The following is a 114510-nucleotide window of genomic DNA, read 5'->3' on the forward strand; positions in this document are numbered from 1 at the left end:
TTGGGGCAGTCAGATACGCGGCTTGCGCAATTCGAATGACGATTCACATTCGCCAGTTCGCTGGCGGTCTGCGCTCATGAGCACCCGGTCGTGCCGCCGCAGGTGTCGCACTTCATGCAGGTGCCGTTGCGGACGAGCGTGAAGTTGCCGCATTCGGGGCAGGCTTCGCCTTCGTAGCCCTTCATGCGGGCTTCGGCGCGGCGGTCGGCGAGGGAGCGGTCCTTGCCCGTCTCCGGCTGGGCGGGGGCGGCGAAACCGAGGCGGGACATCTCCTGCTCGCCCAGGGGCTCCTCGTCTTCCTCGAAGGCGGGCTCGCCCTTGAGCGCCGTTGCCCCCGCGAGGGAGACGACCGTCGAGCTGCGGCCGGCCGTCGGCGCGGGGCGGCTGTCGCCGCCGCCGGCGATGGTGAGGAAGTTCGTCGCCCGTCCGCGCACGAAGCCGCGCGAGATGACCTGCGGGGCCGGCGCCTGCGGGGCAGGGGCCTTGCCCTGGTCCACGCCGCCGCCGAGCACGTCGTGACCGATCTCGCCCGGGTCGACGTGGGCGAGGTCATGGCGCCCGAGGTAGGAGATGGCGAGCTCGCGGAACACGTAGTCGAGGATCGATGTCGCGTTCTTGATCGACTGGTTGCCCTGCACGAAGCCGGCCGGCTCGAAGCGCGTGAAGGTGAAGGCCTCCACATATTCCTCGAGCGGCACGCCATACTGCAGGCCGAGCGAGACCGCGATGGCGAAGTTGTTCATCATCGCCCGAAAGGCCGCGCCCTCCTTGTGCATGTCGATGAAGATCTCGCCGAGGCGCCCGTCAGCATATTCGCCGGTGTGGAGATAGACCTTGTGGCCGCCGACGATGGCCTTCTGGGTGTAGCCGGTGCGCCTGTCAGGCAGCTTCTCGCGCTCGCGCACGCGCTCGACGCGCTCGATGACCTTCTCGACGATCTTCTCGGCCACGTGGGTGGTCCGCGCCGCCGGGGCCTGGGCGAGGAACGCCTCCACCGCATCTTCCTCGTCATCGTCCTCATCGGCGATGAGGGCGGCGTTGAGCGGCTGCGACAGCTTGGAGCCGTCGCGGTAGAGGGCATTTGCCTTCAGCCCGAGCCGCCAGGAGAGCAGGTAGGCGTTCTTGCAGTCCTCCACCGTGGCGTCGTTCGGCATGTTGATGGTCTTGGAGATCGCGCCCGAGATGAAGGGCTGCGCCGCCGCCATCATGCGGATGTGGCTCTCGACCGAGAGGTAGCGCTTGCCGATGCGGCCGCAGGGATTGGCGCAGTCGAAGACCGGATAGTGCTCCTCCTTGAGATGCGGCGCGCCCTCGAGCGTCATCGCACCGCAGACGTGGATGTTGGCGGCCTCGATCTCGGCCTTGGAGAAGCCGAGGAAGGGCAGCAGCTCGAAGGACGGGTCGTTCAGCTTCTCGGCCGGCACCTTGAGAGTGTCGCGCAGAAAATCCTCGCCCAGCGTCCACTTGTTGAAGACAAACTTGATGTCGAAGGCCGACTTCAGGCTCGCCTCGATGGCGGCGATCTTCTCGTCGGTGAAGCCCTTGGCCCGCAGTGAGGTGTGGTTGATGCCCGGCGCCTGGGCAAGCGAGCCGTGGCCAACGGCGTAGGCCTCGATCTCGGCGATCTGGGCTTCGGAATAGCCCAGCACGCGCAGGGCGTCCGGTACGGCGCGGTTGATGATCTTGAAGTAGCCGCCGCCGGCGAGCTTCTTGAACTTCACGAGCGCGAAGTCAGGCTCGATGCCGGTCGTGTCGCAGTCCATCACGAGGCCGATCGTCCCCGTGGGGGCGATCACCGTGGCCTGCGCGTTGCGGTAGCCGTGCTGCTCGCCCAGCTCGAGCGCCTTGTCCCAGGCGTGCTTGGCGCGCGCCACGAACTCCTCGCCCTGGGGCAGCTTCTCGCAGGAGGCGTGGTCGAGCGGCACCGGGGGCGTCGACAGCTTCTCGTAGCCCTCGGTCTTGCCGTAGGCGGCGCGGCGGTGGTTGCGGATGACGCGCAGCATGTGCTGGGCGTTCTTCCTGTAGCCGGGGAAGGGGCCAAGCTCGCTCGCCATCTCGGCCGAGGTGGCGTAGGCCACGCCCGTCATGATGGCCGTGAGCGCACCGGCGATGGCGCGGCCTTCATCGGAATCGTAGGGCAGGCCCATCGTCATCAGGAGGCCGCCGATGTTGGCATAGCCGAGGCCGAGCGTGCGGAACTCGTAGGACAGCTCGGCGATCTCCTTCGACGGGAACTGCGCCATCAGCACCGAAATCTCGAGCACGATGGTCCACAGCCGGCAGGCGTGCTCGTAAGCCGCGATGTCGAAGCGGCGCGACGCACGGTCATAGAACTGCAAGAGGTTCGCCGAGGCGAGGTTGCAGGCCGTGTCGTCGAGGAACATGTACTCCGAGCACGGGTTCGAGGCGCGGATCGGCCCCGAGGCCGGGCAGGTGTGCCAGTCGTTGATGGTGGTGTGGAACTGGATGCCCGGATCGGCGCAGGCCCAGGCGGCGTAGCCGATCTTCTCCCACAGGTCGCGGGCCTTCACGGTCTTCGTGACGCGGCCGGTGAGGCGCGCCTTCAGCTCCCAGTCGCCGTCGGCCTCGACGGCCTTCAGGAAGGCGTCATCGACGCGCACCGAGTTGTTGGAATTCTGGCCGGAGACCGTGGCATAGGCCTCCGAATCCCAGTCGGTGTCGTAGGTCTCGAAGTCGATGTCCTTGTAGCCCTGGCGGGCGAACTGGATGACGCGCTTGATGTAGTTGTCCGGCACCATGGCGCGGCGGGCGAGCTTGATCTCGCGCTTGAGCGCCGGGTTCTTCTCGGGATCGAAGCAGGCGTCGCCCTCGGCCTCGCAGTTCACGCAGGCCTTCATCAGCGCCTTCATGTGCTTCTTGACGATCTTGGAGCCGGTGACCAAGCTCGCGACCTTCTGCTCCTCCTTCACCTTCCAGTCGATGTAGGCCTCGATGTCGGGATGGTCGATGTCGACCACCACCATCTTGGCCGCGCGGCGCGTGGTGCCGCCGGACTTGATGGCCCCGGCCGCCCGGTCGCCGATCTTGAGGAAGGACATGAGGCCGGAGGATTTGCCGCCGCCCGAGAGCTTCTCGCCCTCACCGCGCAGGGCCGAGAAGTTGGTGCCGGTGCCCGAGCCGTACTTGAACAGGCGCGCCTCACGCACCCACAGGTCCATGATGCCGCCCTCGTTGACGAGGTCGTCCTTCACGGACTGGATGAAGCACGCGTGCGGCTGCGGGCGCTCGTAGGCCGACTTGGACTTCACCACCCGGCCCGTCGTGTGGTCGACATAATAGTGGCCCTGGCTCGGCCCATCGATGCCGTAGGCCCAGTGCAGGCCCGTGTTGAACCACTGCGGCGAATTGGGCGCCACCATCTGGTTGGCGAGCATGTAGCGCAGCTCGTCGAAGAAGGCGGAGGCGTCCTCCTCGCTGGAGAAATAGCCGCCCTTCCAGCCCCAGTAGGTCCAGCAGCCGGCGAGGCGATCGAACACCTGGGTGGACGAGGTCTCGGAGCCGTAGCGCTCGTTTTCGGGCAGGGCGGCGAGGGCCTCCTCGTCCGGCACGGACCGCCAGAGGAAGGAGGGAACGTCGTTCTCCTCCACCTTCTTGAGGCGTGCGGGCACGCCGGCCTTGCGGAAATACTTCTGGGCGAGGACGTCCGTGGCCACCTGGCTCCAGGACGCGGGCACGCTGATACCCTCGAGGCGGAAGACGACGGAGCCGTCCGGATTGCGGATCTCGCTGGTCGCGAGCCGGAACTCGATTGTCGAGTAGGGAGATTGGCCCGCCTTCGTGTACCGCCGCTCGATCCGCATTGTCGTCATCCCCATGAGCCGGGCAGAATCTGCCCGCGAAGCCGCCAACCGGCGGCTCCCACCCGCAGCTCTGTTTGTTGCCTCTAGAACATCCGGGGCAGGCTCCGCCTGCCTCGCTCGTGAACCGCCGCCAGCGACCGCATGCCCCACAAGGACAAGAACCGCCCCAGGGACGCCCTCACGACGCCGCCCGGCTGCCTCGCTACCCATCCGCGGGCACTCTTCAGGACCGCTGAGAGCCCCGTGCGGCGCCGCCGCGACGTAAGGTTTAACCTAGTGCCAGAACGCCATATCCGTCAAGAAATGGTGCCGGCCCAAATGGGCGCCCCCTATATCTTGTGACGAGATGTGAACAGTGGGGAAGGCCCCCAAGGGCGCTGCATAAGTATCGAAAATTCTAGCAGGATTTGCGAGCCGTTGAAGTGTCGCTTGAACGAGCGGGCCGGTTCAGGGGCTCCACGCCGGTGCATGGCGGGGCCCGCCGAAATGCACCTCGCAGGTGGTGGTCCGGCAGGGCCTACAAGGGCTGATTGTCCGATGGTCGAGGCACCAGGGGCGCTGAAAGCCGTGCTGGCCAAGGGGCGAATCGGACTTGCCCGCCGGGCGGGCGAGGGAGCCGGCCACGCAGGAGCCGGCAATGATCGCGACGAATTGGCAGGACAGGGGCCCCTTGACGCCCTTCGCGCCGCCGAGACGGCGATTCTCTTTCGGTGCTGCGGCAAGGCGCAGCTGGACATCGGGCGAGGAGGCAGTCATATTCGCGCGCGATTTCGCTGCGTCGCACCAGCGGCCGCAGCCCATGCAACGAGAGTCAGCCTTGAAGAACTTCCTGCTTCAGTTCTTTACCTGGTGGAGCGGCCAGACGCTGGGCACGCGCTTCTACACCTGGCGCAACGGTGAGTTTGTCGGCGAGGACGAGTTCGGCAACAAGTACTATCGCACCCGCGGCGGCAGGAAGGATCCGGCCCTCGGCATCGAGCGGCGCTGGGTCATCTACAACGGCGAGGCCGAGGCTTCGATGACGCCGCCTGGCTGGAACGGCTGGCTGCACCACACGGTGGACGTGCCGCCGACGCAGGAGGATTACAAGCCCCGCGAGTGGCAGAAGCCGCACCGCCCCAACTACACCGGCACGCCGAAGGCCTACCGTCCCGCCGGCTCGACTCTGGCGAGCGGCCGCCGGCCGCAGGCCACCGGCGACTATCAGGCGTGGTCGCCGGGCAGCTGAGCCGGCGCCTCATCGCGACGGAAACCGACGGGGCCGCGATGCGGCCCCTTTTCGTTTCGCCGGCAGCCCTGCTGTCTTTTCTGCGTCTGCGCCCTTTTTCCACCATGCCTGCCATGTTAACCGGAACGCGGCGCTGGGTTGCTGTGGCGCCGGCCGGCATGTCCGGGATCATGCGAACGAGGCTTGGTTGATGCGCTTGGCTGTGCCCCTTCTTTCCGCCCTGGTGCTGAGCACACTGGCCGTCTCGCAGGCCAGCGCGGACAAGATCCGCAATCCGACGGCCATCTTCTCCGGGCTCGACAAGGTGACCGGACGCATCGTCTCGTTCGAGGTCGCGATCGACGAGACGGTCCAGTTCGGCGCCCTGCAGCTCACGCCGCGCGTCTGCTACACCCGGCCCGAGACGGAGACGCCGAATACCACCGCCTTCATCGAGGTGGATGAGGTGACGGTGAACAACGAGTACCACCGCATCTTCACGGGCTGGGTGTTCGCCGCTTCGCCCGGCCTGCACGGCATCGAGCATCCGGTCTACGACATCTGGCTCACGGGATGCAGCGGCGGGACCGAGATCATCCCCGACCCCAAGCCCGCGCAGCCTGCGGCGAACGGCGGCTGAGGCGGCCGGCCGGCGCCTAGCGGGCCGCCGAAACGATGTAGCGGCCGTCCCTGTGGGCGTCGACGGGGAGAGCGTCCCAGTCGGCCGGCGTGGCTATGCTCTTCTGCAACATCTGCAGATAGGTCTTCTTCGGCACCTCGGTGGCGCCGAACTGGCGCAGATGCTCGGTGACGAACTGCGTGTCGAGCAGGGTGAAGCCACCCCGGCGCAGGCGGGCGACGAGGTGGACGAGCGCCACCTTCGAGGCGTCGCGCTCGCGGTGGAACATGCTCTCGCCGAAGAAGGCGCCGCCGAGTGCCACGCCATAGAGGCCGCCGACGAGCCTGCCGCCGTCCCACACCTCGACGGTGTGGCAGTGGCCGAGGTCGAAGAGTTCCCCGTAGAGCGTTCTGATCTTCTGGTTGATCCAGGTCCGCTCGCGCCCCGGCGCGGCTTCGGCGCAGCCTGCGATCACCGCATCGAAGGCGCTGTCGATGCGAATCTCGAAACGGCCCGACGCAACGGTCCGCGCCAGGCGACGCGGCAGGTGGAAGCCGTCGAGCGGCAGGATGCCGCGCTCACGCGGCTCGACCCAGAAGAGCCCCGGCTCGTCGGCGCTCTCGGCCATGGGGAAGAGGCCGCAGGCGTAGGCTTTGAGCAGAAGCCCCGTCGTGATCTCGCCGCTGCTCCCACCTTCGCTCATCGGTTCGGCGTCCGCTATTCCGCCGCCTCGTCATAGGCCGGGCGGTCGGCCGGCATCTCCTCGGGCAATCCCGCGAGCAGCGCCAGCAGCGCCCGGTCATGCAGCAGCACCATGCGCTCCTTTGGCTTCAGCCAGGCCACAGCATCGTCGATCGAGCGGGCATCGACAAGCTTGGCCTGCGCCAGCGCACGCTCGGCCTCGATCATGCCGCGCGGGCGCGGCTCGGCCGGCGGCAGCATCGCCTCGTGCGCCGCGCGCAGGACCGGGTCGGCATGGATGGCGCGCAGGCCATCGGCCTCGTCGAATCCGTGGGCCGCGAACTCCTTCGTAAGCGCGGCCGCGCGCAGGGCGATCGGCGGCGGGGCGGCTTCCTCCGGCGTGAGCAGGAGGCCCCACCGCTTGAGGGCGAGGCCCGCCGCCAGCGTGCCGCTGAGCCACGAGAGCGGTATGGCGAGCACGAGGCCGAGAATCGTCGGCGACATCCAGGCGAACAGCGACGTGGAAATCAGGAAGGCGGAGACGCCAGTGATGATGCCGAGCAGGACATGCATGCGGTGGCGCCGCACGATGTCGCGAAAGGGAACCGAGCCGTCGTCGCGCCGCTGCGGCTGCCAGCCGGTGTCGCGCCCGGCCAGGATCTGGAAGACCGCCCCGGACTGGATGAGCATCATCATCGGGGCGAGCATCGCCGAGAGCACGATCTCGATCAGCGCCGAGAGCACGAGCCGGAGGCCGCCGCCGCTCGGCCGCCGGATCGAGCCGCGCAGCAGGGCGAGGATGAGGCCGAAGAGCTTCGGCGCCAGCAACACGGCCATGGTCAGCGCGAAGAGCGCGAGCGCCCGCTCGGCGTCGAAGCGCGGCCAGATAGGAGACAGGGCGAACTCGCTCGTGAAATACTCCGGCTTCACGTAGCGCGTCTGCAGCACGAGGACGAGACCGACCACGAGCTGCATGAGCCAGAAGGGCGAGGCGAGGTAGGACATGATGCCGGTGGCGAAATGCTGCCGGCTGGCGAGTTTCAGTCCCCGTGCGCCGATGACGCGTATGTGCTGCAGGTTGCCCTGACACCAGCGGCGGTCCCGCGCGGCCACGTCGATGAGGGAGGGCGGGCTTTCCTCGTAGCTGCCCTGGAGGTCCGGCAGCATGTAGACCGACCAGCCGGCGCGCCGGATCAGTGCCGCCTCGACGAAGTCGTGGCTGAGGATGTGACCGCCGAACGGCGGCTTGCCCGGCAGGTCCGGCAGGCCACAGTGGGCCGCAAAGGCGGCGGTGCGGATGATGGCGTTGTGGCCCCAGTAGTTGCCGTCACGGCCCATCCAGACGGCGAGTCCCTTGGCAATGACGGGGCCATAGATGCGCGCCGCGAATTGCTGCAGGCGGGCGAACAGCGTGTTGCGGTTGATGACGAGCGGCAGGCTCTGGATGATGCCGGCGTCGGGGTCCGCCTCCATCGCCGCCGCGAGCCGCACGATGCAGTCGCCGGTCATCAGGCTGTCGGCATCGAGCACCAGCATATGATCGTAGCGGGCGCCCCAGCGCGTCACGAAGTCCGCGATGTTGCCGGCCTTGCGGTGGGTGTTCTTCGGACGGTGGCGATAATAGAGGCGGGCATTGGGGCCAAGGCGCTGGCGCAGTGCCAGGAAGGCCCGCTCCTCCGCGATCCACACGTCGGGGTTGGTGGTGTCGGAGAGGATGAAATAGTCGAAATGGTCGCCGAATCCGGTTTCCTCAACGGATTCCCGGATGGCCGCGACCGCGGCGAAGACCCGCGCGGTGGACTCGTTGTAGATCGGCATCACGACGGCGGTGCGTCGCGTGAGCGCCGTGGGTTTCGGCGGGACCTGCCGGCTGAAGAGCAGGGCGAGAAAGCCGACGACCGCCGAGCTGAAGGCCAGCGCGATCCACGAGAAGTTGACGGAGAAGAGCGCAACCAGCACCCACTGCAGCACCGTGGTGCGGCTGACGGACACGACCTGCACCATCTCCCACACGCCGTAGGCGGTCACGGCCGCTCCGCCGCCGAAGACGGCGAGCCGCGCGAGCCAGGGCACGGGAAAGGGCTTCGTCGGCTGGCGCCGCTCGGTCCGCGGGTCGAAACGCCGCAGGGACTGGGTCGGCATCGCGAGCGGTGCCTCGGGCGGCATCGCGTCCGGGATGGGCGTCATCAGGCGTGGATCGGCGTGGTCCGTCATGGCGTCCAACGATATAGCCACGTCTCGCTCGCAGCCTTGCCGGCCGCCTCAAGCAGCAGGCGCAACTCGGAAGCCGTCTCGTTTCCCGGATCGAGCTCGAAGGTCACACGCAGTGTGCGCCTTTCGGGGTAAGACCACAATCTGAGATCGTGGATCTGGCCCGGCGTAGCCGAAAGAGACGGCTTTATTTCGACAATTGCGGCAGGGTCTGCCAGGCGCTCGCCGACGAAATCGATGGCGAAGCGCCGCCGGTTGCCGGAGCTGCCCCGGCCGGCGCGGGTGTTGGCGACGATGGCGAGCGGCGGGCGCTCCGGCGGCGTCCAGCACCAGTAGAGGCGGTAGGAGATGTTCGCCTCCACGCCGGCCTTGTAGGGCGCGGCCGGGCGCCAGTAGGCGATGACGTTGTCGTTCCGGTCCGAATCCGTGGGCACCTCGATGAGCTGCACGTTGCCCTTGCCCCACTCCCCGAAGGGCTCGAGCCAAAGGCTGGGGCGCAGCTCGAAGCGGCGCACGTCGTCCTGAAAGGCCGAGAAATCGCGGTCGCGCTGTAACAGGCCGAAGCCGCGCGGATTGTCGTCGATGAAGGCGGAGATCTGCAGCGTCTCCGGGTTCGACAGCGGGCGCCATATCCACTCGCCGCGGCCGTTGAGGATCTGCAGACCCTTGGCCTCGTAGGCGGCGACGCGCACGTCGTCGGCCGCCCCGTCATTGGGTCCGAAGACGTAGGTGGCGTTCATGGGACCGATGCCGACGTGGTCGAGGTTGGTGCGCGGGAACAGCGCCACCTCCACGTCCGTGATCGTCATGTCGCCGGGGCGCAGCGTGAAGCGCACCGCGCCGGCAGCGCTCGGCGCATCGAGAAGTGCGTGCATGGCGAGACTGTCGGACCCCGGCGCCGGCCGCTCGATCCAGAAGGCGCGGAACAGCGGAAACTCCTCGCCGCGTGCATCGGCGGGCTGCAGCGCCAGCGTGCGGGCCGTGACGCCGTAGTTCTGGCCGGAGGCGATGGCGCGGAAGAAGGTTCCGCCCTGAAAGACGGCAACCTCGCGCTTGGGCTCGCGCCCGGAGCCGAAGAACACCTTGAAGCCGGAGAAGTCGAGGTTGCCGACGTCCGCCGGCGGCTGCCGGTTGCCGAAGGAGAAGCGCCCCGGGTCGTAGACCACCCGGCGGATGATGCCGTCCTCGACGACGTAGATCGTCACGGCATTCGTGTAGATGAACCCGCGGTGCAGCGGCTCGATGGAGAAGCTGCGGCCCTCGCCGGCCCACACCCGCGCCGTCTCGTGCAGGCGGATGGTTGAATAGTCCTCGAAGGAGAGGTTGGCGAACGCGTCGGGCAGATTCGTCGGCGGCGGGACATAGTCCTTGCGCGCGATGGTGCTCGCCACCTCCGCCACGCGGGCGGCGTGGAACGGCTTACCTTCGGAGAGGACGGCCTCGATCGCGACCTGCGGAAAGGACTTGTCCTGGGCGAAGGCGGGCCTTCCCGGCAGGCCGAGCGCCATCCCGCCCGCAAGGCCGAGGCCGAGACGTAGCGCCTCCCGGCGATCGAGACGGAGTGCGGACGCGACGGAGCCGGAGGGGGTAGGCGATTCGTTCAGCACTTTGGCAGTCAACTCGGCCTATCGTTCAATTCGGAGTGCTGGCGCGGCCTTCTATCACGCTTTCTTTGCCAGCGGCGAAATTTCATAGAGTCGCGAACAGCTTCCATGTCGGACGCAAGCACCTTTGACAGTGGCAACGATTTGCGGTCGTAAAGAGGCCGAAATTTGGACGCTGTCCGCGGGGAAAAAGCGGATGAGACGCGGGAGAGGACATTGGTGAACGCATCGAATCCGGCGGCGGCCCGTCGCTGCCTCGTCGTCGTGCTGGCTGCGGGCGAGGGCAAGCGCATGCAGTCGCATAAGCCCAAGGTTCTCCATGCGCTGGCCGGGCGTAGCCTTCTCGCCCATGTGCTCCATGCCGTCTCGGCCGCCGGGGCTGATGCGGTGTCCGTCGTCGTCGGCCCGGGCCGGGACGACGTGGCGGCCGAAGCGCGCCGCGTGCGCCCGGACGCCACGGTGTACGTGCAGGCCGAGCGTCTGGGCACCGCCCATGCTGTGCTGGCGGCGCGCGAGGAGATCGCGCGGGGCTATGACGATGTCATCGTCGCCTTCGCCGATACGCCGCTCGTCACGGCCGAGACCTTCTGCCGCCTGCGGGCGGAGCTCGCCCGCGGGGCGACCGTCGCCGTGCTCGGCTTCGAGGCGTCCGACCCCAACGGCTACGGGCGCCTCATCGTCGAGAGCGACGATCTCCTCGCCATCCGCGAGCACAAGGACGCGACGGAGGAGGAGCGGCGCATCCCCCTGTGCAACGCCGGCCTGATGGCGCTCGCAGGCAGCGAGGCGCTCGCGCTGCTCGAGGCGATCGGCCAGGACAATGCCCAGCGTGAGTTCTACCTGACCGACGCCGTGGCGGTGGCGCGCGCCCGCGGCCTCACGACCCATGTCGTGGTTGCCGATGAGGCAGAGGTGCAGGGCATCAACGACCGCGTGCAGCTTGCGCAGGCCGAGGCAACGCTGCAGTCGCGCCTGCGCCTTGCCGCCATGCGCGAGGGCGCGACGCTGCAGGCGCCGGAGACGGTCTTCCTCAGCGCCGACACGCGTCTTGGCCGCGACGTGGTGGTGGAGCCACACGTTGTCTTCGGGCCGGGCGTGACGGTGGAGGACGGGGCCGTCATCCATTCCTTCTCGCATCTGGAAGGCGCGCGTATCCGCGCCGGCGCCTCCGTAGGCCCCTATGCCCGCCTGCGTCCGGGCGCCGACATCGGTGAAGGGGCGCGCGTGGGTAATTTCGTTGAGATCAAGAACGCGACGCTCGGGGCGGGCGCCAAGGCCAATCACCTGAGCTACCTGGGCGATGCAACGATCGGCGCCAAGGTCAACATCGGCGCCGGAACCATCACCTGCAACTACGACGGCTTCCGCAAGCACCGTACCGAGATCGGCGCAGGTGCCTTTGTCGGTTCCAACTCCTCCCTCGTTGCGCCGGTCGTGATCGGGGAGGGAGCCTTCATCGGGTCGGGCTCCGTGGTGACGATGGACGTGCCGGCGGACGCGCTCGCCGTGGGCCGCGCGCGGCAGGTCACCAAGGATGGCTGGGCACAGAAATTCCGCGAAACGTTTAGTGACGCTTCTACCAAAAAGAGCGAATGACGGGCATGCTTGGCTGAAGCCCGACGTCACAAACGGATATCGAACGTGATTTGAACCTGCGCGCCGCGATCGTATACCACGTCGTCCCGTCTGGGTCGGCGATACGACTGTTCCGGCCTTTTCGGGGAGTAGAACATCCATGTGCGGCATCGTGGGAATACTCGGACGGCAGCCGGCTGCTCCGCTCGTGGTCGATGCGCTGAAGCGTCTCGAATACCGCGGCTACGACTCCGCTGGCGTCGCCACCCTCGAGAACGGGCGGCTGGAGCGTCGCCGGGCCGAGGGCAAGCTGCGCAACCTGGAGGAGAAGCTGGCCCGCTCGCCTCTGTCGGGCCCGATCGGCATCGGCCACACCCGCTGGGCGACGCACGGGCGCCCCAACGAGACCAACGCGCACCCTCACGCGACGGACCGCCTCGCCGTGGTCCACAACGGCATCATCGAGAACTTCCGCACGCTCAAGGAAGAGCTGCAGGCCGAGGGTGTCGTCTTCGAGACCGAGACCGACACGGAGGTTGTCGCCCAGCTCGTGACGCGCGAGATGCGGGCGGGCAGGGGCCCGGTCGACGCCGTTGCCGCCGTCCTGCCGCGGCTGAGGGGCGCATTCGCGCTCGCCTTCCTCTTCGCGGGCGAGGAGGACCTGCTCATCGGTGCCCGCCACGGGGCGCCGCTAGCCATCGGCTACGGCGACGGCGAGATGTACCTTGGCTCGGATGCGCTGGCGCTGGCCCCGCTCACGGACGAGATCTGCTACCTTGAGGACGGCGACTGGGTGGTGCTGTCCCATCAGGGTGCCGTCATCCGCGACATGTCGGGCAAGGTCGTGCAGCGTGAGCGCCAGCGCTTCGCGCCGGGCGCCTTCATCGCCGACAAAGGCAACCACCGCCATTTCATGGCCAAGGAGATCCATGAGCAGCCCGAGGTTGTGGGGCGCACCATTGCCCACTACGTCGATCTCGCGGCCGGCCGGATCAAGATGCCGGCGGAGCTCGACGTTGATTTCCGCAAGGTGAACCGCCTCGTCATTTCCGCCTGCGGCACGGCCTATTACGCCGGGCTCGTCGCTCGCTATTGGTTCGAGCGGCTGGCGCGCCTGCCGGTGGAGATCGACGTCGCCTCCGAGTTCCGCTACCGCGAGACGCCGCTCTTTGAGACGGATCTGGCGCTGTTCATCTCGCAGTCGGGCGAGACCGCCGATACGCTCGCCTCGCTGCGCTATGCCAGGGCGAGCGGTGCCAAGGTCCTGTCCGTCGTCAATGTGCCGACCTCGACCATCGCCCGTGAAAGCACGGCGGTCCTGCCCACGCTCGCCGGCCCGGAGATCGGCGTGGCGTCGACCAAGGCCTTCACCTGCCAGCTCGCTGTCCTGCTGGCCTTGGCCATCGCCGCCGGGCGCGCGCGGGGCACGCTGAGCGAGCGGGACGAGGAGGGGCTCGTCTCTGCTCTCGTCTCGGTGCCGGGGCTGATGGCCGAGGCACTGAAGAGCGAGCCCGAGATCGAGGGCTTGGCGCGCGAGCTGTCAAAGGCGCGCGACGTGCTCTATCTCGGCCGCGGCATGGCCTATCCGCTCGCGCTTGAGGGGGCGTTGAAGCTCAAGGAAATCTCCTACATCCATGCCGAGGGCTACGCCGCTGGCGAACTCAAGCATGGTCCCATCGCCCTCATCGACGAGACGGTGCCCGTCATCGTGCTGGCGCCGAACGACGCCGTGTTCGAGAAGACCGTGTCGAACATGCAGGAGGTGGCGGCGCGCGGCGGGCGCATCATCCTCGTCGGCGAGGAGAATGCGGCACGCGAGGCGGCTGTGGACACGATGGCCACCATCGCCATGCCCGCGATGAACCCGATCATCGCACCCATGGTCTACGCCGTCCCGGCGCAGCTGATCGCCTATCACACGGCGCTCTTCATGGGGAAGGACGTGGACCAGCCGCGCAACCTCGCCAAATCCGTCACCGTCGAGTGAGGCAGCGGGCGGGGCCCGTCGCTCACGATTCTGCGATGGGCTCCGGCCGCGTCACGATATAGACCGCCACCGCGATGAAGCACGCGGCGGCCGCGATGCGGCCGATCAGCGGTGCGGCAGAGGCTAGTACCAGGCCGTAGCTGGCGACGAGGCTGAGGCAGGCGATCCACTTCACCCGGCGCGGGATGGAGCCGTTGGCGCGCCATGCGCGGACGGAGGGCCCGAGATAGCGGTGCTCGAGCAGCCATTGCTCGAAGCGCGGCGAGGATCTGGCGAAGCAGGCCGCCGCGAGGATGAGGAAGACCGTGCCCGGCAGCAGCGGCATGACGAGGCCGACTGCACCAACGGGGACGAAGAGGCAGCCGAGACCGAGATAGACGAGGCGCACGGCCGGCGAGCGGGGCGCAATGCGGCGCTCCGCACGGGTCGCTTCGCCTGGGCGGTCCTCTCTGCTCGTCCTGTCTTCCACGGCCCCTTCCGTTGCGAGCCGACCGGGTGCCGGTCGCGGGTTGGCATCCTTGCAAGGAAAATGGCAAAGGCCCATCAATTGTGGAAGGGCTTCGCGGCGGCGGTGCGGCCGCATGACACGCCCGGGCAAGCCTTGCAGGGCAGGTTGAGCGGATGGACGACAGACAAACACATCCGGAAGAGGGAGGCGCCATTCCGACGGCGCACCAGATCGCCCAGGAGGTGGCCGCTTCGGCGGTGGGGCCGCAGACAGCCGGCTCGCGCGTGAGAAACTACTTCCTGACGGGCGTCGTTGTCGCCGGGCCGCTCGCCATCACCGCCTACATCGTCACGTGGATCATCGGCCTCATCGACGGCTGGGTGAAGCCGCTCATTCCCGCGGCCTACCTGCCGGACACCTATCTGCCCTTCGCCATCCCCGGATTCGGGCTGGTGGTGGCCTTCGTCGGTCTGACGCTGCTCGGTTTCCTGACGGCGAATCTCGTCGGACGCTCGCTGCTCAATTTCGGCGAGCGCATCCTGGCGCGCATGCCGGTGGTGCGGGGGCTCTACAAGGGGGTGAAGCAGGTCTTCGAGACGGTGTTCTCGGAGCACGGCACGTCGTTCCGCTCGGTGGTGCTCATTCCCTATCCCTCGCGCGAGGTGTGGTCGATCGCCTTCCTCTCCGCGCCGCCAAGCCCCGCCATCGCCGAGCGTCTGCCGGAGGCCGGCGAGTATGTCGGCGTCTTCATGCCCTGCACGCCCAACCCGACGACGGGCTTCTTCTTCTATCTGCCGCGCAAGGACGTCATCGAGGTCTCCATGACGGTGGAGGACGCAGCCAAGCTGATCATGTCCGGCGGCGTCATCCAGCCGGACAGCGCCGCGTCGGCGCCCAGAACGCTGCCGGCGCACAGGCGCAAGGACCTCGAGGCGGCGTCGCCGTAGTCAGCCGGCGCGCAGCAGGCGGATGGCCTCATCGCGCTCGAAGAGATAGAGCAGCAGCCGCAGGGCCTCGCCGCGCGGGCTCGCGAGCTTCGGATCGCGCTCGATGATGAGCCGGGCGTCGTCGCGGGCGGCGGCGATGAGGTCCGCGTCCGTCTCCGTGCGCACCAGGCGGAAGTCGGGCGCGCCGGATTGACGCGTGCCGAGGATCTCGCCCTCGCCGCGCAGCCGCAGATCCTCCTCGGCAATGCGGAAGCCGTCGTCCGTCTCGCGCATGATCCTGAGCCGCGCCTCGGCGACGGGACCCGGCGGCGCCTTGTAGAGGAGAAGGCAGGTGGAGGCGGATGCCCCGCGGCCGATGCGTCCGCGCAGCTGGTGAAGCTGCGCGAGGCCGAAGCGCTCCGCATGTTCGATGACCATGACGGTGGCCTCGGGCACGTCGACGCCCACCTCGATGACCGTCGTCGCGACGAGGATCTTGATGACTCCCGCCGCGAAGCGGGCCATGACGGCGTCCTTGTCCCGCCCCGCCATCTTGCCGTGCAGCAGGCCGACGGCCTCGGCGCCGAAGGCAGCGGCAAGGCTCGCGTACCGCTCCTCCGCCGCCGCAACGTCGAGCGTTTCCGATTCGGCAACGAGCGGGCACACCCAGTAGACGCGCGCCCCCGCGCGGATGGCGCGGCCGGTGGCGCTCACCACTTCGTCGAGCCGCTCGAGCGGCACCGCGCGCGTGTCGATGGGTTTGCGGCCGGCCGGCTTTTCCCTGAGCACGGACACGTCCATGTCGCCGAAATAGGTGAGTACAAGAGTGCGCGGGATGGGCGTGGCGGTCATGACGAGGACGTCCACCGCCGCGCCCTTGGCGCCGAGGGCGAAGCGCTGGTGCACGCCAAAGCGATGCTGCTCGTCGATGACGGCGAGGCCGAGATCCCGGAAGGCGACCTCGTCCTGAAAGAGCGCGTGCGTCCCCACCACGATGTCCAGCCCGCCGTCGGCGAGCGCGGCGAGTGTGCGGCGCCGCTCGCTGCCCTTGTCCCGTCCGGTGAGAAGGCCGAGGCGCAGGCCGGCGGCCTCGGCGAGCGGCGCGAGACGCTCGAAATGCTGGCGGGCGAGGATCTCCGTCGGCGCCATCATCGCAGCCTGACGGCCAGCCTCGACGGCGCTCGCCATGGCCATAAGGGCGACGACCGTCTTGCCCGAGCCGACGTCGCCCTGCACGAGGCGCAGCATCCGCTGCGGCGCAGCAAGGTCGCGCCGGATGTCGGCCACCGCCTGCTCCTGCGACGCGGTGAGCGCGAAGGGCAGGGCCGCGCGCAGGCGGGCAACGATGCGGCCGTCGCCAACGTTCACCCGTCCCGGTGCGCGGCGCAGGCTCTTGCGCAACAGCGCAAGGGCGAGCTGGGTGGCCAGCAACTCGTCGTAGGCGAGGCGGCGTCGCGCCGGACTGTCGGGTGTGAAGGCTGCCATGTCCTGCGGGGCGTGCAGGCGCTCGAGCGCTGTGCGGAAATCGGGAAAGTCGTTGCGGGCCAGCCAGCTCTCCTCCTGCCACTCGGGCAGGGCCGGCACCCGGGCGAGGGCGGCGCGGGCGATGCGATTCACGTAGCGCGCCGACAGCCCCTCCGTCAGGTTGTAGGTCGGTTCCACCGCCGGCATATCCGCGAGCCCGGCGGCATCGACGATGCGGTCCGGATGGACCATCTGGCGCCGGCCGTCCCACAGCTCGATCTTGCCCGAGACAAAACGCTGCTCTCCAGGAGGCAGCAGCTTGTCGAGGCGCCGCCTGTCGGCGTTGAAGAAAACGAGAGTCACATCGCCCGTCTCGTCCTCGACGACGACGCGATAGGGCGCGCGCGAGCGGCCGGGGGGCGCGGGGTGATGCGAGACGACGCGGACGCAGAGTGTGACAACCTCGCCCGGCACGGCGTCGGCCACCGTCGGGCGGGCGCGCCGGTCGACCGCGCCGTGAGGCAGGTGGAAGAGCAGGTCGAGCACCCGCGCAGGTTTGCCCGGCTCGCCCACGAGCCGGTCGAACAGCAGTCTCATGCGTGGGCCGACGCCGGGCAGAGAGGTCACTTCAGCAAAGAGCGGATCGAGGGACGAGGGGCGCATCGCCGTGGGCTCGAGGCTCGGAGGAGAGAATCGCGGGCGTATCGTGTGACAGCTGCCTATCATAGCTGCCGACAGCCGTGGGCGGCCCGACGATAGACCACGCCAGACCGCCAGCCACGGGGACCGGGGCAGCGGAGCCCGATGACAGGTGGTCGCGGATCGGCTGACAGGATGCCGGCAAGGGCTTATATGCACGTGACTCGTGCAGACGGGAGAAAGCCATGGACAGCGCGACCGAGGCGATGGATATGCGCCGCCGGCGCATCCTTTACCGGGCCTGGCATCGCGGCATGCGGGAAATGGATCTCATCATGGGCCGCTTTGCCGATGCCCATGTCGCCGGCCTGAGCGAGCAGGAGATCACGGAGTTCGAGAAGCTGATCGAGCTTCCCGACCAGGATCTCTTTTCCTGGATCGCCGGCAGCGTGCCGGTGCCGCCCGACTACGATACGCCGCTCTTCCATCGCATGCGGGATTTCCACGCCAGCGGCAATCCCTCGGGATCGTAACGTTCGAGAACCCTTGCGCCCCGGCACGATCCGGCTGACGGGTGCGTTCGTCATCCAAGAAGATCATGCAGCTCAAACGCGCCATCGAAGCCCTGCAGCGGGCGGAAAGCCTCACCATCGCGAGCGCTCCGGATGGATTGGATGCCATCGTGGTGGCCGATCTCGCGCGTGGCCTCGCCAGGGGCGAGGAACGTCCCGCGACGCTCGTGCACGTGGCGCGTGACGGCCAGCGCATGGCCGCCATGGAATCGGCGCTCGCCTTCGTCGCGCCGGAGATCGACGTTCTCTCCTTTCCTGCCTGGGATTGCCAGCCCTACGATCGCGTCTCACCCAATGCCGCGATCACGGCGCGGCGCATGACGACGCTCTCCCGCCTCGCCCGCACCCGCGCGGGGGAGGACAAGCCGCGCATTCTCCTCACCACGGTCAACGCCATCCTGCAGCGCGTGCCGCCCATTGCCCGCATCGCTACCGAGACCCTCTCTGCGGCGCCGGGCAACGTCATGGACATGGAGGCGCTCATCAGCTGGCTGGAGGTCAACGGCTTCCTGCGCACCGGCACCGTGCGGGACACGGGCGAATATGCCGTGCGCGGCGGCATTGTGGATCTCTATGCGCCCGGAATGCCGGAGCCACTGCGCCTAGACTTCTTCGGCGACACGCTCGAATCCATCCGCGCCTTCGACCCGGAGACGCAGCGCTCGACGCACCAGCTGCGCGCGCTCGATCTTGTGCCGATGAGCGAGTTGCAGCTGACCACCGAGACGATGCGGCGCTTCCGCCAGGGCTACGTCGCGACCTTCGGGGCGGCGACCCGGGACGACACGCTCTACCAGGCGGTGAGCGAAGGGCGCCGCCATCCCGGCGTTGAGCACTGGCTGCCGCTGTTCCACGACCATCTCGACACGCTCTTCACCTACCTGCCGGGCGTGCCCTTCATCTTCGACGCGCTTGTCGACGATGCGGCGGGCGAGCGTCTCGCGCAGATCGCCGACTATTACGACGCCCGCAAGGCGGCGCTGGAGCAGCCCGCCATGGGCGGGACGCCTTACAAGCCCCTGCCGCCGGATGCGCTCTATCTCGGCGCGAGCGAGTGGGCGGAGCAGATTGAGAAGGAAGCCGTCGCGCGCCTGACGCCCTTCGCCCAGCCGCAGACGAGCGGACGGCTCGTGGTCGATGTCGGCGGCCGGCAGGGGCGCAGCTTCGCCGCCGAGCGGGCGGACGAGACGGCGAATGTCTTCGATGCCGCCGTGCGCCACGTGCGCGAGCTGCAGAAGGCGGGCAAACGCGTGGTGCTCGCCGCCTGGTCCGAGGGCTCGCGCGAGCGTCTGGCGCACGTGCTGGCAGACCACGGGCTGACGCAGGCCAAGCCGGTATCGCGCCTTGCCCATGTCTCGGCGCTCGCCCGCAACGAGGCCGCGCTCGCCGTCTGGGGGCTGGAGCATGGTTTCGAGACAGATGATCTCGCCGTCATCGGCGAGCAGGACATCCTCGGCGACCGGCTGGTGCGCGCCAAGCGCAAGACCAGGCGCGCGCAGGATTTCATCGCCGAAGTCTCGAGCCTTACCGCCGGCGACCTCGTGGTGCATGTCAACCACGGCATCGGCCGCTTCGTCGGGCTCAAGACCATCGATGCCGCCGGCGCGCCGCACGACTGCCTCGAGCTGCACTACGCGGGCGGGGACAAGCTGTTCCTGCCGGTGGAGAATATCGAGCTGCTGTCGCGCTACGGCTCGGAGGACACCGAGGCGGTGCTCGACAAGCTCGGCGGCGTCGCCTGGCAGGCGCGCAAGGCCAAGCTCAAGAAGCGCATCCGCGAGATGGCCGGCGCGCTCATCAAGATCGCTGCGGCGCGCGCCCTCAAGGAGGCGCCGCGCATCGAGCCCCCCGCCGGGCTCTACGACGAGTTCGCGGCGCGGTTCCCCTACGAGGAGACGGAGGACCAGCAGAACGCCATCGACGCGGTGCTCGACGATCTCGCCGCCGGTCGGCCCATGGACCGACTCATCTGCGGCGACGTTGGCTTCGGCAAGACCGAGGTGGCGCTGCGGGCCGCCTTTGCGGTCGCCATGTCGGGTTACCAGGTGGCCGTGGTCGTGCCGACGACGCTCCTGGCGCGCCAGCACTACAAGGCCTTCACCGAGCGTTTCCAGGGGCTGCCGGTGCGCATCGCCCAGGCTTCCCGTTTCGTCTCCGCAGGTGAGATGAAGAAGGTGAAGGAGGGGCTCGCCGATGGCACCATTGATATCGTCATCGGCACGCACGCCCTGCTGGGCAAGACCATCTGCTTCAAGGAGCTGGGCCTCATCATCGTCGACGAGGAGCAGCATTTCGGCGTGGCTCACAAGGAGCGGCTGAAGGAGTTGCGCGCCGAGGTGCACGTGCTGACCCTGACGGCCACGCCCATCCCGCGCACCCTCCAGCTTGCCCTGACGGGCGTGCGGGAGCTGTCGATCATCGCCACGCCGCCGGTGGACCGCCTGGCGGTGCGCACCTTCATCACGCCGTTCGACCCGCTCGTCATCCGCGAGGCACTGCTGCGCGAGCGCTATCGCGGCGGCCAGGCGTTCTACGTCTGCCCGCGCATCGAGGATCTCGCGGAGGTGAAGGCATTCCTCGATGCCGAGGTGCCCGAGGCACGCGTGGTCGTCGCTCATGGCCAGATGCCTGCCGGCCAGCTCGAAGACGCCATGACGGCTTTCTACGATGGCAAGTTCGACATCCTCCTGTCGACGACGATCGTTGAATCGGGCCTCGACATCCCGCGTGCCAACACGCTCATCGTCCACCGGGCGGACATGTTCGGCCTCGCCCAGCTCTACCAGCTGCGCGGTCGTGTCGGCCGTTCGAAGACGCGCGCCTATGCGCTCTTCACCGTGCCCGCCAACCGCACGCTGACGGCGACGGCCGAACGCCGGCTCAAAGTGCTGCAGTCGCTCGACACGCTCGGCGCCGGCTTCCAGCTCGCCAGCCACGACCTCGACATCCGCGGCGCGGGCAACCTCCTCGGCGAGGAGCAATCCGGCCACATCAAGGAGGTGGGCTACGAGCTCTACCAGCAGATGCTGGAGGAGGCGGTGGCGCAGCTCAAGGCTGGCGTCGCCGACGAGGAGACGGAGGAGCAGTGGTCGCCGTCGATCACCATCGGTACGCCGGTGATGATCCCCGAGAGCTATGTGCCGGACCTGCAGCTGCGCCTCGGCCTCTACAAGCGCCTGTCCACGCTGGAGCGCGACGACGAGATCGAAGCCTTCGGCGCCGAACTCATCGACCGCTTCGGCCCCCTGCCGGAGGAGGTGGACCAGCTTCTCAAGCTCGTGGCCATCAAGGCCCTGTGCCGGCGCGCCAATGTGGAGAAGGTCGAGGCCGGTCCCAAGGGCCTCATCGTTGCCTTCCGCGACAATGCCTTCGCCAATCCGGAGGGCCTCATCGCCTATGTGGCCGGTGAGGGCACGCTGGCAAAGGTGCGGCCCGACATGCGGATCGTCTTCATTCAGGACATGGACACCGCAGAAGCGCGCCTCAAGGGCACGGCCCGCGTGCTGCGCGACCTCGTGCGCATCGCGGAGCAGAAAAAGGCAGCGTAACGCGTCGCTGCGCCTCATCCGGCGGCGGCGCCCCGGGCATCGCGATATGATGCGTGCCGCAGCGAGTCTCTCGATCATCGCGCGACGTTGAAGAAGCGCCGACACGGCCAGGTGACGGTGATCGGATTCCTTGTATGGCGCTTCAATATATCTGCATAAGTTATTGCATATTATGCATATTACCGTCTTGCTGGCGATCAGCTCTGCCGGGTTGACAGCAGGAGCGGAACGTTTCTTAATAAATCAACATGATTTATAAAAAGGTCGCTGCTGGCGGCCGGGAAACGTCAGGACGGGCCATGCGTGCCATGCGGTCCGGGCAGGGGACGAATTCCCTGCAGATCCGGCAGTACAATCAGCGTCTGGTCTTGCGCTGGCTGCGCCGCCTCGGCGAGGCGTCCAAGGCGGATCTCGCCCGCGCTGCGGACCTCACCAGCACGGCCGTCGGCCAGATCGTCGACGAACTCGACGCCCTCGGGCTCGTGGAGACGGTCGGCAAGCGTCATCGCGGCCAGCGTGGCCAGCCGGCGACGATCCTGCGGCTCAACAGAGCGGGCGCTTACGGCATCGGCGTCCGGCTCGACCGCAGCCGTATCGAGACGGCGCTCGTTGATCTGGGCGGCCATCTCCTTGCCCAGTACACACATGACATCGACCTGCCGTCGCCGGCCGCGACGCTCGAGATCGTCCAGCGTGACGTGGAGCAGCTGCTCGCCTTCTGCACACCCGAGATGCGCGAGCGTATCACCGGCATCGGCATCGGCCGTCCCTACAATCTCGGCAGCTGGCTTCAGCAGCTCGATCTCGTCGAGGTGCCATCGCTGCGCGAGTGGGATGATGCGGATTTTGCCGGCGACCTTGCCCGCGCCACGGGCCTTGCCACGGTGGAGGAGAACGACGGCGCCGCGGCGGCGATTGCCGAGCTGTTCCATGGCCTGGGCCACGAGGCGGACAACTTCCTCTACCTGTTCATCGGCCCTTGCATCGGCGGCGGGCTCGCCATGGGCGGGGATTACCTGCGCGGCGAGACCGGCAACGCCGCCGACGTCGCCGTGATGCCGGTGGGGCCGAGCCGGCTGCCCTCGGCGCCGCAAGGCCCCGAGACCAACATTCTCCTCACACGCGCCTCGCTCAACGCGCTCATCCGCCATCTGCGCCACTGCGGGGCGCGGGTGACCGGCCTCGGCGACCTGGCGGCGGCGATGAACGCCCATCCCCGAGCGGTCGAGGAATGGATGGACGACTGCGTCGACGCGCTCGTCGGGCCGCTCCTCTCCATGCGGGCCTTGCTCGACATCTCGCTCGTCGCGCTCGACAGCGACCTCGACCGGGTGTGGATCGACCGTCTGATCGTGCGGCTCGAGAAGGCGCTTGCCGCCGGTGTTGCCGAGGCCCGTACGCCGCCGCTGGTGCGGGCCGGCCATTTCGGCCCCTATGCGGGCGCGCTCGGCGCGGCGAGCCTGCCGCTCTTCGTCCACCTCAGCCCGCGGACGGGCATCCTTACCGGCGAGGCAACCGTCGGCGTCAAGGGAGGCAGCGAGCATGTCTTCGCCTGAGCCCATCCTCGAGATGCGCGGCATCTCCAAGACCTTTCCCGGGGTCAGGGCGCTCTCCGACGTGCAGCTCACCATCTATCCGGGCGAGATACACGCCCTGATGGGCGAGAACGGCGCCGGCAAGTCCACGCTGATGAAGGTGCTGGCCGGCGCCTATCAGGCCGACCCCGGCGGCGAGATCCGCATTGACGGCAAGCCCGTGACCATCGACGGGCCGCTCGCTGCCAAGGCGCACGGCATCGCGATCATCTACCAGGAGCTGGCACTCGCCCCGAACCTCACTGTGGCCGAGAACATCCATCTCGGCATGGAGATCAGCCGCCATGGCATGATCGACCGCCAGGCCATGGCGGAGGCCTGCAGCGAAGTGCTCAAGCGGCTCGGTGCCACCTTTGGCCCGCGCACGCTGGTCGCCGACCTGTCGATCGCCGAGCGCCAGCTCGTCGAGATTGCGCGAGCGGTGCATGCGAGGTCACGCATCCTCGTCATGGACGAGCCGACCACGGCGCTTTCCTCGCGCGAGACGGACCGTCTCTTCGCCCTCGTGCGCCAGCTGCGGGCGGAGGGGCTGGCCATCATCTACATTTCCCACCGCATGGCCGAGGTCTACGAACTGTCCGACCGTGTCTCGGTTCTGCGCGACGGCACCTATGTGGGCACGCTCGGCCGCGACGAGATCAGGCCCGATACCATCGTGCGCATGATGGTGGGGCGCGACCTGTCCTCCTTCTACAAGAAGGACCATACGGCAGGCGTGCGCAACGCGCCCGTGCTCGAGGTGCGCAACGTCGGCGACGGCACGCGCGTCAGGGGCTGCTCCTTCACGCTCCACGCAGGCGAGGTGCTCGGGCTCGCCGGCCTCGTCGGGGCCGGGCGCACGGAGCTCGCGCGCCTCATCTACGGCGCCGACAGGCGCACTAGCGGCGAGATCGTCGTGGGGGGCAGGCCGGTCGACATCCGCAGGCCGCAGGATGCCATCGACGCCGGACTCGTCTATCTCACCGAGGATCGGAAGGCACAGGGCCTCTTCCTCGACATGACGGTGGCCGAGAACCTCAATCTCGGCGTCATCGGCCGGGATGCACGCGCCGGCGTGCTCAATCGCAGCAAGGCTCGCTGGCGGGCAGAGCGAGCCATCAAGTCGCTCGCCATCCGCGTGGCGAGCCCGGAGGTGACGGTCGGCTCCCTCTCGGGCGGCAACCAGCAGAAGGTGCTGCTCTCGCGCCTTCTCGAGACGGAGCCCAGGGTACTCATCCTCGACGAGCCCACGCGCGGCGTGGACATCGGCGCCAAGTCGGAGATCTACCGCATCATCGACCAGCTGGCGAAGAGCGGCGTCGGCGTCCTCGTCATTTCCTCCGAGCTGCCCGAGATCGTCGGCATCGCCGACCGCGTCCTCGTGATGCGCGAGGGCGAGATCGCGGGCGAGGTCGGCGGCGACACCGGCCTCGCCATCACCCAGGAAAACATCATCGCGCTCGCGACCGGCGTCGACCGCGCCCTGATGGCGGCCGAGTGAGCGACCAGAGGAGAGGGACCCCCATGTCCGCAGCCGAAGAAGCCGCTCTTGCAACGCATCGGCGCATCATGCTGCAGGGGCTCGTGCGCACTGTCGGCATGCTGCCGGTACTCGTCATCCTGTGTATCCTCATCCACCTGCTCACCATCTACGTGGCCGGGGAGGGGCGGTTCCTGACGGCGCAGAACCTGTCCATCGTCGCCCAGCAGGCATCGATCAACACGGTGCTCGCGGCGGGCATGACCTTTGTGATCCTCACAGGCGGCATCGACCTGTCCGTCGGCTCGATCCTCGCCGCCTCGGCTATGATTGCCGTCATCGCCTCGCAGGATTTCGGCAACCTCGGTGTGCCGGCCGCCATGGCGACGGGCCTGTTCTTCGGCCTCGTCAACGGTGCGCTCATCGCCTTCGTGCGGCTGCCGCCGTTCATCGTCACGCTCGGCTCGCTCACGGCCGTGCGCGGTATCGCGCGTCTGCTCGGCAACGACACGACCGTGTTCAACCCGGAGCTGCCCTTCGCCTTCATCGGCAACGGCTCGCTCGTCCTCGTGCCGGGGGTCATCGCCATCCCGTGGCTCGCGGTCATCGCCATGGCGGTGATCCTGGCCTCGTGGTTCATCCTGCGGCGCACGGTGCTTGGCGTCCACATCTACGCCGTCGGCGGCAATGCCGACGCGGCCCGCCTGTCGGGCATCAAGGTCTGGGCCGTCCTGCTCTTCGTCTATGCGGTCTCGGGCCTGCTCGCCGGGCTCGGCGGGGTCATGTCGGCGGCGCGTCTCTATGCCGCCAACGGCCTGCAACTCGGCCAGTCCTACGAGCTTGACGCCATTGCCGCCGTCATCCTCGGTGGCACGAGCTTTGTCGGCGGCATCGGCTCCATCTGGGGCACGCTCATCGGCGCGCTGATCATCGCCGTGCTGTCGAACGGCCTCATTCTGCTCGGCGTCTCCGACATCTGGCAGTTCATCATCAAGGGGCTGGTCATCATCGGCGCTGTGGCGCTCGACCGCTTCCGCCTGCAGGGCAGCGCCCGCACCTGACGGGCCGTCGGCTCACCCAGAAGGCGCCGTTCTGGTCCGGCGCCAGGATCTCAACGACCGACCAGGGGAGGAAAACACCATGCTGAAACGCGTTCTGCTTGCCGGTGCCGCGCTCGCGCTCGCGACCTCCGTCGCCAGTGCCAAGGAGCTCAAGTCGGTCGGCATCACCCTCGGCTCCCTCGGCAACCCGTTCTTCGTCACCCTCGCCAAGGGGGCCGAGGCCAAGGCCAGGGAGATCAATCCCAACGTGCGCGTCACCTCGGTTTCGGCCGACTACGACCTCAACAAGCAGTTCACGCAGATTGACAACTTCATCGCCTCCGGCGTCGATCTCATCCTGCTCAATGCTGTCGATCCCAAGGCCATCGAGCCTGCGGTGAAGAAGGCCCAGGCGGCCGGCATCGTCGTCATGGCGGTTGACGTCGCGGCGGCGGGCGCGGATGCGACGGTGCAGACCAACAACGTTCAGGCCGGCGAGATCGCCTGCCAGTACATCGTCGACAAGCTCGGCGGCAAGGGCGACGTCATCATCCAGAACGGCCCGCAGGTCTCGGCCGTCATCGACCGCGTCAACGGCTGCAAGGCGGTGTTCGAGAAGGCGCCGGGCATCAACATCCTGTCGTCGGACCAGGACGGCAAGGGATCCCGTGAGGGCGGTCTCAATGTCATGCAGGGGCACCTGACGCGCTTCCCGAAGATCGATGCCGTCTTCGCCATCAACGACCCGCAGGCTATCGGCACCGATCTCGCCGCCAAGCAGCTCAACCGCAAGGGCATCATCATCACCTCGGTTGACGGCGCGCCGGACATCGAGGCGGCCCTCAAGGGCGACACGATGATCGAGGCTTCCGCAAGCCAGGATCCCTATGCCATGGCACAGCTGGCGGTGGAGGTCGGCTATGGCATCATGAACGGCAAGAAGCCCGAGCAGCCGATGGTGCTGATGCCTTCGACACTCGTCACGCGCGACAACGTCAAGGACTACAAGGGCTGGTCGGCGCCGCGCGGCTGAGCCGGCCCGTTGCGGAAGGCGGGCGCCGGTCATTCCGGCGCCCCCACGACAAGAAGGCATGCAAGGGCCATGATTCTCGTTTGCGGCGAGGCACTCGTCGATCTGTTCATCAAGGCACGCGGCGAGGGAGGGCTCGACGCAGCGGCAGTCGTTGGCGGCTCGCCCTTCAACGTCGCCGTCGGCCTCGCGCGCCTCGGCTGCCCGGCGGCGTTCTGCGGCGCCATCGCCCGCGACCCGCTCGGCGAGGAGCTCGTCGCCACGCTGGTACGCAACGGGGTCGACGTGGCGCATGTGCGGCGCAGCGACCGGCCGACGACCCTCTCGCTGGCCTCCGCCACCCCGGATGGTAGTGTGCACTACCGCTTCTATGGCGAGCAGGCGGCGGACCGGGACCTGCCCGCCGCGGCGCTGCCAGACTGCAGCGGCTTTGCCGCCATCGCCGTGGGTTCCTACAGCCTCGGCGTCGAGCCGGTCGGCTCCACAATCGAGACACTCCTGGCCCGCGAGGGGGGCCGCCGGGTCGTGAGCATCGATCCCAACCTGCGGCCGGACATCATTGGCGACATGGGCCGCTGGCGCGAGCGCTTTGCGCGCCTTGTCTCCCACGCCACCATCGTCAAGGCGAGCGCCGAGGACATCGCCACGGCCTACGGGCAGGACGCGGATGTCGGCGCCATGGCGGCGGCCTGGCTCGCGGCCGGTGCGAAGCTCGTCGTGGTCACCCGGGGCGAGCAGGGCGCCAGCGCCTATCTTGCCGACGGCGCCGTGCTCGATGTGCCGGCACGGCCTGTCGACCTCGTCGACGCGGTAGGCGCCGGCGACACCTTTCATGCCGCACTGCTTGCGTTCCTTGCCGAACGAGGCAAGCTCGACCGTCAATCGATCGCGACGGTCGACCACGAGACCGTCACCAATGCGCTGCACTATGCGGCGAGCGCCGCCTCTGTCACCTGCAGCCGCAGGGGCGCAGACCTGCCAACGCGGCAGGAGGTGGAAGCGATTTTGCACGAAAGAACAGTGGCATGACGAGCCGTGTTATTCCTGTTTCTCCGTTCGTGCTCGTGGTCTTCGGCGCGACGGGCGATCTCTCCCAGCGCAAGCTGTTGCCCGCGCTCTACCATCGCGATCAGGCGGGCCAGCTTCCCCCCGAGGCCAGGATCGTCGGCGCCTCGCGCCGTCATCTGAGCGACGAGGATTTTCGCGCGCTGGCGAGGAAAGCTCTCGAGGAGCACGTCCCGGCGCGCGACATCGAGCCCGGCGCGCTCGAGCGGTTCCTCGCCCGGCTGAGCTATGTTGCGGTGGATGCGACCGGCAAGGATGGCTGGGATGCGCTCGCCCGTGCCGCCGGTGCGGCGGAACATTTCGTCCGCGTCTTCTATCTTGCCACCTCGCCCGATCTGTTCGGGCCCATCTGCGAGCAGATCGGCGCCCATGGCCTGGTCGACGGGCGCACGCGTGTGGTGGTGGAAAAGCCCCTCGGCAAGGATCTCGCCTCTGCCCAGCGGCTCAACGCTGCCATCGGACGCGTCTTCCCCGAGGAGAGCATCTACCGCATCGACCACTATCTCGGGAAGGAGACGGTCCAGAACCTAATGGCGCTGCGCTTCGCCAACGCGCTGTTTGAGCCGCTGTGGAACGCCGCCCATATCGACCACGTGCAGATCACCGTGGCCGAATCCCTCGGCGTGGAGGGGCGGGCCGGCTATTACGACACGGCCGGCGCCATGCGCGACATGGTGCAGAACCACCTGCTGCAGCTGCTCTGCCTCGTCGCCATGGAGACGCCCACGTCGCTTGCGGCAGACCCGGTGCGTGACGAGAAGCTCAAGGTCCTCAAGGCGCTCGTGCCCATCGGCCGCCACAACGCTGCGCAGGTGACCGTGCGCGGCCAGTACCGCGCCGGCGCCTCGGCCGGGGGCGCTGTGCCGGGCTATCTGGAAGAGCTCGGCGCGCATGCCAGCAACACCGAGACCTTCGTTGCCCTCAAGGTCGAGATCGCGAACTGGCGCTGGGCCGGCGTGCCGTTCTACCTGCGCACGGGCAAGCGGCTCGCCACGCGTGTGTCGGAGATCGTCGTCACCTTCCGGGCCATTCCCCATTCGGTGTTTGATGCGAGCGCCGGGCCGATCACGCCCAACCGCCTCGTCATCAGGCTGCAGCCGGACGAGGGGGTGAAGCTGTGGCTGATGATCAAGGATCCTGGCCCCGGCGGCATGCGCCTGCAGCACCTGCCGCTCGACATGAGCTTCGCCGAAGCCTTCGGCGTGCGCAATCCGGATGCGTACGAGCGCCTCATCCTCGATGTCGTGCGCGGCAACCAGACGCTTTTCATGCGCCGCGACGAGGTGGAGGCAGCCTGGGCCTGGATCGATCCCATCATCGAGGCGTGGCAGGAGACGCGCGACGCCCCCAAGTCCTACACGGCGGGCACCTGGGGGCCCTCGGCGTCGATCGCGCTCATCGAGCGCGACGGCCGCACCTGGTACGAAGACGGCGCGATGTAGTGCAGCCCACGGAGATTGCCATGACCGTTCAAGCGCGGATCGGCGAGGTCACCGAACGCATCGCAAGGCGCAGCCGCGACGCGCGCGCCCGCTATCTCGAGCGCATCGCCGCTGCGGCGGAGGCGAAGCCGCGGCGCGGCCATCTCGGCTGCGCCAATCTCGCGCACGGTGTCGCCGCCTGCGGAGCGATGGACAAGGAGCGGCTCGCCGGCTCGGACGCGCCGAACCTCGGCATCGTCACCGCCTACAACGATATGCTCTCGGCGCATCAGCCGTTCGAGCGCTTCCCCGGGATCATCCGGGACGCTGTGCGCGAGGTGGGCGCCACCGCCCAGGTCGCTGGCGGCGTGCCGGCCATGTGCGATGGGGTCACCCAGGGCGAGGCCGGCATGGAGCTGTCGCTGTTCTCGCGCGACGTCATCGCGCTGTCGACGGCGATTGCCTTGTCGCACCAGATGTTCGACGCCGCCGTTTTCCTCGGCGTCTGCGACAAGATCGTGCCGGGGCTCGTCATCGGCGCCCTGTCTTTCGGCCATCTGCCGGCCGTCTTCGTGCCTGCGGGGCCGATGACCTCGGGCCTGTCCAACGACGAGAAGGCCCGGACCCGCCAGCTCTATGCCGAGGGCAAGGTGGGGCGCGAGGCGCTGCTGGCATCCGAGATGAAGTCCTATCACGGGCCCGGCACCTGTACCTTCTACGGCACGGCCAATTCCAACCAGATGCTCATGGAGATCATGGGCCTGCACCTGCCGGGTGCGTCCTTCGTCAACCCCAACACGCCGCTGCGCGACGAGCTGACGCGGGTGGCGGCCAGGCGTGCAATCGCCATCTCGGCCCTTGGCAACGAATACACGCCCGTCGGGCGCATCATCGACGAGAAGGCCGTGGTCAACGGCGTGGTCGGGCTGCACGCCACCGGCGGCTCGACCAATCACACCCTGCACCTCGTTGCCATGGCGGCCGCTGCCGGCATCACGCTGACCTGGGACGACTTCGCCGATCTCGCCGAGGTGACGCCGCTGCTCGCCCGCGTCTATCCCAACGGCAAGGCGGACGTGAACCACTTCCACGCCGCCGGCGGCATGGGGTTCCTCATCCGCGAGCTTCTGGGCGCCGGTCTGCTGCACCGCGACGTGACCACCGTCTGGGGCACGGGGCTCGAAGGCTACCTCGTGGAGCCGGGACTCGACGAGAACGGTGGCATCGTGTGGCGCGAGGCGGCCGCGCAAAGTGGCAACACCGACATCCTGCGCGGCGTCGCCGAGCCCTTCCAGCCGACGGGCGGGCTGAAGGTTCTGGACGGTCCGCTCGGCCGGGCGGTGATCAAGACCTCCGCCGTGGCACGCGAGCGCCACGTGATCGAGGCCCCGGCGCGCGTCTTCCACAGCCAGGAGGAGCTGCAGGCGGCCTTCAGGGCCGGCACGCTCACCGGTGACTTCGTCGCGGTGGTGCGCTTTCAGGGGCCGAAGGCCAACGGCATGCCGGAGCTGCACAAGCTGACGCCGCCGCTCGCCGTGCTGCAGGACCGCGGCCAGCGCGTGGCTCTCGTCACGGACGGGCGCATGTCCGGCGCATCCGGCAAGGTGCCGGCGGCAATCCATGTCACGCCGGAGGCAGCCGACGGCGGAGCCATCGCGAAAATTCGCGATGGCGACATCATTCGCGTCGATGCCCTCAACGGCCGGCTCGACGTGCTGGTCGACGCGGCGGAGTTCGCGGCGCGTGCGCCGGCTGAGGCGGACCTCTCGTCCTCGCATGTCGGCGTGGGGCGGGAGCTCTTCGCCGGCTTCCGCCATCTGGTCGGCCCGGCGGAAAAGGGAGCGGCGATCTTCGCGGCCTGACACGGCAGGCGGATGCGAGCTGACAATCGTCAATAAATCCGATTATCGTGTTGACGGTATTTGCCTAATCGGCCTGAAACACACCCCTCAACGCGCGGTAGAGGCGCTTGAAGCGGGCGAAGGTCGGCCGATAGGCCTCGGCGAGGTTCCTGTCCGGTTCGATGATATCCGCAACGGGCGGCGTCCGGCATACTGCCGCCGGCCCTTCGCCGGTCGTCGCAATGCGGGCGAGGCGGGCGGCGCCGAAGGCCGGCCCCTTCGCGCCGCCGCTGTAGAGCACGACGGGACGCTCCAGGGCGCTCGCCATCAGGCGCATCCAGAAGTGACTGCGCGAGCCGCCGCCGATGGCCGCAACCGAGGCGGCGTGGGTTCCTGCCCGGGCGAGACATTCCTGCGCCTCGGCGAAGGAGAAGGCAACCCCCTCGAGCACCGCCTGGACCATTTCCTCCTGCGTCACGTCCGGCGAGAGGCCGAAGAAGACGCCGCGAGCGTGCGGATCGTTGTGGGGCGTCCGCTCGCCCGTGAGATAGGGCAGGAAGAGGGGCCGGGCGGGGCGGCCCGAGAAGGCGGCCTCGGTGCGCGCGAGCAGGGCTGCGATGTCGTCGGCGCCGAGAATCCGGGCCGTCCAGGCGAGCGCGCTCGCCCCGTTGAGCAGCGCCGCCATCTGGAACCAGCGGCCGGGCAGGGCGTGGCTGAAGGCGTGGACATAGGCGTCCGGGAAGGGGCGAAAACTGTCGGTGGTGACGAAATACTGCCCGGAGGTGCCGAGGGAGAGGAATGCATCGCCGTCCTCCACGGCCCCGATGCCGATCCCGCCGGCCGCAGCGTCGCCTGCACCGCCGGCGACCGGCAGCCCCGGCGGCAGGCCGAGCGCCTCGGCGGCCTCGGCCCGCAGGGCTCCGGACACGGCCGTGCCCTCGACGAGGCGCGGCACCTGCGCACGCGTAAGCCCCGTGGCGGCAAGGATCTCGTCCGACCAGTCGCGGTGCGCCTCGTCGAGCCAGAGTGTGCCTGCCGCGTCGGACATGTCCGTGACCGCTTCTCCCGTGAGCCGAAAGCGAACGTAGTCCTTCGGCAGGAGCACCATGGCCACTTTGCGGAAGGTCTCCGGTTCATTTTCGGCGAGCCACAGGAGCTTCGGCGCCGTGAAGCCGGGCATGGCGGGCACGCCGGCGACCTGGCCGAGCCCCGGCAGGCGGCGGGCGAGCTCGGCGCATTCGGCATGGGCGCGGCCGTCGTTCCAGAGAATGGCCGGGCGCAGGAGCTCGCCGGCCGCATCGAGCAGCACCGCGCCGTGCATCTGGCCGGAAAGGCCGAGGCTGCGCACGGCCGCGAAGGCTCCGGGTGCCGCGAGGCGCAGCCCGCCGAGGGCCGTCTCCACAGCCCGCCACCAGTCCTGCGGGTTCTGCTCGGCCCAGAGCGGGTGAGGGCGGGAAACGGTGAGCGGCACCTCCGCCTCGGCAAAAAGCTGCTCGTCCTCACCGACGAGGACGGCTTTCACTGCCGACGTGCCGATGTCGATGCCGAGATACATGCGCTCACCGGGCGCGGAAGCGCCCGCCCTGGTCGCTGCAGCGCCTACCGGCCGGAGAACAGCGGATGCTCCACCTTGTCGCCCGGCTTCGCACCGATGCGGGCGGCCGTGCCCGCATTCAGCTCCAGCACCGAGAGGACGGGCTCGCCAGAGGGCACGATGCGGGTCGACAGCGGCTCTGTGCGCTGCGCGATGCGCGCGATGGTGCCGTCAGCCCGGATGAACAGCATGTCGAGCGAGATGTAGGTATTCTTCATCCACATCGCGACTGGTGCCGTCTCGCCGAAATCGAAGAGCATGCCCCTGTCGGCCGGCAGGAACCGGCGATGCATCAGGCCGGTGGCGCGCTCCTCCGGCGTGCGCGCGACTTCGACAGCGAAGGAGTGGGCCCCGCTTGCCGTGTGGATCGTCAGGGTTTCGAGAGACTGTGCAGCGGCGGTCGCGGCCCAGGACAAGGCAAGAACAGCCGCAAGGCCAAGGCGCGAGCGCAGCCAGCGGCTCACAGTGACACCGGCCTCAGTGGGTCGCGGGCGCATGGCCCCCGTCCGCCGGCCGCACCTCTGCCGCCATGAGGCCTTTCGGCCCCTGGCCGAAGCGCACGAGAAGCTGCTGGCCCGGCTTCACATCGGTAATGCCGTAGCGCCGCAGGGTCTCCATGTGCACGAAAATGTCGGGCGTGCCTTCCCCGCGCGTGACGAAGCCGAAGCCGCGAAGGCGGTTGAACCACTTTACAGTGACCATCTCGAGCGCGCTCGTCGGCACGACGGTGACGTGCGTGCGCGGCGGGGGCAGTTCGCTCGGGTGGACGGCGGTCGACTGATCCATGGAAATGATGCGCACCGCCTGCAGGCCGCGCGGGCGGCGCACCACCTCGCAGACCACGCGTGCCCCTTCATTGGCCGTCTCGTAACCGTCACGCTTCAGACAGGTGACATGCACCAGCACGTCCGGCAGCCCATTGTCGGGCACGATGAATCCGAAGCCCTTTGCAACATCGAACCACTTGATGTGGCCGGCAAGCTCGACGATCGGCTCGGTGACCGATTCGAGTCCTTCGCCCGAAAGGCGCGCGTCGTCCGACGGGGCTACCTTGGGCATGAAACCTTTAGAAGAAAATTCGTCAGACATGAAAACCACCAGCCGAATCGTAGAGAACGATTCCCCATACAAGGATAACACTCACAGACAGGGCGCAAAGTCAGAATTCATGAATTAATCAATACCTCTCCCTTCGTCACCGGACAGTTGGGCAAGTTGCATGCAGATTGTGCCGATCTCACCGTTCAGGACAAGGTCGGCGATGCCGTCGAGCGGTGTCGGTTCGCGGTTGACGATGACGAGCCGCGCTCCGTGCCGCTTCGCTGTGACCGGCAGCCCTGCCGCAGGGTGGACCAGCAGCGACGAACCGATGGCAATGAAGAGGTCGCTCTCCTCCGCCAGCGCCTGGGCCCGCTGCAGGGCCTGCTGCGGCATGGCTTGCCCGAAGGAGATGGTGGCGGCCTTCACGATGCCGCCGCAACGCTTGCAGGCGGGCGGCTCGCCGGTGGCTTCGAAGGCCGGGCGGATCTCTGCCAGCTCATGTCGCTCGCCGCAGTCGAGGCAGGTGGCATAGGTGCCGTTGCCGTGCAGCTCGATCACCTGGTCCGCCGGCACGCCGGCGGCCTGCTGCAGGCCGTCGATGTTCTGGGTGATGATGGCCGGTGCCTTGCCCGAAGCGACGAGCTCGGCAAGGAAATGATGCCCACGCCCCGGTTTTGCGCCGGCGTAGAGATCGTCCATGACGAACTTGCGCCGCCACGCCTCGCGCCGCGCCTGTGGGCTAGCGACGAAGACGTCGAAGGGGATGGGCTGGTTCGCGAGCCAAGGGCTGCCCGGCGAGCGGAAATCGGGCACGCCGCTCTCCGTCGAGATGCCTGCCCCGGTGAAGGGGGCAACGACCTCGGCGCGCGCCAGCCAGTCGGCCAACACCTCGATATCCTCCTCGAGTGCGGCGGGGTCGTATGGAGTCATCGGCCAGGGCCATTTATACGGGCGCCCATTGAAGCAGCCGGAAAGGCGCGCCGCAACTGGTCAGGCCGCTCGTATTTCGTCTACCTTCCTGCGGGCCCTGGCGGCCTCGTCGCGGATCGCGCCCCAGTCTCCGGCGGCGACCGATGCGGCGGGCGTGAGCCAGGTGCCGCCGACACACATCACCGTCTTGAGGGCGAGATAGTCTCCGAGATTGTCGGTGTTGACGCCGCCCGTCGGGCAGAAAACGACGTTGGGGAAGGGGCCGGCCAGCGCCTTGATCATGGCGATGCCGCCGGCCAGCTCGGCCGGGAAGAACTTGAGGGCCGTGCGCCCGCGTTCGCCGGCCCGCATCACCTCTGATGCCGTGGCGACGCCGGGCAGCCAGGGCAGGCCGGCCGCCCGGGCGGCGTCGTCCAGCGTCTCGCTGAAGCCGGGGCTGACCACGGCCTTCGCGCCGGCGTCGCGAACCTGGGCAAACTGTGCGGGCTGCACCACCGTGCCGGCAATGACGAACATCCCGGGACAGCTGCGGGCAACGGCCTCGATGGCGGCGAGACCCGCCGCGGTGCGCAGTGTAAGCTCGATGACGTCGATGCCGCCCTCCAGCAGGGCATTGGCCAGCGACACGGCCGCCGCTGCGTCGGGCACCGAAACGACCGGGATGACACCGCAGGCCTTCATTCGCTCGATATGGATGTCGCTCATCTCTGGCTCCCTCGGTTGTCCGGTCCCCTTGCTTTTGACGCGAAGCGAAGGCGCCCGCAAGCCAAATTCAAACGATTTAGCTGCCGGTGGCTCCTTGGCCTTCGTCTGGTCTTCGTTTCTCGCGCGGGCAAAAAGCGTCTATGAGCGAAAGGCCCGCGCAGGAGACGGGTGGAGTCGGAGGGAGAATGCATGACGTCCGCCAGGCACGGGCCGACCCTGTCCGCGACTGTCGCCGACGTGGCTTCCCGCCCGCCGGCCGAGGCCGGCCGAGGCCGGCTTCTCGGCATCGACGTGATGCGAGGTGTCGCGCTCCTGGCCATGGCGGTCTATCACGGCGCGTGGGATGCGAGCCACCTCGGGCTCACGGGCGTCGACATCGTCCATGAGCCCGGCTGGCGGTTCTTCGCCCGTGCCATCGCCACCTCATTTCTCCTGCTCGTCGGTTTCAGCCTTGTTCTCGCCCACGGCCAGGGCATCCGCTGGCGCCCCTTCCTGCGGCGGCTCGCGTCGGTTGCCGTGGCGGCCGCGGCGATCACCGTCGCGACGTTCATCGTCTTTCCGCGCAGCTACATCTTCTTTGGCATCCTGCACTGCATCGCCCTGTCGAGCCTGCTCGCCCTGCCGTTCCTGCGTCTGCCGCCGGTGCTCACCGCAGTTGTCGGCATTGCGGTTGTAGCCGCACCCTCCATGGTTTCGGCGCCCCTCTTCGATCTGCCCGTCCTTGCCTTCGTGGGCTTGGGCACGGAGACGCCGGTGTCGAATGATTACGTGCCGCTCTTTCCCTGGTTCGGGCCGGAGCTGCTCGGTGTCGCGGCGGGGCGGCTCGCGGTCGACAGGCATCTGACCGGTTGGCTGCGGGCGCGCCGGGAGCCGGGCAGGGGCGTGCGCCTCATCGCCTGGATGGGCCGGCACAGCCTCGCCTTCTATCTGGTTCACCAGCCCGTGCTGTTCGGCCTCATGTTCCTCGCCGCCCAAGCACTCGGCGTCACCAGTCAGCCGGCAGCGGCGACGGGGGTTTTTGCGCAATGCCGCGCGAGCTGTGAGGCCACCGGCGTCTCGGCTGCCTCGTGCACGCGCTATTGCACCTGCGCCGACGGAGCGATCCGCGAGGAAGGCATCGACCTTGCCGACCCGTCGGACGAGGAGAGGGCACGTATCACGGCCGTCATCAACCGCTGCCGGGCGACGGCGAAGCCCTAGCAGAACGAAAAACGGCGGGCCGAGGGCCCGCCGTTTCCGACGAATGGACGCCTGCGACGGCTCAGCCGCCGGTGAGGCTCGCCTTGGCGCGAGCCCACCAGCCCGTCCGCTTCGGCCGGTTGGTTTCCTCCGCCACGGGCTTGGGCGCGGCAGGCTGTTGCGGCTCGGGCGCGGGCGCCTCGGCGGGGGCGGCAGGCGGCTCCGGCTGCGCGGCAGCGTCATTCTCCTCAGCAGCGGCCGGCGAAGCGGTCACTTCGGCAACAGCCCCGGCATCAGCCCCTGTGGCAGCGGCCGGAGGAGCATCCTCCTGCGCGGCGGGGGCGGAGACGCTCTCGTCGGGCGCACGCTTGCCGGAGGAACGGCGCGAGCGCCGCCGCCTTGCCGGCGTTGCTGCGGCTTCCTCGGCCGGCTGTTCGGCACCCAGCTCCGGCTCGGCCCGTGTCTCGGCCGCGACCTCGGCCACGGCCTCGGCTGCGTCGTCGGCTGCGGCGACAGGGGCGGCGGGTTCGGCCTGGTCCTCGGTGTCAGGCCCGGAAGCGTCGGACGTGGGCGCACCCTCGGCAGTGGCCGCGGCAGCCGCCTCGCGGCCTTCGCCACCGCGCCCGCCGCGACGGCGGCGACGCCGCCGGCGACGCTTGCCGTTGCCTTCCTCGCCGGCGGCGCCTTCCTGCGTCGCACGAGCCTGGGGCGCAGCCTCCTCGGCCGCGTCCTGCCGCTCCTCGGCGGCTCCGGTCTCGTCCTCGGCGGCCGGCGCGCTCTCGATGCGGATGCCCGTAGCCGGTGCGCGCGCCTCGGTTCGGGCGACGGCATCGCCGCGCTCGATGGTGAAGTTCGTGGTGCCGGACAGCGTGTCGTCGCCGAAGATCGAGATGCTCACATCGAAGCGCGTCTCGAGCTCGCGCAGGTGCACGCGCTTCTGGTTGAGGATGTAGAGCGCCACCTCGGTCCGCGTCTTGACGATGATGTTGTGCTGGGCGCTCTTGAGCAGCGCCTCCTCGATGGAGCGCAGGATGTGGAGCGCGACCGACGCCGTAGCGCGGACGAAGCCGGAGCCGCCGCAATGGTGGCACACCACCGTGGAACTCTCCAGAACGCCGGTGCGGATGCGCTGACGCGACATCTCGAGCAGGCCGAAGGCCGAGATGCGGCCGACCTGGATGCGGGCCCGGTCGTTCTTCAGGCACTCCTTCAGCTTCTTCTCGACGGCGCGGTTGTTGCGCTTCTCCTCCATGTCGATGAAGTCGATGACGATGAGGCCGGCGAGGTCGCGCAGGCGCAGTTGGCGCGCGATTTCCTCGGCTGCCTCGAGGTTCGTCTTCAGCGCCGTGTCCTCGATGTTGTGCTCGCGCGTGGAGCGACCCGAGTTCACGTCGATGGAGACGAGCGCCTCCGTCTGATTGATGACGATGTAGCCGCCGGACTTCAGCGTCACCTGGTTGGAGAACATCGCGTCGAGCTGGGCTTCGACGCCGTAGCGGGCGAAGAGCGGCTGCGGATCCTTGTAGGGCTTCACCACCTTGGCATGGCTCGGCATGAGCATGCGCATGAAGTCCTTAGCCTCGCGGTAGCCTTCGTCGCCCGCGACCAGAACCTCGTCGATGTCCTTGTTATACAGGTCGCGGATGGCGCGCTTGATGAGCGAGCCTTCCTCATAGACCAGCGCAGGGGCGGTGGACTTCAGCGTCAGCTCGCGCACGCTCTCCCACATGCGCAGCAGATATTCGAAGTCGCGCTTGATCTCCGCCTTGGTGCGCGTGGCGCCCGCCGTGCGCAGGATGACGCCCATGCCCTCCGGCACGTCGAGCTCCTGCGCGATGGTCTTCAGCCGCTTGCGGTCGGTGACGTTGGTGATCTTGCGCGAGATGCCGCCACCGCGCGCCGTGTTGGGCATCAGGACCGAATAGCGGCCGGCGAGCGAGAGATAGGTCGTAAGGGCGGCGCCCTTGTTGCCGCGCTCCTCCTTGACCACCTGCACCAGCAGAACCTGCCGGCGCTTGATCACTTCCTGGATCTTGTACTGGCGGCGCAGCGGGCGTTGGCGGCGGTCCGGCACCTCCTCGCCCACGTCGGCGCCGCCGAGCTGCTCGATGACCTCATCCTCGCCGTTGGCCTCGGCCGAATCGGCGTCGGCAGCGGCCGCATCCTCGGTCTCTGCGGCTTCGCTGACGGAATCGTCGCCCTTGCGCGAGCGCTTGGCCTGCTTGCGACGGGCGGCGCGTTCCTCGTCCTTCTCGGCCTCGCGCTCGGCCTGGGCCTCTTCGGCCAGCAGCGCCTGACGGTCGGCGACGGGGATCTGGTAGTAGTCGGGATGGATCTCGCTGAAGGCGAGGAATCCATGACGGTTGCCGCCGTATTCGACAAAGGCGGCCTGCAGGGACGGTTCGACCCGCGTAACCTTGGCGAGATAGATATTTCCGCGAAGCTGCTTGCGATTGGCGGATTCGAAGTCGAACTCTTCGACGCGGTTACCGCGGACGACCACCACCCGGGTTTCTTCCGGGTGGGAGGCGTCGATGAGCATCTTGTTTGCCATGTTGAACTCTCATACGGGCGACCTCCGGCGTGCCGCTGGGCAATCCGTGCGAAACAACGTCTGCTCCGCCAACAGGAAGGCGGCAGGCGGCGTTCGACGATAGGTCGCTGGCGCTCCGCTGGACACGGGCGCGTGGGGTGATGGGAATGCGGTGTTGTGGAGGACGAGAGGCGAGCCGTGCGAATATCCCCTGTCCATCGCGCCGCGTCCTGCGGTCTGCGATGGAGTATGCCGGGCGATCGCTGTCAGGCTGCCCATAATCCTCCGATCCTTAGCCTCAAAACGCCGGCGCCGCGGCAAGGACCGGGGTCGACGTGAAAACGCTGCGGACGATCCCGCAACGAAAATGACAACCGCCGCTCCGGCGCGCCGCTTCAAGGCCGCGCCCGCCTGCCCATGGGGAGGGGGAATTGCCGCGGCACAGCCGCCCGATTCGAGGAGGCGACCAACGGCGACGCCGAAAACAGAGTCGCCTTTTCATTACAGACGGGTGCGGCGGTTTGGCAAGAGTCATACGTGATTGTTGCAGGAAGGCCACGGAGGGAATGCGAGGCCCGCCGCATTGGTGAAGAAGTGTTAACCAGCTGCTCCCTATCTCTTAATGGATGGTTTCTCACAGAGACGGCGGCGGGACAGGGGCCGGATGAAACGCATCGGCATCGACGCAGGCGGCACGGGCGAGGCGGTGGTGCGCCGCCGGGCCGCGAGGCTGCTCGCGCTCTGCCTCGGCGCGCTCTGCCTTGTCCTCGCGGAACCGGTCAAAGCCCAGGATCCGGCGCCGGCGCCCGCGGGGGCGGCCGTGGCTGTGGCGGCCGAGGTCAAGCCGGACGGCGCAACCACCCGCCTCAGCCTGACCATTTCGCGCCCCGTTGAGGCCAGGGCTTTCCTGCTGGAGCGGCCCGACCGTGTCATCATCGACCTGCCGGAGGTGAACTTCCAGCTGCCAGCCAATGCCGGGCGCAAGGGGGCAGGGCTCGTCGCGTCCTATCGCTTCGGTCTCTTCGCCCCCGGCCGCTCGCGCATCGTCATCGACCTCGCGCAGCCGGCGCTCGTCGAGAGCATCGAGAACCGGGCGCTCGGGGAGGCGACGCTGCTCGTCATCGAACTCTCGCGTACCGACCGGGCTACCTATCACAGGATGGCCTTGAAGCCGATGGTGGAGCCGGAGCCGTTGCCGGCCGCCGCCATGTCGCAACCGGCCGGGACGACCGACGACAAGCCGCTCGTGGTCATCGATCCAGGCCACGGCGGCGTCGATCCCGGGGCCATCGGCGTCAACGGCGTCGCCGAGAAGGATGTCGTCTTCGCGTTTGCCGAGCGCCTGAGGCAGCGTCTCGAGGAGACGGGGCGCTACCGCGTGATGTTGACCCGCACCAGCGACACCTTCGTTTCGCTTGCCGGGCGCTGGCGCATGGCCCAGAAGGCGGGCGCCTCGCTGTTCATCTCCATCCATGCCGACACCCTGTCCGATGGCAGCCGCGTGCGCGGAGCAACCGTCTACACCGGCTCGGGCTTCGCCAGCGACGCCGAGTCCGAGCGACTCGCCGCCAAAGAGAACCTGGCCGACCAGATCGCCGGCCTCGACGTGGTGGAGGATCCGAACGAGATCGCCGGCATCCTGGCCGACCTGACTAAGCGCGAGACGCGGGTGTTCTCGCTCGACTTTGCCCAGAAGGTGGTGGACAGCCTGCGCGACGTCGTCACGCTCAACAAGAATCCACTGCGCTCGGCCGGGTTCATCGTCCTCAAGGCGCCCGACATCCCCTCCGTGCTCATCGAGCTTGGCTATCTGTCGAGCGCCAAGGACGTGGACCTGATGACGTCTGACGCCTGGCGCGACAAGTCGAGCGCCGCGCTCGTGAAGGCGGTGGACAGCTTCTTCGCAACGCGCCTCGCGGCCCAGCCCGGCGCCGCAGTTTCTCCATAGATGCGCAGGATAAGTCCGACTCGCCCGGCTTTTTCCGCGTCGTTCCCGTCTTCGGTTTCTGGTCACACCGGGCGGGCTCGTGTTAGGGAGGGGAAGCCGGCGCATCGGTGGATGACCATCGACCTCGCTGCGGCGGCGAGGACAAGCAACGGGCGACGGGCCTTCGACGGATGCGTTTGATAGTTCGCTTTCTTGGATTTCTGTTCGCGACCGGGGCGATCGTCTTTGCCATCGGCGCGGCCGTCGTCGGGTTCTTCGTCTGGAAGTATTCCCAGGACCTGCCGGATCACAAGCAGCTCGCCAATTACGAGCCGCCGGTGATGACGCGCGTGCATGCGAGCGACGGCAGCCTCGTGGCCGAATACTCGCGCGAGAAGCGCATCTTCCTGCCCATCCAGGCGGTCCCCAACCTCGTCATCCAGGCTTTCCTCTCCGCCGAGGACAAGAATTTCTACAAGCACAACGGTATCGACCCCGAGGGCATCGCCCGCGCGGTCATCACCAACCTGCGCGCTCCGGGCCGGCGCCAGCAGGGCGCCTCGACCATCACACAGCAGGTCGCCAAGAACTTCCTGCTCACCAACGAGCAGACCTACGAGCGCAAGATCAAGGAAGCGCTGATCGCGCTGCGCATCGAATCCGTCTACTCGAAGGACAAGATCCTCGAGCTCTACCTTAACGAGATCTATCTCGGCCTCGGCAACTACGGCATCGCGGCGGCTGCTCTCAACTACTTCGGCAAGTCGGTGCACGAGCTGACGCTGCCGGAGGTGGCCTATCTCGCAGCACTGCCGAAGGCGCCGAACAACTATCACCCCTTCCGCCAGCGCCAGGCGGCCATCGAGCGGCGGAACTGGGTCATCGATCGTATGCGCGAGAACGGCTACATCACGCGTGAGGAGGCTGATGCCGCCAAGCGCACGCCGCTCGAGGTCAACCCGCGCACGCTGTCGCCCAACACCTATTCCGCCGGCTACTTTGCCGAGGAGATCCGGCGCGAGATCGTCGAGCGCTATGGCGAGAAGGCCCTGTACGACGGTGGCCTGTCCGTGCGCTCGACCTTTGATCCGAAGCTGCAGGCGATGGCGCGCAAGGCTCTCGTGGACGGCCTCGTGCGCTACGACGAGGCCAGGGGGCTGCGCGATCCGGTCGACACCATCGATCTGTCGCAGGGCGAGTGGGGCGCCGCGCTCGCCGAGATTCCGGCGCTCGGTGACGTGCACCCCTGGCGGCTTGCCGTGGTGCTCGACGTCAACGACCGCGAGGCCACCATCGGCCTGCAGCCGGCGCGCGAGGTCTCGGGCAAGCTCTCGAGCGTGCGCGAGACTGGCAAGATCCTGCCCGAAGGCATCAAGTGGACGCGCAAGGCCCGTCTCACCCAGGCGCTCAAGCCCGGCCACGTCATCTATGTGGAGCCGATGGCCGACAAGCGCGGGCAGTATCGTCTGCGCCAGATTCCGGAAGTGTCCGGCGCCATGGTGGTCATGGATCCGAACACCGGGCGCGTCTTTGCCATGGTCGGCGGCTTCTCGTTCGACCAGAGCGAGTTCAACCGCGCAACGCAGGCGCTGCGCCAGCCGGGCTCCTCGTTCAAGCCCTTCGTCTACGCCACCGCCATCGACAACGGCTACACGCCGTCATCGATCGTCGTCGACGGGCCGATCGAGATTATCTCGGGCAACGAGGTGTGGCGGCCCAAGAACTACGATGGCAAGTTCACCGGCCCGCACACGCTGCGCTACGGTATCGAGCGCTCGAAGAACCTGATGACGGTGCGCCTGGCGCGCGACGTGGGCATGCCGCTGATCGGCGAATATGCGAAGCGCTTCGGCATCTACGACGATCTCGCGCCCTATCTGCCGATGTCGCTCGGTGCCGGCGAGACGACCGTACTGCGCATGACCACTGCCTATTCGATGTTCGTCAACGGTGGCAAGCGCATCAAGCCGACGCTCATCGACCGTATCCAGGACCGTTGGGGCCGCACCATCTACAAGCACGACGAGCGCATCTGCCAAGGGTGCGACGCCGACGAGTGGCGCAACCAGCCGGAGCCGCAGCTCATCGACAACCGCGAGCAGGTCATCGATCCGCTGACGGCCTACCAGATGGTCTCGATCCTCGAAGGCGTCGTGCAGCGGGGCACCGCGACGGTCGTGAAGAGCGTCGGCAAGCCGCTCGCCGGCAAGACCGGTACGACGAACGATGCCAAGGACGTGTGGTTCGTCGGCTTCTCGCCGGATCTCGCCGTGGGGATCTATCTCGGCTACGACCGTCCGCGCTCGCTCGGCAACTCTGCGACCGCCGGCCAATATGCGGCGCCCATCTTCCGCGACTTCATGGCGATGGCGCTCGAGGGCAAGCCTGCGACGCCCTTCCGCGTACCGCCGGGCATCAAGCTGATCCGCGTCGACGCTGCCACGGGTCAGCGTGCGACGGGACAGGGCGGGCGCACCATTCTGGAGGCGTTCAAGCCCGGCACGGCGCCGCCGAACGGTTATGTGGTCGGCTACAGCGGGGCCCCGGCTGAGACCGATGCCCCATCGGCCGGTGTCGGCAGCGGTTCCGGCGGCCTTTATTGACAGCGGGCCGCCCAGCTGGCTCTCCCCGGTTTACATCCGGGGCGGGGCTGGCTAAGAGCCATACACGCCCGGCGAGAACGGCATGGCCGGGCGGAATCTTCCATCGATTGCAGGACGAAGGCGAGCATGCGCGCCGAAATCGAGACGTTGGTTGATGCCGTCAAGCAGTCTGTCGGACTGCTGAGGAGGCATCTTTGACTGGGATCAGGCGAAGCGGCGTCTAGCCGAGCTCAACAACCTCGCCGAGGATCCCTCGCTGTGGAACGATGCGGAAGCCGCGCAGAAGATCATGCGCGAGCGCAATGCCCTCGAGGAGAGCATCACGGCTGTCGAGCAGATCGAGCGCGATCTCGCCGACGCCATCGAGCTCATCGAGCTGGGTGAGGCGGAAGGCGACGAGTCCGTCGTCAGGGAGGCCGAGGAGAGCATCCGCGCCCTGCAGGCGGAGGCTTCGCGGCGCCAGATCGAGGCGCTGCTGTCCGGCGAGGCGGACCAGAACGACACCTACATCGAGATCCACTCCGGCGCCGGGGGCACCGAGAGCCAGGACTGGGCGCAGATGCTCATGCGGATGTACATCCGCTGGGCCGAGCGACGCGGCTTCAAGGTCGAGGTCATGGAAGTGACCGAGGGCGAGGAGGCGGGCATCAAGTCTGCCACACTTCTCGTCAAGGGGCACAACGCTTACGGCTGGGCAAAGACGGAATCGGGCGTACACCGGCTCGTCCGCATCTCGCCGTTCGACTCGAACGCGCGGCGGCACACGAGCTTCGCTTCCGTGTGGGTCTATCCCGTCGTCGACGACCGCATCGAGATCGCCATCAACGAGGCGGACTGCCGGATCGACACCTTCCGCTCCTCTGGCGCCGGCGGTCAGCACGTCAACACGACGGACTCGGCCGTTCGCATCACCCATATCCCGACCGGCATCGTCGTGGCCTGCCAGGCGGAGCGGTCCCAGCACAAGAACCGGGCGACGGCCTGGGCGATGCTGCGCGCCCGCCTCTATGAACTCGAGCTGCAGAAGCGCGAGGAGAAGGCCCAGGCCGAGGCTGCGTCAAAGACCGACATCGGCTGGGGGCACCAGATCCGCTCCTACGTGCTGCAACCCTACCAGCTGGTGAAGGACCTGCGCACGGGTGTCCAGTCCACGAACCCGCAGGAGGTGCTCGACGGCAAGCTCGACCCCTTCATCGAGGCTTCGTTGGCCCAGCGTGTCTATGGCGGCAAGGTCGAGGTCGAGGATATCGACTAGCTTGCGCGGCGGGCGCCGAGGCAACCGCTTTCAGTGGATCTCGGCGAGGCGCCTGCCGGCTGCGATGAATCGCTGCGGATCGACGGGTTGTCCGCCGATCCGCGTTTCGTAGTGGATATGGGGGCCGGTCGAACGGCCCGTGCTGCCGGCGTTGCCGACCACGTCGCCCGCCGCGACCGCATCTCCCTCCCGGACCGTGATGGCGGACAGATGCGCATAGCGCGTCGTGACGCCGCTGACGTGCTCGATCTCCACCACGTAGCCATAGCCGCCGCCACGGCCGGCGAAGACGACCTTGCCGGGCCCGGTGGCGCGCACCGGGGCGCCGTAGGGGGCGCGAAAGTCGATGCCCGTGTGGAGTGCTGGCGAGCGCAGGAAGGGGTCGAGCCGGACACCGAAGGGGCTCGTCGTGTCGCCCGTCTCAGCAGGGCGGCCGAGAGGCAACCGGTTAACAACGTCCGCGGCCCGCTCGGCGAGCGTCAAGGTGTGCCTGAGGCTTTCCGCCAGGCTGTCGAACTGCATCGAGGCGCCGGCCTGCACCGGCACGTAGGGGCCGCCGATGCCTTCCCCGGCCAGGCCGTCCGGCAGGCGCTCAAGCGGCTCGGTGGGCAGGCCCACCGCGCGCACGACGTCGAGATAGCGGTCGAGGCGCTGCCGGGAGGAGGCCAGTATGCCGGACAGCGCCGCCGCCTGCTTCTGCGCGAGGCTGGCGAGCTGCGCATCCGTACGGGCGAGGCGCTCTGAAACCGGCACGTAGCGGGCCGCTCCCAGCCGGGCTTTCTCGGCATCGCCGTGCCGGGCTCCCTTGGCAGCCGGGATGTGGTGGCCCGCACCGGCGCTCGCGGCGACGGGAGAAGGCATGTTGTCTCGGGCGCGGTCGAGGCCGTTCGCCTGCTGCTGCAGCGCATCGACCTGTGCCTGCCGATGCTCCAGTTCACGCTGGCGTTCCAGCTGCCGGGCGAGGCGCTCCTCGACACGCTCCTGCTCCAGATACTGGCGACTGGCGACGAGATCGAGCTGCCGGCGCAGGGCGACGAGCTGGTCCTCGTAGGCGAGGGTCAGTCGCTGCTGGCGCACGATAAGAGAGGCGACGACGTCATCGCGGAAGAGGAGCATCCACGTCGCCACGCCGGCCCAGGTCAGCACTGCCATGAAGGCGATGATGGCCGCAACCTGCACGTGGACACGCGGCATCCGGGTACAACGCGCCGGAAGGCGCAGGCGCAGGGGAAGCGGGAAAGGGCCGAGCAAGCGAATGTCTCCAGGGCTTCGAGCACCCTGAAGATTAAGAGTTGTTAGGGTTAAGCATTCGCAAACGGTTCCTAGAGCGCCCGGGCGGCGGCGAGAACCTCATCCGCGTGGCCGTCGACCTTCACGTTCCGCCAGATGCGGGCGATTCGCCCGTCGCGCCCGATGAGGAAGGTGGAGCGCAGGATGCCCATGAACTTGCGTCCGTACATGGTCTTCTCGCCCCAGGCGCCATAGGCCTCGATGGCCTTTCGGTCTTCGTCCGAGGCGAGCGTGATCGCGAGATCGTGCTTGGCGCGGAACCGGTCGTGGCGGGCGACGCTGTCGGCGGAGATGCCGACCACGTGCGTGTCCGCGGCCTCGAACTCGTTGCGCAAGGCATTGAAGGCGATGGCTTCCTTCGTGCATCCGCTCGTGTCGTCCTTGGGGTAGAAGTAGACCACCACCTTCTTGCCGGTCATGTCCGAGAGACGCACTTCGGTGCCGCCCGCAGCGGGCAGGCAGAAATCGGGTGCCTTGTCGCCTTCCTGAACCATCGTCTCGCCTTCCTTTCGTCCGATTCTGCTCGCTATGCCTCCAGCGAGGCGGCGAAGCCTCCGCCTACCCGCCCATCGATTGCTTACGCGGAACAGGCTGGCCGTTCCACCCGCCTCGTCAAGGGCGGTGCTGGAAATGACCACGCGAATGCAAGCACGCGAACCGTCGCGGCCACGCCGGTGGTCGGATCAGCGTTCCCGTGTCGCACGAATCGTGGGAGACGATTGAGACGCCCAGGGGAACCGGACCGGAGTGACGACGCTGTTCGCCAGGAGATGGAATGAGGCCGGCGACGGCACCGGACAGGCGCAGCGGGTGCTGCCTTCGCGTCGCCGCACGGCGCGCCGCGTGCTGCTGTCGCTCATTGCCCTCATCATCCTGCTCGTCGGCGGCCTCGTGGGGCGAATCGCCTGGTCTCCCATCGAGATCGAAGGATTGTCGACCCGCATCGAGGCTGCTCTGTCCGAGCGCGTGGGCAAGGGCTGGGACGTCGGTGTCGCGAGCGCCGCCATCGACTACACACGGTACGGGCCGACGCTGCGCGTCTCCGGCATCGACATCCGCAATGCCGAGGGAGCGAGCGTCCTCAAGGCAAAGGCGGGGGAAATATCGCTCAGCTTCCTCGGCCTTCTCGTCGGGCGGATGAGCCCCAGCGCCGTGGTCTTCAGTGGCCTCGACCTGCGTCTCAACGTCTCGCAGTCGGGCGAGCTCTCCTTTGCCGCGACTGACGAGGAACCAGCGCCGTCGCTGGCCGAGCCGCAGGGGCAGCAAGCGTGGCCTCCCGCGGTGGCCGAAGGGGAAGCGCAGGAGCAGCTGCCGCTCGCCGCCGCTGTCGTCTCCCTGGTCGACCTCATTACCGACCGCGACACGCTCTTCGGCTCCATTGACCATTTCGGGCTGAGCGATGCCCGGCTCGTGATCGTCGATGCCCAGCGCCGGCCCCGGGCGCGCTTCGGCGATGTCTCGCTCCAGTTCAATCGCAAGACGGGGCTGACACGCTTCAATTTCGGCCTTCGGGGCGAGCATGGCCCGTGGAGCGTCTCCGGCGTGGTGCGTGGCGAGCACAACGGCACCCGTGAGGCCCAGCTGCATGTGTCGCGCGCGCCGGTGTCGGATCTCCTCCTGTTCGGCGGGATGAGCCATTCGCTCGTGACGACGCGTATGCCGCTCTCGGGCGAGGTATCGCTGGCAGTCGACGGGGAGGGGCATCTCAAGGCCCTCGACGCGAGTCTCAACGGGGATGCAGCCATCATCTACATCGACGATCCGGACCAGCCGCCCATCGACGTGGACGACGTCGGCCTGCGCCTGAGCTGGAATCCTGAGACCCGGGCGTTCGATGTGCCCTCGGCCTCCTTCACGGCGGGTGAGACGCGCATCAATCTCACCGGGCGGCTTTCCGCGGGCGAGGGGCCGGACGTGCCGTGGCAGCTCGACGTCGCCGGAAAGGCGGCCGTGATCGAGCGCCTGACAGGCGCTGAAAAGCCGCTCACGATCGACGACATTGCGGCCGAGATCGTTGGAGGAGAGGCAGGCGGCGTCATCGTGCGCCGCCTTTCCGTGACGGGCCAGCACTTCGCGGTCGTCCTCTCCGGCAGCGCCGGCACGCCGGATGATCGAGGAGGCGTGCGGGTTTCCCTCACGAGTACGGAATCGGACGCGCGGGCCCTCCTCAGGCTGTGGCCGGCCTTCGTCGCATCCGGCGTGAGGCGTTACCTCATCGACAACATGCGGGCGGGAACGGTCCACGAGCTGTCCGTGAACGTCAATCTCGACGCCGAGGAGCTGGTGGCCTCGCGTCAGAAGAAGCCGCTGCCGCCCGAGACGGTCGATGTCCGCTTCCGCATGACCGGCGTGGATCTCCTGCCGACGAAGGGGCTGCCGGTGCTGAGGGACACGGCAGCGCGCGGGACGGTGGACGGCAACAGCGTCAGCGTCTACCTGCCGCGCTCGGAGGCCGTCCTGGAGGGTGGCCGCAAGTTGGCGCTGTCGGAGGGCTTCTTCGCCGTCGCCGATCTGCGCAGGCCGGCGCAGGCACTCATCAGCCTGCGGATCCAGGGCGGGGCGGACGCTGTCCTTGCGCTCGTCCGCAGCGACGCCATCCGCGAGCGGATGGAGGTCGATCTCGACCCGGCGCGCGTCACCGGCAATGCGGACCTCCGGCTCGAGCTGTCCCTTCCCCTCATCGACGAGCTGAAGGCCGAGGACGTCAGGGCAGAGGCAAGCGGAGAGCTGACCAATCTGGGTGTCACAGGCATCGCTGGTGACAAGAGCCTCGAGAAGGGCCGCTTCGCGCTCACGCTCGACGGCGACCTCCTGACGCTTGACGGGGAGGGACGTTTCGCGGACTTGCCGGCGACCGTCACGCTCAGGCAGCCGCTCGCCGGAGCGGAGGGGCAGGCCGCGATCAGGCTGACGGTGGACGATGCGGCCCGCGCCCGTCTTGGCTTCGATCTCGGCCGCAAGCTGACGGGGCCCGTCACCGTCACGGCTGACCTGTCGCTCGGTGACACTGCCCGGCAGCCGAAGAGCATCGGGATCGACTTCACCAGGGCCGCCATCAACGAGCCGCTGCCGGGCTGGACAAAGCCGGCGGGCCGCGAGGCGAGTCTGACGTTCAATCTGGTCGAGAAGGACGACGGCTTCGTCCTCGAGAAGCTCGCGCTCGACGGCGCCGGTATGTCGGTGAAGGGCGGCCGCGTCGTCCTTCGTGGTGACGGAAGCTTCACCGAGGCGGAGTTCTCACAGATCAAGATATCGCCCGGCGACGACGTGCGCCTGCAGGTTGCCCGCGTGCGCGACGGCTACAAGGCCACGGTGCGCGGCAACGTACTCGACGCGCGGCCGTTCCTGCGCAAGGTCTTCGCCCGGGGCGGCAGCAACGACGCATTGGACATCGACCTCGACGTTGCCGTGGACATCCTCGGCGGCTTCAACAGCGAGATCGTCTCCAAGGCGGTCCTGAAGCTTGCCATGCGCAACGGCAATGTGACCGGGCTCGCTTTCAGCGGCTCGTTCGGGCGCTCGCCGGTCACCGCCTCGCTGTCGCGCGGCGGCGGGGGTGAAACCTACACGGTCGTTCAGACGGCGGACGCGGGGGCCGCGTTGCGTTTCGTGGACATCTACCAGCGCATGGCGGCGGGCCAGCTTGTGCTGCAGTGGCCGCCGGCAAACGGCAACGCTGCCGGCATCCTCAACATCCGGGACTTCTCGCTGGTCGACGAGCCGGCCCTGCGCCGCATCGTCTCCGCCCAGCCGCGCGAGGGCGAGCGCGTGACCGTCAACGACGTGCCCTTCACCAAGCTCAAGGTGGATTTCACGCGCGCGGGCGGGCGCATCAACATGCGCGAGGCGGTGATCTGGGGGCCGCAGGTCGGCATCAGCCTGGAGGGCCATCTCGATCTCACCAATGAGACGCTCGACCTCTCGGGTACCTATGTGCCGGCCTATGCCCTCAACAACATCTTCAGCCAGCTGCCCGTGATCGGGCTGCTGCTCGGTGGCGGCCAGTACGAGGGACTGTTCGCAGTGAACTTCCGCGTCCGCGGCCCGATGTCCGGGCCGACCATGACGATCAACCCTCTTTCGGCCATCGCGCCAGGCTTTCTGCGCAAGTTCTTCGACGCCGGGCGGGCAGACAGCGGCCAGGGCGGCACCGATCCGTTTCCGCCGGTGCCCGCGAATCCGCAGTGAAGCGCGCCGGCCATGCTCCCCGGCGCGCCCATGAGCCGCGGCCAGCGTGAGGCCGGCCGTTCGCGCCCACCGGGCCGAAGCGGGCGAGCCGGGCCGGATCCATCGGCGGCAGGTCCGGGTCACCCTCGTCGAAGACGCAGGAGCTGACGAGCGTCAGCGATCGCACCCGTTGCGGCTGCTCGAGGGCCACGAGCTGGGCGATCATGCCGCCTAATTGAGGACGTTCGACGTCCGGGCGGACGCCGACCGCCGCTGCGATCCTGCATCACAGGACCGGTGCGACCCGATGCGTCAGACCGCCCGCAGCAGCACGTGCTTCTTCTTGCCAAACGACAGCTTGATGACGCCGTCGGCGGTAAGCTGATCGGGATTGAGGATGGCGCGCTCGTCGCTCACCACCACATCGTTCACCTTGAGGCCGCCGCCCTTGATCTGGCGTCGCGCCTCGCTGGTGGAGGCAACGAGGCCGGCCCTGACGAAGGCGGCCAGCACGCCGAGGCCGGCCTTGAGCTCGTCGGCGGGCACCTCGACGCTCGGCAGATTCTCGGCCAGCGCGCCCTCCTCGAAAGTCTTCCGCGCCGTCTCGGCCGCCGTCTCGGCCGCCTCGCGGCCGTGGACGAGCGCGGTGATCTCGGTGGCGAGGATCTTCTTGGCCTCGTTGAGCTCCGCGCCCTGGAGCTGCTCCAGCCGCGCGATCTCGTCGAGCGGCAGGTCAGTGAAGATCCTGAGAAAGCGACCGACGTCGGCATCCTCGCAGTTGCGCCAGTACTGCCAGAGCCCGTAGGGCGGCAGCATGTCCTCGTTGAGCCACACGGCGCCGGCGGCCGACTTGCCCATCTTGGCGCCGGAGGCGGTGGTCAGCAGCGGGCAGGTGAGGGCGAAGACCTGTGTGGAATCAACCCGGCGGGCCAGTTCGATGCCGTTGACGATGTTGCCCCACTGGTCCGAGCCGCCCATCTGCAGGCGGCAGCCGTAGCGGCGGCTGAGTTCGAGGAAGTCGTACGCCTGCAGGATCATGTAGTTGAACTCAAGGAAGGAGAGCGGCTCTTCCTTGTCGAGGCGCGTCTTCACCGATTCGAAGCTCAGCATGCGGTTGACGGTGAAGTGCCGGCCGATATCCCGCAGGAAGGGAATGTACTCGAGCCTGTCGAGCCATTCGGCGTTGTCGACCATGATGGCATCCGTCGGGCCGTCGCCGAAGGTGAGGAACTTCGAGAAGACCTTACGGATGCCCTCCTTGTTGGCAGCGATCTGCGCATCGTCGAGGAGTGGCCGCGCTTCGTTGCGGAAGGAGGGGTCGCCGATGCGCGTCGTGCCCCCGCCCATCAGCACGATGGGCTTGTGGCCCGTCTGCTGCAGGCGGCGCAGCATCATGATGTTGGTCATGTGCCCGACGTGCAGGCTCGGCGCGGTCAGGTCATAGCCGATATAGGCGACGATCCGTTCCTTCGTGGCGAGGTCGTCGAGCGCCTCGGCATCCGAGATCTGGTGGATGAGCCCGCGCTCGTCCAGCGCGCGCAGGAATTCGGAACGGTACGTCGTCATGTCAGTCTGTCTTGCGTTGGAATGGGACGGGGCGCCCTGAGGCGCCCCGCGATCTGGAGCCTGTCTGCGCTCCTGCGTCAGGCGGCATTTTCCCGCGGCGTGCCGATGCGCTTGTCGAGATAGGCGTCGACCGTCCGCATCAGCTCGTCGATTTTGCCGTCGAAGAAGTGGTTGGCACCCTCGATAACCGCGTGCTCCAGCACGATACCCTTCTGGGTCTTGACCTTTTCGATGATGCTGATGACCTCCTTCGCCGGCGCAACCCGGTCCTCGGAGCCGTGGACGAAGAGGCCGGAGGACGGGCAGGGCGCGAGGAAGGAGAAATCATAGCGGTTGGCCATGGCCGCGATCGAGAGGAAGCCCTCGATCTCCGGCCGGCGCATGAGCAGCTGCATGCCGATCCATGCGCCGAAGGACACACCCGCAATCCAGCAGCTGCGCGCGTCAGGATTGAGCGCCTGCACCCAGTCGAGTGCCGCCGCCGCATCCGACAGCTCGCCGTGCCCGTGATCGAATGTGCCCTGGCTGCGCCCCACACCACGGAAGTTGAAGCGCAGCACGGCGAAGCCCCTGTTCACATAGGTGTAGAACAGGTTGTAGACGATCTGGTTGTTCATCGTGCCGCCAAACTGCGGGTGCGGATGAAGAATGATCGCGATGGGCGCGCCCTTCTTCTTCGCAGGCTGGTAGCGGCCTTCAAGACGCCCGGCAGGGCCGTTGAAAATGACTTCAGGCATGATCCGGCACCGTTACCGCAAGTGAATCGGCGCCACCGGGGGCCACGCCAGTGGCCGTGGGAATCTTGACATGCCGGTCGCGCACTTCTAAACCACGGTTAGAACTGTTCTAAGAGCCAACCTATACGTGCATCGGGTTGCATATGCAACCGACAGCGTGGGTGGTGGCTCCGGTGATATGGTCGCTCTTCTCTACCACATCAACTGGGGCAAAAAGCAAGGTTTGTGATCGACGAGACGAGGAGGCCGGCAGGAAGAATGGCGGGCATGCGTCATTACCTCGACTACAACGCCTCGGCGCCCCTGCGGCCGGCCGTTCGCGAGGTGATGCTGCGCGCCTTCGAGGAAGCCGGCAATCCGTCCTCCGTCCATGCCGAAGGGCGCAGGGCGCATGCGCTGATCGAGAGGGCGCGCGAGCAGGTTGCGGCCCTCGTCGGAGCCCGGGCCCGCGACGTGATTTTCACGAGCGGCGGCTCGGAAGCCAACAATACAGTCATGACGCCGTCGCTGCGGCGCGAGCCGTCCTTCGAGATGCTGGCGCTGCACCTCATGGGCGCCACCGAGCATGCGAGTGTTCTTTCGGGCAGCCGCTTTCCGGAGGAGGCACGCGAGACGATCCCCGTCGGCGCCGACGGCGTCGTGGATCTCGACAGTCTCGATGGCCGGCTGCGGCGCCTGGCTCAGGAGAGGGCGGGCGCCCTGGCGCTCGTCAGCCTGCAGGCGGCCAACAGCGAGACGGGTGTCATCCAGCCGCTCGCCGCGGTGGCGGAGGTCGTGCACCGCCACGGCGGACTGCTGCATGTCGATGCCGTGCAGGCGGCGGGCAAGATGCCCGTCGACATGGCCGCCTGGGGGGCGGACGTCATCACCCTGTCCGCCCACAAGATCGGTGGACCGAAGGGCGTCGGCGCATTCGTCACCCGTCCCGGCGTCGAGGTGCGCGAGCGGCTCGTGCGCGGCGGCGGCCAGGAGGGCGGCTACCGCGCGGGCACGGAGAATGTCGCGGGCATAGCCGGCTTCGGGACGGCTTGCGCGCTTGCGCGCGAAGAGCTTGCGGATTATGCCGCCGCCACACGTGCACTGCGGGACGGGCTGGAGGCCCGTCTTCGCGCGATCGAACCCGCAGTGGTGTTCTTCGGCGCCGCGGCCGAGCGGCTGCCGAACACGAGTGCCTTCGCAATCGACGGCCTGAAGGCGGAAACGCTCCTCATGCTGCTCGACCTCGAGGGCATGGCGGTGTCGTCCGGCTCCGCCTGCTCGTCGGGCAAGGTGCGCCGCTCGCACGTGCTCACGGCGATGGGGGTTCCACCCTCGCTCGCCGAGGGGGCGCTGCGCGTAAGCTTCGGCTGGGCTTCCACCGAGGCGGATGTGGAATCCTTCGCGACGGCCTTTCATAAAGTGGTCGGCGCTCTCATCTCTCGTCGCAAGGGGCTCAACGCCGCCTGAGACGAGGTCACCAACCCGCGGCCCTTGAAGCCGTGAGAGGAGGTAGTGCAATGCCTGCGGTGCAGGAAACGGTAGAACGCGTAAAGGCGATCGACGTCGAGCAGTACAAGTACGGCTTCGAGACGCAGATCGAGATGGACAAGGCCCCCAAGGGGCTCAACGAGGACATCGTCCGCCTGATCTCGGCCAAGAAGGGCGAGCCTGAGTGGATGACCGAGTGGCGCCTCGAGGCGTTCCGCCGCTGGCAGACGATGCGCGAGCCCAAGTGGGCGCGCGTCAACTACCCGCCGATCGACTACCAGGATCTCTACTACTACGCCGCGCCGAAGAAGAATCCGGCGCCGAAGTCGCTCGACGAGGTCGATCCGGAGATCCTGAAGACCTACGAGAAGCTTGGCATCCCGCTGCGCGAGCAGGAGATCCTCGCCGGCGTTGAGGGCGCAGGCTCGCGCGTGGCGGTGGACGCCGTCTTCGACTCCGTGTCGGTGGTCACCACCTTCAAGGAGGAGCTGAAGAAGGCGGGCGTCATCTTCTGCTCCATCTCCGAGGCGATCCGGGAATATCCTGACCTGGTGCGCAAGTACCTCGGCTCGGTTGTGCCGGTGTCGGACAATTTCTTCGCCACGCTCAACAGCGCCGTGTTCACGGACGGCTCGTTCGTCTACGTGCCGGAGGGCGTGCGCTGCCCGATGGAGCTGTCGACCTACTTCCGCATCAACGAGCGCAAGACCGGCCAGTTTGAGCGCACGCTGATCATCGCCGACAAGGGCGCCTACGTGAGCTACCTCGAGGGCTGCACGGCGCCGGCGCGTGACGAGAACCAGCTGCACGCCGCCGTCGTCGAGCTGATCGCGCTTGACGATGCCGAGATCAAGTACTCGACGGTCCAGAACTGGTACCCCGGCGATGCCGAGGGCAGGGGTGGTGTCTACAACTTCGTGACCAAGCGCGGCGACTGCCGCGGCGCGAACTCGAAGATCTCGTGGACGCAGGTGGAGACGGGATCCGCCATCACGTGGAAGTACCCGTCCTGCATCCTGCGCGGCGACAATTCCCGCGGGGAGTTCTACTCCATCGCCATCTCCACCGGCCATCAGCAGGTGGACAGCGGCACCAAGATGATCCACCTCGGCAAGAACACGACGAGCCGGATCATCTCCAAGGGCATCGCTGCCGGCCGCTCGGAGAACACCTATCGCGGGCTCGTCTCGGCACACCGCAAGGCGACCGGGGCGCGCAACTTCACGAACTGCGATTCCTTGTTGATCGGCGACAAGTGCGGCGCGCACACCGTGCCCTATATCGAGTCGAAGAACGCCTCGGCGATTTTCGAGCACGAGGCGACGACGTCGAAGATCTCGGACGACCAGATGTTCTACTGCCTGCAGCGCGGCCTGGACGAGGAGGAGGCGGTGGCGCTCATCGTCAACGGCTTCGTCAAGGATGTGCTGCAACAGCTGCCGATGGAATTCGCGGTCGAGGCCCAGAAGCTCATCTCCATCAGCCTCGAAGGCTCGGTGGGCTGACGCGCAAACGCAACCCAGGCCGTGAGGCGCTGCGGGCGACGTGGAAACCTTCCTTACCGCCCGCATCCTCGGCGTCACGAACGGACGGAATTGGAAAAATGCTCCAGATCAACAACCTCGTCGTCGAAATCGAGGGCAAGCGCATCCTTAACGGCCTCGATCTCACCGTGAAGGCGGGCGAGGTCGCCGCCATCATGGGCCCGAACGGCTCGGGTAAGTCGACGCTGTCCTATGTCATCGCCGGCAAGGAGGAATATGAGGTCCTCGACGGTGAGATCCTCATCAACGGCGAGAACATCCTCGAGCTGGAACCCAACGAGCGCGCGGCCAGGGGCGTGTTCCTCGCCTTCCAGTACCCGCTTGAGATCCCCGGCGTCTCGACCATGACCTTCCTCAAGGCGATCATGAACGCCCAGCGCAAGGCGCGCGAGGAGGAGGAGCTGACGACGCCCGAGTTCATGAAGCGCGTGAAGGCCGCTGCTGAAAAGCTTCATATCGATCAGGAAATGCTGCGGCGCGGCCTCAACGTCGGCTTCTCCGGGGGCGAGAAGAAGCGCATGGAAATCCTGCAGATGGCGCTGCTGGAGCCGCGCTTCTGCATCCTTGACGAGACTGACTCCGGCCTCGACATCGACGCGCTCAAGATCGTCGCCGACGGTGTGAACTCGCTGCGCGACCCGGCCCGCGCCTTCCTGGTCATCACGCACTACCAGCGCCTGCTCAACCACATCGTGCCGGACACTGTGCACGTGATGGCCAACGGCCGCATCGTGCGCTCGGGCGGCAAGGAGCTGGCGCTTGAGCTCGAGGCGAGCGGCTACGCGGATTACCGCGAGCAGGCTGCGTGAGGGCGGCACCATGGCTGAGATCACACCAATCAGGACCGCCGCCGAGGTCGCGCTCGTAGAGCGCTTCGCCAGCCTCAAGGACCGCCTTCCCGGCTCGGGAGACATTGCGCGCAGGCGTGACGAGGCTTTCGCCCTCGTCGCCGCCGCAGGCCTCCCCAATCGCCGGGTGGAGGAATGGAAGTATACCGACCTGCGCAACGCCGTGCGCGAGGCGGCGCCGCTCGCCGAGCGCCCTGCCGATGCGGCCGGGCTCGTCGACAGGGCCAGCGCCTTCGCCGGGGTGGATGCGGTGCGCCTGTCCTTCGCCAACGGCCATTTTGTGGCCGAACGCTCTGACCTTGCTGTTCTGCCGGCGGGGGTGACGGTGACGCCGCTCGCCGCGGCGCTGGCGCAGGGGCATCCGCTCCTCGCCGAGATGGGCAAGGTGGCAGTCGCCAGGGGCAACTTCGCCCTCGCGCTCAACAGTGCCTTCATGGTGGACGGCGCGCTGGTGAAAGTCGCCGCCGGCACGGCCGTCGACAAGGCCCTGCATCTCAGGTTCGTCAATGGCGGCACCGCGCCCTTCGCCACGGCGCCGCGCGTCGTGATCCTCGTCGAGGACGGGGCCTCGGTCACGATCCTCGAGAGCCACGAGGGCGTCGGCACGGCGGCCTACCAGGCCAACTCCGTGGTCGAGCTGGTTGCCGGCAAGGGCACGGCGGTCGCCCACACGCGCCTCAATGCCGAGCAGGTCGATGCCATCTCGCTCTCGACCCTCGCGGTGACGTTGGGCGCCGAGGCTAGGCTGACCTCGCTCGGTGTGGTGACGGGTGGAGGCCTGTCGCGGCACCAGGTGTTCCTCGCCTTCTCTGGTGAGCAGTCCAGCCTGACGCTGGGCGGGGCGACGATGCTGCGCGGACGCCAGCATGCCGACACCACGCTGGTCGTCGACCATGCGGTGCCTCACTGCGAGAGCCGCGAGCTGTTCAAGACCGTCGTGGACGGGGAGGCGACCGGCGTCTTCCAGGGCAAGATCATCGTGCGCCCGGACGCGCAGAAGACCGACGGGCGCATGATGTCCGCCGCGCTGCTACTCTCCGAGACGGCGACGATGAACAACAAGCCGGAGCTGGAGATCTTCGCCGACGACGTGCAGTGCGCCCACGGCGCCACCTGCGGCGCGCTTGACGATGACCTCTTGTTCTACCTCATGGCGCGCGGCCTGCCGCGGGCTGCGGCCGAGGCGCTTCTCGTCCAGGCCTTCATCGGCGAGGCGCTGGAGCTGGTGGAGGACGAGGCCGTGCGCGGGGAGCTCGTCGCGCGGGCCGAGGCCTGGCTCGCCGAGCGTGCGTGACCGACGGGGCGCGGCGCCGCCGCGCCCTTCACTCTTTCACGGCGTCGACGTCCTGCGGCGGGCGGTGCCACTGCGAGTGATGCGACCATGAACAGGATCGAACCGGCCTTCGACGTCGCGGCGGTGCGCCGCGAGTTCCCGATCCTCGCGCGCGAGGTCTACGGCAAGCCGCTCGTCTACCTCGACAGCGCCGCCTCGGCCCAGAAGCCGCGTGCGGTCATCGAGGCGATGACCCACACCTTCGAGAACGCCTACGCCAATGTCCACCGCGGCCTGCACTACATGGCCAATGCGGCGACCGAGGCCTTCGAGGACGCACGGGAGGCCGTGCGCGGCTATCTCAACGCCGAGAGCACGGACGAGATCGTCTTCACCCGCTCGGCGACCGAGGCCATCAACCTCGTCGCTGCCTCTTACGGACGGCTCGCGGGAATTGGCGAGGGTGACGAGATCGTGATCTCCATCATGGAGCATCACTCCAACATCGTGCCCTGGCACTTCCACCGCGAGCGCAGCGGCGCCGTCATCAAGTGGGCGCCGGTGGACGACGAGGGCAACTTCCTCCTCGACGAGTTCGAGAAGCTGCTCACGGAGCGCACGAAGATTGTCGCCATCACGCACATGTCGAACGTGCTGGGCACAGTGACGCCGGTGAAGGACATCGTGCGCATCGCCCACGCCCGCGGCATTCCCGTGCTCGTCGACGGCAGCCAGGGCGCCGTGCATCTGCCGGTGGACGTGCGCGATCTCGACGCCGACTTCTACGTGTTCACCGGGCACAAGGTCTACGGGCCGACGGGCATCGGCGTGCTCTACGGCAAGCGCAAGTGGCTCGAGGCGATGCCGCCCTTCAACGGTGGGGGCGAGATGATCGAGACCGTGACGACGGACACCGTGACCTACAACGCTCCGCCGCACCGCTTCGAGGCCGGCACGCCGCCCATCGTCGAGGCCATCGGGCTCGGCGCCGCGGTGCGCTTCGTCCAGAAGCTCGGCCGTGCGGCGATCCTCGCCCACGAGGAGAAGCTGCGCGACTATGCGCACGAACGGCTCGGCGCCCTGAATTCCATCCGCATCATCGGCCGCGCTGAGAACAAGGGGGCCATCGTCTCCTTCGAGATGAAGGGAGCGCACGCGCACGACGTGGCGACGGTCATCGACCGGGCGGGCGTCGCCGTCCGCGCCGGCACGCACTGCGCCATGCCGCTGCTCTCGCGCTTCGGCACGACGTCCACATGCCGCGCCTCATTTGCCCTGTACAACACGCTCGAGGAGGTCGATAACCTCGCCGAAGCATTGATCAAGGCAGAACGGCTGTTCGCCTGAGGAGGCATTTGTGACGCAAGCCGACAGCAGCGACGTGAAGCCGAACGCGCCCGACATGGAGCTTCCCAGCCAGCTCCCGCCCGAGGAGGTGGATCGGCTGACCGCGGACATCGTGGCGGCGCTCAAGACCGTGTACGACCCCGAGATCCCGGCCGACATCTACGAGCTTGGCCTGATCTATCGTGTCGACATCGACGACGCGCGTAACGTGACCATCGACATGACGCTGACGGCGCCGGGCTGCCCCGTGGCCGGCGAGATGCCGGCCTGGGTCGAGAGCGCGGTCTCTGCCGTGCCCGGCGTGCAGTCCGTCGTCGTCAACATGGTCTTTGATCCGCCGTGGGATCAGAGCCGCATGTCCGACGAGGCGCGCATCGCCCTCGACATGTGGTGAGGCGGCCGTGACGGACGCAGCAGCGCCGCGGATCACCGCCGTCGTCGAGACGGTGCTGTACGTGGACGACCTTGCGCGGGCTCGCCGCTTCTACGAGACGGTGTTCGGGCTCGAGGCCGAGGTCAGTGACCGGCGCTTCACGGCCTATCCGCTCGGGCCGGGGAGTGTTTTGCTGCTCTTCAAGCGCGGCGAGACACTGGCGCCAGTGACGCTTCCGGGCGGCACCATCCCGCCGCACGACGGGAACGGGCCGCTGCATGTCGGCCTCGGCGTGCCCTCCGAGGACATGGGCGCCTGGGAGGCGCGGCTCGCCGCACACGGCATCCCCATCGAGGGACGCACAGAGTGGCCGCGTGGCGGGCGCAGCATCTATTTCCGCGACCCGGACGGGCATCTCGTGGAGCTGCTCACCCCAGGCGTCTGGACGGTCTACTGAGCCGCTCGGCACCGGATGAGACCGGCCGGGGGAGCCGTGACCTCGACGCCGGCCGTCGCAGTTACTATCTTTTATCCAGGAATCTCGACCTCAGGGCCTTGAACCCTGCAAGGAGGCGCCGGAATGGGTGCTGTTCGCCCCCTTAAGATCATGAGCCTGAGCGACGCGGCTGCGGAGCGCGTCAAGGCGATCATCGCCAATGCCGACCGGCCGATCGTCGGCGTGCGCGTCGGCGTCAAGAACGGCGGCTGCGCCGGCATGGAATACACCATGGAATATGCCGAGGAGATCAAGCCCGGTGACGAGGTGATAGAGGACAAGGGAGTCACCATCCTCGTCGATCCCAAGGCTGTCCTTTTCCTGCTCGGCACGGAGATGGACTACAGGGTCGACAAGCTGTCGGCCCAGTTCGTCTTCAATAACCCCAACCAGACGTCTGCCTGCGGGTGCGGCGAATCTGTCGCCATCACGCCGGCGCGGCCGGAGCAGCTCGTAGGCATCTGACTGCGCGGCGCGGACGATATAGCCGCTTTCTTCGCGCCGTTCCGCCCCATACGCGTCCGTCGCATGTTCGGCGGTTTCGGCGTCTATGCGGACGGGACGATGTTCGGGCTCGCGGCCGGCGGTGAGGTCCACCGCAAGGCGGACACCGCCTTTGCCGAAACCCTCGCCGACCTCGGCTCGCAACCGTTCGCTTTTTCGCGCAGGGACCGGCGTACGGGCGTGTCGTGACCACGTCCTACTGGCGGCTGCCGGCGGCGGCCTATGACGATCCGGACATGCTGGCGGATTTTTGTGCGCGTGCCCTGGGCGTTGCTGGAGCGCGGCGTTGACGCCGCGCTCCTGTCGTCGGTTCAGTCACCCGCCTCGGCGACTTCCGCCTTGCGGCTGCGCGGCTTCTTGGCGGCCGGAGCGTCCGAGGCCGTAGCCGCGGTCTTCCTGGAAGCCGCCTTGGCGGAAGATTTCTTCGTGCCTGTGCCGGCCGTCTTGCGGGATGCCGCCTTCGTCTTCGTGGCGGGAACGGATTCGCTCGCCGCCTCGTCGGCCTTTGCCTTGCGAGAGGAAGCTTTCTTCGGCTTGGCAGCGTCGGAAGGCACCTCGGCATCGGCCGCAGCCTTCTTGCGACGGGCCGTCCGCGGTGCGTCGGCCATCCCGGCCTCGGCAGCGGTCGCCTCCGTGTCAGCGTTGCGGGCCGGCTTGCGGCTGGCCGCCTTGCGCGGCGCCGGGGCCTCGGTCTCGCCGGCAGGTTCGGCGTCTCGCGCTGTGGCCTTGCGACTGCGCTTCTTCGGCGCGGGCTGCTCTCCGGCGCTCTCGGCCGTCTCCGCCGCCTTACGCGAGGTGCGCCGGCGGGGCTTGGGGGCCGTCTCAGGTTGCGCCGCCGGCTCGTCCGCCGTCGCGGCACGCTGTGACTCGGCCTCGGCCAGGGCAGGGGGCTCGTCCGGCTGCTCGGGCTCCGACGCGGGCTGCGCCAGCTCCTCGGCGGCAGGCGCTTCCGGCGCGGGAACGGTGGAAGCCTCGACCGGCGCTTCGGCCGGCGGCGGAGCCTCGGCAGCGACTTCCGTCACGGCATGCGCGCCACGCCTGCGCCCGCGACGCCGGCGACCAGAAGACCTTTCGTTCACCGGTTCCGCCGCCGTCTCAGCCGGCGCAACGGCCTCCTCGGCCACCGGGGCAGCCGCGCTGTCCTCGTCGCTCGCAGGCGGTATGACCACCGGCCGCAGAATGAAGCTCGGCACGTGATCGCCAAAGCCGACGACGACCTCCTCGTCCCTGTCGCCATGGTGCCGCTGCTGGTTGCGGTCACCGCGGCGCTCCTCTTGACGCGGCGAGGGGCGCCCGTCCGGCGTGATCGGCGCATGCTGCGCCGGCGCCTCGGCCCGACGCTCGCCCTTTCCGCGGCCACGGTCCCGATCGCGGCTGCCGCGCTGTCCGCGACGATGGTCGCCGTCCTGCTGCGAGGTCTGGCCCACCGAGGCGATGAACTCGGCCAGGGTCGGGCCGTCCCATGGAATCGTCTGGCCCGTCAGCGCCTCGATGGCAGCGAGTGCCTTCTCGTCACCGGGAGCGACGATGGTTGTCGCATAGCCCGTACGGCCGGCGCGGCCCGTGCGGCCGATGCGGTGCACGTAATCCTCGGCGTGGTGCGGCACGTCGAAGTTGAAGACGTGGCTCACAGCCGGAATATCGAGGCCGCGCGCCGCGACGTCGCTCGCGACGAGCAGATTGACGCTGCCGTTGCGGAAGCTGTCCAGTGCCTGCATGCGCGAGCGCTGGTCCATGTCGCCGTGCAGGGCCACCGCGTTGAAGCCGTGGCGCTGCAGCGAGCGCACGACGATGGCGACGTCCCGCTTGCGGTTGCAGAAGATGATGCCGTTCTGGAGCTCGTCTCCGGCGCTGCGGATGAGGCGGCGCAGCGTCTCGCGCTTCTGGTGCTGCTCGCTGCCCGAGGCGACGAGGCGCTGGGTGATGGTCGCCGCCGTCGAGGAGGCGCGCGCAACCTCCACCTTCACGGGATTGTGCAGGAAGGTCTCCGTCAGGCGCTGGATCTCCGGCGGCATCGTGGCCGAGAAGAACAGCGTCTGGCGGGTGAAGGGCACCAGCCGGCAGATGCGCTCGATGTCCGGGATGAAGCCCATGTCGAGCATGCGGTCGGCCTCGTCGATGACGAGAACCTCAATGCCCGTCAGCAGCAGCTTGCCGCGCTCGAAATGGTCGAGCAGGCGCCCGGGCGTGGCGATGAGCACGTCAACGCCGCGACTGATCTTGGCGTCCTGGTCGCTGAAGGAGACGCCGCCGATCAGCAGCGCCACCGACAGCTTGTGATTGACGCCATACTTCTCGAAGCTCTCCTGCACCTGCGCCGCGAGCTCACGCGTCGGCTCGAGGATGAGCGTCCGCGGCATGCGGGCGCGTGCCCGGCCGTGCTCCAGCAGTGTCAGCATCGGCAGCGTGAACGCCGCTGTCTTGCCGGTGCCCGTCTGGGCGATGCCGAGAACGTCCCGGCGCTGCAAGACGTGCGGGATCGCCGACGCCTGGATCGGTGTCGGCGTGGTGTAGCCTGCGGCCGCGACGGCTTGTTGAACCTTCTCGCTCAGGCCAAGATCAGAAAATGACATCGACGTCCGTGATAATGCGTCTGCGGATGGGGTTGAGGCCAAGGGAGACCTTGGACGCGTACGGCGCGTCAGTCGCCGCTCACTGCCCGCTACGCTTGCGCGGACCATAAGAGGATCGCGGGCAAAGTCAATGTCGCAAAGGCTGCTTGTCGAACGCTTGCATAGCATTGGCACCGAGCCGCTCGTTCTTGTGCCTGGGCTCAACTGCACCGCCACGCTCTTCGCTGCGCAAATACGCGCTCTGTCGGCGGAGCGGAGTGTCATCGTTGCGGAAAACCGCCTCGACGACACGCTCGAAGGCATGGCGAGGCGCCTTCTGGCGCAGGCGCCGGAGCGCTTCGCCCTCGGCGGCCTCTCCATGGGCGGCTACGTGGCTCTGTCGGTTATGCGCCTGGCGCCTGAACGGGTGACGCGCCTTGCATTGCTTGACACAACGGCGCGCCCCGACACCGAGGAGGCGAGCGCCAACCGTCGCCGCCTCATCGCTCTCGCCGAGCAGGGACGTTTCGAGGATGTGCACCCCGTGCTGTGGCAGCGCCTCGTTGCGCGCGAGCGACTCTCTGACAGGGCGCTGGAAGGGCAGGTGCGCGGCATGATGGTGGAGACGGGCGCCGAGGCCTTCATTCGCCAGCAGCGCGCGATCATGGCGCGGCCGGACGCGCGGCCGCTGCTGCCTCACATCGGCGTGCCAACGCTTGTCCTCGTCGGGGAGGAGGATCAGATCACGCCGCTGCCCATTGCCGAGGAGATGGCGGCGGCCATCCCCGCATCCACGCTCGTCGTCGTGCCCCGCTGTGGCCACCTCTCGACGATGGAGCAGCCGGAGGCGGTCAACGCGGCGCTGGCGCACTGGCTGGCGCGGGGCTGAACGCGGGGGTCAGATATCGAGCTCGCGCGCGAAGGGGGCGCGCTCCTGGATGAAGGCGAAGCGCGCCTCCGGCTTGTTGCCCATGAGCCGGTCCACCGTATCCGTGGTGTCGCCCCGCGACTCCGGCAGCACGACAACCTTGTAGAGAAGGCGGTTGGCGGGAGACATGGTGGTCTCTTTCAGCTGGGCCGGCAGCATCTCGCCGAGGCCCTTGAAGCGGCCGATCTCGACCTTTTTGCCCTTGAAGACAGTGTCCAGCAGCTCCTGGCGGTGGGCATCGTCGCGGGCGTAGATCGTCTTGCCGCCGTGCGTCAGGCGGTAGAGCGGCGGCACCGCGAGGTAGAGGTGGCCGTTGTCGATGAGCTTGGGCATCTGCTGCCAGAAGAAGGTGATCAGCAGCGATGCGATGTGGGCGCCGTCCACGTCGGCGTCCGTCATGATGATGATCTTCTCGTAGCGCAGGTCGTCCTCGCGGTAGTGCGAGCCCGTGCCGCAGCCCAGCGCCTGCACCAGGTCGGCAAGTTGCTGGTTCTGCGCCAGCTTCTCGCGGCCGGCGGAGGCGACGTTGAGGATCTTGCCGCGCAGCGGCAGGACAGCCTGGGTGGCGCGGTCGCGCGCCTGCTTGGCGCTGCCGCCGGCCGAGTCGCCCTCGACGATGAAGAGCTCGGAGCCCGCGGCGCCGGCGTTGGTACAGTCGGCGAGCTTGCCCGGCAGGCGCAGCTTGCGCGTCGCCGTCTTGCGCGCCACCTCCTTCTCGGCCCGGCGGCGCAGGCGCTCCTCGGCGCGCTCGATGGTCCAGTCCAGCAGGCGCGAGGCCTGTTGCGGCGCCGCTGCCAGCCAATGGTCGAAGGCGTCGCGCACGGCGCTCTCGACGATACGGGCAGCTTCCAGCGTCGCCAGCTTGTCCTTGGTCTGGCCCTGGAACTCCGGTTCGCGGATGAAGACCGAGAGCATGCCGGCACAGGTCGCCATCACGTCGTCGGTCGTAATCTGGCTGGCGCGCTTGGCCTGGCCGACACGCTCGGCATGGTCGCGCAGGCCGCGCAGCAGGGCCATGCGCAGGCCCGACTCGTGCGTGCCGCCCTCCGGCGTCGGGATGGTGTTGCAGTAGGAGGAGAGGAAGCCGTCGTCGCGCGTGAGCCAGGCGATTGCCCACTCCAGCGAGCCGTGCCCGCCCGGCTTGTCGATGCGGCCGGCGAAGATCTGGTCGCAGACCAGCTCACGCCCCTCGATCTCACGCGCCAGATAGTCCTTGAGGCCGCCGGGGAACTTGAAGATCGCCTCGGCCGGCACGCCTTCCTGCTTCTCGGCGAGGGAGGGGGCGCAGCGCCAGCGGATCTCCACGCCGCCGAAGAGGTAGGCCTTGGAGCGCGCCATCTTGAACAGGCGACGCGGGTTGAAGCTGGCGCCCTCCCTGAAGATGGTGGGATCGGGCTTGAAGCGGATGGTGGTGCCGCGCCGGTTGTGCACCCGCCCCACGGTCTCGAGCGGCCCCATGGCGACGCCGCGCGCATAGACCTGACGGTAGAGCATCTGGCCGCGCGCCACCTCGACCTCGAGCCGCTCGGACAGCGCGTTGACCACCGAGACGCCGACGCCGTGCAGGCCGCCCGAAGTCTCGTAGACCTTGGAGTCGAACTTGCCGCCGGCATGCAACGTGGTGAGGATGACCTCGAGCGCCGACTTTTCGGGAAACTTCGGGTGCGGATCGACCGGGATGCCACGGCCGTTGTCGGTCACGCGCAGGAAGCCGCTCTCCTCGAGCTCCACCTCGATGAAGGTCGCGTGGCCGGCCACGGCCTCGTCCATCGAGTTGTCGATCACCTCCGCAAAGAGGTGGTGCAGCGCCTTCTCGTCCGTGCCGCCGATATACATGCCGGGGCGGCGGCGTACCGGCTCCAGTCCCTCCAGCACCTCGATGGATGCGGCGGTATAGTCGGCCTCCGAGGGCGTGCCGTTGGCGCGGCGCGGGGAGGAGGCCTGGTCCGCCGGCGGCTTCGCGGAGGCGCGTGCCTTGCGGGCCGCCGCTGCGCTGCCTCCGTTGCCGAACAGATCGCCCGCATCCGTCATTGCCGGTGTCCAACCCCTCGTGAAAAAACGATTCGTCCTGCCGGCAGTATCGCATGGCCGCCGGGCAGACGGGAACGGATCGGAAACACCACGGCGGCGGGTGCGCGGTCAAGGCCGTTTTTCCCCAACTGGCGCGGATGCCGCGGAAAAGGCGTCAGCCTGCAGACGTGTCCGACGGCCCGTGGGCGGTGAAGACCACGCAGGCGAAGATCACCATGGAGAACAGCGTCGCAAAGGATGCCGCGATGGCGACCGGCTCGCCCCAGGCGTGCCCCAGGACGATGCCGGGAAGGCCGATGGCGAAGAGCACGAGCCCGGCCGCCGCCAGACAGTAGTGCGCCTTCGCGAGGCGGGCGGAAGCCGCGCCCACCAGGGTGTAGAACAACCCAAACAGGAAGAGCGACACCCAGCCGACGAGATTGATGTGCACATGCACGGTGCGGAACGTGTGGTCGTGCGACGCGCCCATGAAGATGCCGAGGCCGAGGCCGGCGAGGGCCGCGATGACGGCAGTGCGCAGGAAGAGCAGCCCGACGGCGTGCGTCGGGTTCGTGGAGGCGGTGCGGGCTGTCATGGTCGTGGTTCCCCTCGGTGACCCGGTGGCAGAATGCCGCGTCCGCCGCCGTTCCGCCACGGCTCCTTCGGGGGAGGGGGAAGCGGGATTCAAGGAGTGTTAACCATAAGCGCCGTACCATGACCGGCAGTCGGAGGGTGCCATGATCGCTGTCGCGCTGCTCGAGGAGATGCACGAGGCCCACCTTTACCGGGCCGCCGAGGCAGCGGGCCGCGCCTTTGGCCGGTGCTGGGACAGCGACGAGCCCTGGCTGCTCGCGCCGGACCCCGTTCCCGTCGTCTGGCGGCAGATCGTGCCGTCCGAGTTGCGGCCGGAGCCATCGAAGCGTCCGGCCTTCCGCCGGCGTCCGGCCTCCAGGGCCGCCTGAAGACTTTTCTGCCGCCTTCGGCCGTTTCAGTCGCGCGCGGCCAGCCAGGCAGTGTGGCCGCCGCAGGATGGATCGTCTACCACATGGCCGAGCACGCGGAAGCCGGCTGCGGCGAGGAGGGCCTCGTATTCCGCGCCGTCGAGGCTCGCGCGGTAGAGCGGATCGCCCTCGAAGATGCCGAGAGCCTCGCCCTGCGCCGGGCCGCTCGTGCGTCGGCGCGCCTTGCATGGATCGACCCCCGCGGATGCGCCCTTGGCCCTTGTCAAGAGCGCCCTCTGCCGTCAGAAGAAGGCAGCCGGCGAGGATGGGTGGCCGAGTGGTTTAAGGCAGCGGTCTTGAAAACCGCCGTGCGGGCAACCGTACCGTGGGTTCGAATCCCACCCCATCCGCCACATCGAATTGCAGCGCCCCTCTCGGCCAACAGAAAAGCCGCGCCTCGGAAGGCGGGCTGTCAGCCTTTGGGCTTGGCATCGCCATAGTAATATGGCCCGCCATCTCTCGGTGGACTTGAGGCTGAGTGTGGATCTCCACACGCGCAACCATGATGAACTATGTGCTGACGTCGCGCCTGTTCCTCACGGTTGCGGGCAACGCAGCCCGGCAGTCCCATCCGGGCTGCGCGTCGGCCTACCTGCCGAACCTTTCGATTACCTCGGCAAGCGGCACGTGGCCGAGGAGAGCGCCGGTGCCGGGAGAGGGCTCGCCGTTCTCCAGCCTCGTGGCGTGGATGACGGCGGGGTCGCCTTCCAGCCGCGCGCGCAGGGCGGAGAGTTTTGGCCAGCGTTCGCGGTCGGCGACCTCGTGGACGTCGAGCCAGCGGGCAACGCCGACGAGGATGGCGTCCGCGAGGCTCGGCCGCTCGCCGACGAGGAACGGGCGCTGCCCGATCATGCCTTCCAGCTTGTCGTGGCGCTCGATGACGGCGCGGTGGCCGAAGTCGCGCAGGGTCGTCTGCACGACCGGGTCGGCATCCTCCATTTCGAGGATGGCCCACAGAGGTGAGAAGGCGCCGGTGAAGCCGGTGTTGATGAAGGCCATGAGCTGGTGCATCCGGTCCGCCTCGCGCGACAGGGGCGGGAAGCTGATGCGGCGTTCCTCGTCCCGCGCCTCGAGCCAGGTGGCGATGGCCATGGTCTCCGTCAGGGGCTCGCCCGCGTCCGTGATCAGCACCGGGGTCTCGTGGCGCGGGTTGATGCGGCCGTAGGACGGCTCGCGCATTTCGCCCAGCATGTCGACGCGGCACAGCCTGTAGGGTCTGCCCAGCCATTCGAGCGCCGCGACGAGGCCCATGGAGCTTCCCGAGGGGAAGCCGTAGAGTAGGATCGGCTCCAAAGTCTTTCTCCCGTGATTTCTGGCGATCACGCTGCGCAGCGAGCCGGACCCTACCTGCTGCGGGAGGCGAGTAAATTACGCACTTTTTTGCAACCATGAGGCGCCGATGAAGGACCTTGTCTCCCGCTGCCCCATCGAGGAGGTGATGCAGGTGCTCGGCGGGCGCTGGCCGACGCTGCTCATCTACTACCTGAAGGACGGCACCAAGCGCTTCAGCGACCTGCGCCGGGCCAACCCCACCATCTCGCACAAGATGCTGGCACTCGAACTGCGCAAGCTGGAGGCGGCTGGCATCGTCCGGCGTACGGAGTTTGAGGGCTACCCGCTGCGCGTCGAGTACGACCTTACGCCCGCGGGGCAGAAACTGGTGCCGCTCATCGATGCGCTCGGCAACTGGTGGGAGGAAACCGCCGGCGCCGGGGTGGAGGAGGGCGGCTGCGACAGGCGCGCGGCGGACATGCCGCAGGCGTCCTGACGCAGCGCGCCGGGCGCCGCCTGCGCCTGCCGGTTCACGGGGCCCGCTTTGACACTGCTGATTTATGTTGATATCAACATAATATTGAAGCGCAGCGCAGGCTGCGCACCCCCGTGCAAGGAGGATGCGTCATGCCCTATGTGGAAGGGTTCGTTGCCGCCGTGCCAGCCGAGAACAGGGAGGTCTATCGCAGGCATGCGGCGGAAGCCGCGGTGCTGTTCAAGGAGTTTGGTGCCACCCGCATGGTCGAGTGCTGGGAGGATGACGTGCCTGACGGCAGGCTCACTGACTTCCGTCGGGCCGTGCAGGCGAAGGAGGGCGAGGTCGTCGTCTTCAGCTGGGTGGAATATCCGTCGCGGGCGGTGCGCGACGCCGCCAACGAGAAGATCATGACAGATCCGCGCATGCGCGCCATGGGCGAGCAGATGCCGTTCGACGGCAAGCGCATGATCTTCGGCGGCTTCGAGGCGATCGTCGACGTCTAGCCTCCGGACAGACCGTTCAGGCCGGCGCCGCATGGCGGCTGCCGGCCTTGCTTTCTGCCGGCAAGTCTCCCAATCTCGCCTCGTTCATGCCTTATGCGTCCGGTGCGGCGATCGTCGCAGTTTGACGGCGGCCCGGGCGCCTTCCCAAGAACAATGGCGATCCGGGAGAGAATGCCCATGCTGAGCAATGATTTCGAGGTGATCGATCCGCGCTTCACGCGCCTTGTCCTCGGCAATGTCCATCTCGAAAAGCTCTACACTGGGTGCCGCTGGGCCGAGGGGCCGGCGTATTTTCCGGCCGGGCGCTATCTCGTCTGGTCGGACATCCCCAACAACCGCATCCTGCGCTGGGACGAAACGGACGGGTCTGTCTCCGTCTTCCGCCAGCCTGCGCGCAACACCAACGGCCACACGGTGGACAGGGAAGGGCGCCTCGTCTCCTGCGAGCATCAGGGGCGCTGCATCTCGCGCACGGAGCATGACGGCACCGTGCGGGTGCTGGTGGACCGTTTCGAGGGCAAGCGGCTCAACTCGCCCAACGATGTCGTCGTGAAGTCTGACGGCACCATCTGGTTCACGGACCCGACCTACGGCATCGATTCCGACTACGAGGGTGATGCGGCGCCGTCCGAGATCGGGGCCTCCTACGTCTACCGCTTCAACCCGGCGGACGGCTCCCTCGCCGCCGTGGCGACCGATTTCGTCAAGCCCAACGGCCTCGCTTTCTCGCCGGACGAGAAGCTGCTCTACGTGGTCGACACTGGCGCCACCCATGTCGAGAACGGGCCGCGCCACATCCGCCGCTTCAGGGTCGGCGCGGACGGGCGTCTCGAGGGCGGTGAGGTTTTCGCCACGTGCAGCTACGGCCTCTTTGACGGTCTGCGCGTCGACGTGCACGGCAACATCTGGACGAGCGCCGGCGATGGCGTGCACTGCTTCGATCCCGACGGCGTGCTCTTGGGCAAGATCCGCGTGCCGGAGGTGGTCGCCAACGTCTGTTTCGGCGGCCCCAAACGCAACCGCCTGTTCATCTGCGCGACGACCTCGCTCTACGCGGTCTATCTCAACACAAGGGGCGCAACCCGGCCGGGCGAGGCCGGCACACCCTGACCCGGGACCGATGCCATGACCTTCCACGCCCTTAATTCGCAACGCCTCGAAGGGCGCGCCGCGATCGTCACGGGCGGGGCGCGCGGCATAGGCCTTGCCGTCGCGCGTCGCTTCGCCGCCGAGGGCGCGACAGTCGCCATCAACGACCTCGCCGATGCCGGGACGATGGCGGCGGCGCTCGCCGCGGTGAGGGCGGCGGCCGCAGAGGCTGGCCACGGCGAGCGTCCGCACCTGGCGCTTGCCGCGGACGTCTCCGTGCCGAGGGCGGTCGAGGCCATGGTCGAGGAGGCGGTCTCCGCCTGGGGGCATGTCGACATCCTGGTCAACAACGCCGGCATCCAGGCGCCGACGCCAGGCGACTCGTTCGACGATGCGGTCCTGTCTCGCATCCTCGCGGTCAATCTCGTCGGCGCGGCCAACTGCGCCCGCGCCGTCGCGCGGCACTTGCTGGCACGCCGGGCGCCCGGGGCGATCATCAACACGACGAGCGTGCACGAGATCATCCCCAAGCCGGGCTTTCTCGCCTATTCGATCAGCAAGGGTGGCCTCGCCAACCTGACGCGGACGCTGGCGCTGGAATTCGCGGCCCATGGCATCCGCGTCAACGCCGTCGGGCCTGGGGCCACGGCGACGGAGCTGAACAAGAGCTGGGTCGAGGATCCGGCGGCGCGCGCGGTGGTCGAAAGCCATATTCCCATGGGCTTTGCCGCGGAGGCGGACGACATGGCGCCCGTCTTCGCCTTCCTCGCTTCGGACGAGGCCCGCTACATCACCGGCCAGACGATCTTTGCCTGCGGCGGCCTGACGCTCTATGCGGATTTCCAGCACAACTGGGCGTCGTAGCAGCGCAAAAAAGAATAAAATTGCATCTATTTTCGTTGGCCGCGCAGTGCATGCCGGCACGCGAAACGCAGTCTTTTCGTATAAGACATTTTCATGAGGCATTTTCCGTGCGAATCTGCTATCGATATTTTGGATGGTGAAGCCTTCGTCTGGCTGGCTGTTTCAGTGCAGCTGGGGTTGTCTTCCTCATGCGGTCTCGGCTGGCTCCTCCCGAAAGCCTTGAGCCCGGCAGTAACAAGGTGCTGCCGGGCTTTTCTTGTGATCCTGTGCCGCATCAAGACCGTTGCGTCCGCGCCCTTTCCGTGCCAATCGAAGCGCCGGATCCAGGCTGGAGCGGTTCCAGATGCTGGCGAAGGCCCGGCCACGATCCGATTGCGATCATCAGCGAGAACGTGATGCGTCGTCCGCGACACCTGTCGCGATGCCGGCGCGCAAGCGGTGGCGACAGGCATGGGCGAGCACGCTCCCAAGATCAGTTTTGTTTCCCTCGGCTGTCCGAAGGCGCTCGTCGATTCCGAGCGCATCGTCACGCGCCTGAGGGCTGAAGGCTATGAGCTGACCAAGACCCACGAGGGTGCGGACGTCGTCATCGTCAACACCTGCGGCTTTCTTGATTCCGCCAAGGCGGAGTCGCTCAGCGCCATTGGCGAAGCCATGGCCAAGAACGGCAAGGTCATCGTTACGGGCTGTATGGGGGCGGAGCCGGGCCAGATCCGCGAGCAGTTCCCGGACGTTCTCGCCATCACGGGGCCGCAGCAGTACGAGACGGTGGTCGAAGCCGTGCACCAGGCCGTGCCGCCGGCGCACGACCCCTTCATCGATCTGGTGCCCGAACAGGGCATCAAGTTCACACCGCGGCACTACGCCTATCTGAAGATTTCCGAAGGCTGCAACAACCGCTGCACTTTCTGCATCATCCCGAAGCTGCGCGGCAATCTCGTCAGCCGTCCGGCGGCGGATGTGCTGCGCGAGGCCGAGCGGCTGGTGAAGGCCGGCGTGAAGGAGCTGCTCGTCATCTCGCAGGACACGAGCGCCTACGGCCTCGACCTGAAGTATGCGACGAGCACCTATGCCGGCCGCGAGGTGAGGGCGCGTTTTCTCGACCTTTCGGCAGCCCTCGGCGAGCTCGGCGTCTGGGTGCGGTTGCACTACGTCTATCCCTATCCGCACGTGGACGAAGTCATTGGGCTCATGGCGGAGGGCAAGGTGCTGCCCTACCTCGACATTCCCTTCCAGCACGCGGCGCCATCCGTGCTGCGCAACATGCGGCGCCCCGCGCATCAGGAAAAGACGCTCGAGCGCATCCGACGCTGGCGCGAGGAGTGCCCCGACCTCGCCATCCGCTCCACCTTCATCGTCGGCTTCCCCGGCGAGACGGAGGAGGATTTCGAGTTCCTGCTCCAGTGGCTGCAGGAGGCGAAGCTCGACCGTGTCGGCTGCTTCCGCTACGAGCCGGTGAAGGGCGCGCCAGCCAACGACATCGCCCCGGCGGTGCCCGACGAGGTGAAGGAGGAGCGCTGGCACCGCTTCATGCAGACGCAGGCCAAGGTCAGCGCCCAGCGTCTCAAGACCCGTGTCGGCCGCCGCATCCCGGTCATCATCGACGAGGCGGGGCCGTCCGTTGCCAAGGGGCGGTCCAAGTGGGATGCGCCGGAGATCGACGGCAACGTCTACGTGTCCTCGCGCCGCCCGCTGCGTGTCGGCGACATCGTCACCGTGAAGATCGAGAGTTCCGACGCCTATGACCTGCACGGCATCGCCGTGTGAGGCGCCTCACCACATTGATTGCCTTGCCCGCTCGGGCCAGGCGCGGTCGTAGTCCTCGCCGCCGACGCGGTTCTGCGACAGGGCTGCGAGGATTGTGCCCGGCGTCGGCAGCGCAGCGGGCGCCACGTGGCTCGACGGGTCCCAGAGCCGGGAACGGATGATGGCGCGGGCGCACTGGAAGTAGACTTCGTGCACCTCGATCACGATCACCGTCCGCGGCAGTTTTCCCTCAACGGCAAAGGAGGCGCGCAGGGTCTCATCCGCGGTCAGCCTGGCATGGCCGTTGATGCGCAGCGTGTTGCCCGAGCCGGGAATGAGGAAGAGCAGCGCCACGCGCGGGTCGCGCACGATGTTGCGCAGGGAATCGATCCTGTTGTTGCCCTGCCTGTCGGGCATCATCAGCGTGCGCGCGTCGTGGATGCGCACAAAACTGCGGCCGTCGCCGCGTGGCGAGCAGTCGAGCCCCTCCGGTCCGACCGTCGCGAGGGCGACGAAGGGCGATGCCTCGATGAAGGAGGCATAGTGGGGCGTCACGTGGTCCGTCACCTTGACGCGCGCCGTCTCGCCGGGCTGTCCATAGATCCCCTCGAGCTCTGCGATGGTGGAGATGGTCTGCATGGCGCCTCCTGGTCTGCCGTGTCCGGCTAAAGGTTGGCTGACCTCCCAGGACGACCGCGTTGCGGCCGGCTGCGGGCCTGCGACGAGCGCGCGCGGCACTGACGGCCATAATAGGGCAATAGCGCCGCAATTTCGTCGCAATCGGAAGGCTCGTTTCGCGGCCGGGCGTCGGTTGCAACTGTCACATTGCAGGCTTGCTTTGTGGGAAGTGAGGCCTTAACGCTCCATTCATCGGAACCCAACGACACTTCGGTGGTGATGACAAGTCCAAGGTCAGGCGCAGCGATCGCGCCCTTCCGACGGTAGCTTGCAGCCATCGACAGGCAAGAACGGAACGAGCCGATGCAGCAGATGGATCGTGCGACGACTGGGCTTTGTGCCGTCAAAGCGAAGGTTTCCCCATCCATCCCATCGGTATCTGCTTCTGAAGTCGCCGTTGAAGGTCGCTCGCCTCTCCGCTTCGCCCTGCAGGGCGCCGGAGTCGTTCTTCTCGCCCTCGGCCTCGCTAATTGCAGCAGCGGCTCGCAGAAGGTCGGCTCCGCCAAGATCGACCCGAAGTATGGCGTCGCTCCGAGCCCGAAGGTCGTTGCCGACGGCAAGCCGATCCCCAAGGGCGGTGGACGCCACCATATCGGCAAGCCCTACAAGGTGGCGGGCAAGACCTATGTTCCGCATCTCAACGAGAAATACACCGCCATCGGCACGGCCTCCTGGTACGGGGCCGACTTCCACGGGCGCCTGACGGCGAACGGCGAGGTGTTCGACAAGCACTCGATCGCCGCAGCCCATCCGACGCTGCCGCTGCCGAGCTACGTGCGCGTCACCAACCTCGCCAACAACCGCTCGATGGTGGTGCGCGTCAACGACCGCGGCCCGTTCCACGGCGGCCGTATCATCGACGTGTCGCGGAGGGTGGCGGAGGCGCTTGACTTCCGCCGTGCCGGCACGGCGAAGGTGAAGGTCGAATACCTCGGTCGGGCCTCGCTGCGCGGCAGCGATGACCGCAAGCTCCTCGCCACGTTGCAGATCGACGGCCGGCCGGCCGGCGGCGTGCCGGCGACGCTTGTCGCGCCTGCTGCAGCGCCGGTCATGGTGGCCTCGGCTGAGCCCACCCCGGCCCGGTCGGGCGAAGCGGAGGCGATGCCTTCCTCCGCTCCGGTCATCATGGCGTCTGCGGCGACCGCGCCCCAGCCTGCGCCGGCATCTGCTTCCGCTGCAGAGCGGATCGTCACCGTGCCGCTGCCTGTGCCGCGTCCGGATTTCGGGCAGCCCAGCGTTGCTGTCGCCGAGGCGGCACCGGCGCCTGCCCCGACCACGCATCTGCAGCGGGCGGAGGTCGCCTCCATCGACGACCTGCTCGACCTCAGCACGATCCCGAACGCCGGCGTGCCCGTCGCCGTGGCTGTGCCGCCCGTTTCCAGGACTGCCGGCAAACCCGTCGTCGCGAGCCTGTTCTATGCGGCGCCGCAGGACGCGAATGCCCGCTTCGGCAGCAGGGCGCCCTTCTCGCTTGTGAAGGAGCAGCGTTTCGTCTCGTTCCGCGAGGGGGCCGCCAACTAGCGATCCGCCGCGGCGAACGTTGATTTTGCCGCCGCGACACCACACATTCCCCCTCCACATGGGGGAGCGATGTCGGTTATCTCGTCCGTTGCAGGGAGCAGCCGGTTCGTTCGCAGGCTGCTGTTGTCGGGTTTGCTCGTGCTGGCCTGGCTCGCCGCGGCTGCAGGGGCGGCGAGGGCGCAGACATTTCAGACATCGGCGGAATTCGCCATCCTGATGGATGCGCAAACGCGCGGCGTCCTCTATGCGAAGGCGCCCGACGCGCCAATGATCCCGGCCAGCCTCGCCAAGCTCATGACGGCGGCCGTGGTCTTCGAGGAGATCAAGGGGGGGCGCCTGTCGCTCGACGACACTTTCGTCATCTCCGAGAACGCCTGGCGGCGCGGCGGCGCGCCCTCCGGCGGCTCCACCATGTTCGCCGTCGTGAACAGCCGCGTTTCCGTCGCGGACCTTCTGCGCGGGCTCATCGTCCAGTCAGGCAACGATGCGGCCATCGCCCTGGCCGAGGGCATCGCGGGCACCGAGGAGAACTTCGCCCGGCTCATGAACGAACGGGCGAAGGCAATCGGCCTGCGTAGCAGCACCTTCCGCAACGCCACGGGCTATTCCGATCCGGAACAGCGCACGACAGCCCGCGACCTTGCCGTGCTTTCGCTATATCTCATCGAGAACTTCCCGGACCTCTATCCCATCTTCGGCGAGCGCGAGTTCACCTGGAACAAGATCCGCCAGCAGAACCGCAATCCGCTGCTGGCGATGGAGATTGGTGCCGACGGGCTGAAGACGGGCAATCTGCCGGAATCCGGCTATGGCCTCGTCGGCTCGGCCGTGCGCGACGGTCGGCGGCTCGTCGTCGTGCTCAACGGCCTGCGCAACGCGCGTGACCGGGCCAACGAGGGACGCAAGCTGCTCGAGTGGGGCTTCAACAATTTCGAGACACGCGAGATCTTCAAGGCTGGCGAGGTCATCAGCGAGGCGCAGGTCTATGGCGGCGCCCGGGGGCGGGTGCCGCTCGTCGCCAGGGAGCCGGTGCGCGTGCTGGTGCCGCGCGGCGCGAGCGACCGTCTCGACGTGAAGGTGGTCTACCGCGGTCCGCTGAAGGCGCCGGTCGCGGCAGGGACGCAGGTTGCCGAGCTGCGGGTCACGCGCGACGAGGTCGACGCGCTCGTCCTGCCGCTATACACAGACGAGGCGGTGGAGTCGGGCAGCCTTTCGCAACGCGCCTTCGACGCGCTGTTTGAGCTCGGTACCGGCGCCATCCGCGATGCGTTGAGCAAGCTATTGTAAGAGGCCGTCTTGCCGGAAAAAGCGCCGTCGCGGGGCCGGTTCGTCACCTTCGAGGGCGGCGAGGGGGCAGGCAAGTCCACCCAGGTGGAGTTCCTGCGCGCCCGCCTTTCGCAGCGCGGGATCGACGTCATTGCGACGCGCGAGCCCGGCGGTGCGCCGCGCGCCGAGCGCATCCGCAACTTTTTGCTCGCCGGCAAGGCCAAGGCGCTCGGGCCGGCGGCCGAGGCCATCCTCTTCTCGGCGGCCCGCAACGACCATCTCGAGACGACAATCCGCCCGGCGCTGGCACGCGGCCAGTGGGTGCTGTGCGACCGCTTCAGCGATTCCACCCGTGCCTATCAGGGCGCGCTCGGTGATCTCGACCCGGTCTTCCTCAACCGTCTCGAGCAAGTTGTCGTCGGCCCCACGCGCCCGGACCTGACCTTCATCCTCGACCTGCCACCCGAGGTGGGGCTCGCCCGCGCAGGCGCGCGCCGGCAGGCCCGCAGCGAGGCGACGGACCGTTTCGAGGCAGAGGACATCAGCTTCCACCGGGCGCTTCGCACGGCCTTCCTCACCATTGCCAGGGAGGAGCCGGCGCGCTGCGTGGTCATCGACGCCAGCCGCGACGCCGATACCGTCGCCGCCGACATCTGGGCCGAGGTCGAGGCCCGTTTGCTCGGAACAACGACGCAGGAGTCCGCCGATGGCGCGTGAGCCGGTTTCCGCGCAGGAGATGGAGGCCGATCGCTACGGCCTCGCCCCTCATCCGCGCGAGCGCTTCGATCTCGTGGGCCACGAGGAGGCGGAGCGCTCCTTCCTCGATGCCTGGCGGGCAGGGCGCCTGCACCATGCCTGGCTCATCGGCGGGCCGCGCGGCATCGGCAAGGCCACCTTTGCCTACCGGGTGGCGCGTTTCCTGCTCGCCTATCCCGACCCTGCCGCCGCGCCGGACGTGCGGGATCTCACCGTCGCGCCGGACCATCTCGTCGCCCGCAAGGTGGCCGCTCTCTCGCATCCCGACCTTGTCGTCCTGCGGCGCACGCCGGGCACGGACAAGAAGGGCCCCTCGAGTGTCATCGCCATCGATTCCGTGCGGCGGGCCCTTGCCGTCTTCGGCTCCACGGCCGGGGCGGGCGGCTATCGCGTCTGCATCGTCGACAGCGCCGAGGACCTCAACGTCGCCAGCGCAAACGCCCTGCTGAAAGTGGTGGAAGAGCCGCCGCCGCGCTCCATCTTCCTCATCGTCTCGCACAGCCCCGGCCGCGTTCTGGCCACGATCCGCTCCCGCTGCCGCAAGCTCACGCTGGGAGAGCTCACGCCGGGCGACATCGAGAGGGTGATGCAGGGGCTCGGCCCGCCCTGGGATGCGATCGACCCCGCCCTGAGGGCGCGTGCCGCGGCCCTGGCGCAGGGCTCCGTGCAGGGCGCGCTGGAGCTGCTGGACGAGGAACGCATCGCGCTCGTCGAGCGGGTGCAGGGCATGCTCGTCCGCCTGCCGGCCGTCGACCTGCGCGAGGTGCTCGCACTCGCCGAGCTTACTGCGGGCAGGGACGGGGAGGAGGCGTTCGCGGCCCTCATGGCGACGATCGACATGTTCGTCACCAAGACCATTCATGAACGGACGGCAGAGGGTGCGGCTCGCCTTGCGCCCTTGGTCGAGGTGTGGGAGAAGAGCCGCGGTGCGGCGCGCGAAGCGCAAGTGCTCAATCTCGACCGCCGCCCTTTGGTTCTGTCTATTTTCAACGACCTGGCCGGCGCGCTGCGCCACGGTGAAGCCGCCTGAGCCAGCGAGATTCGGACACGGTTGGGCATGGGCCATCCCGAGACCTTCTACATCACGACCGCCATCTCCTATCCCAATGGCGCCCCGCACATCGGCCACGCCTACGAGGCGGTGGTGGCGGACGCCATCGCGCGCTTCAAGCGGCTCGACGGCTATGACGTCTTCTTCATGACGGGCGTCGACGAGCATGGCCTGAAGATGACGCAGACGGCGGCGAAGGAAGGCATCAGCCCGCGCGAGCTGTCCGACCGCAACACGGCGCTCTTCCAGGAGATGTGCGATGCGCTCGCCGTGTCGCGCGACCGCTTCATCCGCACGACGGAGCCCGCCCATTACGCTGCCTCCCAGGCGCTGTGGAAGCGCATGGTCGAGGTCGGGGACATCTATCTCGGCACCTATGCCGGCTGGTACTCGGTCCGCGACGAGGCCTTCTACGACGAGAGCGAGACAACGCTGAACGCTGACGGCGTGCGTCTGGGCCCGCAGGGCACGCCGGTGGAGTGGACGGAGGAGCAGACCTATTTCTTCCGCCTCTCGGCCTATCAGGACCGGCTGCTGGAGCTCTACGAGAGCAACCCGGACTTCATCGGCCCGGAAGGTCGGCGCAACGAGGTGATCAGCTTCGTCAAGGGCGGGCTGCAGGATCTCTCGATCTCGCGCACCACGCTGACCTGGGGCGTGCCGGTGCCGGACGCGCCGGGCCACGTGATGTACGTGTGGGTCGATGCGCTCACTAACTACCTCACAGGCCTCGGCTATCCCGACACGCAATCGCCGCGGTGGCGCTACTGGCCGGCGGACGTGCACATCATCGGCAAGGACATCGTGCGCTTCCACGCGGTCTACTGGCCCGCCTTCCTGATGTCCGCCGGGCTGCCGGTGCCGAAGCGTGTCTTCGGCCACGGCTTCCTGTTCAACCGGGGCGAGAAGATGTCGAAGTCGGTCGGCAACGTCATCGACCCGTTCGCGTTGGCCCGGACCTACGGCGTGGACCAGCTGCGCTACTTCTTCCTGCGCGAGGTGCCGTTCGGCCAGGATGGCAACTATAGCCACGAGGCCATCGTCAACCGCATAAACGCGGATCTCGCCAATGACCTCGGCAACCTCGCCCAGCGCTCGCTGTCGATGATCGCCAAGAACTGCGACGGCAAGGTGCCCGAGCCCGGCCCCTTCACCGCGGCCGACGAGGCCCTGCTCGCGGCGGCGGACGGCCTCCTCGCCAAGGCGCGGGCGGCCATGCAGAACTTTGCCCTGCACACCGTGCTGGCTGATGTCTGGGCGGTGGTGGGTGAGGCGAACCGCTATTTCGCCGGGCAGGAGCCCTGGGCCCTGCGCAAGACGGACCCGGCACGTATGGCGACGGTGCTGTACGTGACGGCGGAGGTGCTGCGCAACGTCGCCATCCTCGCCCAGCCGGTGACGCCGGCGGCGGCGGGGCGCCTGCTCGATCTCCTGTCCGTTGCGGAGGACAAGCGGCGCTTCGACTCGCTCGGCCCCGCCGGGCGCCTCGTTCCCGGCACGGCCCTGCCGGCCCCGGCCCCCATCTTTCCGCGCTTCGTGGAGGAGGAGCAGCAGGAGACCAAGGCCTGATGCTGGTCGACAGTCACTGCCACCTCGACTTCCCCGATTTCGCCAGCGAGCTCGACGCCGTCGTGGCGCGCGCGCGCGCGGCCGGCGTGGGCCATCTCGTCACCATCTCGACGCGCGTCAGGCAGTTCGCCACCTATGCCGCGCTGGCCGAGCGCTTCGAAGGCGTCTCTTGCACAGTGGGCACCCATCCGCACAATGCGGGTGAGGAGCCGGACGTCACGGCGGATGAGCTCGTGGCACTCTCGCGCCACCCGCGCTGCATCGGTATTGGCGAGGCGGGGCTCGACTATCACTACGACCGCAGCCCGCGCGACGTGCAGAAGGCCGTGTTCCGCACCCATATCGCGGCGGCGCGGGAGACGGGCCTGCCGCTTGTCATCCATGCGCGGGCGGCCGACGAGGACATGATCGCCATTCTGCGGGACGAGATGGGCAAGGGCGCCTTTCGGGCCGTGCTGCACTGCTTCTCGTCGGGGCCGGAGCTGGCGCGCGTCGGAGTGGAGCTGGGGCTCTACATCTCCTTCTCGGGCATCCTGACCTTCAAGAGCTCGCAGGAGCTGCGCGACATCGCCGCACAGGTGCCGCGCGAGCGGCTGCTCGTCGAGACGGACGCGCCCTATCTCGCGCCCGTTCCCAACCGCGGCAAGCGCAACGAGCCCGCCTTCGTCGTCCATACGGCCAAGGTTCTTGCTGAACTGCACGGGGTGACACCGGCCGAGATGGCGGCGATCACCACCGGCAATTTCCGCCGCCTCTTCACCAAGGCGCAGCTCGGCCAAGGCGCGGGAGACGCCGCCGCATGACGCTGACCGTGACCATCCTCGGTTGCGGGTCCTCCGGCGGGGTGCCACGCGTCGGAATGGGGTGGGGCGCCTGCGACCCGGCGGAGCCGCGCAACCGACGCCGCCGCTGCTCGATCCTCGTCGAAAAGAAGGGTCGGGGAGAGGCGGCGACGACGGTCCTGGTCGACACGTCGCCCGATCTGCGCGAACAGCTGCTCGACGCCAACGTCCGCCATCTCGACGCTGTCCTCTTCACGCACGAGCACGCCGACCACACGCACGGGATCGATGACCTTCGCCCGCTGGTGCTGACGATGCGCCGCTGCATCGACGTCTATCTGGACGAGCGCACCAGCGAGAAGGTGCGCACCCGCTTCGACTATTGTTTCGTTACGCCGCCCGGCAGCGACTATCCACCGATCCTCGTCGAGCACCGTCTCACAAGCGGGCAGGAGGTGCACATTGAAGGACCAGGCGGCACGGTGTCCGCCTTGCCCTTCCGCATGGTGCACGGGAACATCGACGCGCTTGGCTTCCGCTTTGGCAAGCTGGCGTATGCGAGCGACGTCAGCCTCATGCCCGACGAAGCGAAGGCGGTGCTGTACGGCCTCGAAGTGCTGATTGTCGACGCACTGCGCTACACGCGGCACCCGAGCCACTTCAACCTCGAGCAGGCCCTGGCGCTGATCGAGGAGGTGGCCCCACAACGGGCCGTGCTCACCAACCTGCACACCGACCTTGACTATGCCACCCTGCGCCGTCAGGTGCCGCCCCACGTGGAGCCGGCCTATGACGGGATGACGATTACGGCTTCCGATTAAGATCGGCCGATAATCAGTTGTTGTTATTCTTCTTTTTCCGCTTGGGTGCAGGCTGCGTCTGCGACGGGGGATCGCTGGCGGGGAAGGAATCCTCCAGCTCCTCGTCGAGCACCTCGTCCTGATGCTGCTTCTTCTCGGCTTTCTCGCGCTCCCGCTCGCTGCGGGACTTGTGCGGATCGTCCATGCCCGGCTCCTCGCTCTGGCCTCGTGCCACATGTGTCTGAGGCATATCAAAGCAACGCCGGCCACCGCCTTGCGGTTCCAGTGGCCCGGCGGTGCGGGGCAGGCAACGGGGCGCAGGCTGCTCAGGTGGCGGCCCGGTCCTTCTCCTTGCGCAGGCGGCGGAACCGGTGGAGCAGGGGCTCGGTGTATCCGTTCGGCTGCCGCGTGCCCTCGAAGATGAGGGCGCAGGCCGCCTGGAAGGCGAGCGAATTGTCGAAATCGGGCGCCATGGGGCGATAGTTCGGGTCGCCGGCGTTCTGCCGGTCGACCACGGCGGCGAGCCGCTTCAGCGCCCCCATCACCTGATCGCGCGAGACGATGCCGTGGCGCAGCCAGTTGGCGAGATGCTGGGCCGAGATGCGCAGCGTGGCGCGATCCTCCATCAGGGCGACATCGTGGATGTCCGGCACCTTGGAGCAGCCGATGCCCTGGTCGACCCAGCGCACCACGTAGCCGAGAAGGCTCTGGACGTTGGTGTCGACCTCCTCGGCAATCTCCGCCGCCGACCAGTTCACGCGGTCGGCCAGCGGCAGGGTCAGCAGGTCGGCACGCTGCGCTGGCGCCCGCTTGCGGATCTCTGCCTGGCGGGCCGCCACGTCAACCGCCAGATAGTGCAAGGTGTGCAGCGTCGCGGCCGTGGGTGAGGGCACCCAGGCAGTGCTCGCCCCGGCGAGCGGATGGCCGAGCTTCTGCTCGAGCATGGCATGCATCAGGTCGGGCATGGCCCACATGCCCTTGCCGATCTGCCCGCGGCCGTCGAGGCCCGTGGCCAGGCCGGTGTCGACGTTGCCGTCCTCGTAGGCCTTGATCCACGTTGAGGCCTTCATGTCGGCCTTGCGGATCATCGGGCCCGCTTCCATCGACGTATGGATCTCGTCGCCCGTGCGGTCGAGGAAGCCCGTGTTGATGAAGCAGATGCGGTCCTTGGCGGCGCGGATAGATGCCTTGAGATTGACGCTCGTGCGGCGCTCCTCGTCCATCACGCCCATCTTGAGCGTGTTGCGCGGAAGGGCCAGGGCATCCTCGATGGCGGCGAAAAGTGCATCAGCGAAAGCCACTTCCTCAGGGCCGTGCATCTTGGGCTTGACGATGTACATCTGACCCGTGGCGGAATTGGCGCGGCGGCCCGAGGGGCCGATGTCGTGGAGGGCGATGGCCGCCGTCACCATGCCGTCGAGGATGCCTTCGGGGATCTCGTTGCCGTTCTCGTCCAGCACAGCATCGGTCGTCATGAGGTGGCCGACGTTGCGCACGAGCATGAGGCTGCGCCCCTTGAGGCGCAGCTCGCCGCCGCCGGGGCGCCTGTAGACGCGGTCTGCAGCCAGGCGGCGCGTCACCGTGCGCCCGTTCTTCTCGAAGGTCTCGACGAGGTCGCCCCGCATCAGGCCGAGCCAGTTGCGGTAGACGACGACCTTGTCCTCCGCATCCACAGCCGCGACCGAATCCTCACAGTCCATGATGGTCGTCAGCGCGGCCTCCAGCTCGATGTCGCTGATGCCGGCCTTGTCGCTGCCGCCGATGGGATGGTTGCGGTTGAAATGCACGATGACGTGGAGGCCGTGCTTGAGGAAGACGAGCGCCTCCGGCGCATCGCCGTTGCCCGCGAAGCCGGCGAGCTGCGCCGCATCCTTGAGGCCTGTGACGTTGCCGTCCGCGAGCTGCACCGTGAGGGCCGCGCCATCCACCGCGTAGCGCACGGCATCGGCATGCGAGCCGGAAGCGAGCGGCACGTGCTGGTCCAGCATACGCCGGCCGAAGGCAATGACCTCGGCGCCGCGCGCCGGGTCATAGGGGCCCGGCGACGGCCGCTTGCCGTCCAGCGCATCGGTGCCGTAGAGCGCGTCGTAGAGGCTGCCCCAACGGGCGTTGGCGGCGTTCAGCGCATAGCGCGCGTTCATCACCGGCACGACGAGCTGCGGCCCCGCGATGGTGGCGATCTCGGGGTCGACATTGGTCGTTCCGACGCGGAAATCGCCTATATCATCAACGATATAGCAAATTTTCCTGAGAAAGCGCTCGTAGGCTTCCGCATCGTGTGGGCGGCCAGCGCGGCTGCGGTGCCATTCGTCGATCTGTGCCTGCAGCGCGTCGCGCTTGGCCAGAAGCGCGCGGTTCTGCGGCGCGAAGGTGGCGATGATCGCCTCGAGACGCTGCCAGAATGCATCGGGCGCGATCCCGGTGCCAGGCAGCGCTTCCTCAGTAATGAAGGCATGGAGCGGTGCGGCGACCTTCAGCTTGCCACAGGCGACATATCCATTTGCCGACACGCCGGAACCGACCATCGCTCGCTACCTCCCTGATATTCCTGACGGCAGTGCTGCCGCATGCCTCTGCTTTAGCCAACTCCTAGCCCTCGGACACCGTGCCGCAATGAGATGGACTTTCAACCTAACGGAAAAAATGGTGATGAGCCGTGTCGCTCATTGCGATCCCGCGGCCAGTCCTCAGCTCGGCGCCCGGGCCGGAACTCTGGCAGAAGGCAAAGGGCCGGCGTCAGTCTCCGCCAGGTGCAAAGCGGCAAGGGTCAGGCCGGAGGCCGGGGTCATACCGCAAGCCACCGCAAGCCTGAGTGCTCGAATGTCGCGATTTTGGTTCCATAATCTTCCTTATGCGAATTTTGGCTAAGCACACGGCGGGGCTCTCCCCCTTGCACCTGGATGGCCGTGCTCTCGGGCTGGCCGTATCGCGTTGCCACGGCATCGCCGTCGCTGCCCGCTTCGGTGCGCCGGCAATGCGGCCGTGACCGGCCTTACTCCCATGGACCTCTCTTCCGCGGCGCGGATGATCCGGCCGGCCCGCGTCCGCCTCGGATCTAGTCTAGCCAGACCGCGGATCCGACCTCGCCGACATGCGCCGCTGCTCCGCCGGGTTCTGTCACCGACGCTGCGCACCGGTCGGTCATGGCTGCGTGTATCGACGTTTCAAGCCGCGCGGTCCGTCCCGGCGCCGCCGAGCGCCGCTGCGCCATTCGGCCCTGTCGGCAACAGAGTTACACCCGCGACGCTGATGACCGGCGCCCCCGTGGCCTCCCAGCGTCGTCCGGCGTTCGCATTCATCGCATGACGAATGTTTCCATTTTTGACCCAAACAGGAAGCAGAATATATTTCCAAATTCAACGTAAAATATAGATATACATTTATGTTGCCTTCTGAGAATTCGTCGTAAATATTTAATGCATATGTCATCCGGGAGGGCGCTATGCCTGCTGGAACTGAAGACGATGACAGGTTGTATGGGACGGCGGCGGTCGATGTGCTCGAGGGGCTCGGTGGAGACGATGATCTCGTCGGCTATGCCGGCGACGACAGTCTTCGGCGGGGACGGCAACGACCGCCTGTGGGGCGGACCGGGAGCCGACCTCCTCGACGGTGGCGCGGGCCGCGACGCCGCGGTCTATTCGGCCTCCCTCGCCGGAGTCATGGTGGATTTGCGCCACTCCGGCCCGCAGGCCGGCGCCGGCGATGCCGCAGGTGACGTCCTTGTCGACATCGAGAACATTACTGGCTCGCGCTACGGTGACATCCTGATCGGCGACGCCGGCAACAACACGCTGCGCGGCGGCGCCGGAGCCGATGTCATCGACGGCGGCGAAGGCATGCGCGACAGGGCGAGCTACGCCTTTTCGCCCGAGGCGGTCGATGTCAGCCTCAGCCGCCTTGGGGCGCAGGTCGGCGGCGACGCCGAGGGCGACACGCTCGCCGGCATCGAGGATCTGACGGGATCGAGCCACGACGACCGGCTGACGGGCAACAGCCTCGACAACATTATCAACGGCGGCGCGGGCGCGGACATCATCGACGGCCGTGGCGGCTCTGACACGGTGGAACACACGGGCTCGCGCGCAGGCGTGTACGTGGACCTCACGCACGACGGGCCGCAGATCGGCGGCTATGCCCAGGGCGACGTGCTCATCTCCGTCGAGAATATCTACGGCACGGAGCACGACGACTATATCGCGGGTGACGATGGCTCCAATCGGCTGTCCGGCGCAGGCGGCAACGATATCATCATCGGCGGCAGGGGCTGGGGCTACGATCACATCAACGCCGGCGCGGGCGACGATCTCGTGGTGCTGAACGGCGCGGGGCGCGCCGACGGTGGCGAGGGCACGGATCATCTCATCCTCGATTTCCGCACCGCGCCGACGCAGCTCGCGCCGACGCTGGACGGTGGCAGGGAGGCAGTCGGCTACAGTGCTGCCGCCATCGGCGAGGCAGGCGCCATCTCCCTCTCCCAGCTCGGCGTCGGCCGGACGGGTGGCGCGGTCGGCTTTGAGAAGCTGACCATCGAGGGCTCGACCGGCGGCGATCATTTTATCGGTACCTCCGGAGCAGATGTCATCCGCGGGCATGAGGGTAACGACGTCATCATCGGCGGCGGCGGGGCCGATTTCCTGGATGGTGGCACCGGCTTTGACCGGCTTGTCATTGTCGAGCGCGACGCGACCGAGGACCTCGTCGTCGACGTCAAGGCGGGCCTCCTGCCCGGCGGCGCGACAGCGGCCGGTTTCGAGCGGCTCGACGTGATCGCCGGTTCGGGCAACGACACGGTCTACGGGCTCGATGGCGACAGCGGTCTCGGCGACCGGCCCGGTGTCACGCTGACGGGGGACTATTTCGATCTCGGAGCCGGCGACGACACGGCCTACGGCGGCGCCGGGGGTGACCGGCTCGATGGCGGTTCGGGCAACGACAGGCTTCATGGCGAGGACGGCAACGACCACTTCTACAGTGGCGATGGCGAAGACCAGCTCTGGGGCGGCGCGGGCGAAGACGTCTTTAACTACATCGGCAACGAGACCGGTTACGACCGCATCGAGGACTTCGAGAACGGCATTGACCGGATCCGTTTCCTCGGCGGGTCCCTGACCAGTCCGGACGAGGTGCTCGCCGCCGCCCGCGAGGCGGATGGCGGCGTCGTCATTGATGTCGGGGAAGGCGGCCTTTTCCTCGCCGGCGTGGATCTCGAGAACCTCGACGCCAGCGATTTCGTGTTCGGCTATTTCTGATCGCGGGCCTTGTAGAGAGGGCGCCGGAGAGCCAAGGCCGTGACGGCCGGGCAGCCCCTGCCCCGCTCGCGCCGCGAAAGCCTTGTCTCATGCCACGCTGAAGCGATGCCGGTACTCGTTGGGCGTCAGGCCGGTGGCGCGCCGGAAGATCTTCCGGAAGGCGGCCGGGTCGGTGTAGCCGACCTGCCAGGCGATCTGGTCGACAGGCTGCCGCGTCAGCTCCAGCGTCTCGCGGGCCCTGGCGATGCGCACCTGCTGCAGGTACTCCACCGGGCGAAATCCGGTCGCTGCGCTGAAGCGGCGCAGGAAGGTGCGCTCCGTCAACCCCGCAAGTCCGGCGAGAGCGCCCACCGCGAGGGCATCCGCATAGCGGGCGTGGATGTGCTGCTGCACGCGCAGCACCGCCGCATCGCCGTGGTCGAAACGCGGGATGAACTGGCTGAACGGCAGCTGGTGCCGCCGCGGCGGGTCGATCAGCAGAAAGCGGGCCGTCGCCAGCATCACGCTGGCGCCCATCAGGCGCTCGACGAGCGTCAGGCCGAGGTCGGTCCAGGCCAGGATGCCTCCTGCCGTAACAATGTCACCTTCGTCGATAACCATTCTTTCTTCCGCCACCTCAACCTCGGGGAAACGCTCCGCCAGCTGCCTGGCAAACGCCCAGTGGGTGGTGGCGCGCCGTCCGTTCACCAGACCCGTCTCTGCCAGCACGAAGGTGCCAGCGCAGACCGAGCACAGGATGGTTCCTTCCGCGTGACGGGCCTGCATCCAGGCCGCCGCGGTGGGCATGGGGCGCATGAGCTCGGGCATGATGATGCTCGGCGGAGCGATGGCATGGGTCAGCCGATGAGGAGAACCCGGGTGGCTATCCCAGATGCAGACGACCTCCCCCTCCTCCCCATCCCCAGCCTGCCAGTGGGAGACGCGGATGGCCGGCACCTCGGTCTCGATGATCCGCTCCGCCCACTCCCCGGCGATGCGGAACAGGTCCGTCAGGCCGTGCACGGCTGCCATCTGGCAGTCCGGGTAGACCAGCAGGCCGATTTCGGCCACGCGCTTTCTGTTCTGCGGCATCTGTCCGTTTTGCCCCGCTTATTGTCTGTTCCGCCAAGTTTCTCGCCTGCCAGCTTCCCCTAGCGTTGTCCACGTCGACAACACCTCAGCGAGGCCAGCGACATGACACTCGGACCAGAGCTCACCGTCACGCGGCGCACCTTCCTGATCACGGGAACGGCGGCGCTCGCAGCCCTCGGTTTGCCGGTCCCGGCGAGCTCCAGCGGAGAAACGAAAGGATCGACCATGACGAGCAACAGCCTGACCACCACCGACGGCACCCGCATCTTCTACAAGGATTGGGGCCCCCGCGATGCACAGCCCATCGTGTTCCATCACGGCTGGCCGCTCTCTGCGGATGACTGGGACAACCAGATGCTGTTCTTCCTGTCTCAGGGCTACCGCGTGATCGCACATGACCGCCGCGGCCACGGCCGCTCGGACCAGACCGACACAGGCAACGAGATGGACACCTATGCCGCCGACGTTGCCGAGCTGGCTGCTGCCCTCGACCTCAGGAACGCCGTCCACATCGGACATTCTACCGGTGGTGGCGAGGTGGCGCGCTATGTCGCCCGTGCCGAGCCGGGCCGTGTGGCGAAGGCGGTGCTGATCGGCGCCGTGCCGCCGATCATGCTCAAGACGGAGGCGAACCCGGATGGTCTGCCCAAGGAGGTCTTCGATGGCTTCCGCTCACTCCTGGTGGCCAACCGGGCGCAGTTCTTCCGCGATGTGGCGTCCGGGCCCTTCTACGGCTTCAACCGTCCGGATGCGAAGGTAAGCCAGGGGCTGATCGACAACTGGTGGCGGCAGGGTATGGCCGGCGGTGCCAAGGCCCAGTACGACTGCATCGCGGCCTTCTCGGAGACCGACTTCACGGAAGACCTCAAGGCGATCGATGTGCCGGTCCTCCTGCTGCACGGCGAGGACGACCAGATCGTGCCGATTCAGAACTCGGCCCACAAGGCGATCAAGCTGCTGAGGAACGGCACGCTGAAGACCTACCCTGGCCTGTCGCATGGCATGTTCGCCACGCATCCGGACATCATCAACGCCGATCTGCTGGCCTTCGTGCGCGGCTGATCGCCTGTCGGCAAAAAGCCCTCGGACAGCGATGCCCGGGGGCTTTTCGTGTCTGGTGGCGAGACCCTTCCTTTTCCGGTCAGACGCGGGGCGCGTCAGGCGACCACTGCGCAGACGCGGGCATCGAGCAGCGCGACGATGTCGCGCGGGGCGAGCCTCACCTGCAACCCGCGCTGGCCGCCGTTGACATAGACGAGGGCGTGGGCGAGCGCCTTCTCCTCGATGGCCGCCGGTACCTTCCGCATCTGACCGAAGGGGCTGATGCCGCCCACCTTGTAGCCGGTGATCCGCTCTGCATCGGCAGGCTTCATCATCTGCGCCGACTTGCCGTCGAAGGCGGCGGCGAGCTTCTTCATCGCCACCTCGTGGTCCGACGGAACGATGACGCAGGCCGGCTTGCCGTCGACAAGAGCCATCAGCGTCTTGAGCACGCGGCCGGGATCCTCGCCCAGGGCTTCGGCGGCCTGCAGGCCCGTGCTCTCGGTATCGGGATCATAGGCGTAGCTGTGCAGCGTGAAGGCGATGCCTGGCCTGACGAGCATCGTCGTCGCGCGCGTTGCCTTCGACATCGATGTCTCCTTGCCTTCATCGGGCGGCCGCAGCTTCGTGCGCCTTCGCTGCGGCCGTGAGCCGGGCCCGCACCAGGGTGGCGGCCGCCTCGCCGGCCGTTTCCATATAGCTCGGGTCGCGATGCAGCAGCACGACGGAAAAGGCCCCGTCGATGAGCAGGATGACCTGTCGCGCGAGCTGCCGGGCGTCCGCCTCCGCGATGCCGGCCGCCACGAACATGTCGCCGAGCCAGCCCTCTACCCGCTTCTTGTGCGCACGTCCGGCGACCATGGCCGGATGACCGGGCATGTTGACGAGCTCCACCGACGTGCGCAGGAAGCCGCACCCCTTCCACTTGGGATGGCGCGCCGAGCGGGCGAGGTGCTGGAAGATCGCCGCCACCTTGTCTGCCACGTCGCCGGGCGCCTCGTCGAACCATTGCCGGAACACGACGAGGTTGGGCTGGTCGCGCGTCTCGAGATACGCCGCGATCAGGTCATCCTTGCTGCGGAAGTGGTAGTAGAGCGTGCGCTTGGTGACGCCTGCCTTGTCGGCGATGGCGTCGACGCTGACGGCGCGGATTCCCTCTGCGTGGAAGAGCTTTACCGCAGCCTTGACGATGCGCTCGCGCGTGGTGGCAGACCTCTCACCCATGGCCCTATGTATACCGACTAGTGAATATACTCAACGGGCGGGCTCGCTCTATCTTCCGGCCCATGAACGAGCGAGCCCAGTTCCCCCCTGTCGTCGAGGACAGCGAACCCTGCGAGATCGTCTGCACGGACGGCGTACGGCTCGGCGCGCGGCTCTGGCCCGCACGTACGCAGAGCGTCGCCGGCAGCGTCATCATCAATCCGGCCACGGGCGTTCTCGCGCGCTACTATCACCGCTATGCCCGGTTTCTCGCCGGGCACGGCTTCGATGTCCTGACCTACGATTATCGCGGCATCGGCGCGTCGCGTCCGGACAGCCTGAAGGGCTGTGGCTATCGCTGGCGCGACTGGGGCGAGCGCGACGTCGAGGCGGCCATCAACCTGATGCACGTGTGCCGCCGGGCGGGGCCGCTGATTGTGGTCGGCCACAGCATCGGCGGTTTCCTGCCGGGCCTTGCGCGCAGCGCGCGCCTGATCGACCGGATGCTCACCGTTGGCGCGCAATATGCCTGGTGGGGCGACTATGCTCCGGAGCGGCGGCTCTTTCTCCTCTTCAAATGGCATGTCGCCATGCCGCTGCTGACGGCGGCGTGCGGCTACTTCCCCGGACGTCGCCTTGGCTGGCTGGAGGATCTGCCGGCCGGCGTCGCCAACGAGTGGAGCTTCCGCCGCCGGCGTTTCGAGCGGAACTATCCGCCCGCCGCGCGAGCGAACGTGCTGGCACGCATGGCGGCCGTGACGGCGCCGATCCTCGCCGTCACCGTCACCGACGACGAGTTCGGCACCGTGCCGGCCATTCGCCGCACGCTGCGCTACTACACGGGGGGCGAGCGGACCCTCGTCAGCATCGCGCCGGGCGACTACGGGCGCGCTTCCATCGGCCACTTCGGCCTTTTTCACGACAGCCACGCATCCGGCTTCTGGCTCGACACCCTGCTGTGGCTGCGCGAGGGCCGCAATCCCTGGCCCTGTCGCGTCGTCGCCGCTTGAGCAGCGCGCCCGGCTGGTCAGACCTTTTCCCAGGCGCCGCTCTGCGCCGAGCGGAAGAGAGCATCGAGAACGCGCATGTTGGCCACGGCATCGTCGACGCCGAATGCGAGCGGTTCCTCACCGCGCACAGCCCGCGAGAAGGCTTCGCCCTGCAGCGTGTACTGGTCACACGGCGGAAAGGAGACGACACGTGCCGCCGCGTCGTCGTGGGCCGTGCCGCTGTCGACCAGTATGCGCGTACCCTCCCCTTGCGGCGCGTTGAAGGGGATGCGGATCTCGATACGCCCCTTCGTGCCGAGCACCTCGACGCGCTGGAAGGGCACGAGCTGTGTCGAGACGGTAAAGACGAGCCGGCGCCCGCCGCCGAAATCGGCAAGACCGCTCGACAGCCGGTCCGTGCCGAAGGCCGGGTCGCGCTCCACCAGACTGACGACGCGCTGCGGTTCGGCCCCGAACAGAAAGCGCCCGCTGATGACCGCATAGCAGCCGATGTCGTATAGCGCGCCGCCGCCGATCTCTGCCTTGTTGCGGATGTTGGCCGGGTCGGTGTTGAAGTAGGAGAAGAGCACGTGGACGAGGCGCAGCTCGCCGACCTCCCCTGCCCGCACCATGTCGCGCACGGCGAGCCATTGCGGATGGTGGCGGATCATGAAGGCCTCGGCGATAAGCACCTTGTCGGCCGCCGCGCGCAGCTGCTCCGCCTCCGCGGCATCGAGCGCGACAGGCTTCTCGCACAGCACATGCTTTCCCGCCGCGGCTGCGGCGAGTGTCATCGGCACGTGCAGGTGATTGGGCAGCGGGTTGTAGACCGCCTCGATCTCCGGATCGGCGAGAAGCTCCTCGTAGGAGCCGTAGGCGCGCGCGATGCCGAGTGCGGAGGCCATGGCGCGCGCGGCCGCCGGATTGCGCGAGGCGACCGCAAGCACGTTGCACAACGGGCTCTTCATCATGGCGGGCACGACCTTCTCGCGGCCGATCTTGGCCGTGCTCAGGATGCCCCAGCGAACAGGTTCCACGGACCTTCTCCCTCGTCTGATGCGGTTATAAGGCGGCGCTTGCCGCCTCCGGCTGGCCCTTCCACAATGCCTCTGCCTCATCTTCCGAAAGGGGCGGCGGCTGGTCCAGCGCTTCGGATCGACCTGGCCGCGCCTGTCGCGCCCGGCGACGCCCGCGTTATAGTTGCGCAGAGCGGGCGCACGGCTCGCGCCCGACCGTGGCGAGTGTGCGAGGGCCGGATGATTGTCTGCCCGCCGGGAAGCCGTGTCAGGAGGAACGGCCGCCTGCCGTTGCTCCTCCTGTTGATTCTCGTCGCACTCGGCGGCGCCGGCCGAACCGCCACCGCGCAGGAGGTGATCCACGTCTGCCACGGCTACGGCTGCTGGTTCCGCACGATCCTCCATCTCGGTCCGGCCGACGCACGGCGTTTCGCCGCCATCTTCGCCTCCGGGCGACGGTCTCCGGCCGCTGAACGCGCGGCGATTGCCGCGGCGGTGCGCTATTTCGAGCGCCGCGTCTTCGACGTCATCGGCGTGCGGGACGAACCGGGCTCGCGCTTCGGCGCGTCGGGAGAACGCGGCCAGATGGATTGCATCGACGAGTCGACCAACACGCGCGCCCTCCTCCTCTATCTCGCCGGACGCGGGCTCCTGCGCCATCACACGGTCGGTGCCATCGCCTCGCGCGGCTTTCTTCTCGACGGTCGCTACTTCCATTCCACCGCCGTCATCCGCGACGCGGAGGGCACGGAATGGGCGGTCGATTCCTGGTATGCCCCGATGGGCGAAGCCCCCGACATCCTGCCGCTCGCTGAATGGAAGGCGCAGGGGTATTCCTCGAGGTCGGCACGCCAGGCGCATTGAGACGGTACCGCGATTTTGCAGTCGGAGCCTTCCAACCGGCGCCGCTGGCGTCGACAATCGGTCGGAAGAAATCACCACAGGGACTCGGCGCCCGGACGGCCGCCGGCTGGCCCGTGAGGATGACCCATGCAACCTGCAATCGACGACGACAGGCTTCGCGGCATCATCGATTTCATCCAGGCGGCCGAGCGGCTGAAGGATACGCTGCGCAGCGGGCGGACCTCCGGCGGCCGTGCCGAGAGCTCCGCCGAGCACAGCTGGCGCCTGTGCCTGCTGGTGATGCTGTTCGAGAAGGAGCTTGCCGGCTGCGATCTGCTTCGCCTGCTCAAGCTCTGCATCGTGCACGATCTCGGCGAGGCGATCTCAGGCGACATCCCTGCCATCGTGCAGCGCGGCGACGATGGCAAGGCGGTTCGCGAGCGAGCGGCCATGGCGCAGCTCTGTGCGCCCCTGCCCGCTGACCTTCGGCAGGACATCCTTGCCCTGTGGGACGAATACGATGCCGCCGCAACGCCGGAGGCCATCCTCGCCAAGGGCTTCGACAAGCTGGAAACGATGCTCCAGCACACCGTGGGCCGCAATCCAGCCGGGTTCGACTACGCCTTCAATCTCGCCTATGGCCTCCAGCACACGGCCCGCCACCCGCTTCTTTCCCAGATCCGGGCGATGGTGGATGAAGCGACACGGGCGCGCATGCGCATGGCGCGACACCATCCCGACGCATGACCGGCTGAAGCGATCGCGCCTTCCGGCTTGCTGGAAGGGGCAGCGCCGCAATCTGCCGTGTCTCAGAGCAGCAGGCGTTCGACTCCGTGTCAAAAGCCGGTCTATATGATCAGGCGGGAGGAACGACAGGTCGCATGAACCGGCACCGGCGGCGACATCTGATCATTTTGGGCGCGGTGGCATTCGCGCTGTGCCTGCTGATCGCCAGCTTCGGCCACCGTTACGCCACCGCGCTCTATCTCGACGAGGCGGCCGCACGCGGTCACAACACGCTCGGCCTCGCCGTCACGGCGCTGCGCGGCCAGCTCGCCCGCTACGAGAAGCTGCCCCAGCTCATTGCCGACGATCCGGACATCAAGCTGCTGGTGTCGAACCCGCAGGACCGGGAGAAGATCGATGAGGTCAACCACTTCCTCAAGCAGGTCAACCATCTGCTCGAGTCGTCCGACATCTACGTAATGCTGAACGACGGCGTCACCATCGCCGCGTCCAACTTCGACCAGACGCCGACCTTCATCGGCGAGAACTTCAGCTATCGCCCCTACTTCCACGACGCCCGGGACCACGGCGAGGGCCGCTTCTTCGCGCTCGGCACCACCTCCCTCAAGCGTGGCTACTATTTCGGCGCTCCCATCCGTACCGAGACGGGCGTCGCTGGCGTCGTTGCCTTCAAGATCGATCTCGATGCCATCGAAAGCTCCTGGCGGGGCAGCGATTACGAGATCATCGTCACCGACCGTGAAGGCATCATCTTCATGTCTGGCCGGCAGGACTGGCTGTTTACGGCCATCGAGCCTCTCACGCCGGACCGGCTGGCGCGCACGGCCGCCACACGCCGCTATGCGAATGCGCAGCTGCGGGAACTGCCGGTCACACGCTCGGCGACGCCGGACGGGCACGATCTCCTGACCGTCACGGACACGAAGGGTGCGCGGCAATACCTCGCCCTGAGCGAAGAGATGCCGGAGGCAGACTGGACGGTGCGCGTGCTGCTCGACACCGCGTCGGTGCGCGTGCAGGTGCTGACCACCATCGCGGCGCTGGTACTGCTCGTGGCGCTCGGCGCCATGGGCTTCGCCGTCTGGCTCGAGCGGCGCGCCCGGCTCGCGGAGCGGCTGCAGGTGCAGCGCGAAGCCCAGGAGGAACTGGAGCGGCGCGTCGCAGAACGCACGGCGGACCTCGCCAACGTCAACCACCTCCTGCAGGCGGAGGTCGCCGAGCGGCGCGCGACCGAGCGGGCACTGCGCAAGACCCAGGCCGATCTCGTCCAGGCGGGCAAGCTTGCCGCTCTCGGCCAGATGGCGGCGGCACTGTCGCACGAGTTCAACCAGCCGCTCGCCGCCGCGCGCACCTATGCTGACAATGCCCTCCTGCTGATCGCTCACGGGCGCAACGCCGAAGCCGCCGAGGCCATCGAGCGCATCGTCAGCCTGACGGAACGGATGGCCTCGATCAGCCGGCACCTGCGCAACTTCGCCCGCAAGCCCAACGAGAAGCTCGGGCCGGTGCGCCTCGACGACATCATCCACGACACGCTGGAAATCATGGGCTGGCGGTTGAAGGCGGCCGATGCGGATTTCGTCGTGAATCTCGGCCCCGGACCGCTGTGGGTGAAGGCGGGGACGGTGCGCCTGCAGCAGGTGCTCGTCAACATCATCTCCAACGCAGCCGACGCGGTGGAGGGAACGGAGCGGCGGACGATCACCCTCGCTGCGGAGCGCACCGGCGAGGGCAAGGTCGCCATCACGGTGCGGGATCACGGCCCCGGCATTCCGGCTGCCATTGCCGGCCGCATCTTCGACCCCTTCTTCACAACCAAGGGCGTAGGCAAGGGGCTGGGGCTCGGCCTCTCGATCTCCTACAACATTGTCAAGGACTTCGGCGGCACGCTTTCGGTCGAGCAGCATCCCGAGGGCGGCACCATTGCCACGATCGTCCTCGACGAGGAGCCCCCCGCCCAATCGCTGGAGGCCGCCGAATGAAGCAGCCCTGCGTGCTCCTGATCGACGACGAGGAGGATATCCTGCGCTCCATCCGGCAGGCGCTGGAGCTGGCTGGTTTCAAGGTGCGCGAGCTCACCTCTGCCGACGCCGCGCTCGATCTCGTCACACCCGGCTTTCCAGGCATCATCGTCTCCGACATCCGCATGCCGGGCATGGACGGCATGACGCTGCTGACGAGAGTGCGCGACATCGACGCGGACGTGCCCGTCATCCTCGTCACCGGCCACGGCGACGTGCAGCTCGCCGTGCGCGCCATGCGCGAGGGTGCCTACGACTTCATCGAGAAGCCCTTCTCTGCCCAGCATCTGGCGGATGTGGTGGCGCGCGCGCTCGACCGGCGCAGCCTCGTGCTGGAGAACAGGCTGCTGCGCGCCGCCGCCGGCAAGCGTGACGACCTCGAGACGCGCCTGCCCGGGCGCTCACAGGCGATGATCGACTTGCGCCATCGCCTGCGCGCCGTCGCCGGCACCGACGCGGATGTGCTGATCGTCGGCGAGACCGGTGTCGGCAAGGAGGTGGTCGCCCGCGCGCTGCACGACAACAGCGGCCGCGCCGACCGGCCCTTTGTCGTCATCAATTGCGCCGCCCTGCCCGCCAATCTCATCGAAAGTGAGCTGTTTGGTCATGAGGCCGGGGCGTTTCCCGGCGCCATCCGCGCCCGCTACGGCAAGTTCGAGCATGCGCGCGGCGGCACCATCCTGCTCGACGAGATCGGCCAGATGCCGCTCGACCTCCAGGCGCGGCTGCTGCGCGTCATCGAGGACCGGGTTATCGTCCGCCTCGGCTCCAACGAGCCGATCCCGCTCGACATCCGCTTCATCGCCACAAGCAAGGTGGAGCTTGAAGAAGAGGTAGCGGCGGGGCGCTTCCGCGCCGACCTGCTCTACCGGCTCAACGTCGTCACGTTGAGGGTGCCGCCCCTCGCCGCGCGGCGCGAGGATGTGCCGATCCTCTTTCTCCAGCTGCTCAGGGAAGCGGCCGGACGATACCGGCGCGAGCCCGTCGACCCGCCCCCGCACGTCATCGAGGCGATTGCCCGGCGCGACTGGCCCGGCAATGTCCGTGAGCTGCGCAACGCAGCAGACCGCTACGTCCTCGGGCTCGGCGTCGACGGGCTCGATGCTGCGGCTGAGGAACAGACGGGCCTGACCCTTGCGGAGCGCATGGCTCGCTACGAGAAATCGATCATCGCCAGCGCGTTGCAGGCACACGGCGGGGCGCTGAAGCCCGTCTACGAGGAGCTCGGCATCTCCCGCAAGACGCTCTATGAAAAGATGCAGCGCTATCGCCTCGGCCGGCGCGACGCTGCCGAGTGAGCGCGATGTGTCGGTCCCCACACATCTTCCGGGGCCGATGTTACGAAATCCACCCATCGAGATGATTTGATGCGCCAGGAGCCATCCGGCGTGCGACCGCCGGTGTTGAAAAGGCGTCGGCGCCGTTTCCTACTGCGCCCCAGGGCCGGCCGGGGATCACCCCGTGCCAGCCGTTCAAGAACGATCTCCGGGAGGAAGACATGAAGAAACTGCTTGCGACGCTTTCCATCGCCGCGCTGGCACTGTTGCCGCAGGTCGCCGGAGCCCAGACCTATCCCGAGCGCACCATCACGATGGTCGTGCCGTTCTCGGCCGGCGGCCCGACCGACACGGTCGCCCGGCTCGTGGCCGAGGCGATGAGCCGCGAGCTCGGCCAGCAGATCATCGTCGAGAATGTCGGTGGTGCGGGTGGGACGGTCGGTGCGGCCCGCGTCGCCCAGGCCGCGCCCGACGGTTACACGCTGCTCCTGCACCACATCGGCATGGCGACCAGCGCCACGCTCTATCGCAAGCTCCCCTACAACCCGCTCGAGTCCTTCGAGTATGCCGGCCTCGTGACCGAGGTGCCGATGACGATCATCGCCCGTCCGGATTTTCCGGCCGACGACCTGCAGGGTCTGATCGCCTACCTGAAGGAGCACAAGGACGACGTCACCTACGCCAATGCCGGCATCGGCGCGGCCTCGCACCTTTGCGGCATGCTGTTCATGAGCGAGATCGAGACGCAGCTCACCACTGTGCCCTACCAGGGCACGGGCCCGGCGATGACGGACCTGCTCGGCGGCCAGGTGGATGTCATGTGCGATCAGACCACCAACACGACCAGCCAGATCCAGGCCGGCGCGGTGAAGGCCTATGCCGTGACGAGCCCTGAACGCCTCGAGCAGCTGCCCGACCTGCCGACGGCGGCTGAGGGCGGCCTCGCCTCGATGCAGTTCGGCATCTGGCACGGTCTCTATGCGCCGAAGGGCACCGATCCGGCGATCATGGAGCGGCTCAGCCAGGCACTGAAGGTTGCGCTCAAGGACAAGAACGTCGTCGAGCGTTTCGCCGCCCTCGCGACCAAGCCGGAGCCCGAGGAAAACGCCACGCCCCAGGCCCTCAAGGCCAAGCTGGAATCTGAAATCGCGCGGTGGAAGCCGCTGATCGAGGCCGCCGGCGTCTACGCCGACTGATTGCCGCTTCGAAAGACTTGCCGACGCGACGGCCCGTCGCGTCGGCACTTTGCATCGGAGGGGAGCAATGACCTTCAACAGAAGCGATGTTGGAGCAGGGGCGATATTCGTCGGCATCGGCCTGTTCTTCGGCCTCATGACGCTCTACGGGCTCGACATCGGCACTGCGAGGCGCATGGGGCCGGGCTATTTCCCCATCGTTCTGTCGGGCCTTCTGGTCGTCTTCGGCATCACGACGATCCTGAAGGGCATTGGGCACGAGGATGTCGAGCGCGGGCCGCTGCCGTGGCGTGGCATCGCCATCCTTCTCGGCGTGCCAGTGATCTTCGGTCTGCTGATCCGCCCGCTCGGCATCGCGCCGGTGCTGCTCGTCACCACCTTCATCACGTCCTTCGCCAGCCGCCGCATGTCGCTGATCGTGGCCCTCCTCCTCTCCCTCGGGCTCACCGTCTTCTGCATCCTCGTCTTCGTTATGGGCCTCGGCCTGCCTCTGCGCATCTTCGGTCCGCTCGTCGAGCCCTGGACCCGGCCGATCTTCGGGGTGCGCTGAGATGGACCTGATTTCCAACCTCTCCCTGGGGCTCTCCATTGCCCTGCAGCCGCACAACCTGGCGTTCTGCTTCGTGGGCTGCCTGCTTGGCACCCTCGTCGGCGTGCTGCCGGGCATCGGGCCGACCGCGACCATCGCGATGCTGCTGCCGATCACGCTGGGGCTCGACCCGTCGACCTCGCTGATCATGCTCGCAGGCATCTACTATGGCGCGCAGTACGGCGGATCGACGACAGCGATCCTCATCAACCTGCCGGGTGAATCCTCCTCCGCCGTCACGGCCATCGACGGCTACCAGATGGCGAAGCGCGGCCGCGCGGGCATTGCGCTCGCCGCTGCGGCGCTCGGCTCGTTCTTCGCCGGCACGGTCGCGACTGTCGTCCTCGCCCTGTTCGCTCCCCCGCTGGCCAAGGCGGCGCTGAAGTTCGGCTCGCCCGAATATTTCTCGCTGATGGTCCTCGGCCTCGTCTGCGCCATCGCGCTGGCGCACGGCTCGATCCTGAAGGCGACGGCGATGATCATCGTCGGCCTGCTGTTCGGCCTCGTCGGTGCCGACCTCTATTCGGGAGCCCAGCGTTTTACCTTCGGCATCCCGGAGCTTTCGGACGAGCTCAATTTCGTTTCTGTCGCCGTCGGTGTCTTCGGCATCGCCGAGATCCTGCGCAACCTGCAGAACGAGACCGACCGCGACGTGATGGTGAAGAAGGTCACAGGCCTGTGGCCGACGCGCGAGGACTTCCGCCGCATGGCCGGCCCGGTCGTGCGCGGCACGGCGCTCGGCTCCATTCTCGGCGTGCTGCCGGGCGGCGGCGCCATCCTTGCCGCCTTCGCCTCCTACACGGTGGAAAAGCGCATATCGCGCAGGCCCCAGGAGTTCGGCAAGGGCGCCATCGAGGGCGTGGCGGGCCCGGAATCGGCCAACAACGCCGGCGCGCAGACCTCCTTCATCCCGATGCTCACCCTTGGCATTCCGGCCAATCCGGTGATGGCGCTGATGATCGGCGCGATGATCATCCAGGGCATCGTGCCGGGCCCCAACGTCGTCAACCAGAACCCCGAGCTGTTCTGGGGCATCATTGCCTCCATGTGGGCGGGCAACCTGATGCTGGTGCTGCTCAACCTGCCGCTGATTGGCCTGTGGGTGCGGCTCCTGACGATCCCCTACTACCTGCTGTTCCCGGCAATCATGGCCTTTGCCGCGATCGGCATCTACTCGATCAACTCCAACCCCTACGACCTCTACACGCTGACGCTGTTCGGCGCGCTGGGCTATGCCCTCGTCCGCTTCGGCTGCGAGCCGGCGCCGCTGCTTCTCGGCTTCGTGCTGGGCCCGATGCTGGAGGAGCACCTTCGCCGCGCCATGATCATCTCGCGGGGTGACCCCACGGTGTTCCTGACCCGCCCGATCAGCGCCGTGCTGCTGGTCATTGCGGCGATCGTGCTCGCCGTGGTGCTGATGCCGTCTGTGCGCAGGAAGCGTGAGGAGGTCTTCGTCGAGGAAGACTAGCCGCCGGCTCGCAAGAGGCTGGAAAAGCCCGTGTCGTCCTCGGCGGAGGCTCGGCGCGGGCTTCCTGCCGTGGCCGCAACCGGCGAGCAGGACGAAGGGCCTGCGCAAGCGCCCTGCCCTTTCCTCGGCGCCTTCCGTTCCCTCAGAATGCGAGCGACTGATCCGCCGCGCCTGCGGCGCGCGGGCTTGCCGGAGTCGCCATGATCGAGCAGCTTCGCCTTCGCCTCGATCCCATCCACCTGCGCCAGGCCGTGCGGGGGGCGATTGCCGCCATCGCAGCCTATGTCCTGGCCGAGGCCTGCGGCCTGCCCAAGGGCTACTGGTCGGTGCTGACGGCGGTGATCGTCATGCAGGCCACGCTCGGCGCGACGCTGAGCGCCACCGTCGACCGGCTGCTCGGCACCATGCTCGGCGCTGCCTTCGGCGTCGTCGGGGCGCTTCTGGCCGGCTCGTCCCAGCTGCGCACCGGTGTCGTCCTGCTCTTTGTCATGCTGCTGACGGTCTACATCGCCGCGCGCCGGCCCAGCCTGCGCCTCGGCTCGGTCACGGCGGCCATCGTCCTGTTGTCCGATCCCAGCCATGCCGATCCGCTCGGCGCGGCCTTCCAGCGCGTGGCGGAGATCGGCCTCGGAGCCGTGGTCGGCGTGCTCGCGGCCCTGCTGATCCTGCCCGCACGGGCGCGCGACCATCTGCGCGGAACGAGTGCCGAGGCCCTCGGCCTGTGCGGGGCGCTGCTGACGCTCATCGCCGCCCGGCTCGCGGGAGCGGATGAGAATCCGGCCACGCTCAACGAGCGCATCCGCAAGCTGCTGCGCAAGGGTGACGCCCAGATCGACGAGGCGCGGCGCGAGTGGCCGGGCGCCCCCGACCATCTCGACCCCGCCCCGATGCTCCGCTCGATCCGCCGGCTCTGGCACAGCGAGATCATCCTGCTGCGCGCCGCCCAGAGCCCACTCTCGACGCAGCTGAAGGCCGCCCTCGGGACGACGCTGGACGACGTCGTGGCGGCGGCAAGAGCGCGGATGGCGGACCTCGCGGTGGCTCTCGACGGGAAAAAGATGACGGGCGACGCGGCTGCCCTCGACACCGCCGTGGCCATGCTGCAGGCCAGCGTCGAGGCGCTGCGCGGAGAAAGCGGCCAGGGGCTCGACGGCCACGATTTCGGTCAAGCCTTCGCCATTGTCTTTGCTTTTGCTCAGATCCGCGACAATCTATCCGACCTGGCAGAAAGATTGCTTGAGCAGACGGGCGAGGCGGCGCCGCGACGGGCGGACTGAGCCTGGAGAGGCGCCACCGCCGCGGCCGATATTCGGCATTTGTTTAAACAAGAAGCGTAGCGTTCCCGCGTCCCTATACTGCGTTGACAAAATTTTTTTTGGGCTGTTATTCCATCCTCAAGGGGGGGGTGAAATGGCAATATTAAGAATCCGCGACAAGCGGAATGATCTATTATGCGTCGATCTCAAGGATTTGCTGCGCCTCTTGGCCCCCGAGTCGCTGGGGGCGACCTGGATCGTTTCCTCGATCAATTCTGAGCTCGGTCACGAGTGGTTCGACGCAACGGGCGAAGGTGGAGCGTTTCTGGAAAGCCTGGCCCACCGCAACGCCCGCCTCTGCGGAAGGCAGTTGACCGCGTTGGCGGAAAGGGCGCGGCAGGTTGTCTGGGGCGAGTTTGTCGGCTGGACGTCCGGCAAGACAGACCGGCCATGGGTCAGGATACGCGCGATCGACGGAATGTTCTACGATGTCGACTCCGACGACCCGGCCGTGCTGCGCAAGATCCGTGCGACTTATGAGGATGTCGAGCTGATCGCGACAGCCGACTGTCAGAACGAAAGCGGCAAACAGCCTGGGCTTACGGCTCGGCCTTGCTGAGGCTGCGGGAGGGATAGCGCAGCGAGGGGTCGAACGGGTTGATCTCGGCCCCGAGCTTCGCAGCTTCCGTCTGCAGCATATGCACCACGCTGGGCAACCGCTCCGGGCCGAGCCGTTCAGCAAGCGTGCCGATGCTGAGCGCCGCCACCGGATAGCCGCGTGCGTCGAAGACCGGGACGCCGAGGCCCGCCATGCCGGGGATGAGGCCGGTGTTTAGATTCACCCAGCCGAGCCTGCGCGCCTCCGCGATCGCCGCGCGTAACCCCGCTTCGTCGATAAAGCCGCGGTCGATGAGCCGCGGGACGTTGAAGCGGATGACCTCCTCCTGCTCCGCCTCGGGCAGGTGCGCGAGGATGGCGAGGCTGCCCTGCCCCAGACCGAGCGGCACGCGCCCGCCGATATCGCCCGTAAAGGAGCGGATGGGAAAAGGGCCTTCCACACGGTCGAGGCACACGGCGTCGTAGCCGTGCCGCACCAGCAGGAAGATCGTGTCGTGCAGCGAAGCCGCGAGGCGCAACAGGACTGGCCGCGCCAGATCGCGCAGGCCGTTGGCCTGCCCCGCCTTGGCCGCGAGCACGAAAAAGTCGAGTGACAGCCGGTAGCGCTTGCCGCCCGCCTCCTGTTCGACGAAGCCCTCCGCCATCAGGTCTTGCAGCGCCCGGTGGGCCGTCGGCTGCGTGCAGCCGGCGGCCTCGGCAATGTCCTTGAGGCGAAGCCCGGCCGGGTCGCCGTTGGCGATGATCCGCACCAGCGAGAGGGCACGGCGAAGGCTGGAGATCGGCGCGGCTGCTTCCGCCATGAGTCTTCGAAAACCATCGACACAGATCGCTCTGAAAATTTCATATGCCGGAATTTTGTCAACAAAAATTCGTCAATATGAAATTTTGAGTTGACCCGGCAGGCCCGGAGCGGCCTGCTTAAGAAAAGCTTAAAATTGCGAGGCAGGGTCAAATGGGCTTCCTGACGCTCGAAGGGGTGAGCAAGGTGTACGGCGGCGTCCCCGTCGTGCGCGATGTCAATCTGGCCGTGGCCAAGGGAGAGTTCGTCTCGCTGCTGGGCCCCTCCGGCTGCGGCAAGACAACGACCCTGCAGATGATCGCCGGACTGGTGGAACCCTCGGGCGGTCGCATCCGCCTCGACGGCCGCGACATCACGCAGGAGAAGCCCAACCGCCGCGGCCTCGGCATCGTCTTCCAGAGCTACGCGCTCTTCCCGCACATGACGGTGGCCGAGAACGTTTCCTTCGGCCTCGAGATGCGCAACGTCCCGCGCGCGGAGCGCGACAAGCGCGTCGCCGAGATGCTCGGCCTCGTTCACCTCGCCGACATGGCAGATCGTTATCCGCGCCAGCTCTCAGGCGGCCAGCGCCAGCGCGTGGCCATCGCCCGCGCGCTCGTCATCACGCCGCCGGTTCTGCTGCTTGATGAACCCCTGTCGAACCTCGACGCGAAACTGCGCGAGGAGATGCAGTTCGAGCTGCGCCGCATCCAGCGCCGTGTCGGCACCACCACCATCATGGTGACGCACGACCAGGCCGAGGCCCTCTCCATCAGCGACCGCGTGGTGGTGATGGAGGGCGGGCGCATGACGCAGATCGACGCGCCCTACCGCCTCTACGAACAGCCGGCGACGCCCTTCATCTCCACCTTCGTCGGCAAGATGAACCGCATCGCGGGCGTGTGGCGCGACGGCACGGTCACCGTCGGAAACGCCATTCTCGAGAGCGCGCCGGCCGACATTGCGCCCGGCACCGCCGTCACCGCCCTCATCCGGCCGGAGAAGCTGCGCCTCTGCCGGCCAGGCGAAGGCCGCCTCGCCGGGCAGGTGGCGAGCCGCTTCTTCCTCGGCGGTCACTGGCTGCTGACGGTCGCGACTGAGGCCGGCGAGATCATGGTATCGGTGCCGAACACCGGCGAGGAACCGGCGCGTGAAGGCGAGCCCGTGGGTATCGACTGGACGCCCGCCACCCTGCGTGTCGAGACCGCATCCGAGGTGGCGGCATGAACCGCTCGGTCGCCACGCCCTGGCTTCTCGTCGCGCCGGGCGCCTTGCTGTTCACGGGGCTCGTCCTCGTGCCGCTGGTGCTGACGGTGGTCCTGTCGTTCCTGGCGTATGACCACACCACGGGTATCCAGGACGAGTGGACGGTTGCCCACTATGTCCATGTCCTTACCGACGGCTACTACCTTGCCATCTTCTGGCGCACGCTGCGCCTCGCCGCGCTGACGACGCTGATCTGCGCCCTCATCGGTGCGCCGGAAGCCTACATCCTCTCGCGCATGGGCAAGCCCTGGCGCTCCATCTTCCTGCTCGTCATCATCGGTCCCCTGCTCGTCTCGGTCGTCGTGCGTGCCTTTGGCTGGAGCATGCTGCTCGGCTCGACGGGGCTGGTGAACGCCGCCCTGCAGGCCATCGGCCTCGGTCCGGTGCGCCTGCTCTACACCGAGACGGCCATCGTCATCGCGCTCGTCCACGTCATGCTGCCCTTCATGGTCATCCCGGTTTGGACAGCCCTGCAGAAGCTCGACCCGATGGTGGAGGCGGCAGCCTGGACGCTGGGCGCCTCGCGTTTCACGGCGCTGCGCCGTGTGGTGATGCCGCAGGTTGCCATGGGGCTGCTGTCGGGCAGCCTCATCGTCTTCGGCCTGTCGGCGAGCGCCTTCGCCATCCCCGGCCTGCTCGGCGGCCGACGCCTCAAGATGGCGGCGACGCTCGTCTACGACGAGTACATGCACGAGCTGAACTGGCCGCTCGGCGCGGCCATAGCCATCCTCGTGCTCGTGGCCAACCTCGTCATCATGCTCGCCTACAACCGGGCCGTCGAAGCGCGTGCCCGCCGCACGCTGGGGTGAGGCCATGCAGAAGAACGGTCCCATCGCGCTTCTCTTCCACGCCCTCGTCGTCGGCTTCGTGTTGGCGCCGCTCGTCGTCATATGCCTCGTGGCCTTCACGCCCGAGAACACACTGACGATGCCGACCACCGAGTTCTCGCTGCGCTGGTTCCGGGCGGTCTTCGAGCATCCTGACTTCGTCACGGCCTTCGGCAACTCGCTGTGGCTGGCGACAATCGCGGCCAGCCTCTCGGTCGCCATCGCCGTGCCGGCGGGCCTCGCCATCGACCGATACCGCTTTCCGGGGCGGGATGCGCTCAACGGCCTGTTCCTGTCGCCGCTCATCATTCCGCACCTGGTGCTGGGCGTTGCCTTCCTGCGGCTTTTCGCGCTCATCGGCGCGACAGGCTCCTTCCTCTGGCTGACGCTGTCCCACGTCATCATCGTCACGCCCTATGTGCTGCGCCTCGTGCTGGCGGCCCTCTCCGGGCTCGACCGCAGCGCCGAGCAGGCCGCGCTGACCCTGGGCGCCTCGCGCTTCACGGTCTTCCGCCGGGTGACGGTGCCGATGATCCTGCCGGGCATCAGCGGCGGCTGGCTTATCGCCTTCATCAACAGCTTCGACGAGCTGACGATGTCGATCTTCGTCACGTCGCCCGCCACCGTGACGCTGCCGGTGCGCATGTACATGTACGCCACCGAGTCCATCGATCCGATGATGGCTGCCGTCTCGGCGCTGATGATCGCGCTCACCGCGGTGGCCATGGTGGTGCTCGACCGCGTCTTCGGCCTCGACAAGATCCTCGTCGGCGAGAAGTGAGACACGGCTCATGTCGCTTTTCCAACGCATAGCGCGCCAGGACCACGCGCCCGTTCCCTTCATGCTCGACGGAAAGCCCTGCGAGGGGCGCGAGGGGGACACGCTGCTCACGGCCATCCTGACCAATGCCGACAAGGTGCGCGTCAGCGAGTTCTCGGGCGCGCCGCGCGCCGGGTTCTGCCAGATGGGCGCCTGCCAGGACTGCTGGGTGACGCTTGCGGACGGGGAGCGCGTGCGCGCCTGCACGACGCCGCTCGCCCCCGGCATGCACATCCTGACGGGGGCTTCCGCATGAGCCGCGCCCAGCCGCTCATCGTCGGTGCCGGCCCGGCCGGCGTGCGCGCTGCCGAGACGCTGGCGAAAGCCGGCCTTCGTCCGCTCGTGGTGGACGAGGCGCCCGCCTGCGGCGGCCAGATCTACCGCCAGCCGCTGGTGAAGGACGGGCGCGATGCGCACGACCTCTACGGGTCGGAGGCCGAAAAGGCGGAGCGCCTGCACCGCGCCTTCGCCGCCCTGTCGGGCCGCATCGACCACCTGCCGCGTGCGCTTGTCTGGAACCTGCGGGACGGCCGCGCCGACATCGCCGTCGATGGCGTGAACCGCACCGTCAACTATGACGGGCTCATCCTCGCCACCGGGGCGAGCGACCGTGTCCTGCCCGTGCCCGGTTGGACGCTGCCGGGTGTCTTCACCCTGGGCGGCTCGCAGGTGGCACTGAAGGGGCAAGGCTGCGCCATCGGCCGGCGGGTCGTCTTCGCCGGCACGGGGCCGCTGCTCTATCTCGTCGCATGGCAGTACATGAAGGCGGGCGTGCGGGTGGTGGCGGTGCTCGATGCGGCGCCGCTGTCCGCCAAGCGCAACCTGCTCGGCGGCCTCGCCCTTTATCCGGCCATCATCCTGCGCGGGGCACGCTTTGCTGCCGAGCTCAAGCTTCGCGGCGTGATGCTGCGCCATGGCATCTCGGACCTCTCCTTCGAGGGTAAGGACAGGGTTGTCGGCGTGCGCTGGCGCGAGAAGGGACGCGAGAACTACCTCTCCTGCGACGCCGTCGGCTACGGGCTCAACCTGCGTCCGGAGACGCAGCTCGCCGACCTTGCCGGCTGCGCCTTCATCTTCAACGAGCGCGACCGGGTGTTCGTGCCGCAGCGCGAGCCCTCCGGCCGCACCAGCGTGCGCGGCGTCTACGTGGCGGGCGACGGCGCGGGCATTGCCGGGGCAGACGCTGCGGAGCTTGCCGGCGAGCGGGCGGCCCTCGCGCTTCTCGAAGACCGCGGCCTGCAACATGCGGCCGGCCGGGCGGCCGAGCTCGAGCTCGAGCTCGCCAGGATCAGCCGCTTCCGCGACGTGATGGAGGCGGCCTTCCCCTTCCCCGCGCACTGGGCGGCCACCGTGGCGGACGACACGGTCGTGTGCCGCTGCGAGGAGGTGACGGCGGGCACGCTGCGCAGCTGCGTGCGCGATTTCGCGCTCGACGAGATCAACCGCCTCAAGGCCGTGAGCCGCGTCGGCATGGGCCGCTGCCAGGGCCGCTTCTGCGGCGCGAGCGCCGCCGAGATCCTGGCCGCGGAGACGGGACGCAGCGTCGCTGCCGTCGGTCGCCTGCGGGGCCAGCCGCCTGTCAAGCCCGTTCCGCTGACGCTGATACCGAGGGAGGCTGCGGAATGATGACGCCCCTTCGTGTCGATGTCGCCATCATCGGCGGCGGGCTCGTCGGCAGCTCGGCAGCCCTGGCGCTGCGCCGGATGGGCATGGATGTCGCGCTACTCGACCGGCGCTATTGTGGCGCGCAGGCAAGCGGCGTGAACTACGGGGGCGTGCGCCGGCAGGGGCGCCCGCCCGAGCAGTTGCCGCTCTCCCAGCGCTCGCACGCCATCTGGCCGAAGCTGAAGTCCCTCATAGGCATCGACGGCGAGTTCCTGCGCTCGGGTCACCTGAAGCTCGCGACGACCGAGGCGGACATGGCCTCACTCGAAGCCTATGCGGCGAAGGTTACCGACGCCGGCCTCGAGCTGGAGCTGATCGGCCACAACGAGCTGCGCCGCCGCTTCCCCTGGGTCGGCGACGCGGTGGGGGCGTCGTTCTGCCCCGGTGACGGTCACGCCAACCCGCGCCTTGTCGCGACCGGCTTTGCCGCGGCGGCACGTCGCGCCGGCGTGCATGTCCTCGAGAACACGCCCGTCACCGGCGTCACCCGCAACGGCGAAGGCTTCGTGCTGGAGGCGGGACAGGGCCTCAAGGTGATGGCCGGCACCGTCATCAACAGCGCCGGCGCCTGGGCGGACGAGTTCGCCGCCAGCTTTGGCGAGCCGGTGCCGCTCAAGCGCATCTACCCCTCGATGATCGTCACCGAGCCGATGGCGCCAGTCCTCACCGTCAACATCGGCATGGAGGGCGGCGGCATCTACGCCCGGCAGGTGGAGCGCGGCAACTGCATCGTCGGCGGCGAGCGGGGCGAGCCCCTTTCCGACCCCGACTTCTCGCGCCCGCGCTCGGACGGCGCCATGACCATCATGCATCGGGCGGCCACGCTGTTTCCCGGCCTCGCCAAGGCGCAGGCCATCCGCTTCTGGAGCGGCACGGAGGCCGAGATGCCTGACAGGAACCCGGTGCTCGGCCCGAGCCTGACGACGCCGGGGCTTATCCACGCCTTCGGCTTTTCCGGCGCCGGCTTCCAGATCGCGCCGGGCGTCGGTGAGGTCCTCGCCGAGCTCGTGCGTGACGGACGGACGCCGACGCCGATCGAGGCCTTTTCCATCGCCCGCTTCACGGCGGGCAGTCCTCCGGCCCGCACCACCGTCGGCTCGGGTGCGGGCGAGAAGCAAGAGCCGTAAGGAAGGGGAACCTGACACATGATGACCCACCGCATCATCCTCTTGGCCGGTGCCGCGGCCCTTGCCCTCGGCCACGCCACTGCCGCTTCCGCGCAGACGAAGACGCTCTACGTGGGCATGAACGGCGGCAACTTCGAGCGCGCCTACACGCAGGCGGTGTTCCCGCCCTTCGAGAAGGAGCACAACGTCAAGATCGTGGTCGTGCCTGGCACGTCCTCGGACATTCTCGCCAAGGCGACGGCGGCCAAGGACAATCCGCAGATGCACGTCATGTTCCTCGACGACGGCGTCATGGCCCGCGCCATCTCGGCGGGGCTGTGCGAGAAGCTGCAGCCGAGCCCGGAGCTCGACGAGATCCTGCCCGCCGCCCGCTTCAAGGATGACATGGCGGCTGGCGTCGACCTCGGCATGACGGGTCTCGCCTACAACAAGAAGATGTTCGACGAGAACGGATGGGCGCCGCCCACCTCGTGGATGGACCTCGCCGATCCCAAGTTCAAGGGCAAGGTCGTCTTCCAGTCCGCCTCGGCCTCGTCCTTCGGCCTGCACGCCTTCCTGATGTTCAACCGCATCCAGGGCGGCTCGGAGGACAACGTGGAGCCGGGCTTCGAGAAGTTCCGCGATACCATCGGCAAGAACGTCATCGAGTTCATCCCGAACTCGTCGAAGATCTCCGAAATGGTACAGACCGGCGAGGCTGCGATCTTCCCGCTGACGCCCACGGGCGTTGCCGGGCTGCAGGACAAGGGCATCCCGGTCGAGTACGCACAGCCGAAGGAAGGCTCGGTGCTGCTGATGGTGGCCGAGTGCGTCATCGCCAACAACTCGGAGCCGGAGCTGGCCCAGAAGCTCGCCGCCTACCTGCTGTCGGCGGACGCGCAGACGAAGGCGCTTGAGGCTGGCAACATCATCCCCTCGAACCCGAAGGCGACCGCCAGCACGCCGAAGGCCGAGGAGAAGCTCAAGAAGTTCCACGAGTACATGAAGACGGTCGTCACACTCGACTGGGATGCAATCAACGCCAAGCGGCCGGAGTGGAACAGCCGCTGGAACAAGACGATCGAGCAGTAAGCGCGGCTGGATGCCGGCGTGGCTCCACACGCCGGCAGGCTCGCGACGAAACGGCAACCCCGGCGGCCATCTGCCCGCCGGGGCTTTTTTCGTCCGCGTCCGGCCTCGTCGCGCAGGCCGGCCGGATGGCTGTTCAACAGGTCAATAGTTCAGGCGGATGTTGAGAGACACCGGCGCGTTCCCCACCTCGAATGCCGCGTCGTTAAAGCTCGGCTGGCCGAAAGTGATGGAGGGGTTGCGCGAGAAGCCGACGCCCTGCTTGGGCTTGCCGAACAGGCCGTACTGCAGTTGCATCTCGTTGTGCTCGGCATGAAAGACGGCGACCGCATACGTGCCGCTGGGCACGGACTTGAACGAACAGGTGGCGGTGCCGCCACTGACCTTGCCGACCGCCTCCCCCACCCGGTTTTCGGGCTTCGGAAAGCCCGCGGCCGAGGAAAACAGTCCGCAACGAACGACACCGTCATCGTTGCGCGCACCGGTCACGGTCACGTTGATCGGCCCGGCCACGGCCGTGGTGACCCAGGCCGACGCGCAGACGAGTGAAGCTATCAAGGCAAGCGGTTTCGAAACAAATCTGTGGCCCATGGTCACATCCTGCTTCCAGAAGCGAGCCGCCAGAGAATGGGCCGGCCCGTGCAGAATGCTCCGTAGGACAAACTGCCGCACTCGCAAAGCGGGCTCTTTTGCCTGCGTGCCGATTCCGGACCGGCCGGGTGCTGACGTGACGACAGCGCTCACTCCCCGATCAGCTTGCAGGCGATCTTTACCGGCGATTGGGCTGCAACCGCCACCTCGTCATCGAAGATGCCGCAATCGATGAGATTGAACGGGTCTCCGCGCCGCGCCGAGTACACGTTGGTGAGTACTCTCACTTTCCGGTCCTGCACCCAGTCGAGATGCTTGAGGGATATGCCCCGTCCCGTCACCGTGACGAGTCGTGTGGAGTTGTCGACCGTGTGATGCTCGGCGCCGAGGGAGATTCCCTCCTTGATCTCCTTCCTGGGAGCGTTGGGCGACGGATAGCCGTAATAGTAGGCGGCGACGACTATTTTCTCCTTGAGGGCCTGGAGCTTCTCCGCTGCCTTCGGGGTGAGCGTGAGCTCCACCATGAAAGCGAAACTGCTGTCCGTTGCATGGGACGGAGGCGCCGCTCCCATCAGCGCCAGGACGAAAGCAAGAGCCGCCGCAATCCGCCGCATTCCAGCCTCCCACGTCTCGGTCGTCCCGCAACCTGAAAGGCTAATACGGGTGATTCGACAAGTTGAGGCGCCGCCGTCTGGAACATCGCATGCGCTGTCTTGTTGGGACGGCTTCTGCAGCGATGGAGGTGTCCTATGTTCCTGCGTGTCGACAAGCTGCAAGTGGAGCTGCCCGCCCCCAAACGGCAGGACCCGAACGCCGCCGCCGCCCTCCAGGAGCTTCTGGGCGGCAAGTACGGCGAGATGTCCACTCTCGGCAACTACATGTTCCAGAGCTTCAACTTCCGCAGCAAGAGCAAGCTCCGCCCCTTCTACAGCCTGGTAGCAGCCATCACGGCAGAAGAGCTGGGCCACGTCGAGCTCGTCAGCAATGGCGTCGCCATGCTCAACAACGGCCCCGACGACGCCAACGACGATGAAGCCGGCGGGGCGGACATCTCGGACGCGCCCTTCGAGGACATGAAGGACATCCGTCTTGCGGCAGCCTTCCTCTCCGGCGGCGGTGGTGCCATGCCGGTCAACAGCAACGGGCAGTCCTGGAACAATGACTTCATCACCACAACCGGCAACGTGGTGCTCGACCTGCTGCACAACTTCCATCTCGAATGCGGCGCGAGGCTCCACAAGCTGCGCGTCTATGAAACCCTGACGGATCCGACCGGGCGCGAAGTTTGTGGCTATCTCTTGGTGCGCGGCTCGGTCCACGCCCACGCCTATGCCCTGGCGCTGAAGAAGATCACCGGCGTCGAGATCGAGAAGATGCTGCCGACGCCGAACATTCCCCTCGGCAACATTCCCGAATGCCAGAAGTATCTCGAGGAGGGCTCGCACCGCCGCCTCTATACCTTCAGCCCGGACGACTACAGGGAGATGGCCGGCATCTGGGGGAATGGCGAGGTGGCTCTGCCGGACGATCCACCGGGCGAGCTGACGGTTGTCGACGGCATGCCCGAGGGCGGCAAGATCCACCAGCTCACCGGCATCCCGTCTGCATTCACCCCGGACTATTCGCCCGAGGAGATGTTCGAGATCGCAACCAAGCTCTACAAGGCGTCGCGGTAGCAGGTTTGCGCCGCTGCCAGACAGGCCTGATTGCCATACATAGGCCGGAGCAACCTGCCCCCGGCTCGACCAAGCAGCCCGCCACAGCCCCGGCGGGCTGTTACATTTCGCCCTGGCGGAAGCCGCTGGCGGCGAACTCTTGATGTGCATCAACGATGTGGGTGGAGGTCGGATCAGATATTTGGAACTGGAACAAGTCTGAATCGGCTGTCGTCACGGCCGGGGAGCATCCGATGGTGCAGATCAAGGCAGTATTCTGGGGCGCTCTGGTGCTGCTCGCCGGCCTTTGGTTGATTGCCGATCCAGCGGCGCTCTTCCCCAGCGGTTTCTTCCCGCTTCGTGGCTCGATGGTGCAGCTTACCGGTGTGCTCGCCATGGGCTGCATGAGCCTTGCCATGATCCTCGCCCTGCGGCCGCGCTGGCCGGAGCGGTGGCTGGGCGGCCTCGACAAGATGTACCGCCTGCACAAGTGGCTGGGCATCGGTGCGCTGGTGCTGTCGGTCACACACTGGCTCTGGACTCAGGGGCCGAAATGGGCCGTCGGCTTCGGCCTGCTGGAGCGGCCGGTCCGTGGCCCGCGCGCGCCTGTCGACAACATGTTTCACCAGCTCCTGCTGTCGCAGCGCGGGCTGGCGGAAGACGTCGGCGAGTGGGCCTTCTATGCCGCCGTGGTGCTCATCGTCGTGGCGCTGGTCCGCTGGATCCCGTACCACATCTTCTACAAGACACACCGTCTGCTCGCGGCGGCCTATCTCGTGCTCGCCTTCCACGCCGTCGTGCTGCTCGAGTTCGGATACTGGCTCACCCCGCTCGGGCTCATGATGGCTGTGCTTCTCGCCTCGGGATCCGTCGCGTCCGTCCTGGTGCTGCTGCGCCGGGTCGGAGCCCAACTCAAGGCCGAGGGCCGGATCACTTATCTCCGCTACTATCCGGAGCTTCGCGTTCTCGAGGGCGAGATAGACATTCCGCAGGGCTGGCCCGGGCATAAAGCGGGACAGTTCGCCTTCGTGAGCGGCGATCCCACGGACGGCCCGCATCCCTTCACCATCGCCTCGGCCTGGCATCCGTCACAGCACCGGCTGACCTTTGTCGCCAAGGAGCTGGGCGACTTCACCAGCACCCTGCGCGACAGGCGCTATGTGGGCGAGCCGGTGACGGTCGAGGGGCCATATGGCTGCTTCACCTTCGATGACGATCGCCCGTGCCAGATCTGGGTCGGCGCCGGCATCGGCATCACGCCCTTCATCGCCCGCATGAAGGAGATCGCGCTGGAGCGGCAGAGCGCACCGGACACGTACCGCCCGCAGGAGATCCACCTGTTCCACCCCACGGCCGACTACAGCGAGGAGGCTATCGCCAAGCTTCAGGCAGATGCCGGCGCGGCCGGGGTGCAATTGCACGTTCTCTACGACAAGCGCGACGGGAGGCTGAACGGCGAGCGCATCCGCGCCGTGGTGACGGGATGGCGCGAGGCGAGTATCTGGTTCTGCGGCCCCTCGGCCTTCGGACGCGCGCTCAGGCAGGACTTCGCGCGCCACGGGTTCGACGTGTCGAAGCGCTTCCACCAGGAGCTGTTTGAAATGCGCTGAGCGTCGTCTCCGGACGCGCCGTCTGATTTCGTGCTATCCTCCCGGCTTGAAGGAGGCGCCGATGTCGAAAGCACGGAAGCAGGAAACCGAGCAGGAGGCTCTCGACAAGGAGCTGGACCGGGAGCTGGAGGGAACCTTTCCTGCGAGCGACCCGCCCAAGATCACGCGATCGTTGCCCAGTTCCCAAATCACGCCACGCCCGCATGGTGGTGCGGAGCCGGACGACGAGGCGTCCCGAAAGCCGAAAGGCTGATATCGGGGCTCACCGGCCAAGCGTGCCGCCTGACCGGCGCGATGCATGCTGGCGGAACCATCATGCTCGGAAGGCACATCCCATGACCGCATCCGAAACCTCCGCCGGCGCGCCCATGCGGATCGGCACGGTCGCCCTGACCGTGCGCGACCTCGATACAGTCAGCCACTTCTACCAGCAGGTCATTGGCCTTGCCCCGGTCGAGACCGGCACGGGGCGCGTCCGGCTGGGTGTGGGCGATGAGGTGTTGCTGGAACTGCGCCACGATCCGTCGGCCCCGCTGGCCGACCGGCGATCAGCCGGTCTCTTCCACAACGCCTTTCTGCTGCCGACGCGGGCGGACCTCGCCCAGTGGCTGCTCCACGCCGCCGAGCTGCGGGTGTTCCTGCAGGGCGCTTCGGACCATCTCGTGAGCGAGGCGAACTATCTCGCCGACCCGGAAGGTAACGGCATCGAGGTCTACTGGGACCGGCCCAGCGAGCGCTGGGAATGGCACAACGGACAGGTGAGAATGAACACCCTGCCGCTCGACCTCGACAGCCTCGTGGCCACGGCGACGCGGAAGTGGTCCGGCCTGCCGGCCGGCTCCCTCATCGGTCACGTCCATCTTCAGGTCGGCGCACTCGACAGGGCCGAGGCGTTCTATGCGGGGCTCCTCGGTCTTGATGTCGTCTGCCATTATCCGGGCGCGACCTTTTTCTCGACCGGCGGCTACCACCATCACATCGGCACCAACATCTGGAACAGTCGCGGCGCGCCGGTACGCCCGGAGCCGGTGACGGGGCTGGTGGATGTCGAACTCCTCGCGGATGCGGCGACGTTCGCGGCCCTGCGTGCGCGCCTGCCGGAGGAGCGGGCGGCCGAAGCGACGGCGACACGTCTGCCGCTGCGCGACCCGTGGGGCACGTCCCTGACGGTCGTGGCGCGCTGACGGCATCTGCGCTACGCCTGCGCGGCGGCCCGCTCGCCGTGCGATGCTCAGGGCTCGCCCCGGATGTCCTGCAGGCGCTTGCGGATCCGGGCGAAGGCATCAACCATCACGTCGAGCTCGTCGTCGCCGGTGTCGCGCAGCAGGACCAGTTCTGTCTCGGCCACGATGGCGCGGATCCTGCGACCGCCTCCCACCAGGACCGAGCGGTCCTCCGCCGGAGCGGTTCTTGAACCCGTTGCCTCGCGCTGCCCTGTCCGTCAGGTTTCCGGACGGGCGGCGGGGCGGGCCCTGCCGCTGCCTCGGCCGTGCCCATCATTCCGGTCGATGAGATGTT

General features: G+C 67.7%; 95 protein-coding genes, 1 tRNA gene and 2 pseudogenes. 67 read left to right on the forward strand and 31 right to left on the reverse strand.

The genetic code is table 11. The annotated features are described in order from the left end of the window. Window positions 1-74: 74 nt before the first annotated feature. The gene (locus HNQ73_RS02220; RefSeq protein ID WP_183332214.1) at window positions 75-3821 is read right to left on the reverse strand and encodes a vitamin B12-dependent ribonucleotide reductase; all 3747 of its coding nucleotides are present in this window, start codon (window positions 3819-3821) and stop codon (window positions 75-77) included. Window positions 3822-4638: 817 nt separating this feature from the next. On the opposite strand from HNQ73_RS02220, the gene HNQ73_RS02225 reads away from it, so the two are divergent. Both HNQ73_RS02225 and HNQ73_RS02230 read left to right on the forward strand, forming a co-directional pair. Continuing rightward, complete coding sequence (locus tag HNQ73_RS02225) at window positions 4639-5049, forward strand: NADH:ubiquinone oxidoreductase subunit NDUFA12 (protein WP_183331789.1); 411 nt, start codon at window positions 4639-4641, stop codon at window positions 5047-5049. A 190-nt stretch (window positions 5050-5239) separates the two neighbouring features. Then, window positions 5240-5638, forward strand: a pseudogene (locus HNQ73_RS02230) (DUF2155 domain-containing protein); the annotation flags it as partial. Window positions 5639-5684: 46 nt separating this feature from the next. Here HNQ73_RS02230 and aat read toward each other — a convergent pair. From aat to HNQ73_RS02245, 3 genes are read right to left on the reverse strand one after another with little or no spacing between them, the layout of a single operon-like run. Beyond that, window positions 5685-6350, reverse strand: coding sequence for a leucyl/phenylalanyl-tRNA--protein transferase (gene aat, locus HNQ73_RS02235; protein ID WP_183331793.1), 666 nt, complete (start codon window positions 6348-6350; stop codon window positions 5685-5687). 14 nt (window positions 6351-6364) lie between these two features. Beyond that, window positions 6365-8542: a glucans biosynthesis glucosyltransferase MdoH gene (gene mdoH / locus HNQ73_RS02240; protein ID WP_373284841.1), complete on the reverse strand. Its 2178-nt coding sequence runs from the start codon at window positions 8540-8542 to the stop codon at window positions 6365-6367. After that, window positions 8539-10158, reverse strand: a complete 1620-nt coding sequence (locus tag HNQ73_RS02245) for an OpgD/OpgG family glucan biosynthesis protein (RefSeq protein ID WP_244649791.1) — start codon at window positions 10156-10158, stop codon at window positions 8539-8541. Before HNQ73_RS02245 ends, mdoH begins: the two co-directional genes overlap by 4 nt. Before the next feature lie 204 nt (window positions 10159-10362). Between HNQ73_RS02245 and glmU the strand changes: the two genes are divergently transcribed. Both glmU and glmS read left to right on the forward strand, forming a co-directional pair. Then, entirely contained in the window at window positions 10363-11739 is a 1377-nt protein-coding gene (gene glmU, locus HNQ73_RS02250; RefSeq protein ID WP_183331795.1) for a bifunctional UDP-N-acetylglucosamine diphosphorylase/glucosamine-1-phosphate N-acetyltransferase GlmU, read from the forward strand. 139 nt (window positions 11740-11878) lie between these two features. Further along, a complete protein-coding gene (gene glmS / locus HNQ73_RS02255) occupies window positions 11879-13705 on the forward strand; it encodes a glutamine--fructose-6-phosphate transaminase (isomerizing) (protein WP_183331797.1) in 1827 nt (608 codons plus the stop codon). A gap of 22 nt (window positions 13706-13727) precedes the next feature. Here glmS and HNQ73_RS18055 read toward each other — a convergent pair whose 3' ends face one another. Further along, window positions 13728-14174, reverse strand: coding sequence for a YbaN family protein (locus HNQ73_RS18055; protein WP_244649789.1), 447 nt, complete (start codon window positions 14172-14174; stop codon window positions 13728-13730). Between the two features lie 152 nt (window positions 14175-14326). On the opposite strand from HNQ73_RS18055, the gene HNQ73_RS02265 reads away from it, so the two are divergent. Next, the gene (locus tag HNQ73_RS02265) at window positions 14327-15100 is read left to right on the forward strand and encodes a DUF502 domain-containing protein (protein WP_183331799.1); all 774 of its coding nucleotides are present in this window, start codon (window positions 14327-14329) and stop codon (window positions 15098-15100) included. Here HNQ73_RS02265 and recG read toward each other — a convergent pair whose 3' ends face one another. Further along, complete coding sequence (gene recG, locus HNQ73_RS02270) at window positions 15101-17206, reverse strand: ATP-dependent DNA helicase RecG (protein WP_183331801.1); 2106 nt, start codon at window positions 17204-17206, stop codon at window positions 15101-15103. A gap of 221 nt (window positions 17207-17427) precedes the next feature. Here recG and HNQ73_RS02275 point away from each other — a divergent pair, with 221 nt between their 5' ends. From HNQ73_RS02275 to edd, 9 genes are all read left to right on the forward strand, one after another. Beyond that, window positions 17428-17715 (forward strand): FAD assembly factor SdhE, encoded by a 288-nt coding sequence (locus tag HNQ73_RS02275; RefSeq protein WP_183331803.1) that lies wholly within the window; start codon window positions 17428-17430, stop codon window positions 17713-17715. A gap of 65 nt (window positions 17716-17780) precedes the next feature. Next, window positions 17781-21302 (forward strand): transcription-repair coupling factor, encoded by a 3522-nt coding sequence (mfd, locus tag HNQ73_RS02280; RefSeq protein ID WP_183331805.1) that lies wholly within the window; start codon window positions 17781-17783, stop codon window positions 21300-21302. 299 nt (window positions 21303-21601) lie between these two features. Then, a complete protein-coding gene (locus HNQ73_RS02285) occupies window positions 21602-22858 on the forward strand; it encodes an ROK family protein (protein WP_183331806.1) in 1257 nt (418 codons plus the stop codon). After that, on the forward strand, window positions 22845-24377 hold the full coding sequence (locus tag HNQ73_RS02290) for a sugar ABC transporter ATP-binding protein (protein WP_183331808.1): 1533 nt from the start codon (window positions 22845-22847) through the stop codon (window positions 24375-24377). The genes HNQ73_RS02285 and HNQ73_RS02290 overlap by 14 nt, the downstream gene beginning before the upstream one ends. Before the next feature lie 68 nt (window positions 24378-24445). Continuing rightward, a complete protein-coding gene (locus tag HNQ73_RS02295; RefSeq protein WP_373284840.1) occupies window positions 24446-25417 on the forward strand; it encodes an ABC transporter permease subunit in 972 nt (323 codons plus the stop codon). Window positions 25418-25496: 79 nt separating this feature from the next. Further along, window positions 25497-26429, forward strand: coding sequence for an ABC transporter substrate-binding protein (locus HNQ73_RS02300; RefSeq protein ID WP_183331812.1), 933 nt, complete (start codon window positions 25497-25499; stop codon window positions 26427-26429). Window positions 26430-26498: 69 nt separating this feature from the next. After that, the gene (locus HNQ73_RS02305) at window positions 26499-27455 is read left to right on the forward strand and encodes a carbohydrate kinase family protein (RefSeq protein ID WP_183331814.1); all 957 of its coding nucleotides are present in this window, start codon (window positions 26499-26501) and stop codon (window positions 27453-27455) included. Continuing rightward, window positions 27452-28933 carry a glucose-6-phosphate dehydrogenase gene (zwf, locus tag HNQ73_RS02310; RefSeq protein ID WP_183331816.1) on the forward strand — a complete coding sequence of 494 codons (1482 nt, stop codon included), beginning with the start codon at window positions 27452-27454 and terminating at the stop codon, window positions 28931-28933. The genes HNQ73_RS02305 and zwf overlap by 4 nt, the downstream gene beginning before the upstream one ends. Before the next feature lie 20 nt (window positions 28934-28953). Beyond that, the gene (gene edd / locus HNQ73_RS02315) at window positions 28954-30774 is read left to right on the forward strand and encodes a phosphogluconate dehydratase (RefSeq protein WP_183331819.1); all 1821 of its coding nucleotides are present in this window, start codon (window positions 28954-28956) and stop codon (window positions 30772-30774) included. 64 nt (window positions 30775-30838) lie between these two features. Here edd and xylB read toward each other — a convergent pair whose 3' ends face one another. From xylB to eda, 5 genes are all read right to left on the reverse strand, one after another. Beyond that, on the reverse strand, window positions 30839-32308 hold the full coding sequence (gene xylB, locus HNQ73_RS02320; protein WP_183331821.1) for a xylulokinase: 1470 nt from the start codon (window positions 32306-32308) through the stop codon (window positions 30839-30841). Window positions 32309-32352: 44 nt separating this feature from the next. Then, window positions 32353-32844: a DUF192 domain-containing protein gene (locus HNQ73_RS02325; RefSeq protein WP_183331822.1), complete on the reverse strand. Its 492-nt coding sequence runs from the start codon at window positions 32842-32844 to the stop codon at window positions 32353-32355. Continuing rightward, window positions 32825-33436, reverse strand: a complete 612-nt coding sequence (locus tag HNQ73_RS02330) for a cold-shock protein (protein WP_183331824.1) — start codon at window positions 33434-33436, stop codon at window positions 32825-32827. The genes HNQ73_RS02325 and HNQ73_RS02330 overlap by 20 nt, the downstream gene beginning before the upstream one ends. 84 nt (window positions 33437-33520) lie before the next feature. Beyond that, window positions 33521-34318, reverse strand: a complete 798-nt coding sequence (locus HNQ73_RS02335) for an SIR2 family NAD-dependent protein deacylase (RefSeq protein WP_183331826.1) — start codon at window positions 34316-34318, stop codon at window positions 33521-33523. Window positions 34319-34378: 60 nt separating this feature from the next. Further along, complete coding sequence (eda, locus tag HNQ73_RS02340) at window positions 34379-35023, reverse strand: bifunctional 4-hydroxy-2-oxoglutarate aldolase/2-dehydro-3-deoxy-phosphogluconate aldolase (RefSeq protein WP_183331828.1); 645 nt, start codon at window positions 35021-35023, stop codon at window positions 34379-34381. Window positions 35024-35212: 189 nt separating this feature from the next. On the opposite strand from eda, the gene HNQ73_RS02345 reads away from it, so the two are divergent. Further along, a complete protein-coding gene (locus HNQ73_RS02345; protein ID WP_183331830.1) occupies window positions 35213-36223 on the forward strand; it encodes a heparan-alpha-glucosaminide N-acetyltransferase in 1011 nt (336 codons plus the stop codon). 61 nt (window positions 36224-36284) lie between these two features. On the opposite strand, the gene HNQ73_RS02350 is transcribed toward HNQ73_RS02345, so the two are convergent. Next, window positions 36285-38756: an Rne/Rng family ribonuclease gene (locus HNQ73_RS02350; RefSeq protein WP_183331832.1), complete on the reverse strand. Its 2472-nt coding sequence runs from the start codon at window positions 38754-38756 to the stop codon at window positions 36285-36287. 643 nt (window positions 38757-39399) lie between these two features. Here HNQ73_RS02350 and HNQ73_RS02355 point away from each other — a divergent pair. The 3 genes from HNQ73_RS02355 (at window position 39400) to prfB (ending at window position 44520) form a co-directional block, all read left to right on the forward strand. Beyond that, complete coding sequence (locus HNQ73_RS02355) at window positions 39400-40683, forward strand: N-acetylmuramoyl-L-alanine amidase (RefSeq protein ID WP_183331834.1); 1284 nt, start codon at window positions 39400-39402, stop codon at window positions 40681-40683. Window positions 40684-40853: 170 nt separating this feature from the next. Next, window positions 40854-43265 carry a penicillin-binding protein 1A gene (locus HNQ73_RS02360; RefSeq protein WP_183331836.1) on the forward strand — a complete coding sequence of 804 codons (2412 nt, stop codon included), beginning with the start codon at window positions 40854-40856 and terminating at the stop codon, window positions 43263-43265. Window positions 43266-43391: 126 nt separating this feature from the next. Then, window positions 43392-44520, forward strand: a protein-coding gene (gene prfB, locus HNQ73_RS02365) for a peptide chain release factor 2 (protein ID WP_183331838.1) whose coding sequence is annotated in 2 segments (ribosomal slippage) — window positions 43392-43460 and window positions 43462-44520 — 1128 coding nt in all. Because the reading frame shifts where the segments join, the coding sequence is not laid out codon by codon here. Window positions 44521-44550: 30 nt separating this feature from the next. Here prfB and HNQ73_RS02370 read toward each other — a convergent pair. Both HNQ73_RS02370 and bcp read right to left on the reverse strand, forming a co-directional pair. Then, window positions 44551-45714 (reverse strand): M23 family metallopeptidase, encoded by a 1164-nt coding sequence (locus HNQ73_RS02370; protein ID WP_183331840.1) that lies wholly within the window; start codon window positions 45712-45714, stop codon window positions 44551-44553. A 128-nt stretch (window positions 45715-45842) separates the two neighbouring features. After that, window positions 45843-46304, reverse strand: a complete 462-nt coding sequence (gene bcp, locus HNQ73_RS02375) for a thioredoxin-dependent thiol peroxidase (RefSeq protein WP_183331842.1) — start codon at window positions 46302-46304, stop codon at window positions 45843-45845. 253 nt (window positions 46305-46557) lie between these two features. On the opposite strand from bcp, the gene HNQ73_RS02380 reads away from it, so the two are divergent. After that, window positions 46558-49998: a YhdP family protein gene (locus HNQ73_RS02380; RefSeq protein WP_183331844.1), complete on the forward strand. Its 3441-nt coding sequence runs from the start codon at window positions 46558-46560 to the stop codon at window positions 49996-49998. Window positions 49999-50289: 291 nt separating this feature from the next. Here the strand turns inward: HNQ73_RS02380 and tyrS are convergent, their stop codons facing one another. After that, window positions 50290-51543: a tyrosine--tRNA ligase gene (gene tyrS, locus HNQ73_RS02385; protein ID WP_183331846.1), complete on the reverse strand. Its 1254-nt coding sequence runs from the start codon at window positions 51541-51543 to the stop codon at window positions 50290-50292. A gap of 77 nt (window positions 51544-51620) precedes the next feature. Beyond that, complete coding sequence (locus HNQ73_RS02390; protein WP_183331848.1) at window positions 51621-52280, reverse strand: alpha/beta hydrolase; 660 nt, start codon at window positions 52278-52280, stop codon at window positions 51621-51623. Window positions 52281-52538: 258 nt separating this feature from the next. On the opposite strand from HNQ73_RS02390, the gene HNQ73_RS02395 reads away from it, so the two are divergent. The 9 genes from HNQ73_RS02395 to HNQ73_RS17855 all read left to right on the forward strand — a co-directional run bounded on the left by HNQ73_RS02395 (window position 52539) and on the right by HNQ73_RS17855 (window position 60321). Then, the gene (locus tag HNQ73_RS02395) at window positions 52539-53726 is read left to right on the forward strand and encodes a cysteine desulfurase family protein (protein WP_183331850.1); all 1188 of its coding nucleotides are present in this window, start codon (window positions 52539-52541) and stop codon (window positions 53724-53726) included. Window positions 53727-53776: 50 nt separating this feature from the next. Continuing rightward, window positions 53777-55252 carry a Fe-S cluster assembly protein SufB gene (gene sufB / locus HNQ73_RS02400; protein WP_183331852.1) on the forward strand — a complete coding sequence of 492 codons (1476 nt, stop codon included), beginning with the start codon at window positions 53777-53779 and terminating at the stop codon, window positions 55250-55252. A gap of 98 nt (window positions 55253-55350) precedes the next feature. Further along, entirely contained in the window at window positions 55351-56100 is a 750-nt protein-coding gene (gene sufC / locus HNQ73_RS02405) for a Fe-S cluster assembly ATPase SufC (protein WP_183331854.1), read from the forward strand. Between the two features lie 10 nt (window positions 56101-56110). Continuing rightward, on the forward strand, window positions 56111-57433 hold the full coding sequence (gene sufD, locus HNQ73_RS02410; protein WP_183331856.1) for a Fe-S cluster assembly protein SufD: 1323 nt from the start codon (window positions 56111-56113) through the stop codon (window positions 57431-57433). Window positions 57434-57520: 87 nt separating this feature from the next. Further along, a complete protein-coding gene (locus tag HNQ73_RS02415) occupies window positions 57521-58759 on the forward strand; it encodes a cysteine desulfurase (RefSeq protein WP_183331858.1) in 1239 nt (412 codons plus the stop codon). Window positions 58760-58814: 55 nt separating this feature from the next. Next, on the forward strand, window positions 58815-59153 hold the full coding sequence (locus HNQ73_RS02420; protein WP_183332222.1) for an SUF system Fe-S cluster assembly protein: 339 nt from the start codon (window positions 58815-58817) through the stop codon (window positions 59151-59153). A 7-nt stretch (window positions 59154-59160) separates the two neighbouring features. Further along, entirely contained in the window at window positions 59161-59589 is a 429-nt protein-coding gene (locus HNQ73_RS02425; RefSeq protein WP_183331860.1) for a VOC family protein, read from the forward strand. A 123-nt stretch (window positions 59590-59712) separates the two neighbouring features. Further along, a complete protein-coding gene (locus HNQ73_RS02430) occupies window positions 59713-60093 on the forward strand; it encodes a HesB/IscA family protein (protein WP_183331862.1) in 381 nt (126 codons plus the stop codon). Between the two features lie 63 nt (window positions 60094-60156). Next, window positions 60157-60321 carry a TfoX/Sxy family protein gene (locus HNQ73_RS17855; RefSeq protein WP_244649788.1) on the forward strand — a complete coding sequence of 55 codons (165 nt, stop codon included), beginning with the start codon at window positions 60157-60159 and terminating at the stop codon, window positions 60319-60321. A 122-nt stretch (window positions 60322-60443) separates the two neighbouring features. Here HNQ73_RS17855 and HNQ73_RS17860 read toward each other — a convergent pair whose 3' ends face one another. Next, complete coding sequence (locus tag HNQ73_RS17860; protein WP_244649786.1) at window positions 60444-62705, reverse strand: DEAD/DEAH box helicase; 2262 nt, start codon at window positions 62703-62705, stop codon at window positions 60444-60446. 157 nt (window positions 62706-62862) lie between these two features. On the opposite strand from HNQ73_RS17860, the gene HNQ73_RS02445 reads away from it, so the two are divergent. Beyond that, window positions 62863-63573: an alpha/beta fold hydrolase gene (locus HNQ73_RS02445; protein ID WP_244649784.1), complete on the forward strand. Its 711-nt coding sequence runs from the start codon at window positions 62863-62865 to the stop codon at window positions 63571-63573. 9 nt (window positions 63574-63582) lie between these two features. Here HNQ73_RS02445 and parE read toward each other — a convergent pair whose 3' ends face one another. Next, entirely contained in the window at window positions 63583-65643 is a 2061-nt protein-coding gene (gene parE / locus HNQ73_RS02450; RefSeq protein ID WP_183331866.1) for a DNA topoisomerase IV subunit B, read from the reverse strand. Window positions 65644-65797: 154 nt separating this feature from the next. After that, a complete protein-coding gene (locus HNQ73_RS02455) occupies window positions 65798-66217 on the reverse strand; it encodes a hypothetical protein (RefSeq protein WP_183331868.1) in 420 nt (139 codons plus the stop codon). 142 nt (window positions 66218-66359) lie between these two features. Between HNQ73_RS02455 and HNQ73_RS02460 the strand changes: the two genes are divergently transcribed. Next, on the forward strand, window positions 66360-66584 hold the full coding sequence (locus HNQ73_RS02460; protein ID WP_183331870.1) for a hypothetical protein: 225 nt from the start codon (window positions 66360-66362) through the stop codon (window positions 66582-66584). A gap of 26 nt (window positions 66585-66610) precedes the next feature. On the opposite strand, the gene HNQ73_RS02465 is transcribed toward HNQ73_RS02460, so the two are convergent. Continuing rightward, window positions 66611-66850, reverse strand: a complete 240-nt coding sequence (locus HNQ73_RS02465) for a hypothetical protein (RefSeq protein WP_183331872.1) — start codon at window positions 66848-66850, stop codon at window positions 66611-66613. A gap of 36 nt (window positions 66851-66886) precedes the next feature. On the opposite strand from HNQ73_RS02465, the gene HNQ73_RS02470 reads away from it, so the two are divergent. Continuing rightward, window positions 66887-66976 (forward strand) — tRNA-Ser (locus HNQ73_RS02470). A gap of 235 nt (window positions 66977-67211) precedes the next feature. On the opposite strand, the gene HNQ73_RS02475 is transcribed toward HNQ73_RS02470, so the two are convergent. After that, window positions 67212-67916 (reverse strand): glutathione S-transferase family protein, encoded by a 705-nt coding sequence (locus HNQ73_RS02475; RefSeq protein ID WP_183331874.1) that lies wholly within the window; start codon window positions 67914-67916, stop codon window positions 67212-67214. Between the two features lie 106 nt (window positions 67917-68022). On the opposite strand from HNQ73_RS02475, the gene HNQ73_RS02480 reads away from it, so the two are divergent. The 5 genes from HNQ73_RS02480 to rimO all read left to right on the forward strand — a co-directional run bounded on the left by HNQ73_RS02480 (window position 68023) and on the right by rimO (window position 72596). Then, complete coding sequence (locus tag HNQ73_RS02480) at window positions 68023-68391, forward strand: winged helix-turn-helix transcriptional regulator (RefSeq protein WP_183331876.1); 369 nt, start codon at window positions 68023-68025, stop codon at window positions 68389-68391. Window positions 68392-68522: 131 nt separating this feature from the next. After that, a complete protein-coding gene (locus tag HNQ73_RS02485; RefSeq protein ID WP_183331878.1) occupies window positions 68523-68876 on the forward strand; it encodes a DUF1428 domain-containing protein in 354 nt (117 codons plus the stop codon). Window positions 68877-69053: 177 nt separating this feature from the next. After that, entirely contained in the window at window positions 69054-69986 is a 933-nt protein-coding gene (locus HNQ73_RS02490) for an SMP-30/gluconolactonase/LRE family protein (RefSeq protein ID WP_183331880.1), read from the forward strand. Window positions 69987-70001: 15 nt separating this feature from the next. Continuing rightward, window positions 70002-70829 carry an SDR family oxidoreductase gene (locus tag HNQ73_RS02495; RefSeq protein WP_183331882.1) on the forward strand — a complete coding sequence of 276 codons (828 nt, stop codon included), beginning with the start codon at window positions 70002-70004 and terminating at the stop codon, window positions 70827-70829. A 450-nt stretch (window positions 70830-71279) separates the two neighbouring features. Then, on the forward strand, window positions 71280-72596 hold the full coding sequence (gene rimO, locus HNQ73_RS02500) for a 30S ribosomal protein S12 methylthiotransferase RimO (RefSeq protein ID WP_183331884.1): 1317 nt from the start codon (window positions 71280-71282) through the stop codon (window positions 72594-72596). A 6-nt stretch (window positions 72597-72602) separates the two neighbouring features. Here the strand turns inward: rimO and HNQ73_RS02505 are convergent, their stop codons facing one another. After that, window positions 72603-73214, reverse strand: a complete 612-nt coding sequence (locus HNQ73_RS02505) for a pyridoxamine 5'-phosphate oxidase family protein (protein ID WP_183331886.1) — start codon at window positions 73212-73214, stop codon at window positions 72603-72605. Window positions 73215-73556: 342 nt separating this feature from the next. On the opposite strand from HNQ73_RS02505, the gene HNQ73_RS02510 reads away from it, so the two are divergent. From HNQ73_RS02510 to HNQ73_RS02540, 7 genes are all read left to right on the forward strand, one after another. Further along, on the forward strand, window positions 73557-74774 hold the full coding sequence (locus tag HNQ73_RS02510; RefSeq protein WP_420868151.1) for a septal ring lytic transglycosylase RlpA family protein: 1218 nt from the start codon (window positions 73557-73559) through the stop codon (window positions 74772-74774). Window positions 74775-74843: 69 nt separating this feature from the next. Further along, window positions 74844-76061, forward strand: a complete 1218-nt coding sequence (locus HNQ73_RS02515) for a D-alanyl-D-alanine carboxypeptidase family protein (RefSeq protein ID WP_183331888.1) — start codon at window positions 74844-74846, stop codon at window positions 76059-76061. A 9-nt stretch (window positions 76062-76070) separates the two neighbouring features. After that, a complete protein-coding gene (tmk, locus tag HNQ73_RS02520; RefSeq protein ID WP_183331890.1) occupies window positions 76071-76757 on the forward strand; it encodes a dTMP kinase in 687 nt (228 codons plus the stop codon). Beyond that, a complete protein-coding gene (locus tag HNQ73_RS02525) occupies window positions 76747-77826 on the forward strand; it encodes a DNA polymerase III subunit delta' (RefSeq protein WP_183331892.1) in 1080 nt (359 codons plus the stop codon). Before tmk ends, HNQ73_RS02525 begins: the two co-directional genes overlap by 11 nt. Window positions 77827-77853: 27 nt before the next feature. Beyond that, a complete protein-coding gene (gene metG, locus HNQ73_RS02530) occupies window positions 77854-79416 on the forward strand; it encodes a methionine--tRNA ligase (protein ID WP_183331894.1) in 1563 nt (520 codons plus the stop codon). Next, window positions 79416-80219, forward strand: coding sequence for a TatD family hydrolase (locus tag HNQ73_RS02535; protein WP_183331896.1), 804 nt, complete (start codon window positions 79416-79418; stop codon window positions 80217-80219). Before metG ends, HNQ73_RS02535 begins: the two co-directional genes overlap by 1 nt. Further along, window positions 80216-81019, forward strand: a complete 804-nt coding sequence (locus tag HNQ73_RS02540) for an MBL fold metallo-hydrolase (protein WP_183331898.1) — start codon at window positions 80216-80218, stop codon at window positions 81017-81019. Before HNQ73_RS02535 ends, HNQ73_RS02540 begins: the two co-directional genes overlap by 4 nt. Before the next feature lie 13 nt (window positions 81020-81032). Here HNQ73_RS02540 and HNQ73_RS02545 read toward each other — a convergent pair whose 3' ends face one another. Both HNQ73_RS02545 and HNQ73_RS02550 read right to left on the reverse strand, forming a co-directional pair. Continuing rightward, window positions 81033-81203: a hypothetical protein gene (locus tag HNQ73_RS02545; protein WP_183331900.1), complete on the reverse strand. Its 171-nt coding sequence runs from the start codon at window positions 81201-81203 to the stop codon at window positions 81033-81035. Between the two features lie 121 nt (window positions 81204-81324). Further along, window positions 81325-83523: a malate synthase G gene (locus HNQ73_RS02550; RefSeq protein WP_183331902.1), complete on the reverse strand. Its 2199-nt coding sequence runs from the start codon at window positions 83521-83523 to the stop codon at window positions 81325-81327. A 917-nt stretch (window positions 83524-84440) separates the two neighbouring features. Between HNQ73_RS02550 and HNQ73_RS18210 the strand changes: the two are divergent. After that, window positions 84441-84506 (forward strand): annotated as a pseudogene (locus tag HNQ73_RS18210) (hypothetical protein); the annotation flags it as partial. A gap of 13 nt (window positions 84507-84519) precedes the next feature. Further along, entirely contained in the window at window positions 84520-86250 is a 1731-nt protein-coding gene (locus HNQ73_RS17815; RefSeq protein WP_210310562.1) for a calcium-binding protein, read from the forward strand. 87 nt (window positions 86251-86337) lie between these two features. Here the strand turns inward: HNQ73_RS17815 and HNQ73_RS02575 are convergent, their stop codons facing one another. After that, window positions 86338-87321, reverse strand: a complete 984-nt coding sequence (locus HNQ73_RS02575) for a GlxA family transcriptional regulator (RefSeq protein WP_183331904.1) — start codon at window positions 87319-87321, stop codon at window positions 86338-86340. Window positions 87322-87423: 102 nt separating this feature from the next. Between HNQ73_RS02575 and HNQ73_RS02580 the strand changes: the two genes are divergently transcribed. Continuing rightward, a complete protein-coding gene (locus HNQ73_RS02580; protein ID WP_183331906.1) occupies window positions 87424-88383 on the forward strand; it encodes an alpha/beta fold hydrolase in 960 nt (319 codons plus the stop codon). Window positions 88384-88478: 95 nt separating this feature from the next. On the opposite strand, the gene ybaK is transcribed toward HNQ73_RS02580, so the two are convergent. Both ybaK and HNQ73_RS02590 read right to left on the reverse strand, forming a co-directional pair. Beyond that, window positions 88479-88952 carry a Cys-tRNA(Pro) deacylase gene (gene ybaK / locus HNQ73_RS02585; RefSeq protein ID WP_183331908.1) on the reverse strand — a complete coding sequence of 158 codons (474 nt, stop codon included), beginning with the start codon at window positions 88950-88952 and terminating at the stop codon, window positions 88479-88481. 16 nt (window positions 88953-88968) lie between these two features. Then, window positions 88969-89586: a TetR/AcrR family transcriptional regulator gene (locus tag HNQ73_RS02590; protein ID WP_183331909.1), complete on the reverse strand. Its 618-nt coding sequence runs from the start codon at window positions 89584-89586 to the stop codon at window positions 88969-88971. A 62-nt stretch (window positions 89587-89648) separates the two neighbouring features. Here HNQ73_RS02590 and HNQ73_RS02595 point away from each other — a divergent pair, with 62 nt between their 5' ends. Next, complete coding sequence (locus tag HNQ73_RS02595) at window positions 89649-90575, forward strand: alpha/beta hydrolase family protein (protein WP_183331911.1); 927 nt, start codon at window positions 89649-89651, stop codon at window positions 90573-90575. A gap of 17 nt (window positions 90576-90592) precedes the next feature. Here HNQ73_RS02595 and HNQ73_RS02600 read toward each other — a convergent pair whose 3' ends face one another. Continuing rightward, a complete protein-coding gene (locus tag HNQ73_RS02600) occupies window positions 90593-91591 on the reverse strand; it encodes a Gfo/Idh/MocA family protein (protein ID WP_183331913.1) in 999 nt (332 codons plus the stop codon). A 270-nt stretch (window positions 91592-91861) separates the two neighbouring features. Between HNQ73_RS02600 and HNQ73_RS02605 the strand changes: the two genes are divergently transcribed. The 9 genes from HNQ73_RS02605 to HNQ73_RS02645 all read left to right on the forward strand — a co-directional run bounded on the left by HNQ73_RS02605 (window position 91862) and on the right by HNQ73_RS02645 (window position 101586). Next, window positions 91862-92434: a hypothetical protein gene (locus HNQ73_RS02605; RefSeq protein WP_244649782.1), complete on the forward strand. Its 573-nt coding sequence runs from the start codon at window positions 91862-91864 to the stop codon at window positions 92432-92434. Window positions 92435-92560: 126 nt separating this feature from the next. Beyond that, a complete protein-coding gene (locus HNQ73_RS02610) occupies window positions 92561-93160 on the forward strand; it encodes an HD domain-containing protein (protein ID WP_183331917.1) in 600 nt (199 codons plus the stop codon). A 134-nt stretch (window positions 93161-93294) separates the two neighbouring features. Next, complete coding sequence (locus HNQ73_RS02615; RefSeq protein ID WP_183331919.1) at window positions 93295-95142, forward strand: sensor histidine kinase; 1848 nt, start codon at window positions 93295-93297, stop codon at window positions 95140-95142. After that, window positions 95139-96479 carry a sigma-54-dependent transcriptional regulator gene (locus tag HNQ73_RS02620; protein WP_183331921.1) on the forward strand — a complete coding sequence of 447 codons (1341 nt, stop codon included), beginning with the start codon at window positions 95139-95141 and terminating at the stop codon, window positions 96477-96479. Before HNQ73_RS02615 ends, HNQ73_RS02620 begins: the two co-directional genes overlap by 4 nt. Window positions 96480-96679: 200 nt before the next feature. Next, the gene (locus HNQ73_RS02625) at window positions 96680-97654 is read left to right on the forward strand and encodes a tripartite tricarboxylate transporter substrate-binding protein (RefSeq protein ID WP_183331923.1); all 975 of its coding nucleotides are present in this window, start codon (window positions 96680-96682) and stop codon (window positions 97652-97654) included. A 67-nt stretch (window positions 97655-97721) separates the two neighbouring features. After that, window positions 97722-98204 carry a tripartite tricarboxylate transporter TctB family protein gene (locus HNQ73_RS02630; RefSeq protein WP_183331925.1) on the forward strand — a complete coding sequence of 161 codons (483 nt, stop codon included), beginning with the start codon at window positions 97722-97724 and terminating at the stop codon, window positions 98202-98204. A gap of 1 nt (window position 98205) precedes the next feature. Further along, window positions 98206-99711, forward strand: a complete 1506-nt coding sequence (locus HNQ73_RS02635; RefSeq protein ID WP_183331927.1) for a tripartite tricarboxylate transporter permease — start codon at window positions 98206-98208, stop codon at window positions 99709-99711. Between the two features lie 200 nt (window positions 99712-99911). Continuing rightward, complete coding sequence (locus HNQ73_RS02640; protein WP_183331929.1) at window positions 99912-100988, forward strand: FUSC family protein; 1077 nt, start codon at window positions 99912-99914, stop codon at window positions 100986-100988. 133 nt (window positions 100989-101121) lie between these two features. Further along, complete coding sequence (locus HNQ73_RS02645; protein WP_183331931.1) at window positions 101122-101586, forward strand: hypothetical protein; 465 nt, start codon at window positions 101122-101124, stop codon at window positions 101584-101586. On the opposite strand, the gene HNQ73_RS02650 is transcribed toward HNQ73_RS02645, so the two are convergent. Beyond that, window positions 101567-102385 carry an IclR family transcriptional regulator gene (locus HNQ73_RS02650; protein WP_183331933.1) on the reverse strand — a complete coding sequence of 273 codons (819 nt, stop codon included), beginning with the start codon at window positions 102383-102385 and terminating at the stop codon, window positions 101567-101569. The two genes, HNQ73_RS02645 and HNQ73_RS02650, sit on opposite strands and share 20 nt — an antisense overlap. Before the next feature lie 152 nt (window positions 102386-102537). Here HNQ73_RS02650 and HNQ73_RS02655 point away from each other — a divergent pair, with 152 nt between their 5' ends. Genes HNQ73_RS02655 through HNQ73_RS02685 form a run of 7 tightly spaced genes read left to right on the forward strand, consistent with a single transcriptional unit; the run spans window position 102538 to window position 109139 of the window. Next, window positions 102538-103590, forward strand: coding sequence for an ABC transporter ATP-binding protein (locus HNQ73_RS02655; protein WP_183331935.1), 1053 nt, complete (start codon window positions 102538-102540; stop codon window positions 103588-103590). Further along, on the forward strand, window positions 103587-104438 hold the full coding sequence (locus HNQ73_RS02660; RefSeq protein WP_183331937.1) for an ABC transporter permease: 852 nt from the start codon (window positions 103587-103589) through the stop codon (window positions 104436-104438). Before HNQ73_RS02655 ends, HNQ73_RS02660 begins: the two co-directional genes overlap by 4 nt. 4 nt (window positions 104439-104442) lie before the next feature. Further along, window positions 104443-105237 (forward strand): ABC transporter permease, encoded by a 795-nt coding sequence (locus tag HNQ73_RS02665; RefSeq protein WP_183331939.1) that lies wholly within the window; start codon window positions 104443-104445, stop codon window positions 105235-105237. Between the two features lie 10 nt (window positions 105238-105247). Further along, window positions 105248-105532 carry a (2Fe-2S)-binding protein gene (locus tag HNQ73_RS02670; RefSeq protein WP_183331941.1) on the forward strand — a complete coding sequence of 95 codons (285 nt, stop codon included), beginning with the start codon at window positions 105248-105250 and terminating at the stop codon, window positions 105530-105532. After that, window positions 105529-106902, forward strand: a complete 1374-nt coding sequence (locus HNQ73_RS02675; RefSeq protein WP_183331943.1) for an FAD/NAD(P)-dependent oxidoreductase — start codon at window positions 105529-105531, stop codon at window positions 106900-106902. Before HNQ73_RS02670 ends, HNQ73_RS02675 begins: the two co-directional genes overlap by 4 nt. Further along, window positions 106899-108068 carry an NAD(P)/FAD-dependent oxidoreductase gene (locus tag HNQ73_RS02680; RefSeq protein ID WP_183331945.1) on the forward strand — a complete coding sequence of 390 codons (1170 nt, stop codon included), beginning with the start codon at window positions 106899-106901 and terminating at the stop codon, window positions 108066-108068. The genes HNQ73_RS02675 and HNQ73_RS02680 overlap by 4 nt, the downstream gene beginning before the upstream one ends. A 21-nt stretch (window positions 108069-108089) precedes the next feature. Then, window positions 108090-109139, forward strand: a complete 1050-nt coding sequence (locus HNQ73_RS02685) for an ABC transporter substrate-binding protein (RefSeq protein ID WP_183332228.1) — start codon at window positions 108090-108092, stop codon at window positions 109137-109139. Between the two features lie 141 nt (window positions 109140-109280). Here the strand turns inward: HNQ73_RS02685 and HNQ73_RS02690 are convergent, their stop codons facing one another. Then, window positions 109281-109727, reverse strand: coding sequence for a DUF2141 domain-containing protein (locus HNQ73_RS02690; RefSeq protein ID WP_183331947.1), 447 nt, complete (start codon window positions 109725-109727; stop codon window positions 109281-109283). Between the two features lie 149 nt (window positions 109728-109876). Next, entirely contained in the window at window positions 109877-110341 is a 465-nt protein-coding gene (locus tag HNQ73_RS02695; RefSeq protein ID WP_183331949.1) for a hypothetical protein, read from the reverse strand. 135 nt (window positions 110342-110476) lie between these two features. Here HNQ73_RS02695 and HNQ73_RS02700 point away from each other — a divergent pair, with 135 nt between their 5' ends. From HNQ73_RS02700 to HNQ73_RS02715, 4 genes are all read left to right on the forward strand, one after another. Continuing rightward, window positions 110477-111403, forward strand: a complete 927-nt coding sequence (locus HNQ73_RS02700; protein ID WP_183331951.1) for a manganese catalase family protein — start codon at window positions 110477-110479, stop codon at window positions 111401-111403. A 233-nt stretch (window positions 111404-111636) separates the two neighbouring features. Further along, window positions 111637-112992 (forward strand): ferredoxin reductase family protein, encoded by a 1356-nt coding sequence (locus HNQ73_RS02705; RefSeq protein WP_183331953.1) that lies wholly within the window; start codon window positions 111637-111639, stop codon window positions 112990-112992. A gap of 61 nt (window positions 112993-113053) precedes the next feature. Then, the gene (locus HNQ73_RS17820; protein ID WP_210304924.1) at window positions 113054-113245 is read left to right on the forward strand and encodes a hypothetical protein; all 192 of its coding nucleotides are present in this window, start codon (window positions 113054-113056) and stop codon (window positions 113243-113245) included. A gap of 82 nt (window positions 113246-113327) precedes the next feature. Continuing rightward, window positions 113328-114176, forward strand: coding sequence for a VOC family protein (locus HNQ73_RS02715; protein WP_183331954.1), 849 nt, complete (start codon window positions 113328-113330; stop codon window positions 114174-114176). Window positions 114177-114510: the final 334 nt, after the last annotated feature.

The sequence above is a fragment of the Chelatococcus composti genome (assembly GCF_014201415.1).
GTDB lineage: Bacteria > Pseudomonadota > Alphaproteobacteria > Rhizobiales > Beijerinckiaceae > Chelatococcus_A > Chelatococcus_A composti.

Bases quoted from the DNA above. Each gene is read 5' to 3' on its own strand.
- HNQ73_RS02220 (WP_183332214.1), bottom strand. From the start codon at position 3,821: ATGCGGATCGAGCGGCGGTACACGAAGGCGGGCCAATCTCCCTACTCG.
- aat (WP_183331793.1), bottom strand. From the start codon at position 6,350: ATGAGCGAAGGTGGGAGCAGCGGCGAGATCACGACGGGGCTTCTGCTC.
- mdoH (WP_373284841.1), bottom strand. From the start codon at position 8,542: ATGACGGACCACGCCGATCCACGCCTGATGACGCCCATCCCGGACGCG.
- glmS (WP_183331797.1), top strand. From the start codon at position 11,879: ATGTGCGGCATCGTGGGAATACTCGGACGGCAGCCGGCTGCTCCGCTC.
- HNQ73_RS02265 (WP_183331799.1), top strand. From the start codon at position 14,327: ATGGACGACAGACAAACACATCCGGAAGAGGGAGGCGCCATTCCGACG.
- recG (WP_183331801.1), bottom strand. From the start codon at position 17,206: ATGCGCCCCTCGTCCCTCGATCCGCTCTTTGCTGAAGTGACCTCTCTG.
- HNQ73_RS02275 (WP_183331803.1), top strand. From the start codon at position 17,428: ATGGACAGCGCGACCGAGGCGATGGATATGCGCCGCCGGCGCATCCTT.
- mfd (WP_183331805.1), top strand. From the start codon at position 17,781: ATGCAGCTCAAACGCGCCATCGAAGCCCTGCAGCGGGCGGAAAGCCTC.
- HNQ73_RS02285 (WP_183331806.1), top strand. From the start codon at position 21,602: ATGCGTGCCATGCGGTCCGGGCAGGGGACGAATTCCCTGCAGATCCGG.
- HNQ73_RS02290 (WP_183331808.1), top strand. From the start codon at position 22,845: ATGTCTTCGCCTGAGCCCATCCTCGAGATGCGCGGCATCTCCAAGACC.
- HNQ73_RS02295 (WP_373284840.1), top strand. From the start codon at position 24,446: ATGCTGCAGGGGCTCGTGCGCACTGTCGGCATGCTGCCGGTACTCGTC.
- HNQ73_RS02300 (WP_183331812.1), top strand. From the start codon at position 25,497: ATGCTGAAACGCGTTCTGCTTGCCGGTGCCGCGCTCGCGCTCGCGACC.
- HNQ73_RS02305 (WP_183331814.1), top strand. From the start codon at position 26,499: ATGATTCTCGTTTGCGGCGAGGCACTCGTCGATCTGTTCATCAAGGCA.
- zwf (WP_183331816.1), top strand. From the start codon at position 27,452: ATGACGAGCCGTGTTATTCCTGTTTCTCCGTTCGTGCTCGTGGTCTTC.
- edd (WP_183331819.1), top strand. From the start codon at position 28,954: ATGACCGTTCAAGCGCGGATCGGCGAGGTCACCGAACGCATCGCAAGG.
- xylB (WP_183331821.1), bottom strand. From the start codon at position 32,308: ATGTATCTCGGCATCGACATCGGCACGTCGGCAGTGAAAGCCGTCCTC.
- HNQ73_RS02325 (WP_183331822.1), bottom strand. From the start codon at position 32,844: ATGCGCCCGCGACCCACTGAGGCCGGTGTCACTGTGAGCCGCTGGCTG.
- HNQ73_RS02330 (WP_183331824.1), bottom strand. From the start codon at position 33,436: ATGTCTGACGAATTTTCTTCTAAAGGTTTCATGCCCAAGGTAGCCCCG.
- HNQ73_RS02335 (WP_183331826.1), bottom strand. From the start codon at position 34,318: ATGACTCCATACGACCCCGCCGCACTCGAGGAGGATATCGAGGTGTTG.
- eda (WP_183331828.1), bottom strand. From the start codon at position 35,023: ATGAGCGACATCCATATCGAGCGAATGAAGGCCTGCGGTGTCATCCCG.
- HNQ73_RS02345 (WP_183331830.1), top strand. From the start codon at position 35,213: ATGACGTCCGCCAGGCACGGGCCGACCCTGTCCGCGACTGTCGCCGAC.
- HNQ73_RS02350 (WP_183331832.1), bottom strand. From the start codon at position 38,756: ATGGCAAACAAGATGCTCATCGACGCCTCCCACCCGGAAGAAACCCGG.
- HNQ73_RS02355 (WP_183331834.1), top strand. From the start codon at position 39,400: ATGAAACGCATCGGCATCGACGCAGGCGGCACGGGCGAGGCGGTGGTG.
- HNQ73_RS02360 (WP_183331836.1), top strand. From the start codon at position 40,854: ATGCGTTTGATAGTTCGCTTTCTTGGATTTCTGTTCGCGACCGGGGCG.
- HNQ73_RS02370 (WP_183331840.1), bottom strand. From the start codon at position 45,714: ATGCCGCGTGTCCACGTGCAGGTTGCGGCCATCATCGCCTTCATGGCA.
- bcp (WP_183331842.1), bottom strand. From the start codon at position 46,304: ATGGTTCAGGAAGGCGACAAGGCACCCGATTTCTGCCTGCCCGCTGCG.
- tyrS (WP_183331846.1), bottom strand. From the start codon at position 51,543: ATGACGACGTACCGTTCCGAATTCCTGCGCGCGCTGGACGAGCGCGGG.
- HNQ73_RS02390 (WP_183331848.1), bottom strand. From the start codon at position 52,280: ATGCCTGAAGTCATTTTCAACGGCCCTGCCGGGCGTCTTGAAGGCCGC.
- HNQ73_RS02395 (WP_183331850.1), top strand. From the start codon at position 52,539: ATGGCGGGCATGCGTCATTACCTCGACTACAACGCCTCGGCGCCCCTG.
- sufB (WP_183331852.1), top strand. From the start codon at position 53,777: ATGCCTGCGGTGCAGGAAACGGTAGAACGCGTAAAGGCGATCGACGTC.
- sufC (WP_183331854.1), top strand. From the start codon at position 55,351: ATGCTCCAGATCAACAACCTCGTCGTCGAAATCGAGGGCAAGCGCATC.
- sufD (WP_183331856.1), top strand. From the start codon at position 56,111: ATGGCTGAGATCACACCAATCAGGACCGCCGCCGAGGTCGCGCTCGTA.
- HNQ73_RS02415 (WP_183331858.1), top strand. From the start codon at position 57,521: ATGAACAGGATCGAACCGGCCTTCGACGTCGCGGCGGTGCGCCGCGAG.
- HNQ73_RS02420 (WP_183332222.1), top strand. From the start codon at position 58,815: ATGGAGCTTCCCAGCCAGCTCCCGCCCGAGGAGGTGGATCGGCTGACC.
- HNQ73_RS02430 (WP_183331862.1), top strand. From the start codon at position 59,713: ATGGGTGCTGTTCGCCCCCTTAAGATCATGAGCCTGAGCGACGCGGCT.
- HNQ73_RS17855 (WP_244649788.1), top strand. From the start codon at position 60,157: ATGTTCGGCGGTTTCGGCGTCTATGCGGACGGGACGATGTTCGGGCTC.
- HNQ73_RS17860 (WP_244649786.1), bottom strand. From the start codon at position 62,705: ATGTCATTTTCTGATCTTGGCCTGAGCGAGAAGGTTCAACAAGCCGTC.
- parE (WP_183331866.1), bottom strand. From the start codon at position 65,643: ATGACGGATGCGGGCGATCTGTTCGGCAACGGAGGCAGCGCAGCGGCG.
- HNQ73_RS02455 (WP_183331868.1), bottom strand. From the start codon at position 66,217: ATGACAGCCCGCACCGCCTCCACGAACCCGACGCACGCCGTCGGGCTG.
- HNQ73_RS02460 (WP_183331870.1), top strand. From the start codon at position 66,360: ATGATCGCTGTCGCGCTGCTCGAGGAGATGCACGAGGCCCACCTTTAC.
- HNQ73_RS02480 (WP_183331876.1), top strand. From the start codon at position 68,023: ATGAAGGACCTTGTCTCCCGCTGCCCCATCGAGGAGGTGATGCAGGTG.
- HNQ73_RS02485 (WP_183331878.1), top strand. From the start codon at position 68,523: ATGCCCTATGTGGAAGGGTTCGTTGCCGCCGTGCCAGCCGAGAACAGG.
- HNQ73_RS02490 (WP_183331880.1), top strand. From the start codon at position 69,054: ATGCTGAGCAATGATTTCGAGGTGATCGATCCGCGCTTCACGCGCCTT.
- HNQ73_RS02495 (WP_183331882.1), top strand. From the start codon at position 70,002: ATGACCTTCCACGCCCTTAATTCGCAACGCCTCGAAGGGCGCGCCGCG.
- rimO (WP_183331884.1), top strand. From the start codon at position 71,280: ATGGGCGAGCACGCTCCCAAGATCAGTTTTGTTTCCCTCGGCTGTCCG.
- HNQ73_RS02505 (WP_183331886.1), bottom strand. From the start codon at position 73,214: ATGCAGACCATCTCCACCATCGCAGAGCTCGAGGGGATCTATGGACAG.
- HNQ73_RS02510 (WP_420868151.1), top strand. From the start codon at position 73,557: ATGCAGCAGATGGATCGTGCGACGACTGGGCTTTGTGCCGTCAAAGCG.
- HNQ73_RS02515 (WP_183331888.1), top strand. From the start codon at position 74,844: ATGTCGGTTATCTCGTCCGTTGCAGGGAGCAGCCGGTTCGTTCGCAGG.
- HNQ73_RS02525 (WP_183331892.1), top strand. From the start codon at position 76,747: ATGGCGCGTGAGCCGGTTTCCGCGCAGGAGATGGAGGCCGATCGCTAC.
- metG (WP_183331894.1), top strand. From the start codon at position 77,854: ATGGGCCATCCCGAGACCTTCTACATCACGACCGCCATCTCCTATCCC.
- HNQ73_RS02535 (WP_183331896.1), top strand. From the start codon at position 79,416: ATGCTGGTCGACAGTCACTGCCACCTCGACTTCCCCGATTTCGCCAGC.
- HNQ73_RS02540 (WP_183331898.1), top strand. From the start codon at position 80,216: ATGACGCTGACCGTGACCATCCTCGGTTGCGGGTCCTCCGGCGGGGTG.
- HNQ73_RS02545 (WP_183331900.1), bottom strand. From the start codon at position 81,203: ATGGACGATCCGCACAAGTCCCGCAGCGAGCGGGAGCGCGAGAAAGCC.
- HNQ73_RS02550 (WP_183331902.1), bottom strand. From the start codon at position 83,523: ATGGTCGGTTCCGGCGTGTCGGCAAATGGATATGTCGCCTGTGGCAAG.
- HNQ73_RS17815 (WP_210310562.1), top strand. From the start codon at position 84,520: ATGATCTCGTCGGCTATGCCGGCGACGACAGTCTTCGGCGGGGACGGC.
- HNQ73_RS02575 (WP_183331904.1), bottom strand. From the start codon at position 87,321: ATGCCGCAGAACAGAAAGCGCGTGGCCGAAATCGGCCTGCTGGTCTAC.
- HNQ73_RS02580 (WP_183331906.1), top strand. From the start codon at position 87,424: ATGACACTCGGACCAGAGCTCACCGTCACGCGGCGCACCTTCCTGATC.
- ybaK (WP_183331908.1), bottom strand. From the start codon at position 88,952: ATGTCGAAGGCAACGCGCGCGACGACGATGCTCGTCAGGCCAGGCATC.
- HNQ73_RS02590 (WP_183331909.1), bottom strand. From the start codon at position 89,586: ATGGGTGAGAGGTCTGCCACCACGCGCGAGCGCATCGTCAAGGCTGCG.
- HNQ73_RS02595 (WP_183331911.1), top strand. From the start codon at position 89,649: ATGAACGAGCGAGCCCAGTTCCCCCCTGTCGTCGAGGACAGCGAACCC.
- HNQ73_RS02610 (WP_183331917.1), top strand. From the start codon at position 92,561: ATGCAACCTGCAATCGACGACGACAGGCTTCGCGGCATCATCGATTTC.
- HNQ73_RS02615 (WP_183331919.1), top strand. From the start codon at position 93,295: ATGAACCGGCACCGGCGGCGACATCTGATCATTTTGGGCGCGGTGGCA.
- HNQ73_RS02620 (WP_183331921.1), top strand. From the start codon at position 95,139: ATGAAGCAGCCCTGCGTGCTCCTGATCGACGACGAGGAGGATATCCTG.
- HNQ73_RS02625 (WP_183331923.1), top strand. From the start codon at position 96,680: ATGAAGAAACTGCTTGCGACGCTTTCCATCGCCGCGCTGGCACTGTTG.
- HNQ73_RS02630 (WP_183331925.1), top strand. From the start codon at position 97,722: ATGACCTTCAACAGAAGCGATGTTGGAGCAGGGGCGATATTCGTCGGC.
- HNQ73_RS02635 (WP_183331927.1), top strand. From the start codon at position 98,206: ATGGACCTGATTTCCAACCTCTCCCTGGGGCTCTCCATTGCCCTGCAG.
- HNQ73_RS02640 (WP_183331929.1), top strand. From the start codon at position 99,912: ATGATCGAGCAGCTTCGCCTTCGCCTCGATCCCATCCACCTGCGCCAG.
- HNQ73_RS02645 (WP_183331931.1), top strand. From the start codon at position 101,122: ATGGCAATATTAAGAATCCGCGACAAGCGGAATGATCTATTATGCGTC.
- HNQ73_RS02650 (WP_183331933.1), bottom strand. From the start codon at position 102,385: ATGGCGGAAGCAGCCGCGCCGATCTCCAGCCTTCGCCGTGCCCTCTCG.
- HNQ73_RS02655 (WP_183331935.1), top strand. From the start codon at position 102,538: ATGGGCTTCCTGACGCTCGAAGGGGTGAGCAAGGTGTACGGCGGCGTC.
- HNQ73_RS02660 (WP_183331937.1), top strand. From the start codon at position 103,587: ATGAACCGCTCGGTCGCCACGCCCTGGCTTCTCGTCGCGCCGGGCGCC.
- HNQ73_RS02665 (WP_183331939.1), top strand. From the start codon at position 104,443: ATGCAGAAGAACGGTCCCATCGCGCTTCTCTTCCACGCCCTCGTCGTC.
- HNQ73_RS02670 (WP_183331941.1), top strand. From the start codon at position 105,248: ATGTCGCTTTTCCAACGCATAGCGCGCCAGGACCACGCGCCCGTTCCC.
- HNQ73_RS02675 (WP_183331943.1), top strand. From the start codon at position 105,529: ATGAGCCGCGCCCAGCCGCTCATCGTCGGTGCCGGCCCGGCCGGCGTG.
- HNQ73_RS02680 (WP_183331945.1), top strand. From the start codon at position 106,899: ATGATGACGCCCCTTCGTGTCGATGTCGCCATCATCGGCGGCGGGCTC.
- HNQ73_RS02685 (WP_183332228.1), top strand. From the start codon at position 108,090: ATGACCCACCGCATCATCCTCTTGGCCGGTGCCGCGGCCCTTGCCCTC.
- HNQ73_RS02690 (WP_183331947.1), bottom strand. From the start codon at position 109,727: ATGGGCCACAGATTTGTTTCGAAACCGCTTGCCTTGATAGCTTCACTC.
- HNQ73_RS02695 (WP_183331949.1), bottom strand. From the start codon at position 110,341: ATGCGGCGGATTGCGGCGGCTCTTGCTTTCGTCCTGGCGCTGATGGGA.
- HNQ73_RS02700 (WP_183331951.1), top strand. From the start codon at position 110,477: ATGTTCCTGCGTGTCGACAAGCTGCAAGTGGAGCTGCCCGCCCCCAAA.
- HNQ73_RS02705 (WP_183331953.1), top strand. From the start codon at position 111,637: ATGGTGCAGATCAAGGCAGTATTCTGGGGCGCTCTGGTGCTGCTCGCC.
- HNQ73_RS17820 (WP_210304924.1), top strand. From the start codon at position 113,054: ATGTCGAAAGCACGGAAGCAGGAAACCGAGCAGGAGGCTCTCGACAAG.
- HNQ73_RS02715 (WP_183331954.1), top strand. From the start codon at position 113,328: ATGACCGCATCCGAAACCTCCGCCGGCGCGCCCATGCGGATCGGCACG.